The sequence below is a fragment of the Pseudomonas sp. 05N432 genome, from assembly GCF_056396945.1.
The window spans coordinates 1-112,820 of sequence record NZ_JBFTMM010000012.1 but is presented as its reverse complement, the minus strand read 5'-3'; the positions used below and the strand labels follow the sequence as shown (position 1 = coordinate 112,820).

The 112,820-nt window shown below is 57.8% G+C and carries 109 protein-coding genes, 1 tRNA gene and 2 pseudogenes; 38 read left to right on the top strand and 74 right to left on the bottom strand.

The window, feature by feature from the left end; translation table 11 throughout:
• Positions 1–47 precede the first annotated feature (47 nt).
• The 6 genes from AC1DHT_RS14800 to AC1DHT_RS14775 all read left to right on the top strand — a co-directional run bounded on the left by AC1DHT_RS14800 (position 48) and on the right by AC1DHT_RS14775 (position 5,514).
• Positions 48–983, top strand: coding sequence for a sigma 54-interacting transcriptional regulator (locus tag AC1DHT_RS14800; RefSeq protein ID WP_427543444.1), 936 nt, complete (start codon positions 48–50; stop codon positions 981–983).
• 288 nt (positions 984–1,271) lie between these two features.
• Positions 1,272–2,054, top strand: coding sequence for a MetQ/NlpA family ABC transporter substrate-binding protein (locus tag AC1DHT_RS14795; RefSeq protein WP_427543441.1), 783 nt, complete (start codon positions 1,272–1,274; stop codon positions 2,052–2,054).
• 494 nt (positions 2,055–2,548) lie between these two features.
• Complete coding sequence (locus tag AC1DHT_RS14790; protein ID WP_427543438.1) at positions 2,549–3,214, top strand: amino acid ABC transporter permease; 666 nt, start codon at positions 2,549–2,551, stop codon at positions 3,212–3,214.
• On the top strand, positions 3,195–3,854 hold the full coding sequence (locus AC1DHT_RS14785) for an amino acid ABC transporter permease (RefSeq protein WP_054595069.1): 660 nt from the start codon (positions 3,195–3,197) through the stop codon (positions 3,852–3,854). Before AC1DHT_RS14790 ends, AC1DHT_RS14785 begins: the two co-directional genes overlap by 20 nt.
• Positions 3,851–4,633: an amino acid ABC transporter ATP-binding protein gene (locus AC1DHT_RS14780; protein ID WP_427543435.1), complete on the top strand. Its 783-nt coding sequence runs from the start codon at positions 3,851–3,853 to the stop codon at positions 4,631–4,633. Before AC1DHT_RS14785 ends, AC1DHT_RS14780 begins: the two co-directional genes overlap by 4 nt.
• On the top strand, positions 4,630–5,514 hold the full coding sequence (locus AC1DHT_RS14775) for a transporter substrate-binding domain-containing protein (protein ID WP_427543432.1): 885 nt from the start codon (positions 4,630–4,632) through the stop codon (positions 5,512–5,514). The genes AC1DHT_RS14780 and AC1DHT_RS14775 overlap by 4 nt, the downstream gene beginning before the upstream one ends.
• Positions 5,515–5,658: 144 nt before the next feature.
• Here AC1DHT_RS14775 and AC1DHT_RS14770 read toward each other — a convergent pair whose 3' ends face one another.
• The 13 genes from AC1DHT_RS14770 to AC1DHT_RS14710 form a co-directional block, all read right to left on the bottom strand.
• Positions 5,659–6,819 (bottom strand): AAA family ATPase, encoded by a 1,161-nt coding sequence (locus AC1DHT_RS14770; protein ID WP_477761382.1) that lies wholly within the window; start codon positions 6,817–6,819, stop codon positions 5,659–5,661.
• 245 nt (positions 6,820–7,064) lie between these two features.
• On the bottom strand, positions 7,065–7,694 hold the full coding sequence (locus AC1DHT_RS14765; RefSeq protein WP_427543426.1) for a class I SAM-dependent methyltransferase: 630 nt from the start codon (positions 7,692–7,694) through the stop codon (positions 7,065–7,067).
• A 199-nt stretch (positions 7,695–7,893) separates the two neighbouring features.
• Positions 7,894–8,538: a methionine ABC transporter permease gene (locus AC1DHT_RS14760; protein ID WP_427531234.1), complete on the bottom strand. Its 645-nt coding sequence runs from the start codon at positions 8,536–8,538 to the stop codon at positions 7,894–7,896.
• On the bottom strand, positions 8,528–9,652 hold the full coding sequence (locus tag AC1DHT_RS14755) for a methionine ABC transporter ATP-binding protein (protein WP_427543423.1): 1,125 nt from the start codon (positions 9,650–9,652) through the stop codon (positions 8,528–8,530). The genes AC1DHT_RS14760 and AC1DHT_RS14755 overlap by 11 nt, the downstream gene beginning before the upstream one ends.
• A 2-nt stretch (positions 9,653–9,654) precedes the next feature.
• Positions 9,655–10,464 (bottom strand): MetQ/NlpA family ABC transporter substrate-binding protein, encoded by an 810-nt coding sequence (locus AC1DHT_RS14750; RefSeq protein ID WP_427543420.1) that lies wholly within the window; start codon positions 10,462–10,464, stop codon positions 9,655–9,657.
• A gap of 119 nt (positions 10,465–10,583) precedes the next feature.
• Positions 10,584–11,951: an LLM class flavin-dependent oxidoreductase gene (locus AC1DHT_RS14745; protein WP_427543417.1), complete on the bottom strand. Its 1,368-nt coding sequence runs from the start codon at positions 11,949–11,951 to the stop codon at positions 10,584–10,586.
• Complete coding sequence (locus AC1DHT_RS14740) at positions 11,951–13,144, bottom strand: SfnB family sulfur acquisition oxidoreductase (RefSeq protein WP_427543414.1); 1,194 nt, start codon at positions 13,142–13,144, stop codon at positions 11,951–11,953. Before AC1DHT_RS14740 ends, AC1DHT_RS14745 begins: the two co-directional genes overlap by 1 nt.
• Before the next feature lie 39 nt (positions 13,145–13,183).
• Positions 13,184–14,425 (bottom strand): SfnB family sulfur acquisition oxidoreductase, encoded by a 1,242-nt coding sequence (locus AC1DHT_RS14735; protein ID WP_427543411.1) that lies wholly within the window; start codon positions 14,423–14,425, stop codon positions 13,184–13,186.
• 418 nt (positions 14,426–14,843) lie between these two features.
• Complete coding sequence (locus AC1DHT_RS14730) at positions 14,844–15,581, bottom strand: hypothetical protein (RefSeq protein ID WP_427543408.1); 738 nt, start codon at positions 15,579–15,581, stop codon at positions 14,844–14,846.
• Positions 15,582–16,060: 479 nt separating this feature from the next.
• Positions 16,061–16,807, bottom strand: a complete 747-nt coding sequence (tcyN, locus tag AC1DHT_RS14725; RefSeq protein ID WP_019691207.1) for an L-cystine ABC transporter ATP-binding protein TcyN — start codon at positions 16,805–16,807, stop codon at positions 16,061–16,063.
• A gap of 4 nt (positions 16,808–16,811) precedes the next feature.
• The gene (gene tcyL / locus AC1DHT_RS14720) at positions 16,812–17,477 is read right to left on the bottom strand and encodes a cystine ABC transporter permease (protein WP_054595082.1); all 666 of its coding nucleotides are present in this window, start codon (positions 17,475–17,477) and stop codon (positions 16,812–16,814) included.
• Positions 17,477–18,277, bottom strand: a complete 801-nt coding sequence (gene tcyJ / locus AC1DHT_RS14715; RefSeq protein ID WP_427543404.1) for a cystine ABC transporter substrate-binding protein — start codon at positions 18,275–18,277, stop codon at positions 17,477–17,479. Before tcyJ ends, tcyL begins: the two co-directional genes overlap by 1 nt.
• Before the next feature lie 265 nt (positions 18,278–18,542).
• The gene (locus AC1DHT_RS14710; protein ID WP_427543401.1) at positions 18,543–19,535 is read right to left on the bottom strand and encodes a D-cysteine desulfhydrase; all 993 of its coding nucleotides are present in this window, start codon (positions 19,533–19,535) and stop codon (positions 18,543–18,545) included.
• 194 nt (positions 19,536–19,729) lie between these two features.
• Here AC1DHT_RS14710 and epsC point away from each other — a divergent pair, with 194 nt between their 5' ends.
• Both epsC and betT read left to right on the top strand, forming a co-directional pair.
• Positions 19,730–20,656: a serine O-acetyltransferase EpsC gene (gene epsC, locus AC1DHT_RS14705; protein WP_054595085.1), complete on the top strand. Its 927-nt coding sequence runs from the start codon at positions 19,730–19,732 to the stop codon at positions 20,654–20,656.
• A 426-nt stretch (positions 20,657–21,082) separates the two neighbouring features.
• On the top strand, positions 21,083–23,044 hold the full coding sequence (gene betT, locus AC1DHT_RS14700) for a choline transporter BetT (protein WP_427543486.1): 1,962 nt from the start codon (positions 21,083–21,085) through the stop codon (positions 23,042–23,044).
• Positions 23,045–23,060: 16 nt separating this feature from the next.
• On the opposite strand, the gene AC1DHT_RS14695 is transcribed toward betT, so the two are convergent.
• Complete coding sequence (locus AC1DHT_RS14695) at positions 23,061–23,318, bottom strand: hypothetical protein (protein ID WP_054595087.1); 258 nt, start codon at positions 23,316–23,318, stop codon at positions 23,061–23,063.
• Positions 23,319–23,557: 239 nt separating this feature from the next.
• Here AC1DHT_RS14695 and mgrA point away from each other — a divergent pair, with 239 nt between their 5' ends.
• On the top strand, positions 23,558–24,595 hold the full coding sequence (mgrA, locus tag AC1DHT_RS14690) for an L-glyceraldehyde 3-phosphate reductase (protein ID WP_427543398.1): 1,038 nt from the start codon (positions 23,558–23,560) through the stop codon (positions 24,593–24,595).
• 157 nt (positions 24,596–24,752) lie between these two features.
• Here the strand turns inward: mgrA and tauD are convergent, their stop codons facing one another.
• The 7 genes from tauD to AC1DHT_RS14655 form a co-directional block, all read right to left on the bottom strand.
• On the bottom strand, positions 24,753–25,595 hold the full coding sequence (gene tauD, locus AC1DHT_RS14685) for a taurine dioxygenase (protein ID WP_427543395.1): 843 nt from the start codon (positions 25,593–25,595) through the stop codon (positions 24,753–24,755).
• 124 nt (positions 25,596–25,719) lie between these two features.
• Positions 25,720–26,559, bottom strand: coding sequence for a taurine ABC transporter permease TauC (tauC, locus tag AC1DHT_RS14680; RefSeq protein ID WP_427543392.1), 840 nt, complete (start codon positions 26,557–26,559; stop codon positions 25,720–25,722).
• On the bottom strand, positions 26,556–27,350 hold the full coding sequence (gene tauB, locus AC1DHT_RS14675) for a taurine ABC transporter ATP-binding subunit (RefSeq protein ID WP_427543389.1): 795 nt from the start codon (positions 27,348–27,350) through the stop codon (positions 26,556–26,558). The genes tauC and tauB overlap by 4 nt, the downstream gene beginning before the upstream one ends.
• A 16-nt stretch (positions 27,351–27,366) precedes the next feature.
• Positions 27,367–28,344, bottom strand: coding sequence for a taurine ABC transporter substrate-binding protein (gene tauA, locus AC1DHT_RS14670; RefSeq protein WP_427543483.1), 978 nt, complete (start codon positions 28,342–28,344; stop codon positions 27,367–27,369).
• A 246-nt stretch (positions 28,345–28,590) separates the two neighbouring features.
• Positions 28,591–30,174 (bottom strand): glutamate--cysteine ligase, encoded by a 1,584-nt coding sequence (gene gshA / locus AC1DHT_RS14665; protein ID WP_427543386.1) that lies wholly within the window; start codon positions 30,172–30,174, stop codon positions 28,591–28,593.
• A 292-nt stretch (positions 30,175–30,466) separates the two neighbouring features.
• Complete coding sequence (locus AC1DHT_RS14660; protein ID WP_427543383.1) at positions 30,467–30,850, bottom strand: PaaI family thioesterase; 384 nt, start codon at positions 30,848–30,850, stop codon at positions 30,467–30,469.
• Entirely contained in the window at positions 30,850–33,174 is a 2,325-nt protein-coding gene (locus tag AC1DHT_RS14655; protein WP_477761381.1) for a Tex family protein, read from the bottom strand. The genes AC1DHT_RS14660 and AC1DHT_RS14655 overlap by 1 nt, the downstream gene beginning before the upstream one ends.
• A 361-nt stretch (positions 33,175–33,535) precedes the next feature.
• On the opposite strand from AC1DHT_RS14655, the gene ompR reads away from it, so the two are divergent.
• Both ompR and AC1DHT_RS14645 read left to right on the top strand, forming a co-directional pair.
• Positions 33,536–34,276 (top strand): osmolarity response regulator transcription factor OmpR, encoded by a 741-nt coding sequence (ompR, locus tag AC1DHT_RS14650; protein ID WP_054595095.1) that lies wholly within the window; start codon positions 33,536–33,538, stop codon positions 34,274–34,276.
• Positions 34,277–34,384: 108 nt separating this feature from the next.
• Positions 34,385–35,698 carry an ATP-binding protein gene (locus tag AC1DHT_RS14645; RefSeq protein WP_054595096.1) on the top strand — a complete coding sequence of 438 codons (1,314 nt, stop codon included), beginning with the start codon at positions 34,385–34,387 and terminating at the stop codon, positions 35,696–35,698.
• A 156-nt stretch (positions 35,699–35,854) separates the two neighbouring features.
• On the opposite strand, the gene rimK is transcribed toward AC1DHT_RS14645, so the two are convergent.
• Complete coding sequence (gene rimK / locus AC1DHT_RS14640; protein ID WP_054595097.1) at positions 35,855–36,760, bottom strand: 30S ribosomal protein S6--L-glutamate ligase; 906 nt, start codon at positions 36,758–36,760, stop codon at positions 35,855–35,857.
• Complete coding sequence (gene rimB / locus AC1DHT_RS14635) at positions 36,757–37,239, bottom strand: retropepsin-like aspartic endopeptidase RimB (RefSeq protein WP_427543377.1); 483 nt, start codon at positions 37,237–37,239, stop codon at positions 36,757–36,759. Before rimB ends, rimK begins: the two co-directional genes overlap by 4 nt.
• Positions 37,240–37,458: 219 nt before the next feature.
• Here rimB and AC1DHT_RS14630 point away from each other — a divergent pair, with 219 nt between their 5' ends.
• From AC1DHT_RS14630 to AC1DHT_RS14620, 3 genes are all read left to right on the top strand, one after another.
• Complete coding sequence (locus tag AC1DHT_RS14630; RefSeq protein ID WP_427543374.1) at positions 37,459–37,860, top strand: RNA-binding S4 domain-containing protein; 402 nt, start codon at positions 37,459–37,461, stop codon at positions 37,858–37,860.
• A gap of 184 nt (positions 37,861–38,044) precedes the next feature.
• Complete coding sequence (hslO, locus tag AC1DHT_RS14625) at positions 38,045–38,947, top strand: Hsp33 family molecular chaperone HslO (RefSeq protein ID WP_427543371.1); 903 nt, start codon at positions 38,045–38,047, stop codon at positions 38,945–38,947.
• 179 nt (positions 38,948–39,126) lie between these two features.
• Complete coding sequence (locus tag AC1DHT_RS14620) at positions 39,127–40,668, top strand: phosphoenolpyruvate carboxykinase (RefSeq protein WP_427543368.1); 1,542 nt, start codon at positions 39,127–39,129, stop codon at positions 40,666–40,668.
• Positions 40,669–40,801: 133 nt separating this feature from the next.
• On the opposite strand, the gene AC1DHT_RS14615 is transcribed toward AC1DHT_RS14620, so the two are convergent.
• The 5 genes and pseudogenes from AC1DHT_RS14615 to AC1DHT_RS14595 form a co-directional block, all read right to left on the bottom strand.
• Positions 40,802–41,164 carry a DUF1493 family protein gene (locus AC1DHT_RS14615; RefSeq protein WP_427543365.1) on the bottom strand — a complete coding sequence of 121 codons (363 nt, stop codon included), beginning with the start codon at positions 41,162–41,164 and terminating at the stop codon, positions 40,802–40,804.
• An 89-nt stretch (positions 41,165–41,253) separates the two neighbouring features.
• Positions 41,254–41,376 (bottom strand): annotated as a pseudogene (locus AC1DHT_RS14610) (transcriptional regulator); the annotation flags it as partial.
• Positions 41,377–41,465: 89 nt separating this feature from the next.
• Positions 41,466–41,762, bottom strand: coding sequence for a hypothetical protein (locus tag AC1DHT_RS14605; RefSeq protein WP_427543362.1), 297 nt, complete (start codon positions 41,760–41,762; stop codon positions 41,466–41,468).
• A 245-nt stretch (positions 41,763–42,007) separates the two neighbouring features.
• Positions 42,008–42,289, bottom strand: a complete 282-nt coding sequence (locus AC1DHT_RS14600) for a hypothetical protein (protein WP_427543359.1) — start codon at positions 42,287–42,289, stop codon at positions 42,008–42,010.
• A 393-nt stretch (positions 42,290–42,682) separates the two neighbouring features.
• On the bottom strand, positions 42,683–43,717 hold the full coding sequence (locus AC1DHT_RS14595; RefSeq protein WP_427543356.1) for a S8 family peptidase: 1,035 nt from the start codon (positions 43,715–43,717) through the stop codon (positions 42,683–42,685).
• A gap of 542 nt (positions 43,718–44,259) precedes the next feature.
• On the opposite strand from AC1DHT_RS14595, the gene AC1DHT_RS14590 reads away from it, so the two are divergent.
• The 3 genes from AC1DHT_RS14590 to AC1DHT_RS14580 all read left to right on the top strand — a co-directional run bounded on the left by AC1DHT_RS14590 (position 44,260) and on the right by AC1DHT_RS14580 (position 48,739).
• Positions 44,260–45,435: a tetratricopeptide repeat protein gene (locus tag AC1DHT_RS14590; RefSeq protein ID WP_427543353.1), complete on the top strand. Its 1,176-nt coding sequence runs from the start codon at positions 44,260–44,262 to the stop codon at positions 45,433–45,435.
• A 67-nt stretch (positions 45,436–45,502) separates the two neighbouring features.
• Positions 45,503–46,633 carry a polysaccharide deacetylase family protein gene (locus tag AC1DHT_RS14585; RefSeq protein ID WP_427543350.1) on the top strand — a complete coding sequence of 377 codons (1,131 nt, stop codon included), beginning with the start codon at positions 45,503–45,505 and terminating at the stop codon, positions 46,631–46,633.
• Positions 46,634–46,804: 171 nt separating this feature from the next.
• A complete protein-coding gene (locus tag AC1DHT_RS14580; protein ID WP_427543347.1) occupies positions 46,805–48,739 on the top strand; it encodes a RecQ family ATP-dependent DNA helicase in 1,935 nt (644 codons plus the stop codon).
• A 26-nt stretch (positions 48,740–48,765) separates the two neighbouring features.
• On the opposite strand, the gene AC1DHT_RS14575 is transcribed toward AC1DHT_RS14580, so the two are convergent.
• From AC1DHT_RS14575 to rffA, 8 genes are all read right to left on the bottom strand, one after another.
• Positions 48,766–49,197 carry a GtrA family protein gene (locus tag AC1DHT_RS14575; RefSeq protein ID WP_123581502.1) on the bottom strand — a complete coding sequence of 144 codons (432 nt, stop codon included), beginning with the start codon at positions 49,195–49,197 and terminating at the stop codon, positions 48,766–48,768.
• Entirely contained in the window at positions 49,190–50,113 is a 924-nt protein-coding gene (locus AC1DHT_RS14570) for a glycoside hydrolase family protein (protein ID WP_427543344.1), read from the bottom strand. Before AC1DHT_RS14570 ends, AC1DHT_RS14575 begins: the two co-directional genes overlap by 8 nt.
• Positions 50,110–50,775 (bottom strand): acetyltransferase, encoded by a 666-nt coding sequence (locus AC1DHT_RS14565; RefSeq protein WP_427543341.1) that lies wholly within the window; start codon positions 50,773–50,775, stop codon positions 50,110–50,112. Before AC1DHT_RS14565 ends, AC1DHT_RS14570 begins: the two co-directional genes overlap by 4 nt.
• Complete coding sequence (locus tag AC1DHT_RS14560; protein ID WP_427543338.1) at positions 50,772–51,407, bottom strand: class I SAM-dependent methyltransferase; 636 nt, start codon at positions 51,405–51,407, stop codon at positions 50,772–50,774. The genes AC1DHT_RS14565 and AC1DHT_RS14560 overlap by 4 nt, the downstream gene beginning before the upstream one ends.
• Positions 51,394–52,317 carry a glycosyltransferase family 2 protein gene (locus AC1DHT_RS14555; RefSeq protein ID WP_427543335.1) on the bottom strand — a complete coding sequence of 308 codons (924 nt, stop codon included), beginning with the start codon at positions 52,315–52,317 and terminating at the stop codon, positions 51,394–51,396. Before AC1DHT_RS14555 ends, AC1DHT_RS14560 begins: the two co-directional genes overlap by 14 nt.
• A complete protein-coding gene (locus AC1DHT_RS14550) occupies positions 52,314–53,006 on the bottom strand; it encodes a WbqC family protein (RefSeq protein WP_477761380.1) in 693 nt (230 codons plus the stop codon). Before AC1DHT_RS14550 ends, AC1DHT_RS14555 begins: the two co-directional genes overlap by 4 nt.
• A gap of 38 nt (positions 53,007–53,044) precedes the next feature.
• Complete coding sequence (locus AC1DHT_RS14545; protein ID WP_427543329.1) at positions 53,045–54,685, bottom strand: hypothetical protein; 1,641 nt, start codon at positions 54,683–54,685, stop codon at positions 53,045–53,047.
• A gap of 220 nt (positions 54,686–54,905) precedes the next feature.
• Positions 54,906–56,045 (bottom strand): dTDP-4-amino-4,6-dideoxygalactose transaminase, encoded by a 1,140-nt coding sequence (gene rffA, locus AC1DHT_RS14540; RefSeq protein ID WP_427543326.1) that lies wholly within the window; start codon positions 56,043–56,045, stop codon positions 54,906–54,908.
• A 371-nt stretch (positions 56,046–56,416) separates the two neighbouring features.
• Between rffA and AC1DHT_RS14535 the strand changes: the two genes are divergently transcribed.
• Together AC1DHT_RS14535 and AC1DHT_RS14530 are read left to right on the top strand one after the other, a co-directional pair.
• Positions 56,417–56,683 (top strand): hypothetical protein, encoded by a 267-nt coding sequence (locus tag AC1DHT_RS14535; protein WP_427543489.1) that lies wholly within the window; start codon positions 56,417–56,419, stop codon positions 56,681–56,683.
• A complete protein-coding gene (locus AC1DHT_RS14530; protein WP_427543323.1) occupies positions 56,683–57,114 on the top strand; it encodes an acyl-CoA thioesterase in 432 nt (143 codons plus the stop codon). Before AC1DHT_RS14535 ends, AC1DHT_RS14530 begins: the two co-directional genes overlap by 1 nt.
• Positions 57,115–57,179: 65 nt before the next feature.
• On the opposite strand, the gene AC1DHT_RS14525 is transcribed toward AC1DHT_RS14530, so the two are convergent.
• The 5 genes from AC1DHT_RS14525 to yrfG all read right to left on the bottom strand — a co-directional run bounded on the left by AC1DHT_RS14525 (position 57,180) and on the right by yrfG (position 63,048).
• Positions 57,180–57,665 (bottom strand): glycine zipper domain-containing protein, encoded by a 486-nt coding sequence (locus AC1DHT_RS14525; protein ID WP_054595110.1) that lies wholly within the window; start codon positions 57,663–57,665, stop codon positions 57,180–57,182.
• Positions 57,666–58,004: 339 nt separating this feature from the next.
• Positions 58,005–60,353: an FdhF/YdeP family oxidoreductase gene (locus AC1DHT_RS14520; protein WP_427543320.1), complete on the bottom strand. Its 2,349-nt coding sequence runs from the start codon at positions 60,351–60,353 to the stop codon at positions 58,005–58,007.
• Positions 60,350–61,189, bottom strand: a complete 840-nt coding sequence (gene fdhD, locus AC1DHT_RS14515) for a formate dehydrogenase accessory sulfurtransferase FdhD (RefSeq protein WP_427543317.1) — start codon at positions 61,187–61,189, stop codon at positions 60,350–60,352. The genes AC1DHT_RS14520 and fdhD overlap by 4 nt, the downstream gene beginning before the upstream one ends.
• Positions 61,190–61,284: 95 nt before the next feature.
• Complete coding sequence (locus AC1DHT_RS14510; RefSeq protein ID WP_427543314.1) at positions 61,285–62,172, bottom strand: LysR family transcriptional regulator; 888 nt, start codon at positions 62,170–62,172, stop codon at positions 61,285–61,287.
• Positions 62,173–62,385: 213 nt separating this feature from the next.
• Positions 62,386–63,048 carry a GMP/IMP nucleotidase gene (yrfG, locus tag AC1DHT_RS14505; RefSeq protein WP_429539496.1) on the bottom strand — a complete coding sequence of 221 codons (663 nt, stop codon included), beginning with the start codon at positions 63,046–63,048 and terminating at the stop codon, positions 62,386–62,388.
• 88 nt (positions 63,049–63,136) lie between these two features.
• Here yrfG and nudE point away from each other — a divergent pair, with 88 nt between their 5' ends.
• The gene (gene nudE / locus AC1DHT_RS14500) at positions 63,137–63,703 is read left to right on the top strand and encodes an ADP compounds hydrolase NudE (RefSeq protein ID WP_054595115.1); all 567 of its coding nucleotides are present in this window, start codon (positions 63,137–63,139) and stop codon (positions 63,701–63,703) included.
• Complete coding sequence (cysQ, locus tag AC1DHT_RS14495; protein ID WP_427546381.1) at positions 63,700–64,536, top strand: 3'(2'),5'-bisphosphate nucleotidase CysQ; 837 nt, start codon at positions 63,700–63,702, stop codon at positions 64,534–64,536. Before nudE ends, cysQ begins: the two co-directional genes overlap by 4 nt.
• 150 nt (positions 64,537–64,686) lie before the next feature.
• On the opposite strand, the gene AC1DHT_RS14490 is transcribed toward cysQ, so the two are convergent.
• The 9 genes from AC1DHT_RS14490 to AC1DHT_RS14450 form a co-directional block, all read right to left on the bottom strand.
• The gene (locus AC1DHT_RS14490) at positions 64,687–65,142 is read right to left on the bottom strand and encodes a YiiD C-terminal domain-containing protein (protein ID WP_054595117.1); all 456 of its coding nucleotides are present in this window, start codon (positions 65,140–65,142) and stop codon (positions 64,687–64,689) included.
• Positions 65,143–65,192: 50 nt separating this feature from the next.
• Positions 65,193–66,596 (bottom strand): sigma-54-dependent transcriptional regulator, encoded by a 1,404-nt coding sequence (locus tag AC1DHT_RS14485; RefSeq protein WP_427546379.1) that lies wholly within the window; start codon positions 66,594–66,596, stop codon positions 65,193–65,195.
• Complete coding sequence (locus tag AC1DHT_RS14480) at positions 66,593–68,401, bottom strand: sensor histidine kinase (RefSeq protein ID WP_427546377.1); 1,809 nt, start codon at positions 68,399–68,401, stop codon at positions 66,593–66,595. Before AC1DHT_RS14480 ends, AC1DHT_RS14485 begins: the two co-directional genes overlap by 4 nt.
• Positions 68,402–68,437: 36 nt before the next feature.
• On the bottom strand, positions 68,438–69,319 hold the full coding sequence (gene rfbD, locus AC1DHT_RS14475) for a dTDP-4-dehydrorhamnose reductase (RefSeq protein ID WP_427546375.1): 882 nt from the start codon (positions 69,317–69,319) through the stop codon (positions 68,438–68,440).
• A complete protein-coding gene (rfbC, locus tag AC1DHT_RS14470; protein WP_427546373.1) occupies positions 69,316–69,861 on the bottom strand; it encodes a dTDP-4-dehydrorhamnose 3,5-epimerase in 546 nt (181 codons plus the stop codon). The genes rfbD and rfbC overlap by 4 nt, the downstream gene beginning before the upstream one ends.
• The gene (gene rfbA / locus AC1DHT_RS14465) at positions 69,858–70,733 is read right to left on the bottom strand and encodes a glucose-1-phosphate thymidylyltransferase RfbA (protein ID WP_427546371.1); all 876 of its coding nucleotides are present in this window, start codon (positions 70,731–70,733) and stop codon (positions 69,858–69,860) included. The genes rfbC and rfbA overlap by 4 nt, the downstream gene beginning before the upstream one ends.
• Positions 70,730–71,812, bottom strand: coding sequence for a dTDP-glucose 4,6-dehydratase (gene rfbB / locus AC1DHT_RS14460; protein WP_427546369.1), 1,083 nt, complete (start codon positions 71,810–71,812; stop codon positions 70,730–70,732). The genes rfbA and rfbB overlap by 4 nt, the downstream gene beginning before the upstream one ends.
• A 226-nt stretch (positions 71,813–72,038) precedes the next feature.
• A complete protein-coding gene (locus AC1DHT_RS14455) occupies positions 72,039–72,653 on the bottom strand; it encodes a DUF3916 domain-containing protein (RefSeq protein WP_427546367.1) in 615 nt (204 codons plus the stop codon).
• 252 nt (positions 72,654–72,905) lie between these two features.
• Positions 72,906–74,054 (bottom strand): S-type pyocin domain-containing protein, encoded by a 1,149-nt coding sequence (locus tag AC1DHT_RS14450; RefSeq protein WP_427546365.1) that lies wholly within the window; start codon positions 74,052–74,054, stop codon positions 72,906–72,908.
• A gap of 216 nt (positions 74,055–74,270) precedes the next feature.
• Between AC1DHT_RS14450 and AC1DHT_RS14445 the strand changes: the two genes are divergently transcribed.
• From AC1DHT_RS14445 to AC1DHT_RS14410, 8 genes are all read left to right on the top strand, one after another.
• Positions 74,271–77,183: an aminotransferase gene (locus AC1DHT_RS14445; RefSeq protein ID WP_427546363.1), complete on the top strand. Its 2,913-nt coding sequence runs from the start codon at positions 74,271–74,273 to the stop codon at positions 77,181–77,183.
• 290 nt (positions 77,184–77,473) lie between these two features.
• Positions 77,474–78,352, top strand: coding sequence for an N-carbamoylputrescine amidase (aguB, locus tag AC1DHT_RS14440; protein WP_103318203.1), 879 nt, complete (start codon positions 77,474–77,476; stop codon positions 78,350–78,352).
• A 5-nt stretch (positions 78,353–78,357) separates the two neighbouring features.
• On the top strand, positions 78,358–79,464 hold the full coding sequence (aguA, locus tag AC1DHT_RS14435; RefSeq protein WP_427530703.1) for an agmatine deiminase: 1,107 nt from the start codon (positions 78,358–78,360) through the stop codon (positions 79,462–79,464).
• A 247-nt stretch (positions 79,465–79,711) separates the two neighbouring features.
• Positions 79,712–79,912 carry a hypothetical protein gene (locus tag AC1DHT_RS14430; RefSeq protein WP_477761379.1) on the top strand — a complete coding sequence of 67 codons (201 nt, stop codon included), beginning with the start codon at positions 79,712–79,714 and terminating at the stop codon, positions 79,910–79,912.
• 212 nt (positions 79,913–80,124) lie between these two features.
• Entirely contained in the window at positions 80,125–80,820 is a 696-nt protein-coding gene (locus AC1DHT_RS14425) for a DsbA family protein (RefSeq protein WP_427546358.1), read from the top strand.
• Between the two features lie 25 nt (positions 80,821–80,845).
• Positions 80,846–81,241: a nuclear transport factor 2 family protein gene (locus AC1DHT_RS14420; RefSeq protein ID WP_427546356.1), complete on the top strand. Its 396-nt coding sequence runs from the start codon at positions 80,846–80,848 to the stop codon at positions 81,239–81,241.
• A gap of 236 nt (positions 81,242–81,477) precedes the next feature.
• Positions 81,478–82,764 carry an OprD family porin gene (locus AC1DHT_RS14415; protein ID WP_427546354.1) on the top strand — a complete coding sequence of 429 codons (1,287 nt, stop codon included), beginning with the start codon at positions 81,478–81,480 and terminating at the stop codon, positions 82,762–82,764.
• A 213-nt stretch (positions 82,765–82,977) separates the two neighbouring features.
• On the top strand, positions 82,978–83,511 hold the full coding sequence (locus AC1DHT_RS14410) for a PBECR2 nuclease fold domain-containing protein (protein WP_427546352.1): 534 nt from the start codon (positions 82,978–82,980) through the stop codon (positions 83,509–83,511).
• 435 nt (positions 83,512–83,946) lie between these two features.
• On the opposite strand, the gene AC1DHT_RS14405 is transcribed toward AC1DHT_RS14410, so the two are convergent.
• Together AC1DHT_RS14405 and AC1DHT_RS14400 are read right to left on the bottom strand one after the other, a co-directional pair.
• Positions 83,947–84,228, bottom strand: a complete 282-nt coding sequence (locus tag AC1DHT_RS14405; RefSeq protein WP_145016713.1) for a DUF3077 domain-containing protein — start codon at positions 84,226–84,228, stop codon at positions 83,947–83,949.
• Between the two features lie 421 nt (positions 84,229–84,649).
• Positions 84,650–85,639 carry an Abi family protein gene (locus AC1DHT_RS14400; RefSeq protein ID WP_427546349.1) on the bottom strand — a complete coding sequence of 330 codons (990 nt, stop codon included), beginning with the start codon at positions 85,637–85,639 and terminating at the stop codon, positions 84,650–84,652.
• A 391-nt stretch (positions 85,640–86,030) separates the two neighbouring features.
• Here AC1DHT_RS14400 and AC1DHT_RS14395 point away from each other — a divergent pair, with 391 nt between their 5' ends.
• The 5 genes from AC1DHT_RS14395 (at position 86,031) to AC1DHT_RS14375 (ending at position 88,586) form a co-directional block, all read left to right on the top strand.
• A complete protein-coding gene (locus AC1DHT_RS14395; RefSeq protein WP_019691259.1) occupies positions 86,031–86,246 on the top strand; it encodes a tautomerase family protein in 216 nt (71 codons plus the stop codon).
• A complete protein-coding gene (locus AC1DHT_RS14390; protein ID WP_427546347.1) occupies positions 86,243–86,899 on the top strand; it encodes a DsbA family oxidoreductase in 657 nt (218 codons plus the stop codon). Before AC1DHT_RS14395 ends, AC1DHT_RS14390 begins: the two co-directional genes overlap by 4 nt.
• A 41-nt stretch (positions 86,900–86,940) precedes the next feature.
• Positions 86,941–87,651 (top strand): SDR family NAD(P)-dependent oxidoreductase, encoded by a 711-nt coding sequence (locus tag AC1DHT_RS14385; RefSeq protein ID WP_427546345.1) that lies wholly within the window; start codon positions 86,941–86,943, stop codon positions 87,649–87,651.
• Between the two features lie 247 nt (positions 87,652–87,898).
• Positions 87,899–88,297 (top strand): carboxymuconolactone decarboxylase family protein, encoded by a 399-nt coding sequence (locus AC1DHT_RS14380; protein WP_427546343.1) that lies wholly within the window; start codon positions 87,899–87,901, stop codon positions 88,295–88,297.
• Positions 88,298–88,340: 43 nt separating this feature from the next.
• Positions 88,341–88,586: a hypothetical protein gene (locus AC1DHT_RS14375; protein ID WP_427546341.1), complete on the top strand. Its 246-nt coding sequence runs from the start codon at positions 88,341–88,343 to the stop codon at positions 88,584–88,586.
• Positions 88,587–88,663: 77 nt separating this feature from the next.
• On the opposite strand, the gene AC1DHT_RS14370 is transcribed toward AC1DHT_RS14375, so the two are convergent.
• The 11 genes from AC1DHT_RS14370 to AC1DHT_RS14320 form a co-directional block, all read right to left on the bottom strand.
• Positions 88,664–89,377, bottom strand: coding sequence for a Crp/Fnr family transcriptional regulator (locus AC1DHT_RS14370; protein WP_427546339.1), 714 nt, complete (start codon positions 89,375–89,377; stop codon positions 88,664–88,666).
• Positions 89,374–89,628 (bottom strand): DUF1652 domain-containing protein, encoded by a 255-nt coding sequence (locus tag AC1DHT_RS14365; protein WP_427546337.1) that lies wholly within the window; start codon positions 89,626–89,628, stop codon positions 89,374–89,376. The genes AC1DHT_RS14370 and AC1DHT_RS14365 overlap by 4 nt, the downstream gene beginning before the upstream one ends.
• Before the next feature lie 423 nt (positions 89,629–90,051).
• Positions 90,052–90,127: transfer RNA gene (locus tag AC1DHT_RS14360), tRNA-Thr, on the bottom strand.
• 137 nt (positions 90,128–90,264) lie between these two features.
• Complete coding sequence (locus tag AC1DHT_RS14355) at positions 90,265–90,792, bottom strand: serine acetyltransferase (protein WP_427546335.1); 528 nt, start codon at positions 90,790–90,792, stop codon at positions 90,265–90,267.
• 34 nt (positions 90,793–90,826) lie between these two features.
• Entirely contained in the window at positions 90,827–91,648 is an 822-nt protein-coding gene (locus tag AC1DHT_RS14350; RefSeq protein ID WP_427546333.1) for an FkbM family methyltransferase, read from the bottom strand.
• 184 nt (positions 91,649–91,832) lie between these two features.
• Positions 91,833–93,074 (bottom strand): nucleoside deaminase, encoded by a 1,242-nt coding sequence (locus AC1DHT_RS14345; protein WP_427546331.1) that lies wholly within the window; start codon positions 93,072–93,074, stop codon positions 91,833–91,835.
• A 311-nt stretch (positions 93,075–93,385) separates the two neighbouring features.
• Positions 93,386–94,615, bottom strand: coding sequence for a methyltransferase (locus AC1DHT_RS14340; protein ID WP_442114525.1), 1,230 nt, complete (start codon positions 94,613–94,615; stop codon positions 93,386–93,388).
• Complete coding sequence (locus tag AC1DHT_RS14335; RefSeq protein ID WP_427544635.1) at positions 94,596–95,285, bottom strand: ABC transporter permease; 690 nt, start codon at positions 95,283–95,285, stop codon at positions 94,596–94,598. The genes AC1DHT_RS14340 and AC1DHT_RS14335 overlap by 20 nt, the downstream gene beginning before the upstream one ends.
• Positions 95,282–95,977 (bottom strand): ABC transporter permease, encoded by a 696-nt coding sequence (locus tag AC1DHT_RS14330; protein ID WP_427544637.1) that lies wholly within the window; start codon positions 95,975–95,977, stop codon positions 95,282–95,284. The genes AC1DHT_RS14335 and AC1DHT_RS14330 overlap by 4 nt, the downstream gene beginning before the upstream one ends.
• Positions 95,978–96,055: 78 nt before the next feature.
• Positions 96,056–96,811, bottom strand: a complete 756-nt coding sequence (locus AC1DHT_RS14325; protein ID WP_427544639.1) for an ABC transporter substrate-binding protein — start codon at positions 96,809–96,811, stop codon at positions 96,056–96,058.
• Positions 96,812–96,824: 13 nt separating this feature from the next.
• The gene (locus AC1DHT_RS14320; RefSeq protein WP_427544641.1) at positions 96,825–97,598 is read right to left on the bottom strand and encodes an ABC transporter ATP-binding protein; all 774 of its coding nucleotides are present in this window, start codon (positions 97,596–97,598) and stop codon (positions 96,825–96,827) included.
• A 555-nt stretch (positions 97,599–98,153) separates the two neighbouring features.
• On the opposite strand from AC1DHT_RS14320, the gene gabP reads away from it, so the two are divergent.
• Positions 98,154–99,545, top strand: a complete 1,392-nt coding sequence (gabP, locus tag AC1DHT_RS14315; protein ID WP_477761378.1) for a GABA permease — start codon at positions 98,154–98,156, stop codon at positions 99,543–99,545.
• A 69-nt stretch (positions 99,546–99,614) separates the two neighbouring features.
• On the opposite strand, the gene vapC is transcribed toward gabP, so the two are convergent.
• The 5 genes from vapC to AC1DHT_RS14290 all read right to left on the bottom strand — a co-directional run bounded on the left by vapC (position 99,615) and on the right by AC1DHT_RS14290 (position 102,477).
• Complete coding sequence (gene vapC / locus AC1DHT_RS14310; protein WP_145016703.1) at positions 99,615–100,022, bottom strand: type II toxin-antitoxin system tRNA(fMet)-specific endonuclease VapC; 408 nt, start codon at positions 100,020–100,022, stop codon at positions 99,615–99,617.
• Positions 100,022–100,252, bottom strand: a complete 231-nt coding sequence (gene vapB / locus AC1DHT_RS14305; RefSeq protein ID WP_054595147.1) for a type II toxin-antitoxin system VapB family antitoxin — start codon at positions 100,250–100,252, stop codon at positions 100,022–100,024. The genes vapC and vapB overlap by 1 nt, the downstream gene beginning before the upstream one ends.
• 191 nt (positions 100,253–100,443) lie before the next feature.
• Positions 100,444–100,896: a hypothetical protein gene (locus tag AC1DHT_RS14300; RefSeq protein WP_427544646.1), complete on the bottom strand. Its 453-nt coding sequence runs from the start codon at positions 100,894–100,896 to the stop codon at positions 100,444–100,446.
• A 34-nt stretch (positions 100,897–100,930) separates the two neighbouring features.
• Positions 100,931–101,923: an alpha/beta hydrolase family protein gene (locus AC1DHT_RS14295; protein ID WP_427544648.1), complete on the bottom strand. Its 993-nt coding sequence runs from the start codon at positions 101,921–101,923 to the stop codon at positions 100,931–100,933.
• Positions 101,924–102,072: 149 nt separating this feature from the next.
• A complete protein-coding gene (locus AC1DHT_RS14290; protein ID WP_427530647.1) occupies positions 102,073–102,477 on the bottom strand; it encodes a hypothetical protein in 405 nt (134 codons plus the stop codon).
• A 333-nt stretch (positions 102,478–102,810) separates the two neighbouring features.
• On the opposite strand from AC1DHT_RS14290, the gene AC1DHT_RS14285 reads away from it, so the two are divergent.
• Entirely contained in the window at positions 102,811–103,269 is a 459-nt protein-coding gene (locus AC1DHT_RS14285; RefSeq protein ID WP_427544650.1) for a hypothetical protein, read from the top strand.
• A 654-nt stretch (positions 103,270–103,923) separates the two neighbouring features.
• Here the strand turns inward: AC1DHT_RS14285 and AC1DHT_RS14280 are convergent.
• The 5 genes and pseudogenes from AC1DHT_RS14280 to AC1DHT_RS14260 form a co-directional block, all read right to left on the bottom strand.
• Positions 103,924–104,838 carry a hypothetical protein gene (locus AC1DHT_RS14280; RefSeq protein ID WP_442114526.1) on the bottom strand — a complete coding sequence of 305 codons (915 nt, stop codon included), beginning with the start codon at positions 104,836–104,838 and terminating at the stop codon, positions 103,924–103,926.
• Positions 104,828–105,523: a helix-turn-helix domain-containing protein gene (locus AC1DHT_RS14275; protein WP_427544654.1), complete on the bottom strand. Its 696-nt coding sequence runs from the start codon at positions 105,521–105,523 to the stop codon at positions 104,828–104,830. The genes AC1DHT_RS14280 and AC1DHT_RS14275 overlap by 11 nt, the downstream gene beginning before the upstream one ends.
• Complete coding sequence (locus tag AC1DHT_RS14270; RefSeq protein ID WP_427544655.1) at positions 105,523–106,329, bottom strand: TIGR04255 family protein; 807 nt, start codon at positions 106,327–106,329, stop codon at positions 105,523–105,525. The genes AC1DHT_RS14275 and AC1DHT_RS14270 overlap by 1 nt, the downstream gene beginning before the upstream one ends.
• 414 nt (positions 106,330–106,743) lie before the next feature.
• A complete protein-coding gene (locus AC1DHT_RS14265; protein ID WP_427544657.1) occupies positions 106,744–107,112 on the bottom strand; it encodes a hypothetical protein in 369 nt (122 codons plus the stop codon).
• 1,533 nt (positions 107,113–108,645) lie between these two features.
• Positions 108,646–108,828: pseudogene (locus AC1DHT_RS14260) on the bottom strand (DUF2931 family protein); the annotation flags it as partial.
• Positions 108,829–109,141: 313 nt separating this feature from the next.
• Here AC1DHT_RS14260 and AC1DHT_RS14255 point away from each other — a divergent pair.
• Positions 109,142–109,948, top strand: coding sequence for a hypothetical protein (locus AC1DHT_RS14255; RefSeq protein ID WP_427544659.1), 807 nt, complete (start codon positions 109,142–109,144; stop codon positions 109,946–109,948).
• Positions 109,949–110,504: 556 nt separating this feature from the next.
• Complete coding sequence (locus AC1DHT_RS14250; protein WP_427544661.1) at positions 110,505–111,743, top strand: tetratricopeptide repeat protein; 1,239 nt, start codon at positions 110,505–110,507, stop codon at positions 111,741–111,743.
• A 463-nt stretch (positions 111,744–112,206) separates the two neighbouring features.
• Here the strand turns inward: AC1DHT_RS14250 and AC1DHT_RS14245 are convergent, their stop codons facing one another.
• The gene (locus AC1DHT_RS14245; RefSeq protein WP_427544663.1) at positions 112,207–112,797 is read right to left on the bottom strand and encodes a tail assembly protein; all 591 of its coding nucleotides are present in this window, start codon (positions 112,795–112,797) and stop codon (positions 112,207–112,209) included.
• Positions 112,798–112,820 lie beyond the last annotated feature (23 nt).

Below are 112,820 nucleotides of genomic sequence, written 5' to 3'. Positions count from 1 at the left end.
TTATTTAAACGCCCCCGTCTCCCGGCGGTTCTGGGCGGGAGTCTGCCATGAGTTTGCATGAGTCTTTCGGTCAGCCCTTGCTGACCTTTCCCGACGCTGAAAAAAGCCCGTTGAGCATTCGCGCCAAGGCACTGGTGTTTGTCGACCCGCGCTCGCGACAGCTGCGCCAGGAGCTGGAGCAACTGGCGCCGCGCTCGATCTCGGTGTTGATTCGCGGTGAAACCGGCAGCGGCAAAGAGCTGCTGGCACGGCACATTCACCGAGCCAGTGATCGCGGCGGTCTGTTCGTATCGGTCAACTGCGGCGCTATCAGTCCAACCTACGCCGATGCCGAGTTGTTCGGTTATACCGGCGGCAGTTTCAGTGGTTCGGCCAGCAGTCGCGCCGGCTGGTTTGGTTCGGCCAATGGCGGCACGTTGTACCTGGATGAAATCGGCGATTTGCCGTTGCCGATTCAGATCAAGCTGCTCGCCGCGCTGGAAAATCACGAAGTCACCCGCGTCGGTGCACAGCAACCGAGCCCGGTGGATGTGCGCCTGGTGGCAGCGACCAGCATCGATCTGGCGCAAGCCGTGGCCGCTGGCAAATTCCATGAGCGGCTCTACCACTACCTCAGCGAAGGTCGGCTCGAATTGCCGGCCTTGCGTGAGCGAGTCGGTGACATTCAGTCATTGGCCGAGTATTTCCTCGGTATCTACAGCCAGCGCCTCGACCTGCCGGTGCCGTTTATCAGCGACGCGGCCCAGCAGGTTCTGGAACGGCACAGCTGGCCGGGCAATACCCGTGAACTGGAGAACGTCATTCACTTTGCCTTGCTGGTGAGCAGTGGCGAGGAAATTCTTCCGGAGCATTTGAATTTGCCCCAGGTGGTTGCGCCATTGGAGTTGATCGAGCGAGAGGCAACGCAGGTGATCACCTCCGGTTCTGCCGGCGAGCGCGCAGCGCTTAAACGTTTGCTCGAAAACTTGACGCAAACCCTGTAGCAGCTGGCGTAGCCTGCGTTCGGCTGCGAAGCAGGCGTAAAACGGTTGAAACCATTTTTGCTGAAGAGTCGCGGTGTCTGGATGACGGCCGCTGCGCGCCCGAGCGCAGGCTACGCCAGCTGCTACAGAGCTCGTGATTGTCACGTGAGAAAAATGGAATATGAAAGTGAATAAAAGATATTGTTCGGGAATAAAAAATCTCGGTATCGTCCGCACCACACCAGCGATAGCCCTTCACTGGCATTTCATTTTTTAGCCGTTGTCGATAACGACAAATAAGGACACTGCATGAAAAAGGTTCTGTTGTTCACCGCATTGGCGGCTGCCCTGACTGCGGGCCTGGCCCAGGCTGGCGAGAAACTGGTGGTTGCCGCAACGCCGGTGCCGCACGCCGAGATCCTCGAGCTGATCAAACCGACCCTCGCCAAAGAAGGCGTGGATCTGGAAATCAAGGTCTTCACCGACTACGTACAACCGAACGTGCAGGTCGATCAGAAGCGTCTGGACGCCAACTACTTCCAGACCCTGCCGTACCTGAAAAGCTTCAACGAAGGCAAAGGCACTCACCTGGTGACCGTGATCGGCGTCCATGTTGAACCGTTCGGCGGCTACTCGAAGAAAGTCAAAACCCTGGCTGAGCTGAAAGACGGCGCAACCATCGCTATCCCGAACGAAGGCAGCAACAGCGGCCGCGCGCTGATCCTGTTGCAGAAAGCCGGCCTGATCGAATTGAAAGATCCGAAAAACGCCCTGGCGACTCCGAAAGACATCGCCAAGAACCCGCACAACTTCAAGTTCAAGGAACTGGAATCGGCGATGCTGCCGCGTGTGCTGGATCAGGTCGACCTGGACATGATCAACACCAACTACGCGCTGGAAGCGGGTTTGAACCCGGCTAAAGACGCACTGGTGATCGAAGGTGCGGATTCGCCCTACGTGAACTTCCTGGTCGCGCGTCCAGACAACAAGGACAGCGTAGCGATGCAGAAGCTGGCCAAGGCCCTGACCAGCCCTGAAGTGAAGGCATTCATCGCCAAGAAGTACAACGGCGCGGTACTGCCGGCGTTCTGATTGAGCGGTAAACCCCTTCGAGGTTTCAACGCCGGCGGCTTTCGATAGCGTCGGCGTTTTTTATTGAGGGAGTCAATTTCAAGAATTGAGTCTGGCCTGAAAATCACCCCTCACTCTAACTAGCCCCGCGTATTCAACGCCCGGCGTAACGCCGTCAATAACTTCACGATGTCCTGCGGATCCAGCCGCTGGGGTGTTTTCACGTCTGCCATTTTATCGTCCTTGTGATGGTTCGGCCGGGGGAGTGTGGCCGCACGCTGCTCATCCTTGGAGGGGCAATCGGAAAAAAAGATCCCTCCTACAGCGAAAAGGAAAATAGCTGTCTCCCGCTGCCGCCGCCAATCCATCGATTAGTTTTTTGCGTGATATCAATATGCTTTATCGGTATTTAAAAGTTTCTTTTTATACCTTTAAAGTCGATCTCTGCCGGGTTGTTATCCACAGCCCAATGGACTGCGCCACCGTCGCTTACCCTGCGGCGTTCAGGATCTTCAATGACGTTCGATTACGCTTTCATCCTCAGCACCCTGCCGGCGTTTCTGCGCGCCGTAGGCGTGACGCTGCAGGTCGGTCTGATCGCCATCGGCACTTCGTTGCTGGTCGCCCTGATCAACGCGACGCTCCTGGTGTTCCGCACGCCGTACTTGCAGCGCCTGGTGGCGTTGTACGTGGAGCTGGCGCGCAACACGCCGCTGCTGATTCAACTGTTCTTCGTCTACTTTGCGTTACCTGCGCTTGGGGTGAAGGTTTCCGGCTTTGCCGCGGCGATCATCACCATGACCTTTCTTGGCGGAGCCTACCTCACCGAAGTGTTGCGGGCCGGCGTTGAAGCGGTGCCTGCGGCGCAACTGGAATCGGGGCGCTCCATCGGCTTGTCTCGCTGGCAATTGCTGCGCTACGTGATCCTGCCGCAAGCGGGGATCCTCAGCCTGCCATCGCTGTTTGCCAACTTCATTTTCCTGCTCAAGGAAACCACCGTGGTCTCGGCGGTGGCGGTGCCGGAGATTCTCTACACCACCAAGAGCTACATCGCGCTGTACTACAAAACCTACGAAATGCTCGCCGTGCTGACGCTGACCTGCGTGTTGCTGTTCTTGCCGTTGTCGCTGCTGCTCAGCCGCCTGGAAAGGAGGCTCCAGCATGGCCAGTTCGGGTCTTGAGTTGCTTTGGGTGTCTTTGCCGCAGTTAGGCAAAGGCGCTGCGCAAACCTTGTCGATTTCGTTTTTGAGTATCGCGATCAGTACCGTGGGCGGAGTGCTCTACGGCGTGCTGTGCAGTCTGAATTCGAAGTGGTTGAACGCGTTGCTGCGAGTCTATCTGGAGCTGTTCCGGGCAATCCCGGTGCTGGTCTGGCTGTATTTGCTGTTCTTCGGTCTGCCGATCTTTTTCGGCCTGAGCTTGCCGAGTTTCTGGTGCGCGGTGCTGGTGCTGTCGTTGTGGGGCGCCAGTGAAGTCGGTGAAGTGGTGCGCGGCGCACTGCATTCCTTGCCCCGTGGCCAGCGTGAAGCGGGGCTGTCGATCGGGCTGTCCGGCCCCCAGCTGTTCGGTTACGTGTTGCTGCCCCAGGCACTGAAACGCATGACGCCACCGACCATCAACGTCTACACGCGGATCATCAAGACCAGCTCGCTGGCGGTGTTGATCGGCGTGGTCGACGTGATCAAGGTTGGCCAGCAGATCATCGAGCGTACCTACGAGTCGGTGTTGATCTACGGCGCGTTATTCCTGTTTTTCTTCTTTATCTGCTACCCGCTCTCGGCCGCTTCCCGCGTGCTGGAACGGCGCTGGACGCAAGCATGAGCGCATTGATCGAGTTCAAGGGTTTCAACAAGTTCTTCGGTGAGCATCAGGTCCTCAACGGGATCGACTTGAGCGTCGAAACCGGCGAGGTGATCGTCATTCTTGGTCCCAGCGGCTGCGGCAAAAGCACATTGCTGCGTTGCCTCAACGGTCTGGAAGTCGCCCACAGCGGCGAGTTGCGTTTCGCCGGGCGCGAGTTACTGAACAAGACCACCGATTGGCGCGAAGTGCGCCAGCAGATCGGCATGGTGTTCCAGAGTTATCACCTGTTTCCGCACATGAGCGTGCTCGACAATCTCCTGCTCGGCCCGCTCAAGGTGCAAAAACGCCCACCGCGCGAAGCTCGCGAGCAAGCGTTGGCGCTGCTGGAACGGGTCGGCCTGGCGGACAAGCGCGAGGCTTTCCCGCGCCAGCTTTCCGGTGGTCAGCAGCAACGCATCGCCATCATCCGCTCACTGTGCATGAACCCGCAGGTGATGCTGTTCGATGAAGTCACCGCGGCCCTTGACCCGGAGATGGTCAAGGAAGTGCTGGAAGTGATTCAGGGCCTGGCCCGCGACGGCATGACGCTGTTGATCGTGACTCATGAAATGGCCTTCGCCCGTGCGGTGGCCGACCGCATTGTGTTCATGGACGCCGGGCGCATCCTCGAACAAAACCCTCCCGAGATTTTCTTTACGAACCCGCAAACCGCACGAGCGCAGCAGTTCCTGGAGAAGTTCTCCTACGTCGAAGCACTGCCCAAAAAGACTCTTGAAAAGGAATTGGAACTGTCATGAAAACTGCCAAGTCTTCACTGCTGCTACTCCCATTGTTCGGCCTCGCGCTGTTGGCCGGGTGCAATAAATCCGAAGCGCCTGCCAAACCTGCGGCCTCTACTGCCAGCGTGGCGCCGGCGGCCAGCTACCTGGAAAAAATCAAAGCCCGGGACAAGCTGATCGTTGGTGTATTCACCGACAAACCGCCGTTCGGCTTCGTCGATGAAGCCGGACGCTACGTGGGGTTTGACACCGACATCGGCCGTCAATTTGCCAAGGACCTGCTGGGCGACGAGAACAAGGTCGAGTTCGTCGCGGTCGAGCCGGCGAGTCGGATTCCGTTCCTGCAAAGCGACAAGGTCGACCTGATCCTCGCCAACATGACCGTCACCCCGGAGCGCAAGGAAGCGGTGGAATTCACCAACCCGAACCTCAAGGTCGCGGTGCAGGCGCTGGTGCCGCAGGCAAGTTCGGTCAAAAGCCTTGATGACCTGGCCACCCGCACCACTATCGTCACCACCGGCACCACTGCCGATATCTGGCTGACCAGGAACCACCCGGACTGGAAGCTGCTGAAGTTCGAGAAAAACTCCGAGTCGCTGCAAGCCCTGGCCAGCGGTCGCGGCGATGCATACGCGCAAGACAATCTGGTGCTGTTCAGCTGGGCCAAGCAGAACCCGGGCTACCGCGTGCTGACCGAAACCCTGGGGGCCGAGGCCCCGATTGCGCCTGCGGTGAAGAAGGGCAACATCGAGCTGCGTGACTGGGTCAACGCCGAGCTGGCGAAGCTGGGTGAAGACAAATACCTGCTCAAGCTTTACGACCAGTACGTGCGTAAAGAGCTGAGCGATGATACCCAGCCTGAGAGCGTGATTGTCGAAGGCGGGAAGTGGCAGGGGTAATTCCGGGCCTTTGTAGTGATCTTACGGTCGCCATCGCGAGCAGGCTCGCTCCCACAGGGGATCGTCGGTGGGCACTTAGTTTTGTGTTCAGTGCAGATCAGTGTGGGAGCGAGCCTGCTCGCGATGGGGTTTGCCAGTCGTCAATCAATCCGGCCAGTTCCACGCAGGTTCGTCCAGCATCCCCTGGCCGACGATCCCCGTCTGGCCGAAATTTTTCTCCAGCACGATGGCGTTGCATTCGGGGGCTTGCTGCAATGCTGCGATCAAGCGGCTGGCGTGGGACACCACCCACACCTGGCACTGCTCCGAAGCGCGGATGATCAGCCGCGCCAATGCCGGCAGCAGGTCCGGGTGCAGGCTGGTTTCCGGTTCGTTGAGCACCATCAGCGTCGGCGGCCTTGGCGTCAGCAGGGCGGCGATCAGCAGCAAGTAGCGCAAGGTCCCGTCCGACAGCTCGGCGGCGGACAGTGGTCGCAGTAATCCTTCCTGATAAAACTCGATGGCAAACCGCGCGCCTTGCAGCGGCTGGATGTTCAGTCGGGCGCCGGGGAATGCATCGCTGATCGCCGCGTGCAGCGCCTCGGGATCACCGATTTCCATGATGGTTTGCAATGCTGCCGCCAGGTCGCGGCCATYGTGATGCAACACCGGCGTGCGCGTGCCCAGTTGTGGTTGACGAACCGGCGCCTCGGCGTCGCTGCGAAAGTGATCGTAAAAGCGCCAGCGGCGAATGAACTCACGCAACTGCAATACCTCTGGCGAGGCGTGCAGGCTGCCGACCTGATCGAACAGGCTGTCGAATGCCGGTGTGTGCTGGGCCAGCACCTCCCAATCGCGCTCGACCCGCGAGCGAATCACCGCCCCTGCACGATTCACCAGCAGACTCGCCGGGCGGTACAGCGGCCCCGACCAGATGCATTCACGCTTGATTTCCGGGTCCAGGGAAAATTCTGAGCGCGACGGTTCCGGCAGGCCAAGGGCAATTGCGTAACTGAAATCCTCACCGGCAAAGCCCAGCCGCAAGCGCTTGGGCGACCGGCGCACGCTGGCTTCGACTGCCACCTCACCGTTGCGCATGCGCCGGCTGATGTTTTCCGGCCCGGCCCAGAAGGTCGAATCCAGCCCACCCTCGCGCGCGAGTGCGTTGACCACGCCGCCCTGAGCGGTTTCGGCCAATAGCCGCAGAGCGCGGTAGAGGTTGGACTTGCCGCTGCCATTGGGCCCGGTGATGAGATTCAGGCGCCCGAGCGGGATCACCAATTTATTGATCGAGCGGTAATTGGCCACCGCTAGGGTTTTGAGCATCCGGGAGCTCCTGCTGTGTTGCTCGGCAGTGTGCCTTATTGTCGGCAGAACGATGATCCTCAAAAGTGTGCGGTTGTTGCTGTGCAACGCCGGTCCCGGACGGAAGTTCGTCGTTGGCCTGAGTTTCTTTGCCCTGCTGGCTGCGAGGCCTTCGGCAAGGCGCTGCACCAGCGCATAGACGAGCTGAGGGCCGAGCTGCGCCGGAATTCCTTGTCGACCTGAATGGAGCGCGGGAACGATTATGCCTAAGAGGCTTTACGCCAGACACTCGCCAACCAAGGCTGCTGATCACGTGGCAGCCCGGCCGGCCGGTAGTAATGCTCCAGCTCGACAAACCCCGCTGCTGTCAGCAACGTTTGCCACGCCGCCAGGTCGTGATACGCCCCAAAGCGCGGGCCATTCCAGCCTTCGCGGTTATCCCCGCGCGGATTCGAACTGAACAACACACCGCCTGGCTTCAACGCTCCGTGCAACTGCTTCAGCACCCGAGGCAATTCCTGAACAGGAACATGAAACAGCACCGCGTTGGCGAAGATCCCGTCGAAGCGTTCGGTCGGCAGATCGAGCTTCAGAAAGTCTTGCTGCCAGACCTCACAGCCGCTGTCTTCGCGGGCCATCTGGGCGAACCGCTCCGAACCGTCGAGGCCTATGGCGATGTGGCCCATGCGGGTGAAGGTTTGCAGATCGCGGCCCGGGCCACAGCCGAAATCGAGCAGGGTGAACGGTGCCGTGCCCCGAATATGTCGCAACAGTGCGTCGACGTTCTGGCTGACATCGTGGTTGCGTGTGCCTTCACGAAAACTCTCCGCCACCTGATCGTAATGGCCAAGAGTGGTCGCGGTGATCTGTTTGAGGTCGTCGGGGGTGTGTTTCATGGCGGCTGCGCAGGCAAAGGGTGAGTTCGCCGAATATACGCCATGACGAGGATGGCTGCTTCGCCGCCAATCGCGAGCAAGCTCGCTCCCACACTGGGCCGTGTCGACCCCCACAATTTCGTGTTCACCGAGTATCCAATGTGGGAGCGAGCCCGCTCGCGATAGCAGTTCTATTGGCGCCGCATCACTTCAGGCAGACTCAGCGCTTGTTCAACCCCCGCGCCAACCGATCCCCTCCCAACTGAATCACCGCCACCAGAATCACCAGCAACACGATCACCGTCAGCATGATCTGGCTATCAAACCGCTGATACCCGTAGCGGTACGCGATATCCCCCAAACCACCAGCACCAATCGCTCCGGCCATCGCCGAGGAATTGATCATGGTCACCAGCGTGATGGTGAAACCACCGACGATTCCCGGCAGCGCCTCGGGCAACAACACATGCCAGACGATATGCCAGCGTCGGCAACCCATGGCCTGGGCAGCCTCGATCAGTCCGTGGTCGACCTCGCGCAAGCTGACCTCGGCGATGCGCGCAAAGAATGGCGTGGCGGCGATGGTCAGCGGCACCACGGCGGCCCAGACGCCGTAGGTGGTTCCGACGATCAAGCGGGTGAAGGGGATCAGCGCGACCATCAGAATCAGGAACGGGATCGAGCGGAACAGGTTGACGAAGGCCCCCAGCGCACGGTTCAGCGCAGGCGCTTCATAGATGCCGCCCTTGGCGCTGGTGACCAGAATCACCGCCAGCGGAATACCCGCCAACAACGCGATCAACGACGATACGCCGACCATCAGAAACGTGTCGATAACGCCCTGCAACAATCGATCAAACCACATAACCCAGCACCTCCACCTGTTGCGCCCAGTGACGGGCGCGCTGGCGCAACTCTTCGGCGTCCAAGGACGAACCGGTTACTGCCAACAACAATTGACCAAGGGCGTGGCCCTGAATCCGTTCGACGCCACCTTGCAGCAAGCGCACGCGACCGCCGAGCGCACTGAACAGCGCCGCCAGGTCGGGCTCATCAGTGCTGTTGCCGGTGAACTGCAAGCGCAGCACTACCGCGGATTCCGACGAGTGCGGTTGCGCCTGCAAGCGGCTTTGCAGTTCTTCCGGCAAGCCGTGTTGCAGAGGCGCCAGCAGGGTTTTGCTGACCTCGTGCTGCGGGTTGCCAAACACTTCCCAGACCGGTCCTTGCTCGACGATTCGTCCGTGTTCGAGCACCACCACCCGATCACAAATGTCGCGGATTACCGCCATTTCGTGGGTGATCAGAATGATCGTCAGCCCGAGGCGCTGATTGATCTCGCGCAACAGGCCGAGGATCGATTGCGTGGTTTCCGGGTCGAGGGCCGAGGTGGCCTCATCGCAAAGCAGAATCTCCGGGTCGTGCACCAGCGCCCGGGCGATGCCGACACGCTGTTTTTGCCCACCCGAGAGCTGCGCCGGATAGGCCGTGTGTTTGCCTTGCAGGCCGACCAGTTCCAGCAGCTCACGAACTTTCTGTTCACGCTCGGCTTTCGGCACGCCCGCGACCTTGAGCGGCAGCTCGACGTTCTGCCACACGGTTTTGGCCGACATCAGGTTGAAGTGCTGGAAGATCATGCCGATCCGCCGCCGCAGCGCCACCAGACGGTCTTCATCGAACTCGCCGATGTCCACCTGATCGATCAGCACCCGACCGGTACTCGGTTGTTCGAGGCGGTTGATGGTGCGGATCAGCGAGGACTTGCCGGCACCGCTGCGGCCGATGATGCCGAACACTTCACCGTGCTGGATCGCCAGGTCAATGCCATGCAGCGCAGCGACCGGGCCTTGTTGGCCGTTGTAGGTTTTGCCCAGGCCGATAAAGCGTACATGGGCGCGATTGAGCTCGGGGTGCAGTTCGGTCTGTTCAGCGCTGCGAGACGGCGGGATTTGCAGTTGAAGCTGGGCGTTGGCGGCATTCATGGTCAGCCTTCCCAGCCAGCTTGGTAGAGCTTGCCGTGGGCTTTATCCAGCGCGGCGCGAACCACCGGCGAATGCTGGTAGATGTCGACGAACTTGATCAGGCGCGGGTCGGTTTTGCTTTTTGGCTGGATCACGAACTGGATCACGTATTCCTTGTGATCGAGGCCGTCGAACAGCAGCGCCGAGCCGGCATCGAAGGTCTTGGCCAGACGAATGTAGGCCGGGTAGCCCTGCACCAGATCGGCGTCGTCATACGCGCGCACCAGTTGCACGGCTTCAACCTGAAGGATTTTCAGTTTTTTCGGGTTGGCGACGATGTCGTCTTCGGTCGCCTTGTAACCCACCCCCGGTTTGAGGCTGATCAACCCGGCCTTGGCCAGCAGTTGCAAGCCGCGACCGCTGTTGATCGGGTCGTTGGCGATGGCCACGCTGGCGCCCTCGGGAAGCTCGTCGAAGCTTTTGTATTTCTTCGAGTACAGGCCGACGTTGTTGATGATGCCCGGCGCAAACGGCACCAGATCAAACCCGGCAGCGGCCTTGGCGTTTTCCAGAAACGGAATGTGCTGGAAGTAGTTCACATCAATGTCGCCCGAGGCCAGGCTGACGTTCGGTGCGATCCAGTCGCTGAACTCCACCAGCTCGACCTTCAGGCCTTGTTTGCCGGCCTCTTCGACCGCTGCTTCCAATGGGATAGCGAACGCGGCGGTGGTGCCGATTTTCAGCGGTGCGTCGGTGGCAAACGCTACCGAGCTGAAGAGGCCGAGGGCCAGGGCCAGTGCTTTGACTGGGTGTTTTAAGAGCTTCTTGGTCATGATGGTTATTCCAGTCAGTGCATGAAATGTGGGGTGTCTGGTCGGGCCTCATCGCGAGCAGGCTCGCTCCCACGGTTGGAATGCGTTCCCCTGTGGGAGCGAGCCTGCTCGCGATGCTTTTAGCGTCGGAACGCAGAGCCAGTGTGTTGCTTGGGCAAATACGCCTCTGCGTGAAACAGCTTTTCGCGCAAGGTGCCTTCGTCATAAGCGGTCTTGTACGACCCGCGGCGTTGCAGCTCGGGAATCACCAGATCGATGAAATCGACATAGCTTTCCGGGGTGACGATGCGGGTCAGGTTGAAGCCGTCCAGGTCGGTTTCCGTGATCCAGGATTCCAGCTCATCGGCGACCTGTTCAGGCGAACCGACCACGGTGATGTAGCGGCCGCCCAAGGCGTGTTGCTCCAGCAACTTGCGTCGGGTCCAGTCGTTGTTTTGCAGGTTTTTTGTGGCGGACTGGATGGCGTTGCTTTTCACGTACTGGATCGGTTCATCGAGTTCGTATTCGGAAAAGTCGATCCCGGTGGACGCCGAGAAATGCGCCACCCCAGCCTCGGCGCTGGCGTAGCTCAGGTACTCGGCGTGCTTGGCCCAGGCCAGCTCCTCGGTTGCACCGACGATCACGTTCAGCCCCATGAAGACCTTGATGTCCTCGGGGTTGCGCCCGGCAGCGGCGGCGCTGGCGCGGACCTTGTCCACCTGTGCCTTGGTCGAGGCCTTGTTCTGGCCGCTGATGAACACGCACTCGGCGTGTTGCCCGGCGAACACCAGGCCACGATCCGAACTGCCGGCCTGAAACAGCACCGGCGTGCGCTGCGGCGAGGGTTCGCAGAGGTGATAACCCTCGACCTGATAGAACTCGCCGTGGTGCTCGACCTTGTGCACTTTGCCCGGTTGGGCGTAGACCCGTTGCTCGCGGTCGTTGATCACCGCATCGTTTTCCCAGCTGCCTTCCCAGAGTTTGTACAGCACCTGGAGGTACTCATCGGCCTGGTCGTAACGCCGGTCATGCTCGACCTGTTCGCTCAGGCCCATGGCCTTGGCAGCGCTGTCGAGGTAGCCGGTGACGATGTTCCAGCCGACCCGGCCACGGCTCAGGTGATCGAGGGTCGACAGACGCCGGGCGAACAGGTACGGCGGCTCATAGGTCAGGTTGGCGGTCAGGCCGAAGCCGAGGTTCCTGGTTACCGCGGCCATGGCCGACACCAGCAGCAGCGGGTCGTTGACCGGCAACTGGATCGACTCCTTGAGCGTTACATCGACCGAGTGCTGATAGACGTCGTACACCCCGACGATGTCGGCGATGAACAGCCCGTCGAACAAGCCACGCTCCAGCAACTGCGCGAGCTCGGTCCAGTACTCGACGGACTTGTACTGGGTCGAGTTGTCCCGTGGATGAGTCCACAGGCCATGGTTGATGTGCCCGATGCAGTTCATGTTGAAGGCATTGAGCAGGATCTTTTTTTTCTTTGTCAGAGGCGAGGGCATCAAATAGTCCCTCGCAGCGGCGGGTTTTCATCGTTGAGGTAGTAGTTGCCAATCGCGTGGTACTTCCAGCGCACCGGGTCGTGCAGGGTGTGCACGCGGGCGTTGCGCCAGTGACGATCCAGCCCGTGCTCGGCCAGGGTGGCCTGGCTACCGGCCAGTTCGAACAGCGTGCTGCCGGCCGCCAGGGAGATCTCGGTGCTGATGGCACGCGCTTCGGCCACGGCAATCGAGGCCGCCGCGATCGTTTCTGCGTTGGTGTCGGCCTGGGCGCGGTCGAGGAATTCTCCTGCACGTTCCAGCAGTGCTTCCGTCGCGTGCAGGCGAATGCTCAGGTGGCCAAAGCTTTTGATTGTCAGCGGGTCTTCGGTGGCGTTGTCATTGCCCGAGTCGATCCACGGGCGGGTTTTGCTCCGTACGAAATGCAGCGCGTCTTCATACGCGGCGCGAGCGATGCCGGTGTCGATGGCTGCATGGAGAATCTGCGCCAACGGGCCGACCGGGGTTGGACGTTCGAAGGCGCTTTGAAACGGGATCACGTCGTCTGCCGAGACGTAGACGTCTTCGAACACCACCGAACCGCTGCCGGTGGTGCGTTGGCCGAAGCCGCTCCAGTCATCGATGACCGTCAGGCCCTGGCTGTCACGCGGGACGAAGGCCAGTTGCTGGACGCCGTATTCATCGACCACCGTGGTCGGAATCCGTTGTGCGTAAATCGCCCCGGTGGCGTAGAACTTGCGGCCGTTGATGCGAAAACCGTCGCCATCGGGAGTCAGGCTGGTGACCCGGTGATGAGCGGTTTTGGTCCCGAGTTCGGCCAGTGCATTGCCGAAGCGCTGACCGGCGAGGACTTCGGCGTACAGGCGTTTTTTCTGCTCGGATGTACCGTTTACGCGCAGCACTTCGAGGGCATAAAAGTGGTTCTGCGGGATCTGCCCCAGCGAACCGTCGGCCTGGGCGATCAGTGCGATGACTTTGGCCAGGGTGACGTTGGAAACCCCCGCACCGCCGTATTCCCTGGGCACGCTGATGCCCCACAGGCCGGAGCGCGAAAAGACTTCCAGTTCGGGGTAGGGCAGGCGTCGTTCACGGTCGCGCAGGGTGCTGTCGCGTTTGAAGTCTTCAGCCAGGTCGCTGGCGATGACAAGGGCTTGTTCATCGCTGGTAATGACCGCGACGGGGTGAGAAAGAGTCATGTGTTTCTCCAGAGATCTGGTCAAAAGTGTTCTGGTCGTTCAGATCCAGGAATGCCGTGCGGGTAAAGTGCCGTTCAGGTGATAAGTGCCCACGGCGTGGTACTTCCAGCGAACCGGATCGTGCAGGGTGTGCACGCGGGCGTTGCGCCAGTGGCGATCGAGGTTGAACTCGGCGAGGGTGGCGCGGCTGCCGGCCAGCTCGAAGAGCTTTTCGCTGGCCAGCAGCGAGATCTCGGTGGTCAGCACCTTGGCCTCGGCGACCGCAATCGAGGCGCGGGCAGCGGACTCGGCGGTGACCGGCGCGGCGCTGACTTGATCGAGCACGTTCCCGGCTTTGCGCAGCAGCGCTTCGGCGGCGTGCAGCTCGATTTTCAGTTTGCCGATGTCGGCAATTACGTAGAGGTCATCGCTGGCGCGTTCGACGTTGGCGTCGATCCACGGCCGTGCGCGTTCGCGAACGAAGCTGATGGCGTCATCGATGGCGCCGCGGGCAATACCGGCGTCGATCGCGGCTTGAATCAGCTGTGACACGGCGCCCTGGATGTTCGGGCTGTCGTTGATCCGCCAGTTTTCCACCACCAGATCGGCATCGACCCGCACATTGTTCAACAGCACGGTGCCGCTGGCCGTGGTGCGTTGGCCGAAGCCCGACCAGTCGTCGACGATGCGCAGCCCCGGAGTACCGCGACGGACGAAGGCGATGACTTGCTTGCCGTCGTCGTTCAGTGCCTTGACCGCGACCCAGTGCGCGAACAGTGCGCCCGTGGAGTAAAACTTCTGGCCATTGATGACGTAGCCATCACCGTCGGCGGTGATGCGGGCCTTGAGTTCCAGGGTGTTTTTGGTGCCGCGTTCGGGGCCTGCGTTACCGATCCGCCAACCGTCGAGCACGCTCTGGAACAGCTGCTCTTTTTGCCGTTCGTTGGCGGTGTGCTGGAGCAGGTTGAGAATGCCGAAGTGGTTCTGCGGGATTTGCCCGAGTGCCGGGTCGGCCGCGGAAATGATCGCGAAGACTTCGGCGATGGTGACGAATGAAACCTCGGGGCCGCCGAACGCTTTGCCAATGGCAATACTGCCCAGGCCACTGCGGGTGAACTGTTCTATTTCCGCCCAGGGCAACTTGCGCTGTTGATCGCGTCGCGCGGCTTGCAAGCGGGCGACCTGAGCGAGTTCACGGGCTGCTTCGAGGGCTTGTGCGTCGTTGCGCAAAACGTGCGCGGGCAACAACAGCGGGGGAATGTCCAGATCACTCTGAACGTTTGCATCTGCCAGATTAGACATCAGCGCCGCTCCTTGGCTGCACGCAATGCCCTGGCGATGTGCACCGGGGTGATTATGTTCCTGACCATACCTACCTCACCTCTCATGGATAAACCGCAGCGTGCGGCGAAATCAAAATCAAGAAAGTCCGGTGGTCCGGTTTATATACCCTAAACGCGTATAAAAAATTAATAAACTAACTTTTAGGAATATGCATAGAAGGGTGTCATCAGCCCCTGTGGTTGTTCGCATGGGCGGATGTAACGCAACCCTGTAGCAGCTGGCGAAGCCTGCGTTCGGCTGCGTAGCAGTCGTAAATCCTGAAATCGCGATTAATCTGAATAAACGTTGTGTCCGATTTTGCGACTGCTGCGCAGCCGAACGCAGGCTGCGCCAGCTGCTACAGGGATCTCATCGATCGCAGGGTTCAGGGGGGCCTTCAGCACTTCCTGGCCGGTACTTTCAGGTAGGGATTGGCGCAGCCGACTTTCAAGGTGCGCGCCGGCGCCCAGCGCGAGTTGTTACCGACGCGGTCGAGGATGCAGTAGGTGACTTCCAGCCGGTTATCTTCACCGGCCTCGAGAATCACTGCCGACGGCACCCAGACGTTGATCGGGTGGCCGACTTCGTCGGGTTTGATCCTCGGCAAGTCCATGCGCACATCGCCCCAGCGCAGGGTGATTTCATCATCGGCCGCCATGTTCAGATAAGGTTCGATGATCAGCGGTACACCACGTTTGATCTGGTTCGGATTGACCCCGTGACGGCGAATCATCTCGGGAATACCCAATGGCTCCAGACGCTGGTTTTCATCTGCGCACAGGGTGTGTGGCTGACCACCCGGGCAGTCGAGTTTGACCTGGACCCGTTTCGTCGCGGACAGCGCCGGGCCTTGCCCGACTTGCATGAGCCGGTAGTGGATACGCGAGCTGCCATTGCGGATGAAACTCTCGGGAACCCGCAGGTTGAGTGGCTGACCGACATCTGCGCGGTTGAGCACCCTTGAGGCCACATAGCAGTTGTCCCAGAACAGTTCGATCAGATCACCTTCGTCCATGCTGGCATAAGGTGGTATTTCGATCAGCAGGTAAGCAGCGGAAGTGATGTTGACGGCAGAGCCGGGCGATTGCGTCAGGCCGGGAGCCGCCAGTTCAACTTTGTTCGACATACAAGTCATGTGTGTTCTCCTTGAAACATTGCAGCGAAGTCCATTTCGGAAGTGTCGAAGGCGTTAGGGTAGTAGGCGATTAACTATATTCAAGTACTGTGAAATACCTGTTAGCGCCTAGATAAGGGAGTGGTCGACGGGGTGTCAATAGACGCAAATTGAGAACGTGGGAATACCAGGCTATTCAGATATTTCCTACCTATAATTAGCGATCGATGGACATGCTGTTCGGCTTTTTCCTGGATGTGCTCGATTTGTGAGCCAGTGTTTCCAGTGTTTTTCGGCGTTGGATCAATCTGAGGGTGTTGGAGGTTACGTGGCGGGAGGATGTTGCAGGAGGTATCTATATACCGCTTTCGACTGGGGTGATTAATTAATTATGGACGTCGGTAGAAGGTGGGTTAGGCGAGTAAAGTCGTGTGGTAAATGTCACTTCCGTCCGTGGAAGTTGACAGTGGTTAATACGTTTCTGAAGGTGATTATCAACTTCAGGAGTTGAGAAACTTATTGAGGAATTGCCGGGTTCGTTCTTCTTTTGGATTGGCAAACAACGCTTTCGCTTCACCTTGTTCGACGATGACGCCCTTGTCGAAAAACACCACCCGGTTCGCCACATCACGAGCAAAACTCATTTCGTGGGTAACGATGACCATGGTGCGTTTTTCTTCGGCCAGACTGCGAATGGCCGCCAGCACTTCGCCGACCAGTTCCGGATCGAGCGCCGAGGTTGGCTCGTCGAAGAGGATCACTTCCGGCTCCATGGCCAGCGCCCGGGCGATTGCCACGCGCTGTTGCTGCCCACCGGACAGTCTGCGCGGATAGGCGTCTTCCTTGCCTGCCAGGCCGACCTTGGCCAGAAGTTTTCGGCCCAGCGCCAACGCTTGATCCTTCGGCATTTTCTTCACCACCAAAGGGCCTTCGATGACGTTTTCCAGAGCCGTACGATGGGGGAACAGATTGAAGTTCTGAAACACGAAGCCGACATGCTGGCGCAACCGGCGCACCAGGCTCTGCTGCTGGTTCAGCGGGCGGCTGCCATCGATCTCGATGTCGCCGACCTTGATCCGGCCGCTGGTGGGTTCTTCAAGAAAGTTCAGGCAACGCAGGAAGGTGGTCTTGCCCGAGCCGCTAGGGCCGATGATCGCCACCACCTCGCCTTCTTCAACCTTTAGATCGATGCCATTGAGCACCACTTGACCCTTGAACTGCTTTGTCAGTTTTTCCACGACAATCATGGGGTCAGGACTCCTGGTCGTGCCGATTGACCCGCTCTTCCAACTGGTTTTGCAGGTGCGAGAGCACCGTTGCAAGCACCCAGTAGATCAGTGCGGCGGCAAGATACATGGTGAAAATTTCGAAGGTGCGGGCGGTGATCAGCTGCGCCTGACGGAACAGTTCCGGTACCTGAATGGTCGCCGCCAGCGCAGTGTCCTTGACCAGCGAAATGAAGCTGTTGCCCAGTGGCGGCAACGCCGTTCGCGCAGCTTGCGGCAGGATGGCCCGGCGCAGGGTTTGCGCGCGGGTCATGCCGATACTGGCAGCGGCTTCCCACTGGCCGCGTTCGATGGAACTGATCGCGGCACGGAGGATTTCGCAGGCGTAGGCGGCCATGTTCAGCGAGAAGCCGATCAAGGCAGCCGGCAGCGGATCGAGTTCGATACCCAATTGCGGCAAGCCGTAATAGATCACGAACAGTTGCACCAGCAACGGCGTGCCGCGAAAGAACGACACGTAGATGCGAGCGATCCAGCTCACCAGCTTGAAGCGCGACAAGCGCATCAAGGCCAGGCTAAACCCCAGCAACAGACCAAAGAACATCCCGCCCAGGCTGAGGATGACCGTGAAATACGCGCCCTTGAGCAAAAAGGGCGCGGAGTCCAGCGCGAGTTGGAAAGCTTCTTCCATTATTGGGTGACGTCAGCGCTGAAGTATTTTTCCGAAAGCTTTTTCAGCGTACCGTCGGCACGCAGCTTGTCGATGGCCTTGTTCACCGCAGCCAGCAGCTCAGGCTCGCCTTTGCGCAGGGCAATGCCGGCTTCCTGACGGGAGAACGGTTCGCCGGCGGCGGTGGTGTCCTTGGCCTTCCTGGCGTATTCCAGCGCGGCGAGGCGGTCGATCAGAATGACGTCGGTGCGGCCAACGCGCAGGTCCTGGAACTTGGTCGGATCATCTTCGTAGGTGCGGACTTCAGCGCCTGGCACATTGGCCTTTACCCACTGCTCATAGTTGGTGCCCAGGCCTACGCCGACTTTCTTGCCGGTCAGGTCGGCGGCGGTCTTGATGTTCAGCTCCGCAACCTTCTTCGTCAGCACCAGCGCCTGAATCCCGGAAACGGTGTAAGGCTCGGAGAAGTCATACTTCTTCTTGCGCTCTTCGGAGATCGTCACCTGGTTGATCACTGCGTCCAGACGCTTGGATTCCAGCGCCGCGAGGATGCCGTCCCATTTGGTCGGTTGCAGTTTGACCTTCACGCCCAGCTCTTTGGCCAGGGCTTCGGAGAACTCCACTTCGAAGCCGGCCAGTTTGCCGTTGGCATCGACGAAACTGAACGGTGGATAAGTGCCTTCCAGGCCGACGTTGATCACGCCGGCATCCTTGATTTTTTGCAGCTGCTCACCGGCCACCGCTTGCCCCAACAGGCCAGCACCGAGTACCAGGCCCAGCGAGCCCACCAGCAGATTTCGACGAAATGCGGAAAAATTCATGACAAGCCCCTGTGTTTTTTTAGGAAGACATTTTTTTGGAGAAGCAGGCAAAACCGGGAATTGAACGGCTGCAACATCGTGCCCTAAAAGCAGCGTATGCGTCTCGCGGCAATTGCGCCTGCGGCGGGACTATATGACGAGGCTTTTAGATGTGAAAATAATATAAATTCAGTTTGTTATTCTTTTTTGGAATATAAAGGCTTCGTGTAATTCCTTTGGTGAGGGAGCTTGCTCCCTCACCACAGAAGATCTTTTTCCGGCAGGCTCAAAACGCCGAGTTATAGGCAAACAACGCCGGCGCGCCGCCCGTGTGCAGGAAGATGATCGGGCCGTCATTGAAGCGCTGCCGGCCGATACCGTCGAGCAAACCGGCCATGGCCTTGCCAGTGTAGACCGGGTCGAGCAACAGCCCTTCCTGGCTGGCCAGCAACTTGACGGCCGCCAGGGTGCCGGCGTTCGGCTCGCCGTAACGCGGAGCGAAATACTCGTCCCACAATTGCACCTTGAAACTCGCCGGCAGGTTCACACCCAGCAGTTCGGCAGTGCGCTCGGCCAGGCCCTGGACTTTCGGCCGCTGGTCTTCGTCGCTGCGCGAAACGGTGACGCCGATCACCGGCAAGTCCGGCAGTACTTCGCTCAGCGCCAACGCCAGACCGCTGTGAGTGCCGGCGCTGCCCGAAGCCAACACCACGGCGGCGAACTCCAGGCCGCTGTCCTCGATTTGCCCGGCCAGCTCCAGTCCGGCTCGTACATAGCCCAGCGCGCCCAAGGCGTTGGAGCCGCCAATCGGCACCAGATAAGGTTTTTTGCCGTTACTGCGCAGACGCTCGGCCAGTGCCTGCAACTGTTGGTCGGCGTTATCGAGGTTCTCTACCAACTCGACCTTGGCATCGAACAAGTCCAGCAGCAGGCGATTGCCGTTGCCCAGGTAGTTAGCGTCATCAGTGCCGATCGGATTTTCCAGCAAGGCGATGCAGCCCAGGCCCAGCTTGGCGGCAAGCGCTGCCGTCTGGCGCACGTGGTTGGACTGGATGGCGCCAGCGGTGATCAGCGTATCGGCACCTTGCGCGAGCGCGTCGGCGGCAAGGTATTCGAGTTTGCGCAGCTTGTTGCCACCCATGGCCAACGGTGTCAGGTCGTCACGTTTGACGTAGACATCACGCCCGAGCCAGGCCGACAAGCGTTCGAGTTTTTCCAGAGCGGTAGCATTGGCAAGAAGGTCCAGACGATTAAAACGAGCCAGCTGTTGTTTGATCATGGGGCCGCACGGGTTGTGGGAGATGACTGGACTATAGGCAGGCCGATTTGCTCGGGCAACCGACAATGTCGCTTATGCCAAAAAGTGCTGAGAACAGCACAATTCGTTCTTAATTCCGTTTTGAGCGCATACCGTAAAGTGAATGCCGTTCAGGCGGCCTTACTGTCCGGCCGCCGCACGTGAGGAGTTTTACCGTGAGCCAGCGTTCCAGCCATTGGCAATTACAGACCATCGTCAGCCAACTGCGCACCGCCCGCGACCAGTGGCGTGCGCAGAACGGTCGCATCAGCGGCGAGCAGGGCGGGCGTGAGCTGCCATCGCGCGCGGCGATGGCGGAGATTCTCGAAGCACTGTGTGGAGCGTTGTTCCCGATGCGCCTGGGCCCGGTGGATCTGCGCGAGGAGAGTGAAGACTTCTACGTCGGGCATACGCTGGATGTGGCGCTGAATGCGCTGCTGGCTCAGGCGCGGCTGGAGTTGCGCTACGTCGCACGGCAAAGCGCCCAGGTCGATACCGAAGTCGAGGCGCGGGCGATCAGCCTGATCCAGGATTTCGCCCTGGCCTTGCCAGGTCTGCGCAGCCTGTTGGATTCCGATGTACTGGCGGCGTATCACGGTGACCCGGCAGCACGCAGTGTCGATGAAGTGCTGCTGTGCTATCCGGGGATTCTGGCGGTGATTCACCATCGTCTGGCCCACCATTTGTACCGCGCCGGGCTGCCATTGCTGGCGCGGATCAGTGCGGAAATCGCGCACTCGGCGACCGGCATCGACATTCACCCGGGCGCGCAGATCGGCCGCAGTTTCTTCATCGACCACGGCACGGGCGTGGTGATCGGCGAAACGGCGATCATCGGCGAGCGGGTACGCATCTACCAGGCCGTGACCCTCGGCGCCAAACGCTTCCCGGCCGATGAAGACGGCCAGTTGCAGAAGGGCCATCCGCGCCATCCGATCGTTGAAGACGATGTGGTGATCTATGCCGGCGCGACCATCCTCGGACGGATCACCATCGGCAAGGGCTCGACCATCGGCGGTAACGTCTGGCTGACTCGCAGCGTACCGGCCGGTTGCAACCTGACCCAGGCCAACTTGCAGCATGATGACGGGACGCAGAAGTAAGCCCTGAGGCTTTCACCGCCAGGTCTTCCGCTATCGCGAGCAGGCTCGCTCCCACATTGAATCTGTGTCAGCCCACAAAGTTGTGAACGACACGAACCCTGTGGGAGCGAGCCTGCTCGCGATTGGATTTCAAGCCGAACCGAGATAATGGCATTCAGCCAATTTCCCACTGAACGAATCCTCCAAACCCCGCGTCACACCCACCCTTGAGCTAGCGTACGAAACATACCGCCGAGCCTCGCGATTAGTCCTCACAGCCTATCCATGTTTAACTTGAACGTTCATTCAAGTTAAACCGGTGGTTCGCTGCCCGCTCACAACAGGAGGCTAGCCTTTGCTGAGTCTGTTTTTTACAGCCACGTTTTACCCCCTCGAGGTGCACGCTTCATGAGTGCATCGTTCACCCCTCCAAGCGGTCAGATCCGCATGAATCCGCCGGTGTTCTACTTCGCGGCGACCTTCATTTTACTGTTCGGCCTGGTGGTCATCGCTTTCCCGCAAGAGTCCGGCGCCTGGTTGCTGGCGGCGCAAAACTGGGCAGCCAATACGGTCGGCTGGTACTACATGCTGGCGATGACCCTGTATCTGGTCTTCGTGGTGGTCACCGCCTTGTCTGGCTACGGCAAGATCAAGCTCGGTGCCGACCACGACGAGCCCGAATTCAGTTACCTGTCCTGGGCCGGCATGCTGTTTGCCGCCGGGATCAGCATCACGCTGTTCTTCTTCTGCGTGTCCGAACCGCTGACGCACATGCTGCAACCGCCGCAGGGTGAGGCCGGCACGGCGGATGCGGCACGCCAGGCGATGCAGGTGCTGTTTCTGCACTGGGGCCTGCACGGTTGGGGCGTGTTCGCGTTTGTCGGCATGGCGCTGGCCTACTTTGCCTATCGGCATAACTTGCCGCTGGCCTTGCGCTCGGCGCTTTATCCGCTGATCGGCAAACGCATCAATGGCCCGATCGGTTATGCGGTGGATGGCTTCGGCATCATTGCCACGGTGTTCGGTCTGGGCGCCGACATGGGCTTCGGCGTGTTGCACCTCAACTCCGGCCTCGACTACTTGTTCGGCATTGCCCACACCCAGTGGATTCAGGTCGGCCTGATCACGCTGATGATGGGCGCGGCGATCATCGTCGCCGTCGCCGGCGTCGATAAAGGCGTACGGGTGATGTCCGACATCAACATGCTGCTGGCCTGCGCGCTGTTGCTGTTCGTGTTGTTCGCTGGCCCTACCCAGCACCTGCTCAACACCCTGATCCAGAACCTTGGCGACTACCTCGGCGCCTTGCCGATGAAGAGTTTCGACCTTTACGCCTACGACAAACCCAGCGACTGGCTGGGCGGCTGGACGGTGTTCTACTGGGCGTGGTGGATCGCGTGGTCGCCGTTCGTGGGCCTGTTCATCGCACGTATTTCCCGTGGCCGGACCATCCGCGAATTCGTCTTCGGCGTGCTGTTGATTCCGCTCGGTTTTACCCTGGCGTGGATGTCGATCTTCGGTAACAGCGCCATCGACCAGGTGCTCAACCACGGCATGAGTGCCCTTGGCCTGTCGGCCATCGAGAACCCGTCGATGACCCTCTACCTGCTGCTGGAAACTTACCCATGGAGCAAAACGGTGATCGCCGTCACGGTGTTCATCAGCTTCGTGTTCTTCGTTACCTCGGCCGACTCCGGCACCGTGGTGCTCTCGACGCTGTCGGCCAAGGGCGGTAACGCCGATGAAGACGGGCCGAAATGGCTGCGGGTGTTCTGGGGCGCGATGACCGCGCTGGTCACCAGTGCATTGTTGTTTGCTGGCAGCATCGACTCGTTGAAGTCAGCGGTGGTACTGACCTCGTTGCCGTTCTCGCTGATTCTGTTGCTGATGATGTGGGGGCTCCACAAGGCGTTCTACCTCGAATCGCAAAAGCAGATCGCCCAGTTGCATTCGCTGGCGCCGGTTTCGGCATCGCGGCGTGGCAAGGGTGGCTGGCGTCAGCGCTTGAGCCAGGCCGTGCACTTCCCGTCGCGTGACGAGGTGTACCGTTTCCTCGACACGACGGTGCGTCCGGCGATTGAGGAAGTGACGGCGGTGTTCGCTGAAAAGGGTTTGAAGGTGGTCACCCAACCGGACCCGGCCAACGACAACGTCAGCCTGGAAATCGGTCATGGCGATCAGCCTCCGTTCATCTACCAGGCGCAAATGCGCGGTTACTTCACGCCGTCCTTCGCCCGTGGCGGGATGGGCTCCAAAGAGCTCAACAACCGTCGCTACTACCGGGCTGAAGTGCACCTGAGCGAAGGCAGTCAGGATTACGATCTGGTGGGCTACACCAAGGAGCAAATCATCAACGACATCCTTGATCAGTACGAGCGGCACATGCAGTTCCTGCATCTGGTGCGCTGACCGAGGCCGGTGCTGCTCAGGCGATGTTCAAGGTCATGAACAGCACCAGAGCGGCCACCGGTACGCTGAACACCATGAAGCCCACCATCAATTCGGAGATTAGCGGTTGCCCGGCGGTGATCATGCCGATAGCGCCGTTGATCACCGTCAGCGCCAGCCACAGGACGACGAAACTGTAGGTCAGGGTCTGGCGGCTGAAGCCGAGCTTCTCACCGATGAACAGCATCAGCGCCAGCAAGACCAGGCCGAAGGTGATGATGATCGTGGTGTGCATGATGTGTGCTCCTGAGCCGGTGTTTGTCATACCGAGCATAGGCGTCGTTCAGCACAATGGCGCTGGATTAGGTGGCGGTCAAAGGTCGCCACCCTCAATACACATTCGGCGTAAGGACCAAAATCAAGAAGGATATGAAACGTTTCAGCATTTAGTCGAACTCCCCGTTTTGAATGCGCTGCCTGAGCGTATGCTGGGCAACGCTGACGACTTCGTCGCTCATAACAAGAGAGGGCTCGATGACTTACACCGCTGCTGCTGATCGTTACGACTCCATTCCTTACCGCCGCGTCGGTCGCAGCGGGCTGGTGCTGCCGGCACTGTCGCTGGGCCTGTGGCACAACTTCGGCGACAGCACGCCGATCGATACCCAGCGATCCTTGCTGCGTACTGCCTTCGACCTGGGCATTAACCACTTCGACCTGGCCAACAATTACGGCCCACCGTACGGCAGTGCCGAGATCAATTTCGGTCGTTTGCTGCGTGAAGATTTCAAGCAGTACCGCGACGAGTTGATCATCTCCAGCAAGGCCGGTTGGGACATGTGGCCGGGTCCTTACGGTCAGGGTGGCGGCTCGCGTAAATACGTGCTGGCCAGCCTCGACCAGAGTCTGCAACGCCTGGGCGTCGACTACGTGGACATTTTTTACTCCCACCGCTTCGACCCGGACACTCCGCTGGAAGAAACCGCTGGCGCATTGGCGACTGCCGTGCAGCAGGGCAAGGCGCTGTACATCGGTATCTCGTCGTATTCCGGGGCGAAAACCCGCGAAATGGCTGCACTGCTGAAAGAGTGGAAAGTTCCGCTGTTGATCCACCAGCCGGCTTATAACCTGCTCAACCGCTGGGTGGAAAAAGACCTGCTGGACGCCACCGATGAACTCGGCGCGGGCGTGATTGCGTTCACGCCATTGGCTCAGGGGTTGTTGACCGACAAGTACCTCAACGGCGTACCGAAAGATGCACGGGTCAATCGTCCGGGCGGTGACTCGTTGCAAGCCTCGCACCTGTCCGATGCCAACATTGCCCTGGTGCGCGCGCTCAACGAAATCGCCAAACGCCGTGGTCAAAGCCTGGCGCAAATGGCCCTGGCCTGGACACTGCGCGACCCACGAGTGACCTCGGCGCTGATCGGTGCCAGCCGCCCGGAGCAGATTATCGAGAACGTCGGGGCATTGAAGAACTTGAGCTTCAGCGTTGAGGAACTGGCAGAGATTGACCGGTTTGCCCAGGAGGGCGGGATCAATTTGTGGGAGAAGCCGTCGACGGCGGAGTAAGTGTCCGGCGCTGGAACTTCTGGCGCCTGTCAGATTGCTTTCGCGAGCAAGCCCACATTGGATTGGGGTTGACCACAAATCTGTGGCCAACCGAAAACCCTGTGGGAGCGAGCCTGCCCGCGATGGGGCCAAAAAAAGCAGTAAAGAAGCCAGTGGCTCAGCGGAAAAACGGCACATCCCCCAACACTGTCGCCCGGTGCATCACCCGCCGTGCCGGTCGGTAATCGTCCACCGCAAAATGCTGGGTCACGCGGTTATCCCAGAACGCCACGTCGTTCTCCTGCCAACGCCAGCGAATGGTAAATTCCGGCCGCGTAGCATGGGCGAACAGCAGCTTCAGAATCGCCTCGCTTTCGGTTTCCGACAGCTCATTGATCTTCGTCGTGAAGCCTTCATTGACGAACAACGACTTGCGCCCGCTCACCGGGTGCGTGCGGATCACCGGATGTGACAGTGGAGGATTTTTCTTGCGCGCTTCTTCCCACTGAGCCAGTGCTTCAGGCGTGTTTCCAAAGCGTTCCAGCGGGAAGGATTTGACGAAGTCGTGGGTTGCGGTCAGGCCTTGCAGCAGGTTTTGCAGAGGCACTGAAAGGGCCTCGTACGCCGCGATACCGCTGGCCCACAAGGTGTCGCCCCCAAACTCCGGCAACAGCTTGGCGCTGAGCACCGCGCCAAGGGCCGGGGTCGGCAGGAAAGTCACGTCGGTGTGCCACACGGCGTTGTCGCGTACGTCGGTTTCGGCGGTGTCGAGGATCAACACTTCTGGCTGTTCCGGCACATTCGGATAGATCGGGTGAATGTGCAGGTCGCCGAAATTCGCCGCAAAGCGTGCTTGCTGCTGTGGGTTGATCGGCTGCTCGCGGAAGAACAGCACTTGGTGCTTGAGCAGTGCCTGCTCGATCGCGTCGCGCTGTTCGAGGTTCAGCGGCTGGGAGATATCGACGCCGCTGATCTGCGCACCGAGGGCGGTGCTGAGTGGGGTGACGGTCAGGCTGCTCATGGCTTTCTCTTCAATCCGGGGTGCCGATTGTGGGAGCGAGCCTGCTCGCGAAAGCGGTGTGTCAGGCAAATTTGCTTTGACTGATGAACCRCCTTCGCGAGCAGGCTCGCTCCCACATGAATAATCAGTGCGTCTGGCCATGCCACGGCACCAGTTTGCGTTGCAGCGCTCGCAGGCCCATTTCCATGGCGAAGGCGATCAGCGCGATCACCAGAATCCCCAGCACCACCACATCGGTGACCAGAAATTGCGCGGCCGACTGCACCATGAAGCCCAGGCCGCTGGTGGCGGCGATCAACTCGGCAGCCACCAGCGTCGACCAGCCCACGCCCAAGCCAATGCGCACGCCGGTCAGAATGTCCGGCAACGCGCTCGGCAAAATCACATGGCGGATCAGCTGGGCCCGGGTTGCACCCAACGACTGCGCGGCGCGCAATTTGGCGGGGTCGACGGTGCGTACGCCAGTCGCGGTGGCGATGGCGATCGGGGCGAAGATCGCCAGATAGATCAGCAACACCTTGGACAGCTCACCGATGCCGCACCAGATCACGATCAACGGCAGATAGGCCAACGGTGGTATCGGCCGGTAGAACTCGATCAGCGGATCGAGAATGCCGCGTGCGATGCGGTTGTGACCGATGGCGATACCGACCGGCACGGCGGTCAGGACTGCAAAGCCCAGGCCCAGACCAATCCGGCTGAGGCTTGCGCCCAAATGCTGCCAGAGGGTCGAGTCCATATAACCCGTGGTCGCCAGCAACCAGCCTTTTTGCAGGACGGCCGATGGCGGTGGCAAGAACAACGGTTCGATCAGGCCACTGGCGGTAACAGCCCACCAAACCGCGAGCAAAGCGATCAGCGTCAGTACGCTGATCCAGCGTGTGCCGAGGCTGCGACGCAGCGGAATCAGCGTCGATGGGCTGGCGGGGCTGGCCGTCGTGGCCGGGATTTCATAACTGCTCATGCGCGCTCCTGCCGCTGGGCGGCGCTGCGTTGGGAGAACACACGGGCGAGTACGTGTTCGCGGGTTTCGATAAAGCGTGGGTCGGATTTGATCGCCCGAGCCGATTCGCCAGCGGCGTAACGCTGACCGAAATCCAGCTGCAGGCGCTCGACGATTTGCCCAGGGTTGGGCGCCAACAGAATCAGATCCGTGGCCAGGAATACTGCTTCTTCAATGTCATGGGTAATCAGGAACACCGGTTTGGCGGTGCGTCGCCAGACTTGCAGCAACAGTTCCTGCATCTGTTCGCGGGTGAACGCGTCGAGGGCGCCGAAGGGTTCGTCCATCAGCAGCACGCGTGGGTCGGCAGCGAGTGCGCGGGCCAGGCCGACACGTTGTTTCTGACCGCCTGAGAGCTGCCAGATGCGGCGCGCATCAAAGCCTGCAAGGTCGACCAGCGCGAGCATTTCCCGGGCGCGGACTTCGCGTTTATCACGCGGCACGCCAGCCAGTTCCAGACCGAAACCGACGTTGGCCAACACGTCCTGCCAGGGCAGCAGCGCGTCGTCCTGGAACACCACGCCACGCTCGGCGCCCGGACCTTTGACCGGCACGCCGTCAAGGGTGATGCGTCCGGCGCTGGGTTCGACAAACCCGGCAATCAGGTTCAACAGTGAGGTCTTGCCACTGCCGGACGGGCCGAGGGCGACCAGCAATTGCTGGGGCCCAAGGCTTAAGGAAATGTCCGCCAGCACTGGTTCGGCAGTGCCGGGATACTGTGCGCTGATGCGCTCCAGCTGAAGCAAGGCCATCGCGGTCAACTCCCGATCAATTAGTGATGTACTTGGCGCTGACGTAAGGGGCGTAGTCCGGCAGCACAGCCTCAACCTTGCCTTGTTCCTTGAGGAACGCCGCGGTGTCGGTGATGGCCTTGGTGGTCGGCGCGCCGAGGGTGATCACCTGATCAGCCGCCAGCGGGTAGACGTTGCCTTGCAGCAGCAACGGGATGTCGCTGGCCTTGGCGCCGGAGAGTTTTACCAGTTTGTCGACGTTGCCCTTATCCGCCAGCCAGGCTTGCGGGTCCTTGCGGTAGTGGGCATAGGCGTCGAGGGTGACTTTGGCGAAGGCACTGACGATTTCCGGGTGCTTCTCGGCGAAGTCCTTGCGCACGATCCACGCATCGAAGGTCGGCGCGCCGAACTTGGCCAGTTCGCCGGAAGTGATCAGCACTTTGCCGTTTTCCTTGGCAACGCCCAGCGCCGGGTCCCACACGTAGGTCGCGTCGATGTCGCCACGTTTCCAGGCGGCAATGATTGCCGGCGGCGCGAGGTTGAGGATCTGGACTTTTGATGGGTCGATGTTCCAGTGCTTGAGCGCGGCCAGCAGGCTGTAGTGACCGGTGGAAACGAATGGCACGGCGATTTTCTTGCCGATCAGGTCCTGCGGGGTCTTGATCCCGGAACCATCGCGGGCCACCAGTGCTTCGGCGGCACCGATCTGGGTGGCGATGAGGAAGGTTTCGACCGGAACCTTGCGGGTGATCGCAGCGGTCAGCGGGCTGGAACCGAGGTAGCCGATCTGCACGTCGCCCGAAGCGATGGCGGCGATGATGTCGGCACCGTTGTCGAACTTGCGCCAGTCGATTTTGGCGTGGGTGGCAGTTTCGTAAGTGCCGTCAGCTTGGGCGACTTTAGCCGGGTCGACAGTGGTCTGGTAGGCGACGGTGACATCAGCCGCATGGGCGAAAAAGCTCGCTGCGGCCAGGGACGCGGCCGCCAGGAGGCGTAGGGGGAAGTGCAGTTTCATCATGAAAGTCCTCATCAGGCGGCCGGGGTTTCGGCGAGTGATGAGACTAAATGATCTAAGAATTCAAAAATAAATAACTTTTTCGAATTAGCTTATGAGCGGAAAACCCTGACAGTGACCGCTGCGCGGTCATCGCGAGCAGGCTCGCTCCCACAGGGCTCAATGGTGTTCACACAAATGTGGTCACACCGAAAATCCAATGTGGGAGCGAGCCTGCTCGCGATAAGGTCCGCAGGACCTTCCGGGTCAGTTACTGATCGCCAGAATGCTCGCCTGATACGACCCGACAAACACGTCGAAATCGCCGACTTCGTTCTGCTCAAGCTCAGTTTGCTGGGCCAGCGACGAGCGCGCCAGTTCTTCAAAGCGCGCCTGCTCTTCGGCAGGCAGCGGCTCGCTGCGGAAGAACTCGGCGTGCGCCTGACTCTGACGCAGGGAGAACTGGGCGAAGCTTTCCTTGTGCTCGGTCATCGCTGCCAGCACCTGCGCGGAAGGGGTCAGGGACGGGTCGCGGATTTTTGCTCGTTGCGCGTCGAGGGCTTTGCTGTGGGCGTCGCCACCGTGGCTCTGGTCGAGCAGTGCCGCCAGTGGGGCGATTTTTTCCAGCAGCTCGCTGGCCCACTCCTTCATGTCCACCGACTGGCCATCGCGTTGCAATTGCAGGCCCGGACGGCGACCTTCCTTGACCACGCTGAGGAAGTTCGAGGTGGCGTTGCCGCAGGTGGTGGTGGTCAGCAACGGGCTGTCGTTCAGCGCGCAATACAGCAGGAATGCGTCGAGGAAACGTGCCTCCGGCAAGTCGATACCCATCGGCATGAACGGGTTGATGTCCAGCAAGCGCACTTCAACGTACTGAATGCCACGGGCCATCAGCGCCTGGATCGGCCGCTCGCCGGTGTAGGTCACGCGTTTCGGGCGGATGTTGGAGTAGTACTCGTTTTCGATCTGCAGGATGTTGGTATTGAGCTGAACCCACTCACCGTCCTGGTGCGTGCCGATTTCGACGTACGGCGGGTACGGCGTGGCAACCGCTTTGCGCAGGCTGTCGGTGTAGCTGTTCAGGTCGTTGTAGCACGGCGTCAGCCCGGCTTGCGCGTTGCTCTGGTAACCCAGGTCGCTCATGCGCAGGCTGGTGGCGTACGGCAGGTACAGGGTTTCGGCGTCAAATTGCTCCAACTGATGGGAGCGACCGCGCAGGAAACCGGCGTCCAGCGCTGGCGAGGCACCGAACAGGTACATCAGCAGCCAGCTGTAGCGGCGGAAATTGCGGATCAGCGCGATGTAGGCCGCCGACTGATAGTCGCGGTCGGTGCCGACAAAGCCTTCAGCCTCTTTGAGCAGCGGCCAGAGCTTTTCCGGCAGGGAAAAGTTGTAGTGAATCCCGGCGATGCACTGCATGGTCTTGCCGTAGCGCAGGGCCAGGCCCTTGCGGTAGACGTACTTGAGCTGACCGATGTTGGAGGTGCCGTAGTAGGCGATCGGGATATCTTCCTCGGCCGGCAACGGGCACGGCATCGACGGACTCCACAGGTACTCGTTGCCGAGTTTGCTGTAGGCAAAACGGTGAATCTTGTCCAGGCTCGCCAGCGTGTCCGCCGGGTCCGGCAGGGCAGGCGTGATGAACTCCAGCAGCGACTCGGAATAGTCGGTGGTGATCTGTTCGTTGGTCAGCGCGGAACCCAGGCTTTCAGGGTGCGGCGTTTGCGCCAGGCGACCTTCGCCCGTCACGCGCAGGCATTCACGTTCGATGCCGTGAAGACACTGTTCGAGCAGAGAGAGGTTAGCGCGCTCGCCGAGCAGAGCCAGGCGGCGGTTGAGAAGTTCGCTCAAGTTGGATTCCTTCACGCGTCAGTCGCCCCAATATGGGGGTGGGCAGGACGGTCTACAAGGGTGAAGTTAAAACTGGCGTTTTCGCCTCATTATCGGGCTGCACAGGCCTGCTGCCAGTCAGTCAGGAATTAATCGCCGCAATCCCTGTGGGAGCGAGCCTGCTCGCGAAGAAGAAATGTCAGTCAACATTGAAGTCGCCTGACACACCGCCTTCGCGAGCAGGCTCGCTCCCACAGGGAACGTCGGCGCAGCTTTCGCAGCGCCGAAATTAACTCAAATTGATGACGCGCATCTACAGGACAGCGAACGTGCCTTGTGCTTTTGCGACCAGTTTGTCGCCTTGCATCACATCGGCTTCGACCACCAGCGTGCGCCGGCCCGGGTGAATCACCCGCGCCGTGCACATCACCTCGCCTTCAGCCACGGCGCGGATGTAGTTGATCTTGCACTCGATGGTCGCGCTCTGCTGGTCAAAACCATGGGAACTGGAACAGGCCAGCCCCATGGCAATGTCCACCAGACTGAACAACGCCCCGCCGTGCAGCTTGCCGCCGCGATTGCGCAGCTGCGGCTCAAGGGCCAGGGCGACTTGCGCCACCCCGGTCTCAAGGCTGTGCAAACGGCAACCCAGCAGCTTGAAAAAAGCGCTTTCGGTCAACCCCGCAGGGACTTCCATCAGCGTTTCTTCAGCTGCTTGGCGTTGGCGAACAGCGACGCCATGGCATTGTTGCTCGGCGCCGCTGCCGTGGTTTCCTTACGCGGTGCGGTGTTCGAAGGCTGACGCGGCGCCGAACCTGGACGCGCGCCACGAGCGCCGTCGATCTTCTCGCCCGGAGTGTCGCTCATGCGCATCGACAGACCCACACGTTTGCGCGGGATGTCGACTTCCATGACCTTGACCTTGACCACGTCACCGGCTTTCACCGCTTCACGCGGATCCTTGATGAATTTCTCCGAAAGTGCGGAGATATGCACCAAACCGTCCTGATGCACGCCGATATCGACGAAGGCACCGAAGTTGGTCACGTTGGTCACAACGCCTTCGAGGATCATCCCCAGCTGCAAGTCCTTGAGGTCTTCGACGCCTTCCTGGAACTCGGCAGTCTTGAACTCTGGACGCGGGTCGCGGCCCGGCTTTTCCAGTTCTTGCAGGATGTCGGTGACCGTTGGCAGACCGAAGGTTTCGTCGGTGTACTTCTTCGGATCGAGACGCTTGAGGAAAGCGGCGTCGCCGATCAGCGAACGGATATCGCGGTCGGTTTCAGCGGCGATGCGTTGCACCAGCGGGTAGGCTTCCGGGTGAACCGCGGAGGAGTCCAGCGGGTTATCACCGTTCATCACGCGCAGGAAGCCGGCGGCCTGTTCGAAGGTCTTTTCGCCGAGACGGGCGACTTTCTTCAAGGCAGCGCGGGTTTTGAACGCACCGTTTTCATCGCGGTGGGTCACGATGTTCTGCGCCAGGGTCGCGTTGAGGCCGGAAATGCGGGCCAGCAGCGCAACGGAGGCGGTGTTCACGTCGACGCCAACGGCGTTCACGCAGTCCTCGACCACCGCGTCCAGGCCACGCGCCAGTTTCAACTGCGACACGTCGTGCTGGTACTGGCCGACACCGATGGATTTCGGATCGATTTTCACCAGCTCGGCCAGCGGGTCTTGCAAGCGACGGGCAATCGACACCGCGCCACGGATCGACACGTCGAGGTCCGGGAATTCCTTGGAGGCCAGTTCCGAGGCCGAGTACACCGAAGCGCCGGCTTCGGAGACCATGACCTTGGTCATTTTCATCGCCGGGTATTTTTTGATCAGGTCCGCGGCGAGCTTGTCGGTTTCACGGCTGGCAGTGCCGTTGCCGATGGCGATCAGGTCCACCGAGTGCTTGGCGCACAGGGCCGCGAGCACGGCGATGGTCTGGTCCCACTTGTTATGCGGCACGTGCGGGTAAACCGTGGCGTGATCCAGCAACTTGCCGGTGGCGTCGACCACCGCCACCTTGCAACCGGTGCGCAGGCCCGGGTCCAGGCCCAGCGTGGCGCGTGGGCCGGCAGGCGCGGCCAGCAGCAAGTCGTGCAGGTTGTGTGCGAAAACGTTGATCGCCTCGGTCTCGGCACCGTCACGCAGCTCACCGAGCAGGTCGGTTTCCAGGTGGGTGTAGAGCTTGACCTTCCAGGTCCAGCGCACCACTTCACCGAGCCATTTGTCGGCCGGGCGGTTCTGGTTGGCGATGCCGAATTGCTGACCGATCATGCCTTCGCACGGGTGCATGGTGCCCGGCAGCTCGTCACCGACTTTCAGCGCGGAGCTGAGGATGCCTTCGTTGCGGCCACGGAAAATCGCCAGGGCGCGGTGCGATGGCATGCTTTTCAGCGGTTCGTCGTGTTCGAAATAGTCGCGGAACTTGGCGCCTTCTTCTTCCTTGCCGGYGATCACGCGGGCACTGAGGGTGGCTTCCTGCTTCAGGTAACTGCGCAATTTATCGAGCAGGTTGGCGTCTTCGGCGAAGCGTTCCATGAGGATGTACTTGGCGCCTTCGAGGGCCGCCTTCACGTCCGCCACACCTTTTTCGGCGTTGACGAAGCGTGCGGCTTCGGTGTCTGGCGTCAGGTTCGGATCGTTGAACAGGCCGTCGGCCAGTTCGCCGAGGCCGGCTTCCAGGGCAATCTGGCCCTTGGTGCGGCGCTTTTGCTTGTACGGCAGGTACAAGTCTTCAAGGCGGGTCTTGGTGTCGGCGAGTTTGATATCGCGCTCGAGTTGCGGGGTCAGCTTGCCTTGCTCTTCGATGCTGGCAAGGATGCTGATGCGCCGTTCGTCGAGTTCTCGCAGGTAGCGCAGACGCTCTTCCAGATGACGCAATTGCGTGTCATCGAGGCTGCCGGTCACTTCTTTCCGGTAGCGGGCGATGAAGGGCACCGTGGAGCCTTCATCGAGTAGCGCGACGGCCGCTTCGACCTGTTGTGGGCGTACACCGAGTTCCTCGGCGATGCGGCTGTTGATGCTGTCCATAAAACCACCTGACAAATTGTGAAAGCAGGCTCGCGGGCGCAGGGAATAAGGCCCGGCGAGTCTGGTTGAGCGGCCTGGCCAGCACCGCTACCTGGATCAAAAGGCATCCCATTGACCCGTGGAATCGAACAATTACTGCCGGGCGATGAAAAATAAAAAGCCGCCACCGGCAGTAACGATCAGACGTTGCCCGACACAAAAGGCCGCGCATTATAACCGCCGTTCTGCCCGATGGGGGCATCGCAGGCTGTAGGCATAAAGGCCATGTCGCTGGCGACATAGGAAAAATCTGCTAACAATGCACACGGTGCGTATAACGGCAGCTACGCCATAATGCGCACCGAGATCAAAGGAGCATCCAATGAGCAGCACTGCACAAACTGCTGAAGGCGAAAAAATTCTTATCGTTGACGACGATCCGGGGCTCAGCAGCCTGCTGGAACGTTTTTTCGTCAGCAAGGGCTATCGTGCCCGCGCCGTACCGAACACCGAACAGATGGATCGTCTGCTGGCGCGTGAAGTGTTCAACCTGGTCGTCCTCGACCTGATGTTGCCCGGCGAAGACGGCCTGACTGCCTGCCGCCGTTTGCGTGGCGCAAACAATCAGATTCCGATCATCATGCTCACCGCCAAGGGCGATGAGCTGAGCCGTATCAAAGGCCTGGAACTGGGCGCCGACGATTACCTGGCCAAGCCGTTCAACCCGGACGAGCTGATGGCGCGTGTCAAGGCGGTTCTGCGTCGCCAGTCGGCTCCCGTACCGGGCGCACCAGGTAGCGAAGACGAAAGCGTGACCTTCGGTGATTACGAATTGTCGCTGGCGACTCGCGAACTCAAGCGCGGCGACGAAGTACACATGCTTACCACCGGTGAATTCGCGGTGCTCAAGGCGTTGGTGATGAATGCGCGTCAACCGCTGACCCGCGACAAGCTGATGAACCTGGCCCGTGGCCGCGAATGGGATGCCCTGGAGCGTTCCATCGACGTCCAGATCTCCCGCCTGCGCCGGATGATCGAGCCTGATCCATCGAAACCACGCTACATTCAAACGGTCTGGGGCGTGGGTTACGTGTTCGTTCCGGACGGCACCGCGACCAAGTGATCGGTGATTTGTAGGAGCGGGTCAGCCGGGTAACGTGTCACCCGGTTGATTCGCGATCCGCAATTCTGCGAGCTTGGCTCGCTCCTGCAAAGTATGTAGCGGTTGTCTATGAAAACCCCCGTGTGGTTCCCCCAAAGTTTCTTCTCTCGCACCCTCTGGCTGGTGCTGATCGTCGTGCTGTTTTCCAAGGCGCTGACCCTGGTTTATCTGTTGATGAACGAGGACGTGCTGGTGGACCGCCAATACAGTCACGGTGTCGCGCTGACCTTGCGTGCCTACTGGGCTGCAGACGAAGAAAACCGGGCGAAGATTGCCGATGCCGCGACACTGATTCGTGTGGTGGGCGCCGGTGTTCCCGAGGGTGAACAGCATTGGCCCTACAGCGAAATCTACCAACGCCAGATGCAGGCCGAACTGGGTGCCGACACCGAAGTGCGATTGCGCATGCATGCACCGCCGGCGCTTTGGGTTCGAGCCCCGAGCCTGGGTGACGGCTGGTTGAAAGTACCGCTGTACCCGCATCCGTTGCGTGGCCAGAAAATCTGGAACGTACTCGGCTGGTTTCTCGCCATCGGCTTGTTATCCACCGCGTCGGCGTGGATTTTCGTCAGCCAGCTCAACCAGCCGCTCAAACGGCTGGTCGATGCCGCCCGGCAACTGGGGCAGGGGCGCAGCGTGCGCCTGCCGATCAGCGACACGCCGAGTGAAATGACCGAGGTCTATCGAGCGTTCAACCAGATGGCGGAAGACGTTGAACAGGCCGGCCGCGAACGTGAGTTGATGCTCGCCGGTGTTTCACACGACCTGCGTACGCCGTTGACCCGCTTGCGTCTGTCGCTGGAGCTGATGGGCAACCACAGCGACCTGAGCGACGACATGGTGCGTGACATCGAAGACATGGACGCGATTCTCGACCAGTTCCTCGCATTCATTCGCGATGGTCGGGACGAGTCGGTCGAAGAAGTCGACCTGAGTGATCTGGTGCGCGAAGTGGCGGCGCCTTACAACCAGAACGAGGAGCGGGTGCGCTTGCGCCTGGAGCCGATTCAGCCGTTCCCGTTGCGTCGGGTGTCGATGAAACGCCTCCTGAACAACCTGATCGGTAATGCCCTGCATCACGCTGGCAGCGGCGTTGAAGTGGCGGCGTATGTTTCGGGCGACGTCAGCGCGCCTTATGTGGTGCTGAGCGTCATGGACCGTGGCGCCGGGATCGATCCGTCAGAGCTGGAAGCGATCTTCAACCCCTTCACCCGTGGCGACCGCGCGCGGGGTGGCAAGGGCACCGGGCTGGGGCTGGCCATCGTCAAGCGGATTGCATCGATGCATGGCGGCAATGTTGAACTGCGCAACCGCTCCGGTGGTGGCCTGGAAGCGCGGGTGCGGTTGCCGCTTGGGTTGATGTTGCCGAGGGATGCGGTGTAAGTATCTGGCAGTCTTGTTGGAAATGAGGGCCTCTTCGCGAGCAGGCTCGCTCCCACACTTCGATCTTCAGCGAACACGCAATTGTGTACGACCGAGACCCTTGTGGGAGCGAGCCTGCTCGCGATGGCAGCATCCCTGCCACCTAAAAGGTTGAGGTTAACCCTTACCCTTGGTCCGCGTCATGTTCGGCCCGCCGTTCTTCTCGATGTGCTGAATGATGATCCCCGCCACGTCCTTGCTGGTGGTGGTTTCGATCCCTTCCAGCCCTGGCGACGAGTTCACTTCCATCACCAGCGGCCCGTGGTTGGAGCGCAGGATATCCACGCCCGCCACGCTCAAACCCATGACCTTGGCCGCACGCAGCGCGGTCATGCGTTCTTCCGGGGTGATCTTGATCAGGCTGGCGCTGCCGCCACGGTGCAGGTTGGAGCGGAACTCGCCGGGCTTGGCCTGACGTTTCATCGCGGCGATCACCTTGTCGCCGACCACAAAGCAGCGGATGTCCGCGCCGCCGGCTTCCTTGATGTATTCCTGAACCATGATGTTCTGCTTGAGGCCCATGAACGCCTCGATCACCGACTCCGCCGCCGTCGCTGTTTCACACATCACCACGCCGATGCCCTGAGTGCCTTCCAGCACCTTGATCACCAGCGGTGCGCCGTTGACCATTTCGATCAGGTCGGGAATGTCGTCCGGCGAGTGGGCAAAACCGGTGACCGGTAAACCGATACCGCGACGTGAAAGCAATTGCAGCGAGCGCAGTTTGTCCCGCGAGCGGGCGATGGCCACCGACTCGTTGAGCGGGAACACGCCCATCATTTCGAACTGGCGCAACACCGCGCAGCCGTAAAAAGTCACCGAAGCGCCGATCCGCGGGATCACTGCGTCAAAGCCTTCCAGCGGCTTGCCGCGGTAGTGGATCTGCGGCTTATGACTGGCAATGTTCATATAGGCGCGCAGGGTATCGATCACCACCATCTCATGGCCGCGTTCGGTGCCGGCTTCAACCAAACGACGAGTGGAATACAGACGCGGGTTCCGCGACAGCACAGCGATCTTCATGCAACACCTGTGGAAGAGGTAGTGGACACCGGGAACACCGGCTTGTCTTGAACGTATTTAATGCCTGGATTGACCACCAACTGGCCGTCGATCAGGGCTTTGGAACCGAGCAACAGGCGATAACGCATGGACTTGCGGCAGGCGAGGGTGAACTCCACTCGCCAAACCCGATCGCCGAGCGCCAGGGTGGTACTGATCACGTAACGCACCTGTGCTTGGCCGTTGGAGCTCTTAATGGTTTTCATCGTCACCAGCGGCGCTTCGCAGCGACGGTGACGCAACTGCACCACCGTGCCCAGGTGTGCGTTGAAACGCACCCACGTTTGTCCGTCGCGCTCGAACGGCTCGATTTCGGTGGCATGCAGGCTGGAGGTGCTGGCGCCGGTGTCGATCTTCGCTCGCAGGCCCGCGACTCCCAAATCAGGGAGCGCCACCCATTCGCGCAGACCCACAACGGTCAAATGGTCAAATGTCTTCAAATGTGCTCAACCGGTGAGGAACCGTTCGCACCGCAAAGCGGCCGAATTCGCGGTATTCACGCAGAATAATAGGTAAAAGGCGACAGATATCTACGGCCCGGATTTCCTGCCCCCGAGCGCAACCCGGAAGCGTCGCGCATTGTATGCTGAACCGGTGAAATTCATGGCACGACAGAAACGGTAGTACAGTTCAGAAATATTTCAGAATGAGGAAAACCCATGGCACAAAAAAACGAAGAGGACGACAAAGTCCGTCTCGATAAGTGGTTGTGGGCGGCGCGCTTCTACAAAACCCGTGCGCTGGCCAAGGCAGCCATTGAGAGTGGCAAGGTGCATTGCCGGGGTGAGCGCTGCAAGCCGGGCAAAGAGCCGAGGATTGGCGACGAGTTTCAGATTCGCGCCGGTTTCGATGAGCGCACCGTGGTGGTCCAGGCTCTCTCGATCGTCCGTCGTGGTGCCCCTGAAGCGCAGATGTTGTACGTTGAGACCGAAGCCAGCATCGCCAAACGCGAAAACGCCGCAGCCCAGCGCAAGGCCGGCGCCCTGGGCGTCAGCACTGACGGCAAGCCGAGCAAGAAACAGCGCCGGGACCTGTTCAAGTTCCATGGCAGCAATGATTAAGGTTTGGCCGTTAACGGGCCTAGGTTACCCGGCGCCACTATGCCGCGGTTCGACCTTGCTTGGAACAAAGCCGGATTGTTCATAAAATGCTGGCCATGACCAATATTAATGCACCGAGACGGTGCGCAAGGCGCGATTCCCAGCCCTTGTCATCCTTTAGTCTTCACTTCAGATACCCAGACCTATGACTGATCTACCGGATACCGACTACACCCAACGCTTCATCTTCGATGACAGCGACGCCCGCGGCGAGCTGGTTGCGTTGGAGCGTAGCTATGCCGAAGTCCTCGCCAAACACACCTATCCGGAACCGGTCGCGCAACTGCTCGGCGAACTGATGGCAGCCGCGGCGCTGCTGGTCGGCACCTTGAAGTTCGATGGCTTGCTGATCCTGCAGGCGCGCTCCGAAGGCCCGGTGTCGCTGTTGATGATCGAGTGCTCCAGCGAGCGTGAGATCCGTGGTCTGGCCCGTTATGACGCAGACCTGATCGCTGCCGACGCGACCCTCGCCGACATGATGCCCGATGGCGTGCTGGCGCTCACCGTCGACCCGACCCAGGGCCAGCGTTATCAGGGCATCGTCGACCTCGACGGCGCGACCCTGGCCGACTGCTTCACCAACTATTTCGTCATGTCGCAGCAAGTCGGCACGCGCTTCTGGCTGCACGCCGATGGCCGTCGCGCCCGGGGTCTGCTGCTGCAACAGCTGCCGGCCGACCGTCTGAAAGACGAAGAAGACCGCGCCGCCAGCTGGCAGCACATCACCGCGCTGGGCAGCACCCTGACCGCCGATGAATTGCTGAGCCTGGACAACGAAACCATCTTGCATCGTCTCTACCACGAAGAGCAGGTGCGCCTGTTTGACGCGCAGAAACTACGCTTCCGTTGCAGCTGCTCGCGTGAGCGTTCGGGTAATGCGTTGGTCAGCCTGGGTCAGGAAGACGCTCAGGCGCTGGTGATCGAGCATGGTGGCAACATCGAGATCGACTGCCAGTTCTGCAACCAGCGCTACCTCTTTGATGCGGCCGATATCACCCAATTGTTCGCCGGAGCGGGTGTCGATACGCCGTCAGATACCCGTCACTAAAACGCTTCAGCGCAGGTAAATTCACTGGTAAACGCCGGAATAACGCCGTCCTGACGGGAGGGCCCTACTATTTTTGGGCTTTTCTGGCATAATCCGGCCCACTTTTTTAGCGGTAGTAGTGCGCGACTTTCTACTACAAAACGTTTGGAGCACTCGGCCACTGGCCGACGGGGAACCTCATGACGCAAGCCAATAATGCTGTGTACACCGATCTGAGTGTTGATGATCTGGTTAAAGAAGCCCTGAGTCGCGGTGAGGGCGAGCTTGCCGATACCGGCGCGCTGGTCGTTCGCACCGGTCACCGTACCGGTCGTTCGCCCGTCGACCGTTTCATTGTTGAAGAGCCAACCACTCAGGCCGCCATCGCCTGGGGCCCGATCAACCGCAAGTTCCCGGCCGACAAGTTCGATGCCCTGTGGGCTCGTGTTGAGGCGTTCAACAACGCACAAGAGCATTTCGTTTCCCACGTGCACGTAGGTTCTGCCGAAGAGCATTACCTGGCCGTGAAAATGACCACCCAGACTGCCTGGCAGAACCTGTTCGGTCGTTGCCTGTTCATCAACCCGGCCAAGTACAACCCGGCCGGTCGTGAAGAGTGGCAAGTTCTGAACGTCGCCAACTTCGAGTGCGTGCCAGAGCGTGACGGCACCAACTCCGACGGCTGCGTGATCATCAACTTTGCGCAGAAGAAAGTGCTGCTCGCCGGCATGCGCTACGCCGGTGAAATGAAGAAAGCCATGTTCTCGGTGCAGAACTTCCTGCTGCCGGCCGCCGACGTACTGCCAATGCACTGCGCCGCCAACATCGGCGAAGAGGGCGACGTGACCCTGTTCTTCGGTCTGTCCGGCACCGGCAAGACCACCCTGTCCGCCGACGAAAGCCGTTACCTGATCGGTGACGACGAACACGGCTGGGGCGAGGGCGTGGTGTTCAACATCGAAGGCGGTTGCTATGCCAAGTGCATCGACCTGTCCGAGAAGAACGAGCCGGTCATCTGGAAAGCCATCAAACACGGCGCCGTCCTGGAAAACGTTGTTATCGATGACGCCAAGCACGCCGACTACACCGATGTCAGCCTGACCCAGAACAGCCGCGCCGCCTACCCGCTGGAGCACGTTGCCAAGCGTTCCGAGAAGAACCTGGGCGGCGAGCCAAACGCAGTGATCTTCCTGACCTGCGACCTGACCGGCGTGCTGCCACCAGTGTCGATCCTCAATGAAGAACAAGCGGCCTACCACTTCCTGTCCGGCTACACCGCACTGGTGGGCTCGACCGAAATGGGTTCGGGCAGCGGCATCAAGTCGACCTTCTCCACCTGCTTCGGCGCACCGTTCTTCCCGCGTCCGGCTGGCGAATACGCAGAGCTGCTGATCAAGCGCATCCGCGGCTTCGGCTCCAAGGTCTACCTGGTCAACACCGGCTGGACCGGCGGCGGCTACGGCGTCGGCAAACGCTTCAACATCCCGACCACCCGCGCGGTGATCGCAGCGATCCAGAGCGGCGCGCTGATCGGTGCAGGTACCGAACACCTCGACACCATCAACCTCGACGTGCCATTGGCTGTGCCAGGCGTTGAGACTGGCCTGTTGAACCCACGCAACACCTGGGCTGACAAGGCTGCTTACGATGAAGCTGCCAAGGCGCTGGCCGGTCTGTTCATCGAGAACTTCAAGAAGTTCGAAGTGAGCGACGCGATCAAGGCTGCTGGTCCGAAGTTGTAATTATCGGTAGTGGTTTGAGGTAAGAGAAAGCCGCCCTTAGGGGCGGCTTTTTTGTGAGCGCAATTCAGGCCGGCGGAGGTAGAACTACCAATATTCCAGCTGAAAAGGCGTTAAACGGCCAGAATAATGGCACTTATGTGTTCGGCTTGCCTTCCAGTTCCTGTGTATCCCACCGTTGCGCCTTGATGGCTTGGTAGAGCATGCCAATGGTCAGCGGGACTTTGTCGCCACGGCCCTTCGCCCGGCGTTTGAGAAACACGTCAAAGCCTTCGGGCTGAAAGTAGCGATAGGCGTCGTAGTCGACGAAGTCGATGGCGAACTGTTCTTCCAGGGCTTCCATCAGGTGCCGAGCGTCTGAGCCGTCGCAGCCGAGGTCGAAATTGATCGAGGTGTTGAGGCTGATGGTTTTGCGTTCGGGCAAGCCGAGCTCTTCGTGCAGCAACTGCATGAGTAACTGCATGGCGTTGTCGTCGGGGAAGTTGGGGGCGAGGTTCATGGTTAACAGTCCGGTTGAGGCATGCAGGAATGTTATGGGGCGTAGGGTTTGGGTGGAAGGCCCTTGCTACGCAGTTGATCGTTCCCGCGCTTACGAATTTCTTTGACTTGCAACGCGTCAATATGGAATTCGCGGGAAGGCAGGCGTTCACCCCGTACGATCTCGTCCATCTGTTGCGCGCTTTTCATCAGCTCATCAAAAAACATGCTCATGGTTATCTCCAGTGTTTGATGACGGCTTTCAATGCTTTGCATTCGATCGTTCTCACGCAGAGCGTGGGAACGATCTGTTCACTCGGACTTCAGGACGGCGCTTTCCAGTTCAGCATGCGTTGCTGGGCAACCTGGAGTAGATCGCAGCCATCTTGAGTCAGCAGGTACAGGGCGTGGGTGATGTGGGGGATGTCTTTCACGTCGCCGTGTTTGAAGCATTGGCAGTGCAAGGTTTCGAGCAGGTCGCTGGAGGCGCGGATGCGTTGTAGCGCGGCTTCGAGGATGTCTTGCGGGTCGGCCTCTATGTCGATGATCAGGGGCGAGGTGTCAGTGAGGTTGGTTTGAAGTGGGCGGTAGCGATCTACAAACGGATTTAATGTGGTCATTGAGGAGCGCCTCTATTTAAGGGAAGTGTGTGCCTCTCGTCCGGGTGACCAAGCCCGAGCCGCTGATTTGGCAGCGACAGTCACGACTATAGGTATGGTGTGTCGGCTGGCGATAGCCGACAAGGAGCACGAGGTTGTAGGACGGGGACGAAGATTGGTAAGGCTGTGTCTATCGGTCTGTCTGCCGACGTAGGATGTCTGGTTTTTTTGCTCGTTCCCACGCGCGCGGGAACGAGCAGTGTTTTTCACCTCGCCATCCGCTGCCGTGCCACCTCAAGCAACTCACTCCCATCCTGAGTCAGCAGATAAAGCGCATTGACGATATTCGGAATGTCTTTCACATCCGCTTGTTTGAAGCACAGGCAATACAGCGTTTCGAGCAGGTCGCTGGAGGCGCGGATGCGTTGTCGGGCGGCGTCCAGGATGGCGTGGGGGTTGGCCTCGGTATCGATGACCATAACCGGGGTTTCGCTGTAGCTGGTTTTGAGTGGGTGATAGCGGTTGTTAGACGGATCGAGCGGGTTCATTGAACGTGTCCAGTAGGAAGTCGCGACGTCGCTCCTGCAGGCCGACACACGGGGTTTAGCCACGTCGCAAACTATAGAGAGGTTCGGCAAAGCGCAGCAAGACGGCGTGAATGGACAGACTTTGTAGGGGATTTACGAGGCCCTGAGGCTTAGGCCTACGTAGTTTTCGAGGTTTTTTCAGCGATCTGCCGAAACGTCGTGTTTCCTACGCGCCTGTCAGGCGTGGCGAATAGAACAGCAGTAGGTCAGGCGCCAGAATGTGTAGGGCATTTCGTAAGTTGAAACGCAGTCGATTGCGTAGCGAGTGCTGGCGGGTGGAGATAATGCTCGGGGAACTGAATACAGCAGCGATCGTCTCGATGGCTGCTGTGCATCGACACTGCAATGACTGACTTACCTGGCCACGGCGTCTGGTGCGGGACGCGAGGCGGCTTCAAGGTCCAGCAGGCCCCGACCATAAGCCTCACTGTTAGCGTAGATACCGGTTCGGTTTGCGCTATCCAGCAGGCGGTCGCGAAGTTGTTGTGGGCTCATGTGCGGGTAGTGGCTTTGCAGGGCCGCCAGTGCGCCGCTGACGATGGCCACAGCAGGTGAGGTTCCGGCTGTTTGACCGTAACCGCCGGACTTGAGGGTGGTTTGCAGGCCTGCGTCGGGGCCGGAGTCTCCACCGGGTACGGCGATGCACCAGCGCCTGGCCACGCCACAGTAGTTGGATTTGGCGTTAATGGCCGTACCATCCTGTTTCAGGGCGACGACAGCAATCCAACCCTTCTCCAGTTCAGGAATCGCCAAAGGCAGACCCGCTTCAGCGAGGGGTTCGCGTTTTAATTCATTACCTGTCGGAAAGACGAAAACTGCGCCGTCATCGACCAACTGTCGCGCCGCGACAAGGGACTCGGGCATGACCTGGTTGTAACGGGATTCGGTTATCTCGGTGGCCGGGATGGCATTGGCCCAGGAGTTGTTGAAAATGCGTGCACCTTTATCGAACGCATACTTCCATGACTGGGCGATTTCGCTGTCGAAAAAGAATGGTTCATCGTCATCACCAAAGCGCAACGGGATCAGTTGAGCATTGAAGGCAACACCGTGCATGCCTTGATCGTCTTTGTTTGCAGCGAGGATGCCGGCCATCTGTGTTCCATGGCCGAGTCTGTCAAAGGTGCCGGGGCTGTTGGTAACGTAGTCGTACCCTTGATCGCTGATACGTCCCGAGAACTCGGGCAAGTCGGCATTCAGGCCTGAGTCGACCAACGCGACGCTTACGCCCTGACCGCTACCACCGCGGGCGTAGAGTGCTGATGCCTTGATGATCGCCAGTCCTTTTTGGGCGTGGTATTCCGGTGTTTCGAAGGCCTGGGCTGCAGGTTCGACGCCGGGCTTTTCAGGCACCGTAAGGCATCCGGTCAACAGCAGAGGCAGGGTCATCAGGGTTGTACGCGACCAGCGCGAAAAACAGGGTGGGAGATGCGTTTGAGGCATGGTGTGGTCCTTCATGTGTGGCATCCGCGCACATCAGGCTTCCTGCCATGATGAGGTGCTCGCGGACGATAGCGTTTTCAATTGGAAGACGCAGTGTGTGAGCGCAAACCTTACCGATAATACCGTTCTCCCGTGAGCTGATTTGTAGTTCCGGGTGTATCAATCTGTAGCGTTTTACCCACGACCTTGTCTCGACTCGCTGCATTTGCCGGCTAGGCTTTCGGCATGGAAGCAGTCAACGGAGTGACAGGTTATGCACAACACCCTTGATCGCTCCCACGCTCCGCGTGGTAACGCATCCGGTGACGCTCTGCGTCCATCGCAAAGCGCAGGACTACGCACTGCCCGAGTTTTTTCACGGCGATTCCCCTAGAGATCAATTTTCCTACGCAATTGTCAGGCGAAACGCTGCAAATTTCGGTATGGTGCGCGCCAGAATCCGTAGGACGTTTCTAGGCGTCTGTTTAAACACTTAAAGGGAATTAGGTATGCGATTGCTTCGTATGGCTTCGATTTTGTCGCTGTGGGCCGCGTTTGGCTCTGCGCAGGCTGAACAACTGCCGATCGAGGTGTTGAGTGCGGTGGTCAAGGATCAGAAGATCGCCGACGCTGAAGTGCTGTTGCAACGCAACGGCGCACAGAACGTGGTGGGGCGTACCAATGCTCAGGGCCAGGTCAGCCTGACCGCCGATTTTGCCGATGACGCCAGCAACCTGCTGATCATCAAGAAGCCGGGTTATTCCAACCTGGTGGTTAAGTGCCCGTGCAAGGGCATGACCTATGCCATCAGCCCGGTGATGACCAACCTCGATGGCCTGCGTGTGGTGCTGACCTGGGGCGCGACCCCGTCGGACCTCGACTCGCACATGATCTTCCCCGGCAACAACATCTACTTCGGCAGCCAACATGGCGACGATGCCAACCTGGATGTGGACGACACCACCAGCTATGGCCCGGAAACCATCACCCTGGAGAAAAAGCACTACGGCGAGAGCTACGTTTACGCCGTGCATGACTTCAGCAACAGCGGCAATCCGAACTCGCGTGCACTCTCCAACAGCCAGGCCAAAGTGTTCGTGTACATGGGCCAGTCACTGGTGCGCACTTACTACGTACCGCAAAACCGCAGTGGCAACCTGTGGACCGTGTTCCGCATGACCGGCAGTGGCGATTTCCAGGACATCAACAACTTCACGGGCTCGCAGGTCGATGCCAAGAGCGTGTTGAACGAAGTCTCGCCGTTGCTCGATGACAACGTGGCCGTTACTGCCGTGGCGGTCAGTACTTCGGCGCTGTCGGATGCGAAAAACCTGAACCAGAAAGGCGAAGCGGCCTACCACGCCGGCGACCTGCCGCAGGCGATCGACTTCTATCGTCAGGCTATCGAACTGAACAACGGTTTTGGTCAGGCCTACAGCAACCTGGGTCTGGCGTATCAGAAGGCCGGTAACACGGCCGAGTCGATCTGGGCCAACCGCAAGGCTATCGCGCTGGCCAGCGGCAATTCGGCTGCCACTGTTCGCGCCAGTTCCTACTACAACATCGCCCGTATCTATGAAGCGGCGAATCAGTTCCCCGACGCATTGCGTCATTACCAGTTGGCCAAGCAGCAAAAAGCCAACCCGGTGTATGACAAGGCGATCGAGCGCGTGCAAAACCGCTGATTGGTTTGCGTTGAGTTGACCCCACAACGCGCCGCTATCGGCGCGTTGTGCATTTAAGGAGCTGGGTATGCGGTTACGGGCTTTTACTTTTTTACTGCTCGGTTGCCTGTGGGCAAACACTGCGCACGCGGTAGGTGCGGCGGTGTTCGCGACGATTGATCGTGGCGGCTGGCCAGGTTCGTTGGTCACTGAGGCGGGTTTCGATACGGCCTCGCGCGCCGAGATGCTGATGTTCGGCAAGGTGTTGCTGGCCAGCGAAGCACTGGACGAAAACGCCCTCAAGCAGCGTTTGGGTGTGAAGCAAGTCGAGTTCAAATCCGTGGAGCAGGTGCGCCAGCGTTTCTGGGACCGGTTGTTGAGCAACTACCGCAGTGCCAGCCAGAACTGCGCAGCCGAGCTGTTTTGTCCACAGGTGCGTGGCCTCGACGATTTGCGTCAGCAGGCGGCTAGCTTCACCGGCGAGGTCGGCCCGGCCTATGCCGCATGGGCTTCGGTCAGCCGGGTATTTCACGAGCAGTATTTGAACGAGCAACTGCGCCTGGCCGCGCTGTTCCCAACGATCAGCAGCGAGATCGAGCGCTTCGACAGCGCCGAACTGACCGGCGATGAGTTGGCTGACCGGCAGTTTCTGCTGACGTTTGACGATGGCCCGAGCGGCATCGACAAGCACACAGACGCCGTGGCCAACGTACTGCGGGCGAACGATCTGCACGGCGTGTTCTTTGTGCTTGGCGAGCCCTTTCAGGCGCGTTTGCGTAAATCTTCGCCAGACAAAATGCGCGAATTGTACCGAGGTCAGTGCGTCGCCCTGCATGGCTGGGAGCATAAGTCCCACAGCGCCTGGAGCGAGTGGCAGTCGTCGATCAACCGTTCGGTGACGCTGGTGCGCGGTACGGTTCCGGATGACTATCAGTCGTTGTTTCGCCCGCCGTATGGCCAGCGTCGCAGCGACAGCGCCGGGTTCTTCAAGGCTCAGGGGCTGAAAGTGATGCTCTGGGGCATCGACTCCCAGGACTGGAGCAAGCAGATCAACGCAGATGCCGCGACCCAGCGCGTGCAGACCCTGATGCTGCTGTGGCGCCGCGGGATCATCCTGTTCCATGACATCCACGACAAGGCACCGAAAGCCGTTCCCGCGTTGATTGCGGCGAATCAGCGCAACGGTGTGAAGTGGGTCGACTGTAGGGCCCAGATGTAGGCCCGACTCATTCGTTTACGATCGTTCCACGCCTGGCGCGGAACGATCAGTGCTCTTGCGACACTCCCTCCCTGTATCATTCCGTATCTCTTTTGCGCCCGACCTTTTCTCGACTCGCTGCTTTGGCCGGCTAGGCTTTCGGCATGGCAGCAGTCAACGGAGTGACAGCTTATGCACAACACCCTCGAACAGGTCTTTGGTTATCCACAGTTTCGGCCCGGCCAGGAGGCGGCGGTCAGTGCGGTGTTGGCCGGGCGCTCGGCGGCGGCGATTTTTCCGACCGGTTCCGGCAAATCCTTGTGCTATCAGTTGCCGGCCGTGTTACTGCCGCACCTGACGCTGGTGGTGTCGCCATTGCTGGCGCTGATGCAGGACCAGCTGGCGTTCTTGCAGCGCCACGGCATTGCCGCTGCAAGTATCGATTCGGCGCAGAGCCGCGATGACGCCAACGAGGTGATGGCGCGGGCGCGTTCCGGCGAATTGAAGATCCTGATGATTTCTGTGGAGCGCTTAAAGAACGAGCGCTTTCGCAACTTTTTGCAGCAAGTGCCGATTTCGTTGCTGGTGGTGGACGAGGCGCACTGTATCTCCGAGTGGGGCCACAACTTCCGTCCGGATTACCTGAAGCTGCCGGACTACCAGCGCCAGTTCAACATCCCGCAAACCTTGCTGCTGACGGCCACTGCAACGCCCAAGGTGATCGCCGACATGCAGGCGAAATTCGCCATCGCGGCGAACGATGTGGTGACCACCGGTTTCTATCGCCCCAACCTGAATTTGCTGGTTGAGCCGGTGCGTGGCCAGGACAAGCGCCGGCGTCTGGTGGAGTGGATGAGCCAGCGTGCCGGGCAGCCGAGCATCGTCTACGTGACCTTGCAGAAAACCGCCGAGCAGATTGCCCAGCATTTGAGTCAAAACGGTCTTCAGGCCGAGGCCTATCATGCCGGTTTGCCCCACGAACAGCGGGAAGCGATCCAGCGTCGGTTCATGGGCGGGCAGTCCAATTGCATCGTCGCCACCATCGCGTTCGGCATGGGCATCGACAAGAGCGACATCCGCAACGTGGTGCATTTCGACCTGCCGAAATCCATCGAAAACTACAGTCAGGAAATCGGCCGCGCCGGGCGTGACGGGCAGCCTTCCGACTGCCTGGTGCTGGCCAACCGCGACAGCCTCAACGTGTTGGAAAACTTCGTGTACGGCGACACGCCGGAGCTGGACGGCATCCGCTGTGTGCTCGACGAACTGCAAGCCGCTGCGCCGGATGGGCAATGGGAGTTTTTGCTGGGGCCGCTGGCCGACCAGAGCAATATCCGCCAACTGCCGCTCAAGACCTTGCTGGTGCAGCTTGAACTCAAAGGTTTGATCGCACCGCGTTACGCCTACTTCGCCGAATATCGTTTCAAGTTCCTGCTGGAGCCTGAAGCCTTGTTGGCACGTTTCGAAGGCGAGCGACGGGACTTCGTCGAGGCGATCATCCAGACCTCCAGCCGTGCGCGAACCTGGGCCACGGTGAATTTCGAGGCGCTGTACCAACAGCATCAAGCCGAGCGCAACCGGGTGGTCAAGGCGCTGGATTACTTCCAGGAGAAGGGTTGGGTCGAGCTGGAAAGCAAGCAGATGACCGAGGTCTATAGCCTGCTGATGACGGACTTCGATGCTCAGGCGTTGAGCGCCGAGTTGCATGGCTACTTCACGCACCATGAACGCACCGAAATCGCGCGTATCCATGCGATGCTCGATCTGTTCGCCACCGAGCACTGCCTCGGCTATCGATTGGCGCAGTACTTCGGCGACGAAAATGCGCCGCAGCAGTGCGGGCATTGTTCGGTGTGTCATGGGCAGGTTGCCCGTCTGCCGGAGCCGCCTGAGCTGCCGGCGCTTGTGGATAAAAACTTCGAGGCGCTGTGTGGCGACTTTATCCACAGGCATGAGGCGTACAACGGCCATGTGCCGGGTGCGGAACGGCTGACACGGTTCTTGTGCGGTATCAGCGTGCCGCTGTTTACCAAGCTCAAGGCGCGGGCAATTCCAGGGTTTGCAGCGCTGGAGGATTATCCGTATGCCGAGGTGCGTGAGTGGGCCAATACGGCTCTCCTGGACTGAAGAGCGCTGCCGATAAGTCTGTGCACCTATGCCTCGCTTCTTTGATCAACTGATGCTTTCGGAAACACAAAAAATTTGAACATCAGGAAAAGAAAGCCCGCCACCGCAAATATCGACAGTATTTGGACCCACTGATGCGGGTAACCCAGATAGTCCACCATCACGATGAGAATGGACAAATTCAATGTGTAGCCGAGACTGTGCGCAAAAATATAGCGTGCCCCCGCGCTCAGCAGATCCCCATCGTGGGAAAACGTCCACTTGCGGTTACCGATAAAACCGATAGCAGTACCCACTGCATAGAGCACGCTCATTGTGATTTTCGGAGTTCCGCCAGCATACGTAATCAATAGATAAACCATATAACCTATTGAGTTGGTGAGAAGGCCAATGACGCCATAGCGCAGCAGCTCGATGGTCGAGGCCCTATCGGGTAGTTTCGAGAGCAATTTACGCATTTACCCACGCCGCCAGACCAAATCCGGACTTTCCATAACCGTTGCCGTTGTACAGCATGTAGCGCTGTGCTTTGTGGATAAACACATAGGGATACTCGATCATCGCTGAGTCCCAATCGCCCTCCGAGACATCAATACCGCAAGCGTCCAGACACAGTTGCCAGGAATGACCGTCATGACTGCGTGCATAGCCGATTCTGTAGGTTTCACCCGCGCCACTACGATAGGAGAACCACATTTCAAAACCGATTTCTCTAGAGCCTATGACGGTTGGTCTTGAGAAGGCTTGCGCCTTTCCAATGACATAAGGAACGGCCAACCCCTGCCGAGCCCAATGATGCCCATCGATGGATGTTGCGTAGTTTAGGGTATGCAGCATCTCTCCATTACCGGCATCCCAGCTTGCGGTCGACCCGTACCACATGTCGTAGTCCCCGTTGGCACTTTGCATGACCCATGGGTAAGAAAGGCTGATGGGGTCCGTAGGGTCTGCACCCATGAAAGGTTCACGACTTTCCAGTTTCAGGGTTAGATCGGGATTGACGATGAGCCGGCCGATATCACCGCGCCAATGGCCATCTACGGGGTTTTGCCAGCCCATGAATAGCATGTACCGCACGCCGTCGACGTCATAGCAATTACCGATGCTTACTCCATCTGCAAAAAAACTGCCTTCGGCGCCATGCTCGAACATCGGTTCGTGGTGCTCACGGATTACCTGGCGAGTAATGATATCGATATCGACCGCGCCAACAGAGGAGCGATTGTCGCCGTCCCTGCCGCTGTAGTAGATCCGATAGATATCGCCCTCAAGCAAAACCGGTAAGGGATTGGCGACATGAGTCAAAAGCTTGGGATGCCGCCCGGTACTGGAAGGGCAGTAAAGCAGTCCCAATTTTTGCCAGTAGGGCGTCATATTTTCCTCAGCTTGGTGCTAGGCACTTTAGAGCGCTCTGTCGCTGATCCAACGTACAGGCCTTCGGGCTCGGCATCGCTTAATAGCAATGCGCCTGCACCGATAACGCACCGATCACCGACTTTGATATGGTCGCGCAGCGTTGCATTGACGCCTATAAAGCACTGTTCGCCAATTTCTACCCCGCCAGAAATTACCACGTGCGAGGCAATGAAGGAGTGATCCCTGATTGTGGAGTGATGGCCTATATGATTACCACTCCACAGCGTCACGTTGTTGCCGAGGGTGACAAATGGCTGAATGGTATTGTCTTCGAGAATGAAGCAGTTCTCTCCGATTCGTCCATCATTCAGGACAGTGGCATGAGAGCTGATGAAATTGGCAAATCGGTAGCCCATGGCCTTGCCGGCAAGGTACTTTTCTTTGCGCACGGCATTGAGCTTCGAGTAGCTGAGCGCAACAAATAACTCGCACTTTTCTGGCGGGTAATAGGTGGTGAGTTCCTCAAATGCGAAGACCGGAAGTCCGCAGAAAACGTTTTCGGTCAAATAAGCAGCGTCAACAGAAAAGGCAACGACTTCATAGTCCGAGTCTGAAGAGAAGTAGTAATGGGCGAGTTGCGCAATATCGCCTGCACCGAAAATAATCAGGGATTTCTTCATGGCTGCTTCCTCACCAGGATAGTGAACTCGTAGAGATCATAGTCATGAAGCAGCGCCACATTGCGTGAGTAGCGACGTTTACACAGATCGAACAGCATGCAGGGATCGGCGTAGTAAAGATAATCGCGCATCTTGTCGGCATCAGAGTAGGAGGTCAGGCAGTTGAAGGCGAATCCCAGGCGGCTGGTCTTGTCGAGTGTATCCAGAACGCTTTCGATGTAGGTCAGCCACTCTGCATCGGTCCTCCCCAGTCGGACATTAAAAATGCCGCTTGCGAAGCCGTAGTCCGCGAGTTGCACAGGCTCGCTACCGGTATGGAATTGCACAGGGGAACGATCTTTGTAGCGTAACCTTGCGGCGCTGACCATATCCTCGGACACATCGATGCCGTCATAGGAAAACGCATTGTGCCGCTCTTGCAGGAAGTCGTAGAACGCACCGTAGCCACAGCCGATATCATTGACCGAAAAGGGTGTTTGACCGTCGATGATGGTGTTGAGTTGGGCAAACCGCAGGTACTGCCCTTCTTTGCCATTCCAGTCGACTCCCTGAGGGGTTTCACCGTGCTGGGCCAACTTTGAGGAGTAGTACTCGGCCACTTCAGATAGCAGTTCAGTTTTATTGCTTTCCATGAACTTGCCTCACGATGGTGTAGGGGCGCCGTTTAGTCTCGGAAAATATCTTCGACAAATAGATACCCACGACACCTATAAAAGAAATGATCATCCCGCCCAAGAGCCAAATAGATGCCATCACCGAGGTCCATCCGTCTAGCGGTGTGGCAAAAACCAGTTTGACGATCAGCAGGTAAGAAATGTAAACGCACGACAATAGCGAAATCGACAGGCCAATGTAAAAAATGCCAATCAAGGGTGCGTTACTGAATGAAGTCACGGAGTTGACCAGCAGCGACATTTTTCTGCGGAAGGTGTAGGTCGTTTCGCTGGTACTGTGTTTCTTGATGGTGATCGGTTTCTGAATGAACCCCGTGATGTACCAAAGGCCAGCCATGAATACCTCACGCTCCTGGTGGCACAGCAATGCATCCACATACCGACGGGTCATCAACCGTGCGGTCACGATGTTTTCGGGAAGGTTCAAGCCTGTGAGCAGCCTGAACAGGCCATAGAACCACCTCCCGCTGATACGTTCGAGGAAATTGCCTTTACGACACTCCTGCACGCCATAGACCACATCACTTTTATCTTCAGCCATCTGCTGCGCGAACGTGAGAAGCCATTCGGGCTCTTCTTCCAGATCACTGTCGATCAGAAAAACGCGTTCACCCGAGGCGTGGGCCAGGCCCGTCATCATCGCTTTGTGATGGCCAAAATTGCGTGACAGGTCGACGACCACAACATGGTGGTCATGCTCAGTCAATTGCACGGCGGTATCGAGACTGTTATCGGGTGAACCGTCGTTAACCAGGACGATTTCATAATCATCGCCCACCAGCTCTTGAGCGGCCGCGCTTGCTCGTAGGTGAAATTCGGCGAGGTAACTGGCTGATTGGTAAAGCGTCGCAACAATGGAAAGTTTCATGGGCGTATKAACTTCATATAGTTAGGTGCTTCTTTCCCACAATTGAATAACAAATCAAGAATGGTGACGTAGTGAGAAAAGTCGCCCCAGAGCTGTGGATATTCAAGATAACCGGAGTAATCGAACCAGCTCAGATGAACGCCTCGTTCGGAGAACACATCGGCCTCGACATAGTCCCGGGCCGCCGGACCAGAAATATACTCGGTGGCGCCTGCTTGCACACAAAGATCTGCCAGGCGTTCGGTTTTTCCATCACTCAACGTGTAATCCGATGAGCTGCTGATGAGCGTCTTGATCCCTAGATACAGGCAGATTCGCTCAAGAAAGGCCCGGTTAAGGTCGGATAGCCGCGTATAAGGCGTCAGATAAAGCGGTTCAAGCCAAGCCGAAATCTCATCAAAATAAGGCGTTCGACGATAGTTTTGCTGCAATGATTTCCAGTGTACCGCTGCCCAGTCCGTGCCCTCGATTTCGGTTTCGAAAATTGTTTGATGGTACTTGCCCTTGACCTTGACCGGTACCGTCAACCACTGCAGACCTTGCGGCGTTTTGATCTGGTTGCGGTTGCGCCAGTCACGCCGGGTGTATTGCATGTCGTCGTAGAGAATAAATTCATCGACAGCGGCAATCATGTCGAAATAACCCTTCCAGGGTATGTAGTTGGATTGCACGATAGCGATTTTCTTCATTTCGCTCAGACACCTATTAAATGAATAAAATGCATGTTCTATAAGTCATTGAAATTGACACAGCAATAACCCATGTCATTGCTTTTTTGTGCTTTGCGAAACGGTGTAGGCATCCACTCACAGCGCGTAATAGCTCCGGGGCTGCCGAGTTCTCTCAAAAATGGAAGTAGCCGTCCGTTCACCAAGTCGCCACCAAAGCCGAATTCAGAAACATAGAGTACATGGATGGGCTTTTTGTCCTGGAGAAAAGCAAAGTATGTCATGTGGTCAAGCACAAGGCTTTCGGAGTTTTTAGGGGAAAGCCCGCAGGAAGCACCAAGGGCCTTTATGGAATTCAGGTGCGATTGCGTATTAAAAACCGGAATTGATAGGGGTTGACCAGGCAGAATCGCCTTCTCGGATGATGCGTTTTTTATCGTGGATGGAGTGACTAAAGATAGGAGCGTTATCATCGATAAAATGGAAAGCATCAAGATAGCGGAATAGCCGATGGCCAGGCTCCGGTATGATATTCTGGTGTCCGATGATGGAAGTAATAAAGCGGTTAAGATTATCGATATTGGAAGAAATTGAGAGCCGGAATAGAAGTTTTGAATATTGAAAAGCAGAGCATTTATAATGTCTGCCGATGCCAGAAAGGCAGCCAGGAGAATGGGGGCAGAAAGCTTTCTCTTTGCTAGTTTAATAACGAATTCTGTTACGCTCCAAAGGTGTGCGCCAACGATGAAGGCATAAAGTAAGTACTTTATCACCAGGTTTAATAGGAACAAGAAGCTGGTATTCCCTTCGATGGGAGGGAGCCAGCCTGATTGCGAGTACGCGTTGAAGGTTAAATGCGATAACAACCGCTCTGGAAAGTTTACGATATTGCTGTAGGCTGCCTGAATAAACTCAGTGGGTTCAGAAAAAAGCATCCCGGGCAACAATGTGTTGGCTGCCAGCATAGCTTGCATTGCTGGCGCATCTTTACAGGCTGCAATTGCGTTTGACTCGTGGAGCACTTGAGCAAATAATATAACCGCATAGGCAAGAAGTGCAAGGCGAATCAGTTTGTGATATGTCTCGGTTGTAAACCACAGAGCAGTCAGCAAAAAAGGGAGGAAAAACAGGCTTTTTGGATGTACATAAAAAAAGCAAGAAAGCACGATGGTAAATAATATCGCCCCTGCGAACTGTAATCCTAATGACTTCGTTCCCTTAAAATAGAGTGCTGACACACAGAAAATCAAAATGGGTAAAGTCATGAATTGTTCAGCGCGAGACAGCACCCACAAGTACGGCATAATGCCTAATGATGCGAATGCAATCAGGCCGGCAAACCGCCGAATGGCGGACGTTCTATCATCCGTTTGTTTAAAGCACCAGAGTGCAAGTAAAGCAAACCAGCCCAAGGATAAAATTATCCCACTTAACCGTACCCCAAGCGGTGTAAGGTAAGCATATGTCGCCGATACTAGTAGCGCGGCAGGATAGAAAACCCAAGAGACAGCTCGGTCAGACATTGTCGAGCACTGTGGAAAAAAAGAAACCAGGTTTTGATCTTCTAGAAAAAATCTGGCAACGCTCCATTTGGAAACTATTTCGTCTCCGTAGATCGGAACGAAAATCCCGCTCAGCAACAGGAAAAAAAACAAGCCGATAACGATAAGTGGTATTTTTTTTTCTGTTATTTTGTTCATGTTTACAACCTTGCGTATCGAAACAGTGTGATTTCTGATGGTTCACTTGTTTTTATTGTATTGGCTGCTTCACTTCCTAAGTCGGAAAGTGTCATCGAATGAAGAGGGGCCAATAAAAATCGCAATCGCTTCTTTGTTTTGTCTGAAGCAGGCGGCGGTGCAGGTGGTCGTAACCCAACATTGCTCTTGATGGGTTACCTGCTTTTTTCCTGTTTGCGACTTAGTTTGTGGCGTGCAATAAACACTCAATTACCCTTTGTTGTTGCGGTTCAGTGAGTCCTACCCATAAAGGCAATCTGATCAAACGTTCCGACTGTTGATTGGTGACTTCCAGCGAGCCCTGCATTCGCCCATAGCGCTGCCCGGCGGGCGAGGAGTGTAAAGGGACATAATGGAAAACCGCGTCAATGGAGTTTTGTTTCAAGGTGGTCAATACGTTATGTCGATCTATTTCCGGGTTAAGCAAGACATAATACATATGCGCGTTGTGCTGACATTCATTGGGAACTATCGGGCGACGCAAGATCCCATTGTCTTCAAGAGGGGCAAGCAGTTCATGGTAGTGCTGCCAACTCGCCAGACGTCGTGACGTGATTGTTTGCGCTTCCTGCAATTGCGCCCAGAGAAACGCTGCAATAAGTTCGCCAGGCAGGAAAGAAGAGCCTACTTCCTGCCATGTGTACTTATCGACTTCTCCGCGGAAAAACCGGCTGCGATCGGTTCCTTTTTCTCGAATGATTTCAGCACGTAAAGCCAGAGAGGCGTCTTTGACCAACAGCGCACCGCCCTCGCCGGAAATCACGTTCTTGGTTTCGTGGAAGCTGAAAGCCCCTAGATCGCCAATGCTTCCCAGTGCCTGTCCTTTATAGCTTGCCATCACCCCCTGAGCGGCATCCTCCACCACTTTCAAGCCATGGCGACGAGCGATGTCCAGGATGATATCCATTTCACACGCTACGCCTGCGTAATGGACGGGGACGATCGCTCTGGTCCGGGAGGTAATAGCCTCTTCAATCAGCTGTTCGTCAAGGTTCAGGGTGTCTTCCCGTATATCGACGAAAACGGGCACTGCACCGCGTAAAACAAACGCGTTAGCCGTTGAGACGAAAGTGAAGGAAGGCATGATGACTTCGTCACCAGGCTGAATGTCCAGCAGCAACGCAGCCATTTCGAGAGCGGCGGTGCATGAGTGGGTAAGGAGCGCTTTGACAGAGCCTGTTGTTTCTTCGAGCCAACGGTGGCAATGCTTGGTGAACGGACCATCTCCGGCGAGTACGTTGCCGAGTTTCGCCTGTTCAATGAAATGAAATTCCTGACCTGTCATATAAGGTCGGTTGAACTGGATCTTTCCGATGCTCACGTCATGCCTCCGGGCCTGTAAGATTTTGCATTGAAGCCAATTAGCAGGTCTTTGCATTCATTTCTTGTTCTGCTAAGCGAGGTTTTAAATAAGAAGGCCGGTTCACACCTGTCCGCTCGCATGTATTTACGGCTGCGACTGATCATAGCTTAACCCTCCTTTTAAGCCCACATTCAAGCTCACATTCAAGCCTCGCAGGGACTGTCTAATTGATGACGTGCCGAGCGCTGAGCGGTTGCTGCGATTCTTGTGCGGGATCGTTTATGGCATCCATCCGCTGAATGCCGCTCATCATGGGGATAAATTTCAAAAAGATCGCTGGGCTGACTATGGTGAATGCTGTTTTTGGATCGCTAACAAGAGAGCAAACCATGAACCAGACGCCGTTCCAGATTCAGCGTGCCGCCGTGGCCGAAACCTACGTCCACACCGTGTACCAGGGCCGGATTGATCAGGCCGAAGCCGATGTGCGCATTGCCTGTGATGGCCTCTTCGGGAGCAAGCCCACTCCCACACTGGATCTCGGTCGGACGCAAATGTTGTATTCACTGAAAATCAACTGCGTGGGCTTGCTCGCGAAGAACGATAACGCGGTTTTCGCCTTAGACTGGCTGTTCAACTCCAGGAACCGACACTGATGCCCAACCCGATGCCTCAACGCTCCGACTACCGTCACTTCCAGCCGATCATCACCCGCTGGCACGACAATGATGTCTATGGCCATGTGAATAACGTGACCTATTACAGCTTCTTTGATACGGCGGTGAATACCTACCTGATCGAAGTCGGTGGTCTGGATATTCATGACGGTGAAGTGGTGGGGTTTGTGGTGAGTTCGGCGTGCGATTACTTCGCTTCGGTCGCTTTTCCCGAGCGTATTGAAATTGGTTTGCGGGTGGGCAAGTTGGGCAGCAGTTCGGTGCAATACGAACTGGCGGCGTTCAAGGCCGGGGAAGCGGACGCCTGCGCGGCAGGGCGCTTTGTGCATGTGTTTGTGGATCGCACCTCGAATCAGCCGGTGGCGATTCCCGCTGGGTTACGCAAGGCATTGGAGCAGTTGCTGGTGTGAAACGAAAAATCGCAGCCCGAGGGCTGCGATTTTTTTGGAATCCGTTGCGTGACACTGCTCGAGTGTCAGTCGCGATAGTACCGGTGGTGATGCTTGCGATGGCCGTAAGCATGGCCACGGCCTGGGTGGTCATCATAGTCGCGGTAGTAACGGCGGCCACCACGGTCACGACCGCCACGGTCTTCGTCATAGCTGCTGTTGCCCATATGGTTACCCAGCGCACCGCCCACGCCACCGCCGGCGGCTGCGCCGATCAGGCTGCCTGTGGTGCCGCCCATGCTGCGGCCGACCACGTTACCGCCGGCTGCGCCGAGTGCACCACCGATGGCGGCTTCGCCACGGCTGTGTCTGTTGGCACCTACCGCACTACCACCGGCGCCGCCCAAGGCTGCACCAATGGTCGAACCGGTGCTGCCACCCAGCGATTGACCTACCACTGAGCCAAGAACCCCGCCCAATGCGCCGCCAACACCTGCCTCGGCGGTGCCACCGGCAGATGCGGCGCCACTGATCAGGCCAAGGGACAACAAGAGAATCGAGGAGAACTTCATGAGAGGAGCCTCAAAGGGATGACGGCGCGATCCTGAGGCTGTGTCGCGATGGTTACAATAGAAATCCGACGAGTAACACGACTTGTGCACAATTTTCTAAGTTATTGTTTTATAGACGGAACTTAATGGATTTTCGCGGGTCTTTTGCTACTTGCGACAGGCCGCTTTGATACAAAAGCGGCCTTTTTTGTGGGCGTTTGGAAAGCGTCGGAACAGGTGTTGGCCGTGCGGACGCCATCGCGAGCAGGCTCGCTCCCACGAATGAACCTTCGTCGAACACAACATCTGCGCTCACTGAGTTTCAACGGTGGGAGCGAGCCTGCTCGCGATGGCGGTGTATCAGGCAGACTTCGCCATGATCAGCCCGGTCTCGCTTGCCGCTTCCAAACGGATTGCCACGAACTTCGAGGTCGGTGTGTGGCTACCGTCACCGATACTTTCCAGCGGCACCAACGGGTTCACTTCCGGGTAGTAGGCGGCGGCTTGTCCGGCGGGAATATCGAACGCCAGCAAGGTGAAGCCTTTGACACGCCGCTCACGGCCATCATCCCAGATCGACACGATATCGGCTTTCTGCCCCGGTTTGAAACCCAGGCGAATGATGTCGGCTTCGTTGACGAACAGCACGTTACGCTGACCCTTGACCCCGCGATAACGGTCGTCGAGACCGTAAATGGTGGTGTTGTACTGATCGTGAGAGCGCATTGACTGCATGATCAGGTCCGGCAACTGCCCGGTGGCGCGGGTGCGCTCGTGTACCAGATCGACCGGCAGGATGTTCGGCCGGAAATTGGCGCGACCCGACGAAGTGTTCCAGCGCCGGACACGTGCGCTGTTGCCCAGATAGAAGCCGCCCGGGTTCTCGAGCTTCTGGTTGAAGTCCTTGAAGCCCGGAATGGTGTCGGCAATCAGTTCGCGGATACGGCGGTAATCGGCCACCAGCCAATTCCAGTCGACAGGCGTGGCGCCCAAGGTCGCGGCAGCGATGCCGGCGATGATCGACGGTTCCGAGCGCATCTGTTTTGACAGCGGCTGCAGCTGGCCGTTGGAGGCGTGAACCATGCTGAACGAATCTTCGACCGTTACCGCTTGCGCCCCTTCGGTTTGCAAGTCGATGTCGGTGCGCCCCAGGCACGGCAGGATCAGCGCTTCTTTACCGTGCGCCAGATGGCTACGGTTGAGCTTGGTGCTGATTTGCACGGTGAGGTCGCAATTGCTCAGGGCCTGGAAGGTCCGTGGGCTGTCCGGCGTGGCTTGGGCAAAGTTGCCGCCCAGACCGATGAAAACTTTCGAGCGACCGTCGAGCATCGCGTGGATGGCCTCGACCACGTTGTGACCGTTCTCACGCGGCATCTTGAGCTGGAAGCGCCGCTCCAGTGCATCGAGGAAGAACGCCGGCGGGCGTTCATTAATGCCCATGGTCCGGTCGCCTTGCACATTGCTGTGCCCGCGCACCGGGCACAGGCCCGCGCCCGGCCGACCGATGTTGCCGCGCAGCAGCATCAGGTTGGCGATTTCCTGGATGGTCGCCACCGAGTGCCGGTGCTGGGTAATGCCCATGGCCCAGCACATGATCACGTTCTTGCCTTTGGCGTACATGCGCGCCGCTTGCTCGATCTCTTCCAGAGTCAACCCGGACTGCTCGACGATCTGCTCCCACGAGGTGTCGTCGATCTCGCCCAGGTAGTCGAGCACGCTGGCGGTGTGTTCGTTGAGGAAGTCGTGGTCGAACACCGATGGCGCGTCGGTTTGCTGCGCCTCGCGTTCCCATTGCAGCAGGAACTTGGCCATGCCGCGCAGCAGCGCCATGTCGCCGCCCAACGCTGGACGGAAGTACGCGGTGTTGGTCGGCTTGTCACCGTTGGTGAGCATTTCGAGCGGGTGCTGCGGGTGCTGGAAACGCTCCAGGCCACGCTCTTTGAGCGGGTTGATGCACACCACCTGGGCGCCGCGCTTCACTGCTTCGCGCAGAGGTTCGAGCATCCGTGGATGGTTGGTGCCGGGGTTCTGGCCCCAGACGAAAATCGCGTCTGCGTGTTCGAAGTCGTCGAAGGTCACCGTGCCTTTGCCGACACCGACACTCTGCGCCATGGCCACACCGCTGGCCTCGTGGCACATGTTCGAGCAGTCAGGGAAGTTGTTGGTGCCGAAAGCGCGGACGAACAGCTGATAGAGATACGCCGCTTCGTTGCTGGCGCGGCCCGAAGTGTAGAACTCGGCCTGATTCGGACTCGACAGGTTCTGCAGGTGTTTACCGATCAGTGCGAAGGCGGCTTCCCAACTGATGGGGGTGTAACGGTCGGTTTCGGCGTCGTAGCTCATCGGCTCGGTCAGCCGGCCTTGATACTCGAGCCAGTAGTCGCTCTGCTCCAACAACGAGCTGACGCTGTGCTTGGCGAAGAATGCGGCATCGACCCGGCGCTTGGTGGCTTCCCAGTTRACCGCTTTGGCGCCGTTCTCGCAGAACATCACCATGCCCTTTTCCGGAGAATCGCCCCAGGCGCAACCGGGGCAGTCGAAGCCGCCGTTCTGGTTGGTCTTGAGCATTATGCGGAGGTTTTTCAGTGCGTTATCGCTGGTCAACCAGGCCTGGGCGACGCTGATCAGTGCGCCCCAGCCACCGGCTGGGCCTTTGTAGGGTTTGTAGCGGGGGACGGGTTTCTGGTCGGCTTGACGATGTTGACTCACGCTTGGTTCTCCGTCGCAGGGCTATAGACCCGCGGCGCACTTTTTTGCGGCAGGTGGATAAGATTGAGGTTGTGCCGGCGTGCCCATTGCACGGCCAGGCCGGTGGGCGACGACAGGCTGACCAGTGTCTGGATGCCGGCGCGCAACACTTTCTGGATCAGTTCGAGGCTGCAACGGCTGGTGACTATCACCAGTCCACCCGCCATCGGGATGTCCTGGCGGATCAGCGCGCCAATCAGCTTGTCGAGCGCGTTGTGCCGGCCGATGTCTTCACGGCCCAGCAGCAACTCGCCCTGGTTGTTCATGAACACAGCGGCGTGAACTGCGCCGCTGTATTGGCCCAATGGCTGGAATGCACCGATGCGCTGGCGCAGGCCTTCAAGCCATTGTGCGGGGGGTAAGGGGGCGCCGGGCAATACGTTGAGTTGCGGCAAGGCTTGCTCCACCGCTTCGACGCCACAGAGTCCACAACCGCTGGTACCGGCCAGTTGCCGACGTTGCTGCTTGAGGTTCCAGAACGCGCGGCTGGAAATGCTGACCTGCGCGTACTGTGCCGAACCGGACCCGCTGAGTTGCAGGTCATAGAGGTCAGAAACGTCACTGATGATCCCGCTGCCCAGGCTGAAACCGACGATGAAGTCTTCCAGGTCGCTTGGTGTCACCAGCATTACCGCCTGGCTGATGCCGTTGTAGGCGATCGCCAACGCCACTTCCTCAGCGAGCGCGGTGCTGGCTGATTCGCTGTGGTCGAGGTTGCAATACTGATAGTTCTGACTGGCGGCGGGCGTGGGCATTTCGAGGGCGGGCGCCCCGCAGACCGGAGGCTTGGCTTTCATGGGGGCAATACCGGCGGTTTATCCAGCCTTAAGCCTAGGCGCGTCAATGTGTCACGTCTAATCGCTATTACTGATCTGCCGATAGATAGCGTCGATCAAGCGTTCGTCAGTGATTTCTGATAGTGCGTGAAACACGCTTCAGCCAGTGCCGAGCGCGGAGCACCGCGGCGCATGATCAGCCCCAGCCGGCCAAGGGTCTGCGCATTTTCAATCGGTTGCAGGCGCAGATGCTCGGTCAGCGTTTCGAGTCCGCCGTCCAGTGGCATCACTGCGCAACACAGGCCACCGTGCACAGCTTGCAACAATTGATGGACTGCGTCGGTCTGTAACAACGGCTGCGGGCTGAGACCTCGGCTGTGGAAGTTGTGGTCGATGGATTGGCGAAAGTGCATGCCACTGGTGAGCATGCCCAAGGGCAGTTCGATCAGTGCTTCCCAGCTCAAGGGCTTTTCACCGAAGTTGAAAAAGCGCTGGTCGTAGAGCAGGCCCATGCGGGTTTCGCTGAAGGCCAGTGAGTCGAAGCGCTCGCTATCAAGGCGTTCAAGATAAGACACGCCGAGGTCCAGGCGATTGTTCCCCAAGTGTTCGAGGATCTGCTCGGAGCTCAAGGCCGAGAGTTCGAAGCGCAGGTTCGGGTGTTCGGCGTGCAGTTGTTGCATCAGTGGCAGCGGATCAAAACTCGACAGCGGCACTACGCCCAGGCGCAAGGTGCCGACCAGGTTGCCGCGACAGGCTGCGGCCTCGGCCTGCAAACCGTCACAGGCGGCCAGCACGGTGCGCGCCCAGGCCAGCACCCGCTCGCCCGGCGCGGTGAAACCTTCGAAGCGCTGGCCGCGATTGACCAACGCCAGATCGAGTTCTTCCTCAAGGCTGCGCAAGCGCATCGACAGGGTGGGCTGAGTGATGTGGCAGCGCGCAGCGGCCTGGCCGAAGTGCCGGGTTTCGTCGAGGGCGATGAGGAATTTCAGCTGTTTGATGTCCATCGTCGCTCCATGGCGCAGGCAAAGGGCGCGATTCTAGCGCTTGTGCCTGGTCGGTTGGGAACCGCGTTGGAATTGCCGGGTAACCCTCAAGACCGCATAACGGCTTTCGCGAGCAAGCCCGCTCCCACATTTGATCCGTAGCGAACACATAATTTATGTACGAAGAAGATCCAGTGTGGGAGCGAGCCTGCTCGCGATGCAGGCGACTCGATCTCAGAGCCCTGCTATGAGCTCGCGATAGTCTCTAACCGCTGTAAATTCCGCGGTGTCTTTGGGTTCTTTGCGGCTGTCTGGCTGGCTCACGGCCAACAGATGCGCCACGCCAAAATCCCGAGCACTGCGCAGGATCGGCAACGTATCGTCGATAAACAGGCTGCGGCGTGGATCGAAGTCGATGTCTGCACGCAAGGCGTCCCAGAATTGCGGGTTTTCCTTGGCGAAACCGTAATCGTGGGAGCTGATCAACCGCTCGAAGTAGGGCGCCAGTTCGACTTTTTCCAGCTTCAGCGACAACGAGTCACGGTGGGCGTTGGTGATCAGGATCACGCGCTTTCCGGCCTGCTTGATCGCTGCCAGAAAGGTATCGGCGTCTGGCCGCAATGCGATCAGATGGGCAGTCTCGAGTTTCAACTCGCGCACCGGCAGCTTCAGCTCTGCGCTCCAGAAGTCCAGGCAGTACCACTGCAACTGACCGGCGTTACGCTCGAACAACGGCTGCAATTCCAGCTCGGCCATGGCCTGACTGACACCATGCAGCTCGGCATAACGCCTGGGCAGGTGTTCCATCCAGAAATGGTTGTCGTAATGCAGGTCCAGCAGCGTGCCGTCCATGTCCAGCAGAACGGTATCAATGTCGCGCCAGGGCAGTGATGGCATTGAAAACTTCTCCAGCGGTAAAAAGATATCCGACATAAACAATCAAGAAAGCCGCGTTATAGTACCGCGTTCACGCCAAGGAGCCGTCATGCGCCAGAAACCCGAAGTATTAGCCCGCGAGATCGTCGCCACCACCCGCTTGTTCTGCGTTGAAGAGGTGCAGCTGCGCTTTTCCAATGGCGTCGAGCGCACCTATGAGCGATTGGTCGGCAAGGGCGCCGGGTATGGCGCAGTGATGATCGTGGCAATGCTCGATTCCGACCACGCGGTGCTGGTTGAAGAATACTGCGGCGGAACCGATGCCTATGAATTGTCGCTACCCAAGGGCTTGATCGAACCTGGTGAGGATGTATTGGCAGCGGCCGAGCGTGAGCTCAAGGAAGAGGCCGGTTTTGGCGCCCGGCAACTGGAGCATCTGACCGAGCTGTCGCTGTCGCCCGGTTACATGAGCCAGAAGATTCAGGTGGTGTTGGCGACTGATTTGTACGAAGAAAGCCTTGAAGGCGATGAGCCGGAACCGATGCGCGTGGACCGGGTCAATCTGCGAGAGCTCGCGGCGCTGGCGCAAAACCCGCAGTTCACCGAGGGCCGTGCCTTGGCGGCGTTGTACCTGGCCCGTGATCTATTGACGCAGCGTGGAGTGTTTCAACCGTGAGTGATTTCCCCCAGGTTCATCCTTTGCTGGCCCCCGTGATCGAGTTGGCGCTGAAGGCCGGCGAGGTCATTCTGCCGTTCTGGCGCACCGGCACCGAAGTGACTGCCAAGGCTGATGATTCGCCAGTCACCGCCGCCGATCTGGCCGCTCATCATCTGATTCTGGCAGGGCTGACAGCGCTTGATCCGAGCATCCCGGTGCTCTCGGAAGAAGACGCCGACATTGCGCAATCGGTGCGTGCCGGTTGGCAGCGCTGGTGGCTGGTAGACCCGCTGGATGGCACCAAGGAGTTCATTTCCGGCAGTGAAGAATTCACCGTCAATATCGCGCTGATCGAACAGGGGCACGTGGTGTTTGGCGTAGTGTCGATGCCGACCAACGGCCGCTGCTACTTCGGTGGCGCCGGGCTCGGGGCTTGGCGTGCTGACAAGGATTCTGCGCCGCTGCCGATTCAGGTCCGTGATGTGCCGCCTGCTGGTGAAGCGTTTACCGTGGTTGCCAGCCGTCGACATTCAAGCCCTGAGCAAGAGCGCTTGCTCGCGGGCTTGAGTGCCAGCCTGGGCGAACTGCAACTGGCCAATATCGGCAGTTCGCTGAAGTTTTGCCTGCTGGCGGAGGGCGCGGCGGATTGTTATCCACGGCTGGCACCAACCTCTCAGTGGGACACGGCTGCTGCGCAAGGCGTGCTCGAAGGTGCGGGTGGCGAGGTGCTGGACTTGAGCGGTGAGCCGTTCAGTTATCCGGCGCGAGAGTCGTTGCGCAATTCATTTTTCCTGGCGCTGCCGGCCAAAGCCGCATGGCGCGAGAAGCTGCTGGAACTGGCTCGCTCCTGAGCACACCGCAGCCTTGTGGCGAGGGAGCTTGCTCCCGCTGGGTCGCGAAGCGACCCTAATATCAGCCACCGAGAGTATTCAAATGGAACGCGATTACCGGATTACGACCGCTTCGCGGCCGAGCGGGAGCAAGCTCCCTCGCCACAGGGTTTATCGATGCAGCACATACTGTCCGGTAAACGTCACCGCATCCTCATCGCTATCGACGTTGACGACCCGTGTATGCAACGCCAACCGTGCCCGGCCGTAGCGTTGGTACATCGCCAAAAACTTCCTCCACACCGCCGCACTTGGCGCCATGCAAATGGCAATGGCATCGCCAGTGACCGGCAGCGGATAGCTGATCTGACCTTCCTGAATCACGATGTGCCCGCCCTCGACGCCTTCTTCGCGCAGGCGCAAATGCAGCCAGCCCCAACCCGCCAACACCGCGCCACAGTACAAACTACCGCCAAACATGGTGCTCTTGTGATTGACGTTGGCCGCCAGCGGCAAGTGCAGGCGTAATTGCCGGTCGTGCCAGTCGAGTACCTTGAGGCCCATATCCCGGGTGAGGGGAATGTCGCGATGGAGGACGGATTCCAGGTGACGGCTGTCGCGGTTCATGCACGGGCCTCGCAGTGTGGGACGCTTGGGGGAAGGTTAGTCGGCGTGTCTCAATCAAGCTCGTCGGCGTTGCTGTTGGCGCCGCCGCCATCGGCAAAGTTCAAGCCGTGTTTGCGCAGTTTGTCATGCAGGGTTTTGCGTGGAATACCCAGCGCTTCGGCGACACTGCGCAGTGAGCTGTGAGTGCGCGCCAGTTCGGCGGCGATCAGGTTCCTTTCGAAGCTTTCCACCTGCTCGCTCAGATTGCCGCTGAGCACAGCGCTGTGCGGTGCTGGAGTGCCGTCTGGAGCACCGTTATCCAGCGCCAGTTCCAGGCCCAGGGCGAAACGTTCGGCGGCGTTTTGCAATTCACGGACGTTGCCGGGCCAGGTATGACGCAACAGCAGGGCCCGTTGTCCGGGTTGCAGTTCGTGGGGTGGCAAGCCATGACGCTCACTGGCTTCGTTGGCGAAATGCTGGAACAGCATCAGCGCGTCTTCGCCCCGTTCGCGCAGAGGTGGAATGCGCAGTGGCGCGACGTTCAGGCGGTAATACAAGTCCGCACGAAAACGCCCTTGATCCGCCGATTGGCGCAGGTCTTCCTTGGTTGCGGCGATGATCCGGATATCCAGCGGGATCAACTGATTGCCACCCAAACGCTCGACCACCCGCTCTTGTAGCAAACGCAGCAGTTTCACCTGCACGTCCAGGCTCATGCTTTCGATTTCATCGAGGAACAGCGTGCCGCCGTTGGCGAATTCGAATTTGCCGATCCGGCGCTTTTGCGCGCCAGTGAAGGCGCCCGGTTCGTGGCCGAACAGTTCGCTTTCGACCACCGATTCGGCCAGAGCCCCGGCATTGATGGCTACGAACGGGCCATTGCGGCGATTCGACAGGTCGTGCAGGGCACGGGCCACCACTTCCTTGCCGGCACCGGTTTCACCGAGGATCAGCACGTCGGCCTTGGTCGGTGCCAATGCGCCGATCTGTTCGCGCAGGCGCTGCATTGGCGGCGATTGCCCGACCAGTCGCGTGCTCAGTTCATTGCGATCGCTCAAGGCCAACCGCAGGCTGCGGTTATCCAGCACCAGTTGGCGCAGGGCCAGGGCACGGCGCACGCTGTCGAGCAATGCGTCACTGGCGAACGGTTTTTCGAGGAAGTCATAAGCACCGGCACGCATCGCTTGCACCGCCAGGGGGACATCGCCGTGGCCGGTGATCAGCAATACCGGCAGTTCCGGGTCCTGGGCGTGCAATTCATTCAACAGTTCGAGACCGTCCATGCCCGGCATGCGAATGTCACTGACCACCACACCCGGCCAGTCGCGCTCAAGGCGTGAGGCCAGGCCCTTGGCTTCGGCCAACGGGAGGATTTTCAGTCCGGCGAGGTCCAGCGTCTGGCTCAGGGCCTGGCGCAGATGCGGATCGTCATCGATCAGCACCACCTGGATACGGTTGTCTATGAGGTTACTCATTCACTGCGGTCCTCGGACGGTTGCAGACTTACACCGGGTGCGCCCGCGCGCAGCCGCAGGGTGATCAGGGCGCCACCTTCCTTGTGGTTGGCGAACGACAGCTCACCGCCGAAGGCACGCATCAACGTGTCGCAAATAGCCAATCCCAGCCCAAGGCCCTGAGTGCGGGTCTTGGTGGTGTAGAACGGTTCACCGGCGCGACCGAGGGCCTCCATGCAGAACCCCGGGCCGTTATCGCGAATGTACAGGTTGACGCCGTCGGCGGTGGATTCGGCACTCAACCAGAGCTTACGGGGCGGGCCTTTTTCGGTCAGGGCATCAAGGGCGTTGGCCAGCAGGTTACCGAGCACCTGGCGCAGGCGGGTTTCGCCGGCCTCGACCCACAGCGTGGCAGCCGGCAGGTCCCGGATCAGTTCGACCTCCATTGCCCGCCTGCGCTTGGCCAGCAACGCCAGTGCATCGTCCAGTGCCGGTTGCAGCGCAACACTTTCCGGGGCGTGACGGTCGCGACGGGCGAAGGCGCGCAGGTGGGCGATGATCGAGGCCATGCGTCCGGTCAGCTCGCTGATCAGTTTCAGGTTGCCGCGGGCATCGTCGGTACGTTGATGGTCGAGCAGCACTTCGGCGTTTTCCGCGTAGCTGCGAATCGCCGCCAGCGGTTGATTGAGCTCATGACTGATGCTCGCCGACATGGTACCCAGCGCCGAGAGTTTGCCGGCCTGGACCAGATCATCCTGGGCGCGCACCAGTTCCTGTTGCGCCTGTTCGCGTTCCAGCACTTCCTGCTTTAGGCGGCGGTTGAGCCCTTCAAGGTCGCTGGTTCTTTCGGCGACGCGCGCTTCCAGCTCGCGTCGGGTCTTGGCCTCGAAGGCGATGCGCTGCAAATAGTGGCGACGGCGTTGCATCATCAGCCCCAGCAGTAACATCAACACCAGCAGCGTCGCCCCGCCGATGGCCAACACCGTGCGCACCGGGCGGTCGATCAGGGTTCTGGGTGCGAGGATACTGACACTCCAGCCGGTTTCTTCGATCTGCTGAGTCTGGATCAGCCAAGCGTCCGGGTTGAGGTTCAGCGGTTGCGGATCACGGGTCGGGTAGGGCTGGACGGCAGAGATCGCGTGGCGTTCTTCGTCAGTCAGCGGTCGGGTCGCCCTGAAGCGCCATTCCGGGCGCGAGGTGATGATGACCACCCCGTTGTGATCGGTCAGCAGCAGTTGTTCCGGGGTGTTGCCCCAGAGGCTTTCGGTGTGGTCGAGGTCGACCTTGACCACCAGCACACCGATGATCTGCTCGCCATCGCGCACGGCGCCTGCAAAGAAATAACCGCGTTTGGCCGACGTCGTGCCCAGGCCGAAAAAGCGCCCGAGGCGGCCTTGCATCGCTTCGCTGAAATACGGCCGGAAGGCAAAGTTACGCCCGACAAAACTGTCGTGCTTGTCCCAGTTGGAGGCCGCCAGGGTCTTGCCGCGGGTGTCCATCAGGTACATGACTTCGGCGCCAGTCTGGGCGCGGATGTCCTTGAGCAGGCGATTGGCGTTGTCGGTGGCCTGCGGCTCATATGGCGCGGCGAGAACGGCACGCAGGGCCGGTAGATCACCGAGGATCTGCGGCAAGACTTCATAGCGGTGCAGGGTCCCCAGCAGGTTGGCGACGTAGAGGTCTAGCGTCTGGCGATTTTGCCCGACCAGCTCGCTGCGGTAATAACGCTCGGCCAGATGCTGCAGTGGCCACAGCAACGGCGCCAGGCACACGGCGAGCAGCGCCAGGCTGCGCCAGCGGGGTCTGCGGGGGAGTGTTGGGGTCATAAGCATCGGGCGCCTGAAGGTACAGGCGCATTATGCCTAGGCTTGTTCGGCAAGACACTCGCGCAACGCGTCGCGCCAGTCGGGCTGGCTGACCTGCCACTGCTGTTGCAGAAGGCGGCAATCCAGACGCGAGTTCAGTGGGCGAGTGGCGGGTGTCGGGTAGTCGCGGCTGGGGATCGCCTCCAGGCTGGCGCAGGTTTTGTGCTGCGCCTGTAAATGTTCGGCGATGGCTTGAGCAAATCCAAACCATGACGTTTCGCCCTGAGCGGTCAGGTGGTAAGTGCCCCAGGCGCCGGGTTGCCCCGACTGCCAGCGCTCGATCAAGGCGCGTGTACTGGTGGCGATGGTGCCGGCCCAGGTCGGTGCGCCGATCTGGTCGGCGACGATGCGCAAGTGCGGTTTCTCTTGCAGCAACCGTTGCATGGTCAGCAGGAAATTGCGCCCGTGGTTCGAGTAGACCCAACTGGTGCGCAGAATCAGGTGCTGACCGTTGACGGCGCGGATGGCCTGCTCGCCGGCCAGTTTGCTGGCGCCGTAGACGCCCAGCGGGTGGGGTTCGTCGGTCTCGGTATAGGGTGAGGTTTTGCTGCCGTCGAACACATAGTCGGTTGAGTAGTGAATCAGCGGGATACCCAGTTCCAGGGCCTGCTCGGCGAGCACTCCTGGCGCTGTGGCGTTTATGGCGAACGCCCGCTCGGGTTCACTTTCCGCTTGATCGACGGCTGTGTGTGCGGCGGCATTGATGATCAGATTCGGACGTAAAGCGCGAATCTGCAGACGGATCTGCTCCGGATACGCCAGATCGAGCTGATCGCGCCCCAGCACGATCAGTTCGCCGAGCCCTTTGAGACGTCGTTGCAGCTCGATGGAAACCTGACCGTGCTGGCCGTTGATGAGGATTTTCAGGGGCGCGCTCATGGGAATAGATCGGCTTCTTGCAGGGATTTTCCGTTTTGATCCTTCGCCGAAAGTTGCGGTGGTACGTCGAGTTGCCAGTCGATGGCCAGTGTCGGGTCATTCCAGGCGATGCAGCGTTCGGCGCTGGGAACGTAATAATCGGTCGTTTTGTACAGGAACTCGGCGTAATCGCTCAGCACCAGAAAGCCGTGGGCAAATCCTTCGGGGATCCACAGTTGACGGTTGTTCTGAGCGGACAGGCGGACGCTGGCCCAGCGCCCGAAATTTGGCGAGCTGCGACGGATATCCACCGCTACATCGAGTACCTCGCCGGCAGTCACTCGCACGAGTTTTCCCTGGGTGTGCTCCAGTTGATAGTGCAGACCACGCAGCACACCTTTTTGTGAGCGCGAATGGTTGTCTTGAACGAATTCGCGCTTGAGCCCGGTCGCTTCCTCGAAAGCACGCGCATTGAAGCTTTCGTAAAAGAAACCGCGCTCGTCGCCAAAGACCTTCGGCTCGATAATAAGAACGCCGGTCAGGTCGGTGGGGATCACCTTCATTGCTCTTCTCCGGCAATGGTAAACAGGTACTGGCCGTAGCCGGTTTTGCCAAAGTATCGGGCCCGCTCAAGCAAATATTCGTGACTGATCCAGCCGTTCTGGTAGGCGATCTCTTCGAGGCAGGCGACTTTCAGGCCTTGGCGATGCTCGATGGTCTGCACGTATTGCGAAGCTTCCAACAGGCTGTCATGGGTACCGGTATCGAGCCAGGCGAAACCCCGGCCGAACCGCTCGACGCGCAAGTCGCCGCGCCTAAGGTACGCATTGTTGATGTCGGTAATTTCCAGCTCGCCACGAGCTGATGGTTTGACCGCTTTGGCGATCTCCACCACCGAATTGTCATAGAAATACAGGCCGGTGACCGCGTAACTCGATTTGGGGTGCAGGGGTTTCTCTTCGATCGACAACGCGTTGCCCTGATCGTCGAAATCAATCACACCAAAACGCTGCGGGTCTTTGACCCAGTAACCGAAAACCGTAGCGCCTTCGGTGTGCCCGGCGGCGCGTTGCAATTTTTCGGTGAAGTGCTGTCCGTGAAAGATGTTGTCGCCCAGGATCAGGCACACCGAATCGTCACCGATAAACTCCTCGCCAATCAGGAAAGCCTGGGCCAGGCCGTCCGGAGACGGTTGCTCGACATAGCTGAAATGCACTCCGAACTGACTGCCGTCGCCCAACAGATTGCGGTAATGCGGCAGGTCCTGAGGGGTGGAAATCACCAGGATGTCTTTGATGCCCGCGAGCATCAGCACCGAGATCGGGTAATAGATCATCGGTTTGTCGTAGACCGGCAACAGTTGTTTGGATACCCCGAGTGTGATCGGGTGCAGACGGGTACCAGAGCCACCTGCCAGAACAATTCCCTTCATCATGCGATCAAGTCCTTGAAGTCAGTGAAACCCAGTCGTTGGCCTTGATAGCTGCCATCCTGGACTCGTTGGCACCAGTCTAGGTTATCGAGGTACCACTGCACGGTTTTACGCAGGCCGCTGGCGAAGGTTTCTTCGGGCACCCAACCCAACTCGCGTTCGATTTTGCTGGCATCGATGGCGTAACGCTGGTCGTGGCCGGGGCGATCCTGGACAAAAGTGATCAGGTCGGCGAAGTGCGCGACGCCTTCAGGTTTTTGCGGCGCCAACTCTTCCAGCAAATCGCAAATACTGCGCACCACGTCGATGTTTTTCTGTTCGTTGTGGCCGCCGATGTTGTAGGTCTCACCGACTACACCATGGGTCACCACGGTGAGCAACGCGCGAGCATGATCCTCGACGAACAGCCAGTCACGCACTTGCAGGCCATTGCCATACACCGGCAGAGGCTTCCCGGCGAGGGCGTTGAGGATCACCAGTGGAATGAGTTTCTCGGGGAAGTGGAACGGCCCGTAATTGTTCGAGCAGTTGGTCAGCAGAACCGGCAAACCGTAGGTACGCTGCCAGGCGCGGACCAGATGGTCGGACGCTGCCTTGCTGGCGGAGTAGGGCGAGCTCGGCGCATAGGGTGTGGTCTCGGTGAACAGGTCATCGACGCCATGCAGGTCGCCATATACCTCGTCGGTCGAAATGTGGTGAAAGCGAAAGGCGCTTTTCTCAGGTTCGGCCAGGCTGTTCCAGTAGGCGCGGGTGGCTTCCAGCAGGCTGTAGGTGCCGACAATGTTGGTCTGGATGAAGTCCGCCGGACCATCGATGGAACGGTCGACATGGGACTCGGCTGCCAGGTGCATGATCGCGTGCGGCTGGAACCGCGCCAGTACCGCGCTGACAGTGGCCTGATCAACGATATCGGCCTGCACGAACTCATAACGGGTGTTGGTGGCAATGCTGCTCAACGACTCTAGATTGCCGGCGTAGGTCAGCTTGTCCAGGTTGAGCACTTCATGTTCAGTGTGGCGGATCAGGAGGCGAATCAGCGCCGAGCCGATGAAGCCGGCACCGCCGGTGATGAGAATGCGCATGTGGAGTTGCCTTTTTCGTCGAACGATTATGCGTATGGATCATAGCTTGTCGGCAGGAGGGGGCGTGTACAAGAGGGGTGTTGGTCGGATTTTGGTTTTTGTGGAGTTTTGTTGAGCTGCGGGGGGGATTGCGGGCAAACCATGTTCCTGCGATCGCTGTAGCATTCCCGTAGGAGCAAGGCTTGCCCGCGATGGCGGCCTGGCATTCGCCTAAAAATGAAATGTCCTAGCCGAAAAGCTCAGGGTTTTCAGCGCGAAAGGATTTAAAGGTTTTGTATCTCCAGCGCTCTTTCTCGGAGCCATCATCCGCTTCATCGACTTCTCCGAAGTACCAATGCTCAGATTCAAACTTTTGCCCGTCTTCATCCTCGTGAACAAAGTGGAACCCCACTTCATTCATTTCAGCAGGGACGATTAAACCCCATTCGGTGGCGAGGCTTTTGTCGGTGATGCGGGTCTGGCAGAAATGTTCATAGTCGAATGGCAATACATGACCGCGATAACGGCTCATGTCGGTGTAAATGCAAATTTCGCTGGAGAACATGTCGGGCGTGAGGATTGACGCGACTATTCGGCAGTTGATGGTGTCTTCGGGTCTGGCCTGAAGCAAGTGATGGGCTGCATTGATGAGTTGTTGCGCGCATTCCTTTTGAATGGCGAAGGTGGTTTGTTTCCCTTCAACCAAGGTTTCCAGGACCGGAATTTTTCGGTTTGCGTAGCCTTGTTCCACGGGAAGCTCGTCCGGAAAGTAACCTTCGTAGCTGGCCGCCCAGGCAGCAAGAGCGCGGAGGCGGCGTGGGATGTTGCGGACTTTTTTGTTTGAGAATGCAATTCGGCGCATGGGGATTTTCTTTCTATTAGGTATATTCAGCTCAAGCGAAGCTGGTTAAAAAAAGTTCCAGATCTCTGGGTAACCTTATTGAGCAGGCTTTCTCTATGTCACAAATTTGTTGCTCCGTGAGTAGGTAGTCAAAGGCGCATTCATTGGGATGGCGCCACCCCATAATCGGCATTAGTTCTGTTGCAGTAAGAGGAAGCTCCTTCTCAAGGGTTGGAAAGTCTTCATCGCGTGGAACACCCATTAACATGTGCTTCATGGTTCTACCCATCTTGTTGGATCAGCATCTTTCGTTTGTTCACCTGTCACATGGTTGAACTCGCCGAGGTGTTTTCCTCGCTTCGTATATTTTTCGACGGCTTTACTTTCTGAGTCCCATTCGTAAATTTTCCCTTCAGGATCCTTCCAGCGGGCACGTTTGCCGCCCCCTCCTCGAATAGGAGTTTTGGGTTTTGCCCATATGGCGTTGGGAAATGCGGGCAGAAATGTAGGTTTGGAGTGGTACTTGTGATCAGGGTCTACAAGGCCACTCCTCCGACCGCTCACCACTACATAAAGTGGCCTAACCCCGGAATCCGCAGGGAATACCAGGATGAAATCCTGATACTCCGGTGGATAAATCGGGTTCACCAGAATGCTGTTGCTCGCCTCGGTCGGAGGATAGACCCAGATGTTCGGCGCTTGCGGGGCGGCCTCCAGTGCGGGAATGCCGAGGATGTCTGCTGGGTTGATAGCCGGGGTCCAGATCAGTTCCAGACCTTCGCCGAATACGGCGACCTGTCGGGCTTTGCGTGTCTGGAACTGAATGACCGGGATCCGTTGCCATTCGGCGTTGTTGCCGGTGTAGAAGCCGTAACCCTTGAGGGTGCCGTCAGCCTGTTGCTCGACGCGCAGGCGCACCCGGGAGTTGGCTTGTTCAAGCGAGCGCAGTTGCTCTTCGCTATAGAGGGCGCTGTCGCCCAGCTCGGAGGGCCAGAGCAGGGCGACCAGACCGGTTAGCAAGCCGGCAGCAACAGTGCCGCCGACGGCGGTGACAGCGCTGACCGATGACCCGGCCAGAGCGAGGCCACCAAGGCCGATGGGCAATGCACTGCCACTGATTTTCTTGAGCGGCACGGCGCCAGAGCTGTCGGTCTCTCGCCCACCCAGCAGGGCAAAGTTTCCGTAATCCTTCAACGAATCCAGCGGTACAAAACCGGATGGATTGGCGTAATTGATAATGCCGTCCGGCAACTTGCAGGATTTGGCGAAAACGCAGCCCAGCGGTTTGTTGGGGGCGGGATCAGCGGGGCGATTCACCGGAAAATCGGCAATCGGCGGATACAGGTTGGGTGATGGCGGCGGCTGCAAAATACGGCGGCGCAGCTGTTCTTTGTACGTCAGCGGGTATGAGCGTTCTGGCATGTGCGGCGGGCTTCCCTGTCCAAGGAAGGCAGCCTAGGGGTGTGAGAAAGTGCCGAACATTCCTCGGGTTCGACACGCTTCGTGGGAAAGTTCACCGCTGTGTAGCGTGGCGTGAAAGCCTCCGCCCTTATTGATCACTGACCGGTATAAGGGGGTTGCGTATCGCGGTCAGCAGTGGCGATATAGACGCCTTATAAAAATTCCAGGGGTCGTTGTATGTTGCTCGCCACGTTGATTCATCGTGCCAGTCTGCCCAGCCCGCAAGTCACTGCGCAGCAAGCGCTGGAGCTGCTGCGCGAGCACTACGGCCTGAGCGGGACGCTGCAGTCGCTGGGCAGCCAGCAGGATCTCAACTACCGGCTCGACAGCGACCAGGGCCGTTTCGTCTTGAAAATCTGCCGGGGTGACTACGCGGCGCTGGAACTGTACGCCCAGCACGCCGCCCTCAAACACCTGGGCACGCAACCGGGTTTGCATGTGCCACGGGTGATTCCGGCGAAAAACGGTGAGGACCTGCTGACCCTGGACCTGGCCGGGCAAGCACTGCATGTGCGCTTGCTCGACTACATCGAAGGTCAATCGCTGACCCACCTCAAACACCTTGGCCATGATCTGGTTGCCGGCCTCGGCCAACTCTGTGGCGAAATGGATCTGGCGCTGGCCGGATTCGAGCATCCGGGGCTTGAGCGAACCTTGCAGTGGGACGCCCGACACGCCAATGCGTTGATTAATCACCTGCTGCCGGTGATCAGCGATGAGCGGCAGCGAGCAGTGATCGCCGAGGCCGCGCAACAGGCCGAGCGGCGTGTGCAGCCACTGGCGGCGAAGCTGCCGGTGCAGGCGATTCACATGGATATCACTGATGACAATGTGGTCTGGAAACGGGATCGGCAACGTCACTGGCAGTTGCAGGGCGTCATCGATTTTGGCGATCTGATCCGTACCTGGCGCATTACCGATTTGTCGGTGACCTGCGCCGCGCTGCTGCATCATGCCGATGGAGATCCGCTGTGCATTTTGCCGGCGGTCCAGGCTTATCACGCGGTCAATCCACTGACGCATGAAGAGTTGCAGGCGCTGTGGCCGCTGATCGTCGCGCGGGCTGCGGTGCTGGTGCTCAGCGGTGAGCAACAGGTCAGCATTGATCCGCAGAATCAATACAGCCGCGACAATCTGAACCACGAGTGGGAGATCTTCCGCGTCGCGACCTCGGTGCCGTTTGAACTGATGGAAGCGGCGATTCTGACAGCAGTCGGCCAGTCGCTGCCGGCGATTGCCAGCCAGGGGTTTGCGCCATTACTGCCAAGCCTGGTGGGCCGCGAGTTTGCCTTGATCGACCTCGGTGTCTTGAGCCCGCATTTCGAAGCGGGCAATTGGGAGCAGGACGGCATCGATCAACGTCTACTGGTCGAAGCGGCGGCAGCCCATGGTTTGGCGGCCAGTCGTTACGGGCAATACCGTTTATCGCAGACGCGTCCGGACAGCGCCGTCGAGCCGGACACGTGCCCGCTGCACGTTGACTTGCAGGTGCCGCAGGGCACAACGGTTGAAGCGCCCTTTGCCGGTGTCGTGCACCTGAGCGCTGACGGCCGCGTGCAACTGGACAGCGCACAATTGAGCGTGCGCCTGTGGGGTGTCAAACCCTCACTGCACACCGGTGCGGCCGTGGTCAAAGGGCAGGTGCTGGGTGAAGTCGGCGGTGCGTTACGGGTTCAGCTCTGCCGTGGCGCCGAGTTGAATCCACCGCTGTTTTGCTCACCGTCCCGCGCACCTGCCTGGCAGGTGTTGTGCCCGTCACCCGCGGCATTGTTGGGACTGGCCTGCGACGCTGAGGTCGAACTCGATCCGCATACTTTGCTGGCGCGTCGCGACGCAAGTTTTGCCCGTTCGCAAAAACACTATTACGTCGATCCACCGCGCATCGAGCGGGGCTGGCGCAATCACCTGATCGACATGCAGGGCCGCTCCTACCTGGACATGCTCAACAACGTTGCGGTGCTCGGTCACGGTCACCCGCGCATGGCGGCCGAAGCCAGCCGTCAGTGGTCGTTGCTCAATACCAACTCGCGTTTCCACTATGCGGCTATCGCCGAGTTTTCCGAGCGCCTGTTGGCGCTGGCGCCGGACTCGATGGATCGGGTGTTTCTGGTCAACAGCGGCACCGAGGCCAATGACCTGGCGATTCGCCTGGCGTGGGCCTATAGCGGCGGTCGTGACATGCTTAGTGTGCTTGAGGCCTATCACGGCTGGTCGGTGGCCGCCGATGCGGTATCGACTTCAATTGCAGATAACCCCAAGGCCCTCAGCAGCCGTCCGGACTGGGTGCACCCGGTGATGGCGCCGAACACCTATCGTGGCGAATTCCGTGGCCTCGACAGCGCACCGGATTACGTGCGCAGCGTCGAACACAACCTGGCGAAGATTGCCGAGCAGAAGCGACAACTGGCCGGTTTTATCTGCGAGCCGGTGTACGGCAACGCCGGTGGAATCTCTCTGCCACCGGGTTACCTGAAACAGGTGTATGCGCTGGTCCGTGCCCAGGGTGGCGTGTGCATTGCCGACGAAGTGCAGGTCGGTTACGGCCGCATGGGCAAGTTCTTCTGGGGCTTTGAAGAGCAGGGCGTGGTGCCGGACATCATCACCATGGCCAAGGGCATGGGTAACGGCCAGCCATTGGGTGCGGTCATCACCCGACGAGAAATCGCCGAGGCGCTGGAAGCCGAAGGTTATTTCTTCTCGTCGGCGGGCGGCAGCCCGGTCAGTTGCCGCATCGGCATTGCAGTGCTGGATGTGATGAAGGAAGAGAAGCTCTGGGAAAACGCCCGGATCGTTGGCGGGTATTTCAAGGAGCGGCTTGAAGCGTTGATCGACCGCCATCCTTTGGTGGGCGCGGTGCATGGCTCAGGCTTCTATCTGGGCGTGGAGCTGATTCGCAACCGCGAAACCCTGGAACCGGCCACGGAAGAAACCACGGCGTTGTGCGACCGCCTGCGCGAGTTGGGGATTTTCATGCAGCCGACCGGCGATTACCTGAACATCCTCAAGATCAAACCACCGATGGTGACCACGCGACGCAGCGTGGATTTCTTTGTCGATACCTTGTCGAAGGTGCTCGACGAAGGCCTCTAAACACACTCCCCTTGTGGGAGCGAGCCTGCTCGCGATAAGGCCGGTACATCCAATATCAATGTTGGCTGTCAGACCGCCATCGCGAGCAGGGAWTGCGTTAAGTTCGATTGTTATCGGGTTTTTGTAAGATATTTTTGATTAAATGAATGCCTTATGCTTTTAAAGCCGATTTTTATCGGTTATAAAAGGCGCCGTAACACTATGGCGTGGATCACCGCGCCTGGCCGTTCCCATTTCTGTCATCGGTCGATGCCACAATCGACCCTCTGAACCCGCCCGGGAGATGATTCATGAGCCGTATCGTTACCGTCGCCGCTACCCAGATGGCTTGTTCCTGGGACCTTGAAGCCAACATCGAGACCGCTGAGAAGCTGGTCCGTGAGGCCGCAGCCAAAGGCGCACAGATCATCCTGATCCAGGAACTGTTCGAGACCCCGTACTTCTGCCAGAAGCCGAACCCGGATTACCTGCAACTGGCCACGTCGGTTGAAGACAACGTGGCCATCAAGCACTTCCAGAAAGTCGCCAAAGAACTGCAAGTCGTGCTGCCGATCAGCTTCTTCGAACTGGCGGGTCGCGCACGCTTCAACAGCATCGCGATCATCGATGCCGATGGCAGCAACCTCGGGATTTATCGTAAAAGCCACATCCCGGACGGTCCTGGCTACCATGAAAAGTACTACTTCAACCCGGGCGATACCGGCTTCAAAGTCTGGAACACCCGTTACGCGAAAATCGGCGTGGGCATCTGCTGGGATCAGTGGTTCCCGGAATGCGCCCGCAGCATGGCGTTGCAAGGCGCGGAAATCCTGTTCTACCCAACCGCCATCGGCAGCGAACCGCACGACAAGACCATCTCGTCCCGCGACCACTGGCAGCGCGTCCAGCAAGGCCATGCCGGTGCCAACCTGATGCCGCTGATCGCCAGCAACCGTATCGGCAATGAAGAGCAGGACGGCTACGACATCACCTTCTACGGCTCGTCGTTCATCGCCAACCAGTTCGGCGAGAAAGTCCAGGAGCTCAACGAAACCGAAGAAGGCGTATTGGTTCAGAGCTTCGACCTCGACGAGCTGGAGCACATCCGCAGCGCCTGGGGTTCGTTCCGTGATCGTCGCCCGAACCTGTACGGCGCAATCAAAACCCTCGACGGTTCCCTGGAGTCCTGATCGCTATGACTACTTTGCACAGCACACCCCGCGCTGATGGTTTTTACATGCCTGCCGAGTGGGCGACCCAAACCCAGACCTGGATGGTCTGGCCGGAGCGTCCGGACAACTGGCGCCTGGGTGGCAAGCCGGCGCAAGCCGCTCACGTTGCGGTGGCCAAGGCCATCGCGCGTTTTGAACCGGTGACCGTTGCTGTCTCGGCGGCCCAGTACGAAAACGCCCGTGCGCGTCTGGACGTGCCGAATATCCGCCTCGTCGAGATGTCCAGCGACGACGCTTGGGTCCGCGATACCGGGCCGACCTTCGTCATCAACAACAGCGGCGAAGTCCGTGGTGTCGACTGGGACTTCAACGCCTGGGGCGGCTTCGATGGCGGTCTGTATTCGCCGTGGAATCGTGACTCGCAAGTGGCCGGCAAGATCCTCGAGATCGAGCGCAGCCCGCGTTACCGTACCGAGGGTTTTGTGCTCGAAGGCGGTTCGATCCACGTCGATGGCGAAGGCACGCTGATTACAACCGAAGAGTGCCTGTTGAATCGCAATCGCAATCCGCACCTGAACCGCGCCGACATCGAAGCGGTGCTGAGTGCACAACTGGCTGTGGATAAAATCATCTGGCTGCCGGACGGTTTGTTCAACGACGAAACCGACGGTCATGTGGATAACTTCTGCTGCTATGTGCGTCCCGGTGAAGTGCTATTGGCCTGGACCGACGATCCGCAGGATCCGAACTACCCGCGTTGCCAGGCCGCAATGAAAGTGCTGCAAAGCACCAAGGACGCCAAGGGCCGCCCATTTAAGGTGCACAAAATGCCGATTCCGGGGCCGCTTTACGCGACCGAGGAAGAGTGCGCCGGTGTCGACCCGGTGGACGGTACCCAGGAACGTAACCCTTCTGTGCGCCTGGCCGGTTCCTACGTGAACTTCCTGATCGTCAACGGCGGCATCATTGCGCCGAGCTTTGACGATCCGCTGGACGCGCAAGCCAAGGAAATCCTCCAGAACCTGTTCCCGCAGCACGAAGTAGTGATGGTGCCGGGGCGTGAACTGTTACTGGGTGGCGGTAACATCCATTGCCTTACCCAACAACAGCCGGCACCGCACAAAGGTTGAGTGAAGTTGTAACAACTAGTGGCGCTGAATTGATCCGTGTTTTATCCGGTTCATGTGAGTGACCCCTTATCTAACCCGCAGCTCCTATGGACTGCGGGTTTTTTTATATCCACATGCCGGCCTGTCAGGCACTTTGGCATAGCTCTTGTATCTGTCCGAGAGCAATTCTCGGGAATGTAGAACCGCGTTGTTCTGTCATAAACCTTGGATAAGTTAGCCGCTCACGAACCAGGAGAGAGCGCCGGAAATGAATATGGTCAGCGAGCGGACATCGCATCCCTTGGCAATGAATGGCGAATCGCTTCAGGTGCTGGCGYAATGGTTGAAATCCAACGGAACGCGACAGGTCAGAGAACCTGACCCGCGCAGGATGATGATCGAGCGTTATCCCGCTGGTTTATTCAGTGAGGCAGAACTTGAAGCCTTGTGGGATGTGATTGAAGGATAGAAAGCAAAGGATTGGTAAAGCGCTGCCCGGATGGCAGCGCTTTTTTTTTGCCCTTGGAAAAGTGGGTTCAGGTTTGGTCCAGCCTGCCTTGGCCCAAACAGGTCATTTGACCGATCTGCGAAACAGACTAAAAGCCATTACGGCGTTTTTCCCTCTCCGTCATAGGAATAGTCTGCCGGCATCGAATTCCTACGACTTTGCTGGAGCTTTCCATGTCTACCGCAACCCTTCATTACATCTACGATCCACTGTGCGGCTGGTGCTACGGTGCCAAACCATTGGTGCAAGCGGCACAGGCAGTCTTGCCGGTGATCGCCCACGGTGGCGGCATGATGACTGGCGCCAACCGGCAGACTGTTTCACCTCAACTGCGTGATTACGTGATGCCTCACGACCGACGCATCGCCGAGTACACCGGGCAGCCATTTGGTGAGGCGTATTTCGAAGGCCTATTGCGCGATCACACTGCCGTGTTTGATTCCGCGCCACCGATTGCTGCCGTGCTGGCCGCTGAACAACTCGCCGGACGTGGGCTGGAACTGCTGGGGCGTTTGCAGAGCGCGCACTACGTGGAAGGTCGGCGGATTGCCGATGAAGCGGTGTTGTTGGAACTCGCTGCATCGATTGGCCTGGAAGCTGAGTCTTTCAAGCGCGAGTTCAAGGACGCACTGGCGAACGAAACCCAAGACCACATCAAGAAAAGCCGCGCACTGTTGGCGCAGGTTGGTGGCCAGGGCTTCCCGACCTTGGTGCTGGAGCAGGACGATCAATTCACCGTGGTCGACATCAGTCCATGGCTCGGTAAGCCTGAAGCATTTGCGGCCTGGTTGAGCCAATCAGTCGTCGCCCAGCCGAACGAATCCACTTTCCCGGTTCAAGCCTGTGGCCTGGACGGTTGTGCTCACTGATCTCATCGACTACGCGGAGCGACCCATGGATAACCTGAGCCTGATCAAAAGCACCTACGAAGGTGCCAACTCCCAGGAGAATGCACGCAACACTGCTGCAGCGTTGGCCGCCGATGCGCAATGGACTGAAGCGGCTGGGTTTCCCTACGCGGGGACCTACGTCGGTTTTGACGCCATCGTCGAGAATGTCTTCAAACGTCTGGGCACTGAATGGAACGATTTTCAGTTCAAGGCCGAGAGCTACGTCGCGCAGGGTGACAAGGTATTCGCCTACGGAAATTACAGCGGTATCTACAAGGCCACGGGGCGTCCGATGAACGCCCGAGTCGCGCATTTGTGGACTTTGGCGAACGGCAAAGTCACCCATTTCGAGCAGTTTGTGGACAGCCACACGGTGCAATTGGCGATCGCTGAGCAGTAAGTTCTTAGACGATTTTCGCCTAATTACAGAAGATTCACGAAATTGACACATGCTTGGGGGCGCGGCTAGGATTCGCCCCAACGCCTGTGGCCAACCGCCACGACTTCAAAAAACAATAAGGGCCTGCCTCGCTTTTGCGTGGGCGGGCCTTTTGTTTTGGAGTGAAAAAAGAGCGCAATAACAGCCATTTCAGCCAGCGGTCACAGCGCGTATAAACCCGTAATAAGGAAAATAACATGTTGAACAAGCGGATCGGTCTGATCGCTCTGGGGATTTTTAGCGCCACTCAAGCCATGGCTAACGACCAGGCGGAGTCCAAGGGTTTTGTTGACGACAGCAGCCTGAAAGTGCTGTTGCGCAACGCCTACATCAATCGCGATTACAAGAACGGTAAAGAAGACAAGGCCGAGTGGGGCCAGGCTGCCATCGGCACCTTCTCGTCGGGCTTCACCCAGGGCACCGTCGGTGTCGGCGTTGATGCCTTCGGTCTGTACGCCCTGCGCCTCGATGGTGGCAAGGGCCGTAGCGGCGCCGGCGGTATCGACTTCTTCAAGCAAGGCGACAGCGGCGAAGCCGCCGATGACCTGGCCAAGGCTGGCGCGGCGGTAAAATTCCGTCTGTCCAACACTGTGCTGACCTACGGCGACCAGATGCCGGAGCTGCCGGTGCTGAACTACGACAACTCGCGTCTGCTGCCTGAAAGCTACACCGGCACCTTGATCACCTCCAAGGAGATCAAAGGCCTGGAGCTGAACGCTGGTCGTTTCACCGCCGAATCGCGCAAGAGCGCCGAAGGTCGTGACAGCGGTGGCCTGAAATCGATCAACGTCTTGGGCGGTCGCTACCAGTTCACCGACCAGTTCAAAGGTGCGTTCTACGCGTCCAACGTAGAAGACGTCCTGAAGAAACAGTACGTGAACCTGAACTACGTGTTCCCGCTGGCCACCGATCAGTCCCTGACTTTGGACTTCAACGGCTACCAGACCAAGCTGGACAAGTCCTACGCCCTTGATAACAAAACCGAAGGCCAGGACAACAAAATCTGGAGCCTGGCAGCGACCTTCGTCACCGGCCCGCACTCGTTCACTCTCGCGCACCAGCGCAGCACCGGTGACAGCAACCTCGGCTACCCGTACGGCGGCTATCAGAACGATCACAGTCGTGTCGGTGACGGTGGCAACACCATCTACCTCGCCAACTCCTACTGGTCTGACTTCAACGCTGAAGACGAACGCAGCTGGCAGCTGGGTTACGGCCTCGACTTCGGCGCCTTCGGCGTTCCAGGCCTGACCTACAACGTGGCGTACGTGCGTGGCGACAACATCACCACCGCCACCAGCACCGGCGGCACCGAGCGCGAAATCTTCAACCAGTTCAAGTACGTGGTCCAAAGCGGCCCGGCCAAAGACCTGAGCGTGAAAGTACGCAGCTCGGTCCTGCGCGTGTCGCAGAAATCCAGCGACTACAACGTCAGCGGCAACGAAGTCCGTGTTTTCGTGGATTACCCGATCAACATCTTCTGATGATCGGTTGCGTGGTTGAGGCCTGATACAAGGCCGAAATGAGAAAGCCCCGACTGGTTCGGGGCTTTTTTTCGCCCCATGAAAAAAACGATATTTGATCAGCAGCGCCCTTCACGAGTGTCGGACGTCTCTCCAAGGAAAAGGAGATCCGGCTGATTTCCATCGACTACTCAACTGGCTGAAATATCGATTGATGCCTAGAGAGATGGTCGAATGAATGTGCAGGGAGTGAAGGAAACTCCAGACCAGGAAAACTGGAAGGACCTTGGCTTACCTGATATTCGAGATATTACGGTGTCCCTTGCGGTTCGCTCAGTGCAGGAACTACCTGGCGCTATCGATTTCGATACTGCTCTGGAGCAGGTAGCGTTGAGTTTTGGATTGCAGGAAGGGGTTGACGCTGTGTTGATCGAAACGCCGTATGTTCCGGTGACGGTTCGGCGTCAGTATCTTTCACACATTGTAGAAAAACGCCCAAACGCTCGAGAACGTTTCACCGGATTTGCTGTGGACACGATGCGAAGTCCATTGGAAATTTGGCGGGTTTCCTACAACGACGGGTCTTATCGTCTCGCATTCATTGGCGCATACGACACAAAGTACCAGATGTTGGTGGTGATCCATGTTGAGCATGGACATGTCCTTTGGAACTTCATGAACTGCGATAAAAAGGCGTTGAACAAGCATCGACATGGGGAGCTGGTTTATCAGCGATACCTATTCCCCAAACAAAAAAAAGCAGCCTGATTAGGCTGCTTTTCTTGATGAGGTTGCTTGATATTGTGCTCCCTCAAGCAGGGGAGGAGAGGTCTCACCCGAGCGCTGATTTTCAGGCCATCAACGGGGTTCCTAACGCCGACTATCGCCACCTGAAGGCAGTCGGTTTCGCGCTCTCGGGTCGATTTTCTGCCACAGATGACGCATGTGTCAACCTGAAGGCGAGCCATGCGTCGGTGGTCATCAGAACCAGGAAACGGTATCCGATGTTTAACGATGAGATCCTTACAATGGAGTCTTGATGACAACCACTGGCGTGCGTACGCCCATCCGCTACGTCTGGAGCGCCAGCAGCCGTGAGATCTCGTTCGTGTTTGAAGTCAGCGAGGTCTGAGACGCACGCACGAAAAGCCCCGAATGATTCGGGTTTTTTTCTTGCGTGCGGATCAGGTTCGGGTCACGACGTTACTGGCTGCGGTTATTACCCGGCGCGCCCAGCACTTTCACCACGTCATCGATCACCGCCTTACTCATCTCCTGCAAATAGTGCGATGCCCAGGCATAGCGGTCCGTATTGCGCTCCATCGCCGCGTCTTCGGCCAGCAGTTTGGAAAGGTGGAGCAAGTCGGAAACGTGGGAGAGGGCTTCGCGGATCGGGACGCCACTGTTGACGCGGAAGAGGGGTTGGTCGGAATGGATGGAGAAGGGCGTGAGGCCGATGGTTTTGAGGTCTTGGGGGTTAGTCATTGGACACCTCCGAGATGTGGGGAGGCAAAGTGGGACCTTGAAGGTCGCCTGGCGCAGAATTTGGACGGACTGATCTTGTACATGGTCTAGCTCCTATTGTTGAGGAACTGCCACGAACCGTCGCCAAACGATTATGGGTGGCAGCTGTACGCAGGTTGGCGAACCGGGACAATAGGAACCCGGCAGACCCGAAAGTCTCCCGCGCACAGCCGCCATAACAGAAAAGTACGAGCGAAAAAAAACGCCAGCAATCGTAATGGTGGCGCCTGTGCGCCTATTGTAAATCGGGTCGCCAAACCCGTTCGCTGAATTTGCAGCGATGACGGGAGCCTAGCGTGCGGGCTGATAGTCTGCAAGCGTGGCGAAGTACTGGCCGAGGCTCGAGTGGACCTGCATCTGCGCGGCACAATCGCCTGATTCGTTACTCCAGGCGCCATTGCTGTTGACGTTTCCAATCACTTTGAAAACCCATGAGTCTCAAGTTTGCCGGCCCCTGCTGATCCATTATTTCGGCAAGACGAGGCTTCCACTGGCTGTCTGGGCTGATCAAGTCGGTTAGATAGGCCAGCATCGTCAAAACGATAAATAGCCGTTGTTTGGGCTGAGGTTGGTTGGCAGGCGCATTGAGGATGACCCATTCTTTGGGCAGGGAGGGCCGAATCGAGAGTTCTCGGTTCCATAACCGTGAATGGTGGGCGCAACAGTTTCGAATGAACGTCAGGGTGTGCAGCCAGGAGGCCAATACATCGAAGGGCAGATCAAATCTGGCGGCAATAGCTTTCTTATCGGCACTTTTGCCTATGGCATTGAAGAGGGTCGAGACCGTCCCAAGGCTGAGCTCTTCCAGGACCGCCCAAGCTGGCGGTAGCTCAGGATGAGCATAAGTCGCCCCGTAGTATCGGAAATAGTTATCACGCTTGCGGTTTTCGATCCGCTGTTGCTGGAGCCCATCGATCTGCCGACCTTTCGCAATGCGATCAATTTCACGTCCGAGTTTGTTGCGCTCCTTATTCAGTTGATCCCGCAGGGGGCGTAATAGCTCGGGATGCGAGTATGACGAGGAGAAGACTGATGCATCAGCTATCCAGTCAGGCCCGTATTTTGGGCACATGTGATTACTAATAGTTGCTCGCACGGCGACTTCGACACGCTCGATGGCATCCATGGTAATGCGCCGCAATGAGCCATCGAAGCGGTAGATGTCTACGACTGCTTTAAGGGTGCTACCGGGCTTGAAGGTGTGTTCGGAGCCCGGCTCTTGGAACGGGCGCATGTAGGGGCTCAGGCGAAACAGCGTGACTACTTCGAGGAAGCGCATGGCTCGGTCGTCGTTAGCGACGTGCAAGCCTCGTTGCTTTAGCAGTTCCAATTGCTGTTCTACGCTGAGGGCCGGCTTGTCAAAGGGCCTCATGTAGTTTTCTCCAGGCAAAAAAAACCCGCACGATTTGAGCTTGCTGACGGGGTCAACCTAGGCTTGGCGGGTGTGTTGGGGTGCATTATAGGTTGGCGGAGAGGGCCGTCAACGTTGTGCTGATGTGGAATTGTAACGGGTGGGTGTAGTGGTCAATTAACTCCGGACACGACATTAAGTTTTTCTTGGCCTGACAGTCCCCAGATCGCGTTCGTCCAGGATTTTTCAGGGGCATAGCACTGGTTTAGACATACCAAAGTCCCGCCCATATTAATTACATCACGTCACTAATGATGTGCTTGGACCCATCTTTATCCCACCAAGACAACGCCATACAGTCATCCCCACCGCCTACCCATCATCCCGAAGGGCAGGTCACTGGAGAGTCGTCATGCCTTTCGTCAGCGTACGCATTACCCGCGATGGCGTTACCTCGGAGCAGAAAGCTCAGGTGATCGCCGAAATCACTGAAACCCTGGAGCGGGTCCTCAACAAACGCCCGGACCTGACCCACATCGTGATCGAAGAAGTCGACACCGATAACTGGGGCTATGCCGGGATCACCACCACCCAGTACCGAAAACAACTGGCAGAGGGGCAGTCATGAGTCAGCCCGTCACCATCGATTTCATCTCCGATGTGGTGTGCCCGTGGTGCGCCTTGGGTGTGACGGCGCTGGAGCGGGCTATCGAGAACCTGGCCGGTGAAGTGTCGGTCAAGCTGACCTTCAAACCCTTCGAGTTGAACCCGGACATGCCGGCTGAAGGCGAAAACGCGGTCCAGCACTTGATGCGCAAATACGGGCGCAGCGCCGAGGACATCGCGGCCGGCAAAGCGATGCAGATCGCCCGTGGTCAAGCCATCGGTTTCACGTTCGATCTGGAGAAGCGCAGCCACTTCTACAACACCTTCGATGCTCACCGTCTGTTGTTCTGGGCATTGCAGGAAGGGCGGCAGATCGAACTGAAGAAAGGCTTGCTGCGCGCTTACTTCAGCGACGGCCAGAACCCGAGCGATCGCGAGACGCTGGTCCGCCTGGCGGCTGAAGCAGGTCTGGATGCGGCGCGTGCGCGTGAGGTGCTGGCGTCTGGAGCGTTTGCCACGGAGGTGCGTGAGCTGGAAGCGTTTTACCGAGATCACGGCATCAACTCGGTACCGGCCATGATCCTCAACGGTCGTCACCTGGTGTCCGGTTCGCAATCGGTCGAGTACTACGAACAGATGCTGAAGCAAATGGCGCAGGCCCCCGCTGAAGCCTGATTGATCACGTTTAAAACTCCATTATTTTGTAGAGGTTCATCATGAGCAATTCGAAAAAAGTCATTGTTATTACCGGCGCATCCCAAGGTCTCGGCGCAGGCATGGTCAAGGCCTTCCGTGATCTCGATTACCGGGTGGTTGCCACTTCGCGTTCGATCAAACCGTCCACCGACCCGGACATCCTCAGCGTGGCGGGCGACATCGGCGACCCGGCGATTGCCGAGCGGGTGATTCGTGAAGCGATCGCACGTTTTGGCCGTATCGACACTCTGGTCAACAATGCCGGGATCTTCGTCGCCAAGCCGTTCACCGCCTATACCCACGAAGACTACGCCGCGGTACTGTCGGTGAACCTGAATGGCTTCTTCTACATCACCCAACTCGCCATCGCCGAGATGGAAAAACAAGGCCGCGGCCACGTCGTCAACATCACCACCAGCCTGACAGACCACGCGGTCGACGGCGTGCCGTCGGTATTGGCGTCGCTGACCAAAGGTGGGCTTAACGCCGCAACCAAATCCCTGGCCATCGAATATGCCAAGCGTGGAATTCGCGTGAACGCGGTCAGCCCCGGCATCATCAAAACGCCGATGCACGCCGAAGAAACCCACGAAGCGCTGGGCAATTTGCACCCGGTCGGGCACATGGGTGAGGTCAGCGACATCGCCCAGGCCGTTGTGTATCTGGACTCCGCAGGATTCGTCACCGGTGAAATCCTGCACGTCGATGGCGGTCAGAGCGCGGGTCATTAAGGACCGCTTTTCCAAACCCCGGAAACAACAAAGCCCTCGCATTGCTGCGGGGGTTTTGTTTGATAACTCCAAGCATTTAGTGGTCCGTCATTGCGCCAAAAAAGTCTAAATCCATCCTGTTGTTTCTACGATATTTAAGGATTCGTTGCTGGAGTTGTCCTGCTGCCGGCTCTGGCATGGCCGCCAGCGAACTAAACTAAGTTGTACCTCTGGTGCAGATGTCTCCAGAGAGGTAAGGAGGTGCCAAATGGCCATTCGTGATACCTATCGGGAAATTGAGCAGACCCTGGGTCAGGTACCGGAGTGGATCAAGCAGATGCCGGAAGGTGCAGCGAACGGATTCTGGGGCGTAGCCCGGGATTTCTGGCTGGCAGAAACCAGGATTCCTAACAAGTACAAGGAGTTGATCGGTCTGGCAGTGTCCGGGGCGACTCGTTGTAAGTATTGCGCCCTGTTCCATACCGAAGCCGCGCGCTTGTTTGGCGCGACTGACGAGGAAATTTCCGAAGCCAGCTTTATGGGGTCGCTGACCATGATGGGCAGCACCTTTATTAACGCCCAGCAGATCGACTACGAGCAGTTCCGGCAGGAAACGCTGAGTATCGTCCGGTATGTCAAAGAACACTCGCAACCCAAAGCCGCATAAGCCGTTGCGGGAACCCGCCCTTCGCCAATTGACGGAGGATAAGTTGATTGCAATCACCGGCGATGGTCCGAGGACCACCGCCCGGTGGCAAGCGGCAGTGATGCGAGCCATCAGCGAACTCATGCAATACAGCGACAGCGCCCGCGAAGAAAACCAGGACTTGCGTATTCCCTTCGCCAAAGCACTGCATGACCTCTATGCGGGACAGAAGAGCGACGCCGAATTGACGGAAATGGTGTTGCTGATGCTGGAGGTGGAAACCGCGCCTTTTCTTGGCAAGGGGGTCTAGGCGGGAGCGGCATCTGGGAACAATGATCTTTGAGGAGCGATGGGGGGCAGATCACTACAAACCGCCGTTATCCAGCCTTAAGCCAAAGGTGGCTTAACACTCCCAAGAAGTCGGTCGGTCTCTTTCTTGACCACGGCATAGCACTCACAACAAAGTTCCTCGAGCTTCGGCCGGTCCAGCACCGTGATGTGCCCTCGGCTGTACTCAATCACACCGAGCTTCTGTAATTTCCCAGCAGCGTCAGTGACGCCTTCTCGACGTACGCCAAGCATGTTGGCGATAAGCTCTTGGGTCATTGTCAGCTGATTGCTCGGCAAGCGGTCCAGAGACAGCAGAAGCCAACGACATAGCTGCTGGTCGATCGAGTGATGGCGGTTGCAGACCGCCGTTTGTGCCATTTGAGTGATCAGCGCCTGGGTGTAGCGCAGCAGCAGCTTCATCAGGTCTCCATGACGATTGAGCTCACTTTTCAGTTGCTGCCTCTTCAATCGGTATGCGTGGCCAGCGCTCTGCACAATGGCCCGGCTCGGTGTGCTGTCGCCGCCCATGAACACGGCCAGACCAACCAGCCCTTCATTGCCCACCACGGAAATTTCCGCCGAAGCGCCGTCTTCCATCACGTAAAGCAGAGAGATGATGGCGTCGGTGGGGAAGTAGACATGCTGCAAGATATCCCCAGATTCATACACGACCTTACCCAACGGTAAGGACACTAACTCCAACTGGGGGGTCAGACGTTCCTGGACATCAACGGGCAGTGCAGCCAGCAGGCGATTCTGTAGAGGAGTCATTTATTTGGGGACAACAGCAGTGTTGGTCTAATGCATTGAACATCATCCCTTAGCTCCTTGATCAACCCCGCAACATCGTGTCCGTTCTGGAATTTCATTACAGAAATGCCAGTGACCACAAACATCTCCCTTTCACTGCCAGGATGGAAAATCCTCACGGTGAGTGTTAAATCGTGCGCCACAACGCATTCACACTTATTTGGAAGGAAGCTCTTCTCGATGAGATGGCAAATTTCTACTATCGATATCATTTGCGTTGGACTTCAAGGAGAGTCAGTCAAAGGGCTTCCCGATGGGCCTAATCGTCAGTATGTATGTGCCTCGCGCAAAGGTTAGATCCGTTTGGAATTGTCTAGCCAGATCCCAGGATCGGAGGCCTATTTCTTTACGTCTATCTGGTTCTTCAACCGTGCAATCGAGTGTGAGCTCTATTTTGGGGGGGGCACCCCGGTTTCAAGGGCTGGGTGGGGAGGCCGGCTAGATGATTCTCAGATTGATTTTCCCGGTTGGGGAACTGGTGCAGCCTGCGATATTTTCCAAGGGCGACCGGATCTTCGTTGAAGATCAAAAGATCGCAGCCTTCGGCGCCTCCCACAGGAGGGGGGATGGCAGTTGGATTTCTGGATGCCAGAAACAACAAAGCCCTCGTATTTCTACGAGGGCTTCGTTTTGTATGGTGCCGGCACCAGGAGTCGAACCCGGGACCTACTGATTACAAGTCAGTTGCTCTACCAACTGAGCTATACCGGCGTGTTGGGCGACGATTATAGCGATTGGCGGGCTTCTGTAAACCCCTGATTACTGACTATTTTTCAGCAGGACCCTGACAAGGTTCGTGCCCTTGTGTGTGCTTGAGCGCTCCGAGGCTGGTTTTGATCAGCCTGTGGTTATCGCGCGTTGTAAAAAGTGCTGTCCGCCGGGATGCTTTTGTTGACGAATGACATGGCCCCGATCGTGACGTTGTCACCGATTGAAAGGCTGTCGGCGATGATGCAGCTATTCGCCCCGACGCTGACGTTGTCGCCAATCACCAGGTTGTACTCGTCCAGGCCCATGGTTTTTATGCCGATTGTTGTGTTTTGGCGAATGAAGAAATTTCGACCGATTTTGACGTAACCGGTGATGACGACGCCAGGCAGGTGGCCGATGCGAAAACCCGGTCCTATGTCGGCATCAATGCTGATGTCGACCCCGTACTTGAGGTTGATTTTTCTCTCCATGCGCTTGGCATAGAGCCGCGCGAACGCATTTCCGCTATTCAGGTACTGGGCAAACCTGAACCAGAACAAATACCGGAGGGTGTTGTTCCTTCTGATTCTTCTGAGGATGTTGCTGATCAGCCCGATGCGGCTTCCAGGTTTTTTCTTGTTCGAGACTTCTGAGCGCCAGTGCAGGATCAAGGTGTCGAGAGTCATTGCGTTGTTTCCGCCTGATGTAAGGTCTGGAGCGTCAGGTGCGAACCAGTACGTTCTTGAGTGTCTGAATCGCCCGCCACGAGCGGCTGTTGCGCAGTGCGTGCAGCTCGGCCTCTGCGCGGTCGGCGCGTTGGCGTTCGGCGTTCAGCGCGGTTTCGAGGTCTGCAACCGGGTGGCTGAACTTGTGGCCTTTGCAGAACTGGAAGTCATCCAGATTGCACGGTGGAATCTCGAATGCAGGCTTGAGGTTCAGGTGTTCTTCGGCCAGGTAGAAGGTGTTGATACCGTCGAACAGCACCGGGTGGTAGCCGGCCTCGGTGACGATTTTTTCCCAGGTCTGGTCGCGGTTCCATGGGGTTTCAATGAGCATGATCCACGGTCGCCATTGGACGAAGTCCATGCCGCGCAGTACGGTTTCTTCGTGGCCTTCGACGTCGATTTTCAGGAAGTGGATCGGGCCTTTGACGTGTTCTTCGCAAATCGACGCCAGGGTGCGCGAGGTGACGGTCTGGGTCTGCACATGCATGCCCGCATCTTTGTGCTGCTGGGCGATGGCCGGGTCGAGGGTCGACAGGCCGGTGTCGGCGATGCCGTAGAACGTCAGGGCTTCAGCGGTTTCGCCAGCGACGCATTGCAGGTTGATGTCTTTGGGGCGTTGCTGGCACAGCGCGTCGTAATAAACCTGCACCGGTTCGACGTTGATGCCGGTCCAGTTGTGGTCGTAGAACGCTCGGGTCACGGAGTCGTGGCTTGGGTCATTGGCGCCGATGTCGATGTAAAAGCCGTTCTCGATGTTTTTCAGTACGCGCCACAACCGGATGTCTTCGAAATTTTGTGCATAAGAAATGAGCGTCACGGTCTCTTCCTGATAGCTCGAATTGCCTGGGAAATGGGCGCGTGCGTTGAATGTCGCAGCGGGTCAGGCTCAGGAGTGTAGCGATCTTCAATCAGAAAGTGTGCGGGTATAGCGGCCAAAGACGGGGAGTGTGGCAGGCCCGCCGAGGGTTCGACGGGTCTGGACTTGCAATGGCGTTAGCCGGTTACACGCCGTTTTTAACGGCGTTGATCAGGGCCTGGCTCAGGACTTGGGCGGGAGCCACCTGTACGCTTTGGGTATAGAACGGCGGCAGGTTCTGGGCCAGTTGCGACAGCGCCTGCGCTGTGGTGTTGCCTGGCAACAATACGTATTGCAGGTTCGACGGATAGCTTTGCGGCACCGGGCCCTCCATGGTCGAGCCGTACGCGCCGAAGGTCATCACCGCTTGAGGGGTGGTCGGGTCTGGTGCGTAGAGGAACACGAAGGTGCCGTATTTTGGGTGTGTCAGGTATTGCTCGGCCTGGGCACGTACCGCCGGGTCCGGGTCGTTCATCAGGGTCCAGCGCATGACCGCATAGCTGCGGGTGGTTTCCATGAATGCCGTGCGAATCGGCGACTGGTTTTCCACGCCGCCCAGGCACACCAGCAGGTTGCCAAAGGGATCCAGCAAGGCCACAGAGTTGAACACACTGGCTTGCTGGGCGGTTTTCAGCAGCGGCGGCGCCAGTTCCGCACCAGGGTCACGCGGGTTGCTGGAGGTGACCGTCAAGGCGTACGGACTCACTTTGGTCAATGCCTGGCGTACCGGACTGTTCGCCGGCAGCGTGGCCGGGTTTTTCAGTTTCGAAGGCTCAAGACCGCTGTTGTTGCTCGCTTTGCGCACTGTGTCGACGCTGGCAGAGAAGATCGAGCTGGTGAGGTAGTACGCCGCCGAGTCGATGGTCTGACCGCCAAACACCGGGCTCATTGAGCCTTGATAAGCACGGCTGACAGGCGCGGCGATTGCGTAATAGCCCCAGGTTTTTTGCGCTTGTTGACGAATGTGCGGTGGCAGCGAGGGGAAGGTGAACTGGCTGTTGTAGTTGATCCCCGCGTAGTCATCGATCGCACTCACGGCGACGTTGAATCCGGCCGTGAGCAAAGCGCCGGCGCACATGGCGCAAGGGTCCAGCGTGGTCACAATGGTCAATTTGTTGGGCGGCGGAAGCTTCAGCGATTCCGCTTTTGCGTAGTACCAGTCCACCAGTTGTCGCTCGCCATGGGCGGTCGGGTCATGGGGCAGGAAGTAGGTGGTGCCGCTCCCCGGAAAAGGCATTAACACGTTGTTGTGAAGTGCTGCGATGACTTCGCCGGTAGCGTTGTTGATGATCGCCCCGCCAACGGCGAAGGTTTGTTGAATGGCCGCGAGAATGGCTTCGTTGGCGACGGTATCGACGGCTTCCTGTGCACTTTTCAGTGTGGTCATTGTGTCCCAGCTCCTTGCTGTCCTGAGTGCCAGAGAGTTCTGACGCCTGGCAACGATAGTTCAGATAGTGGAGGTTGGTTATGACCTTTCGGATTAATGCTTATGCACAGCGGGAGGTGGTTTCGCTGCGTTTACGGCTTATTTTGTGGAGCAGTTCTCAACAAATCGCAACTGGCTGTTTTTTCGCCTGTTTTTTAATGTGAACAAAAAATGACCAAGCGCATTTATGGCCTATAAGCCATGGATCCAAAGGCTTTTGTCAAGTTTCATCAACAGACTTATCCACAGGCTGTTGATCGAAATGGAGGGGGTTATCGACGCTCGGCCAGCAGCATCAGATTGCGCGGCGTCAGTGGGGTTTCGCAGAACAATCCCAGGCGCACCGAGTAACCCTGTTCTTCGAGAAACAGCGCTCGGTCAAGTACCAGCCACAGCTCCAGCGGGCGGCGGAACAAGCCGCGCAGCAGCTCCAGATTGCGCACCCGGGCCAGGCGTTCCCAACCAGCGGCTTCCAGCGCCGACCAATCCTGCGCCGGGACTGTGGATAAGTCTTTCAGCGCCGCGAGGTCGCGGCAGTAATCGGCGAAGGGTTTATCCAGCCAGGCGCTGGGCAACGACGGTGTTGGCAGGTAGTCGTCACAACCGCGCAGTTGCCGTTGCAGCAGGTCGAAAGCCAGTCGGCGGGCCATGGACATGTCGCGTTGACGTCGGACGCGGGCACCGGCGGTAACGGTTTCGCTCAGCGGTAGCGCCAGATCGTCGAGGGAAAGCTGTAGGCCGGAGCCTTTTGCTGCGTCGGACAGCGGCTGATACTGGCGAGCGTTGATGCGGTTGTAACAGCAGGGCGCAATGGCCAGTTGTTTGCAGCCGGCCGCGCTGGCCAGTTGCATCAGCCGTACATGCAGATCGCCGCAAGCGTGCAGGGCGACCGGTGTCTGATCGGCGTTCAGACGCGCCGCCGCATCGGCTGCCATCACATCTTGTTGAAGATGGTTGACCGCAAGGTGATGGTGTTGGCTCAGCGCTTGACCGCTGGCGATCAGCGCCGGGTCATATTCCAGGCAAGTCAGCTGTTGGCCAGCTTGCAGCAGGCGTCGTCCCAAATGACCTTTGCCCGAGCACCAGTCCAGCCAGTGCCGGGGTTTTTCGGCAAATTGCAGGCAACCGGCGAAGGCTTCGATCTGCTGCCATTTACGGCCGGGCACGTCGACGTTCAGTCGTCGGGTCGCAGGCTCGGTCGAATGAACGGGAAGGTTGCCTACAGCGCTGAGGGTGATGGCCTGTGCGGCCAGTCCTGGAAAAGGTGCAGGCGCCTGAAGGTCTTCAGGATGGTTATGACTGGTTTCCGCGTCTTCCAGCGAACGCTGGCTTAGCCAATCCGCCAATTCTGGATAGGTCGTTTCCCACGGCAGTTGCAGATGGGTAAACGGCCTCGGTCGCCAGAGTACCTGGTGTTTGGTCAGGAACCCGTCCAGCGCCTTGAAACGGGCGAGTAACTGCTCGCCCGCAAGCACCGGCCGATCAGCGTCCCTGGCAGGCATCGACGCGTAACCAGCGCTCCAGCAGCTTGAAGCCACGCACCAGAATGTAGACCATCAACAGGTAGAACATGCCAGCCGCGAAGAAGATCTCCACGGGCAGGTAGGTCCGGGCAATGATGGTGCGGGCCATGCCGGTCAGTTCCAGCAAGGTGACGGTGCTGGCCAGGGCGCTGGCCTTGAGCATCAGGATCACTTCGTTGCTGTAGGCCGGCAGGCCAATGCGCGCGGCACGCGGCAGGATGATGTAGAACAGCGCCGTGGGGCGCGACATGCCCAGTGCCCGCGCTGCTTCGATCTCGCCCTTTGGAATGGCCTGGATCGCCCCGCGCAGGATCTCGGCGATGTAGGCTGCAGTGTGCAGGGTCATGGTGGCGGTGGCGCACCAGAACGGATCGCGCAGGTACGGCCACATCGCGCTCGCGCGGACCGCATCGAACTGCGCCAGGCCGTAATAGACCAGAAACAGCTGCACCAGCAACGGCGTGCCACGGAAGAAGAAAATGTACGCGTAAGGCAGTGCGCGCACGTACCACAGGCGCGACGAGCGGGCGATGCCCAGCGGAATTGCCAGCAGCAAGCCGAGGACGACGGCGATGGCCACCAGTTCCAGGGTCAGGGTCGCGCCCTGTGCCAGTTTCGGCAGCCACTTGATGATGACTTCCCAATTCATTGCGTGCTCCTCGCGAAGCCGCGAGCGGCGCGTTTTTCCAGCAGGTGCATGCCGGTCATGGCCAGAATCGTCAGGCCCAGGTACATGAAGGCCGCGACCATGTAGAAGGTGAACGGCTGCTTGGTCATGGTCACGCCGTTTTGCGCATGACGCATGATTTCTTCCAGACCGATCACCGACACCAGTGCGGTGTCTTTCATCAGGATCATGAACAGGTTGCCCAGACCCGGCAGGGCGATGCGCCACATCTGCGGCATGATCAGCCTGGTAAAAATCCGGAACCTCGAAAGACCCAGCGCAACACCGGCTTCGCGGTGACCCTTGGGGATCGCCAGAATCGCGCCGCGGAAGACCTCCGTAGCGTAGGCGCCGAAGCACAGGCCGAGGGCGATCACGCCGGCGGCGAAGGCATTGAGCGCGAGATCGGGATTACCAAAAAACTCGCCCAGGACACGCATCAGGTTGACCGTGCCAAAGTAGATCAACAGCACCCAGAGCAATTCCGGGATGCCGCGAACCAGGGTCGAGTAGGTGCCGCCAAGCCATTGCAACGGCTTGTACGGGGAAGTCTTGGCCAAGGCGCCGAGCAGGCCGAGCACCAGTCCCAGGCATAACGCGCAGAGGGCCAGTTTGACGGTCATCAGCGCGCCAGCGGCGAGCGCCGGGCCGAATCCGTAGAGGTCGATAGTCATGGATTTCTATTCAAGTTGCCGCAGGCATTGCCAAGGACCGGCACCGTCAGAGTACGGCGCCGGTCAGGCCAGTCAGAATCAATAGATGCTGAACGGGAAGTACTTGTCGTTGATCTTTTTGTAGGTGCCGTCAGAGACGATTTCTTTCAGTGCAGCATTCAGCTTGTTACGCAGCTCGTCCTGACCCTTGCGCACGGCAATGCCGATTTTGTCGCTTGATACAACCGGTTCGCCTTTGAACTCGTAGTCTTTGCCCGCATCGCTTTTCAGCCAGTCGTAGTTGGCGTATTTGTCGGCGAGGATCGCATCGACGCGACCGGAGGTCAGGTCCAGGTAGGCGTTTTCCTGAGTGTCATACAGCTTGATGGTGACGTCGTTGCCGTAATTGTCCTCAAGCCAGGTGCCGGCCAGGGTGGCGCGCTGGGTGCCGATGATCTTGCCTTTGAGCGAGTCCTTGTCGGTTTTGAGGTCGACGTTCTTCGGTGCGATGAACTGCAGTTTGTTCGAGTAGTACGGGTCGGTGAAATCAACGGCCTGCTTGCGATCGTCTGTAATCGACAGCGAGGAGATCAGGAAATCGAACTTCTTGGCGTTCAGTGCCGGAATGATGCCGTCCCAGTCAGAGGTAACGACTTCACATTCGACCCGCATCTTGGCGCACAGGGCGTCGCCGATGTCTTTGTCGAAACCGACCACCTGGCCGCTGGCATCTTTATTGTTGAACGGTGGGTAAGCCGCTTCGATGCCCATCTTCAGTTTTTCGGCGGCCATTGCATTGGCCGAAAACACCAGTGTGGCGGCCGCGGCCAGGAGGAGTTTTTTGTAAGTCTGCATGTAGGTAGCTCCGTTAGCGGTTGCTGGACATGAATTGTTTGCAGCGCGCCGAAAGCGGGTTTTCGAACACCTGCTGGGGCGATCCTTGCTCTTCTATGAGCCCTTGGTGAAGGAACACCACTTCACTGGACACCTGACGGGCGAAGCCCATTTCGTGGGTGACCAACAGCATGGTGCGACCTTCTTCGGCGAGCGCGCGGATCACGTTTAGTACTTCCTGAACCATTTCCGGGTCAAGCGCGGAAGTCGGCTCATCAAACAGAATGACTTTTGGCTGCATTGCCAAGGTACGGGCGATGGCGGCACGTTGCTGCTGGCCACCGGAAAGTTCTGCCGGGTAGGCGTGACGCTTGTCGGCGATGCCGACCTTGGCCAGCAAGGCTTCCGCCACTTCGATGGCTTCGGCCTTGCTTTGCCCGAGGACGCGGCGCGGCGCTTCGATGATGTTGTCGAGCACACTCATGTGCGGCCACAGGTTAAAGTTTTGAAATACAAAACCGATTTCGCTGCGCAGGCGATTGATCTGCTTGCCGTCGGCGGCGACCAGTTCGCCGTTTTTCGAAGGCTTGAGCTTGAGCTCTTCGCCGGCCACCAGAATCTGGCCCTGGTGCGGGTTTTCGAGCAGGTTGATGCAGCGAAGGAATGTGGACTTGCCGGAACCGGAGGAACCCAGGATCGAGATCACATCGCCGTCGCGTGCGGTCAGCGAGACGCCCTTGAGCACCTCAAGCGTCCCGTAGCGTTTGTGCAAGTTGCGGATTTCAAGCGCGGGCGTGGCCTCAGCCATGTGCGGTCCTCATTGTGTCTGTTGTGCTCCTGCTGTTGGCCGGGCATTCCTGGCGAGGCGCCAAGCTAGCATGGCGGTCGAATGGCGGCCAACAGCCCCACGGGGCGTAGACGGGCAGTGCGTGACCGGTTGTCGCATCAGCGCAGCAGACTGTCGCGGCATCAACAACCGATCCCACGCTTGAAGCCATGTCTGTGTGGGTGTCGCGTAAAAAAAGGCGCGATGGTGCCAGCTTTGGCCGGGTGTTGGAAGCGCTAACCGGACAAACGTTCCCGATCCGCACTTTTATTGTGCGTGAGCCGATTTTTCTGTGTGTTTCCGGTGCATGAATTCGTCCAGGAAGTGTGTGGCAGGGTAACGCTCTGGCGATGTGCCATTAATTTCAATGACTTGCGATGGTTGCTCAGTCTGCGTACAGCCCGCGTAAACCGGCGGAGTGAAACATTTTGGCGCAATTATTGCGTGCAGAATAAGGAACGCCCCGTTGGATTCTTTTTACGAGAAGGACGCCAAGCGGGATGGACGCAATCGCTTTTCCTTACAAAGGTAGTTTCAATGAGCAGTACCCAAAGCTCTAATGGCCTCGAACAGGGGCTCAAGCCGCGCCATGTGACCATGTTGTCGATTGCCGGTGTTATCGGCGCCGGTCTGTTCGTTGGCTCGGGTCACGCCATCGCCGCTGCAGGCCCGGCCGTGCTGTTGGCCTACGCTGCCGCCGGTATGCTGGTAGTGCTGGTCATGCGCATGCTTGGCGAAATGGCCGTTGCGTCTCCGGACACAGGCTCTTTTTCGACCTACGCCGATCGCGCCATCGGTCACTGGGCCGGTTTCACCATCGGCTGGCTCTACTGGTGGTTCTGGGTGCTGGTAATCCCGCTGGAGGCCAACGCCGCCGCGACTATCCTGCATGCCTGGTTCCCTAATGTGGCCATCTGGGCATTTACCCTGATCATCACGTTGCTGCTGACAGTGACCAACCTGTTMAGCGTGAAGAACTACGGTGAGTTCGAATTCTGGTTCGCTCTGATCAAAGTCCTGGCGATCATCGGTTTCATTGTCCTCGGTGTCATGGCGATCTTCGGCTACCTGCCAGGCAGCCAGGTCAGCGGCGTTTCGCACCTGTTCGACACCCAGGGTTTCTTGCCAAACGGCATGGGCGCGGTACTGGGCGCCATCCTGACCACCATGTTTTCCTTCATGGGCACCGAGATCGTGACCATCGCGGCCGCGGAGTCGAAGAACCCGGGCCAGCAAATCTCCAAGGCCACCAATTCGGTGATCTGGCGGATTGGCTTGTTCTACCTCGTATCGATCTTCATCGTTGTAGCGCTGGTGCCATGGAACGATCCGGTTCTGGCCAGCGTCGGTTCCTATCAGACCGTGCTTGAGCGCATGGGCATCCCGAACGCCAAGCTGATCGTCGACCTCGTGGTGCTGGTTGCTGTGACCAGTTGCCTGAACTCGGCGCTGTACACCGCTTCCCGCATGATGTTCTCCCTGGGCAAGCGTGGTGATGCACCGGCCGTTTCCCAGCGCACCAACAAGAGCGGCACGCCTTACTGGGCCGTCATGTTGTCTACCTGCGCAGCGTTCCTCGCGGTGTTCGCCAACTACGTGGCCCCGGCTGCGGTGTTCGATTTCCTGCTGGCCAGCTCCGGCGCTATTGCGCTGTTGGTGTACCTGGTGATCGCGATTTCGCAACTGCGCATGCGCAAACAGCGCATGGCCCGCGGTGAAAAAATCGCCTTCAGCATGTGGCTGTTTCCAGGCCTGACCTATGCGGTGATCGTATTCATCGTGGCGGCCCTGACCATCATGCTGTTTCAGGATGCCCATCGCGTGGAAATCCTTGCCACGGGGCTGTTGAGCCTTTTGGTGGTGGCTGCCGGTTTGTTTGTGGCTCGCCGTCGCAAACTGGAACAGCGTGGCGCGGTCGTGTTGAGCTGATTCACCCTGCGTAATGAAAACGGCCGCTGTCAGGAATGACAGCGGCCGTTTTTGTTTCTGGTGCCGACTTCAATCGAGGTGTACCCAATCCTCTACGCGCAATCCGGGAACACGCTCAAATTCACGAAGATTATTCGTCACCACAATGAACCCTTGTGAGCGCGCGTGTCCGGCGATCATGTGGTCGTAAGGGCCTATCGGTGTGCCCGCCTTTGCAAGTTCCGAGCGAATCATTCCGGTGTGGGCAGCGGCTTCGTAGTCGAAGGGCAGGACTTCAAGACGAGCTGCAAAACCTTCGATGACGGCCAGGTTCTTTTCCGGCGCCGCCGATTTTTCAGCGCCGTAAATCAATTCCATCAACGTGACCGCGCTTATACACAGCTGGCCGTGATGGCGATTGAACGCTTCGCGTACGACCTGTGGTTTGTTCTTGATGGTAAAAATGCAGATGTTGGTATCGAGCATGTATTTGATCATCAGAACGACTCGCGCTCCTGATCGGCCGGTTGCTCGCGGTCAGCCATAAAATCGGCAGTAACGTTATCGCCATCGAACCAGCTATCCCAGGCTTCATCGGCCGGCGTGATGATGCGAGCGCGGCCAATGGCTACAACGTTGACGCGCTTGACGTCTTCAGGCATTGCCACGGCTTTGGGCAAGCGGACGGCCTGGCTTCGATTGCTCATGAAAAGGGTGGTCTGTTCCATTGGGGTGTCCTCCGCTTTTGGTGCGCTTAGAGCCCAAGAATAGGTTGTGGCGGGGATATGTCAACGGGATATACGCTGGAGCTGATGAAGGGTAGCGCCAGCTCTTCGATAGGGTGATGAACGTTAAAAAGAAACGGCCGCTGTCAGGAATGACAGCGGCCGTTTTTGTTTTCGCAAGCTTCAGGGGCGGGTTATTCGGCTTTTGCCTCGGGCTCTTCCAGCGACTCGCGGTAGGTGTCCAGCGCATTGCCGAAATCGGTGATGAACTGCGGGTCTGTCAGCCAGGCCTGGGCGGCCTCGCGGTCCATACCGTCGGTCCACATGCGGTAGTCGATCAGCATGTCGGCGGCCAGGTGAGTGGCGGCCATCGCTTCGTTCTCGGCGTTTTCCATGTCCAGCAACTCTGGATGGTCGTTGATGATTTCGCTGAGGTTCGACAGCAGGGTCAGCAGCATGTCGTTGCGGCTGATGGCCTCGGCCTCACGCATTTTGCTGAACATCGCCAGGGTGTACTCAGGCATCTGCTCGGCTGGCGCATTCGGGTCGTCATGCATGGCGATGGGTTTTCTACCGCTGATGCGAATCTGCTTGGCTTTGATCTTGGCGCGTTTGGCGCGTTTCTGTTGCTTGTTCGTGGCGGCCATCTACTTCGTTCCGTATTCGTGTGGGAGAGCGCAATCAGGTGGGTACGCTGCGCGGTACCAACCGTCCTGGCGTGTCGGGATGCAATTCGCCGTTCTGTAGCCAGGACAACGCAATGGGCCATAGTGTGGCTTGGTACGGGCTGCGAAAAAAGGCGAAATGTCCGACCTCCACTTCGCCGATGTCTTCTGGGGCGATTCGCAGGTGCGTGTTGCAACTGGCCTTGAAGTAGCCGAGCAAGCGCTCGATGGCAGAAATCGTCCCGTACGGATCGTCGCTAAGGCTGATAGCCAGGGTTTGTGCGGTGACGGCGGCGAAGGGCAGGCCTTGGGCTTTTGCGGCGATTACACGGCCACTGGGCCGCTGTTCGTAGCGGGCGGTCGGGGCGCTCCAGTCGTGGACGACGCCAGCGGGCGTATCTTCGAGCCAGCCGAGACGTTTGCCGGGAAAGTAACCGTAGAATTTCGTCATCAGCGGCATGAACAGATGCCACTTGATGAACATCCGCCAGCGGCTGGCCGAGGCATAGTCGCGCCAATAAGCGAACTGTGCGCCCACAGTGACCAGGCGCCGGATCACCTCTGCGGAAGCAGCCAATCCTGCCGCGCAGCCACCGAAGCTATGAGCGACTACATCGATCGGTTGACCTGGAAATTCCCGCGTCGCCCGTTGCAGCATGGCTTCGAAATCCAGCGCGCCCCAGTCCGACCAGGACGCCTCGAATCCGCGCAGCGAGTCAGGCCGGGATTCACCGATGCCGCGGTAATCGTAAACCATGACATCGAAACCGTTGGCAAACAGGTAATCGGCGAATCGAAAGTAATGCCGGCAGCGCACCGAAGTTGCCGCGTTGATGATCACCACCGGGCGATTGGGATTTTGAAGGGAATGGCGCCAGGCAAAACCGCCGAGGACAAAGCCATCGGCGGCTGGCTCTTTGAATGATTCACTGGGGCCGGAGGTTGGCAGCGGCCATTCAATCCGGGCTGGCGATGACGGTGCCAGTGAGGGCGTGTTTGACAGAGTCATTGGATGCAGACCTGAGCGCAGTTTGCTGCCAACGATAGACGTCATATTGCGGGGGAACAATCTGTTGGTATTTTTTGGTGATGGGGCGCCATAACAAAAAAACGGCCGCTGTCATCGCCGACAGCAGCCGTTCTTTCGGTTCGCAGAAATTACCGTGGCGACTTCACCAGCGCCTCGGAGGCGGCCACGTAGTCCGCCTGGAACTGCGGGCTTTCGATCCAGGCCAGGGCCTTGGCTTCGTCCGCTTCGGTCGACCACTGGCGATACTCGATCAGTGCCGCGAGGATGAAGTCGGTGGCACCTTCTTCGCCTTCCTGTTCAAACACGATCTCGAGCAGCGGGTCTTCCAGGAAAGCCGTGCACAGCGCTTGTTGGCTGGTCTTTTCGGCATCGCGCATTTTTATGAACAGCTCGGTCAGGTCCACCGACTCAAAGTCGATGCGCTCATCGTTCGGGTCCAGCTCGACCGGAGCACTGGCGCGCTGCACGCGATTTTGTTTGGCCTTGGCTTTCGCGCGTTGGGTTCTTTTGTGCTGCTTGTTCGCCGATGCCATGGGCTTCGATCCTTAGTTCAGGCGCAAGGGGAGGGTGCTATTGAAGCGCAGGTCGGCGAATTTCCCAAGGAGCGATTGCTCGTTGGTTCGCGATAGTGGCTTGGTGGGTGAATTGGCTGACAACCGGTAGTCGTATCGGTGGTGGCTTTCACAACCAATTGATCTAAACGAAGGATCCGAGCGGGAAGTCATAAAAGTGTAAGCAGTATTCTTACCGGTTTTCGGTTTGAGCTGTGATGTTGGGGATAGCACTGGGTGTCACCGTTTTATGGCATCGGCTTCATGGGTGGCATCGCATTCGTTGGGCCCGTAACGGGTCCGGGAGTCGTCATCATGAGATCCTTGCGTTTACTCGCGCTATCAGGCGTTGCCCTGCTCGGGCTCGCTGGCTTGCCTATTTCCAGTGTTCAGGCGGAGGTCTGTCGTGACCCGATTGACCCGCAGGGTGTGCAGCTGGAACAGCAACAACAGAACGGCGTTAACTTCATGTCCGGTGGTATCGGTCAGGATGAGTCGTGCGCAATCCAGCGGATGGGTGGCTATAACTTGCACATGACTTTTTCCACTGGACCGTCCAATGAGTACGTGCCTGACGTCAGGGTGGCCATTCAGGGTCCAAAAGGTCATGAAGTGCTGACGCTGAATGAAGCGGGTCCGATAGTGTTGACTCGTTTGCCCGCTGGTAAGTACGTCGTCGTGACGGAGCGTAATGGCCGCGAATTACGTTACGCGGTTGACCTCAGCGGTGGTGGAGTTCGTACGCTGAACATCCATTGGGCTGATGCAAGCTGACCCCAGGGATTGCAGGTCAATCAAAAAACGCAGACAACAAAAAACCCGCACGAGGCGGGTTTTTTGTTGGGCTTTCACGTGATGCTGACACCACATGAAAGCTGAATGTGGTGCCAGAGACGGAATCGAACAGAAGGCTGTAGGTGGTGTTTTTAAAGGGTTTCATTGGTTCAGTCTCTTGGATCTACTCACAAATCTACTCTCTTTTTCAAATGAGGCTCCATTTCTGAGCTCACCCCACCGTGCCGATTTGGCCGGCCTCTCTGCGAATTTCTTCCGACGAAAGGTTCCTTAGTAATCTTCCGACATCTCAAAGCATGAGCACTGGATAAAAAAGAATTGGTATGGGCTTAAATCTATATTTTTGAAAGCGTTTCGGTGCCTAGCAGCCACTACCCCGTTTCAGTGCAGTGGGAGAAATAAAAAATTTCTTCATTGTTGTACTTGTAAACAACGGGAAATGGCACGAGGTGCCACCTCTTGAAGTGAGGTGTTTTCAACTTTGATTTGATATTTAGGCCGGGGTGATGGCGCTGTATGCTCAATATTTATCATAATCGCATAAGGGTGGAGTGGCAAATTCCATTGATGCAAGCTGCGACAATTTTTGTTTTGGAAAATTTTTGAGATGAGACGTTATGAGAATGGATGCAATTATATTCCGGTAGCCATCATCGAATTAGAGTGGTGATCTATAAGTGAGTATCGGACGTACTGTTTGAGATCCAGGAGGCTGACCTCTCCGATAGTCATTGCTTGGACGCCTTGCTTAATTATTCGTATATCAAAGCTGGCAGCAAGCTCAGCTCTTGTTGTCTCAATAGGCTTCCCGTTGTCGTCTTTTTTCCCACTGGCGATTTTGTCGTTGAATAGCTGCTTTTTAAAGCTGGATAATATCGAATCTAAGTCTGCCTCCATATAAGTGATCAGCAAAATGCTCAGCTGATAAGGTGGTGGCATGAGGCCGAGAATTCCGTTCCATGGTCCTTCAGAGTCAGGCAATAATGAAATATATATACCGTACAGATCATTTGCATGCTTGGTGAGTTTTTTCTCTATTACTTCCTTTACTCTGCAGTCATTCAGGGAAGTGTTGAAATCATCGGGTAGAGCTACTCTCGTATAGCTTCTACCTATCCAACCCGAGAAAAGATCCAGCCATTGCTTTTTTATCCAGTTGGGATCGTGCTCTGCAAATGCGTCACAAATCAAGTAATCAGGAGCCGTTAAATCTGCCATGGCTTCACGAGGCAGCCATGCCCGTGTCTGTATATCAATTTCAAGGTAAACAGTAGATTCCTCGCAAATCGCCTCTAAATGCAAAATTCTTGGGTTGTCGCCCTTAATAAACTGCGGGTTACACTCGCCAATGTTTTTCGCTGCGAGAACTTCGAAACTAGGTATTTTCTCAAAATTCTGATTGTACAAATTGCACGTCTGGGACGCGACGACCCAAAAATCCACCCCCTCTATTTTGTGGAGATGCTCGACTCGTGATGCGGCGATAACGGCGCCCTGCCACCAGGCGCCGTCTTTTATTGCTTGCACTACATCCGATTTAGACTGCATTTGTATCTCTATCTACATCAGAAGTGTGTGCATCGCCCAGATAAATAGCCGTTCCATTGGCAGCCGTAGGTGCCAGGCGTGGCCCAAGTTCGGCGAGTTTTTTTGAAGCTTCTTCCCGCAACTCGACTGGGTTTAAGTTTTCATCCTGTATTACGGAAAGAAACGACTTTCCAGAGATCGGCACATTCCACACTGTTTTCAGTCTGCCAATATCAAAATTCTTAGGTTTGGAATTTGTTATCTCTGACAAAATTTCCAGACGATTGGACGCAGCGCTACGAGGTGTGGTCTTTCCCTCGTACCAATCATAGACAGTCTTTCTTGTTACACCAAATAGCTCTGCTACTTGAGTTATAGAAAGTTTCATCTTCTCTTGCACAGCTTCGAGCTGGTCAGCAAAGAGAATTACATTGGTGTTATCTTTGTTCTTTTCCTTTTTTAAAGAGGTGGTCGTTGTGAGCGAAATCCTTATGTCGGCAGTTTCTTTGTTAACAAAAACTATCGAATTTTTTCTTGTTGGCTGCAACCCAGTCCAATTGCTTTCGTATTCGTTTTTAACTAGTATCGCACCAATCTGCTCAGATATCGGTGCAGACGCTTCTGATGTCCACAGCTGAACAGGTCGCCCATATAATGGGGATGAAGTATAGTCGACTGGTTGAGTTGCATATGCGTCAACGAACATTATAGATCTCCTTTCCATATGTCGAATGCATAGTCAGTAAAAACGTCAGGCTGTCTAAAGAAATTATTTGCGGTTGTGTGCAAATTGTCCAGTTCTTCTAGTATAGGCTCTGCCAACATCTTCGTCGGTTTTTCAAAAACCTTGATGGCGTCCATATCAAATACAAGTTCTTTGTCTGTCAGCGGCGTAAGTTGAATTGGCTTAGGATCGATCATCATCAGTATGCCAAGAATGTCTTGGGGTACAGGGATCAAGCCAGGCATGCTTACCGAACTTACGCGAAGTTTTGAGTTGTCTACGCTATATTCGCTTACTATGTTCGCGCCAACGCTTTTATGGCCTGCTGCTATAGGCGGCAGGAAACTACTTGAAATATAGTCTGAAAGATTTTCTTCGGACGATAGTTTTATATAGTCAATGTATCTAGCGCCCATGTTTATAACGTCAACATATCTCATATGCTTTATGAGTATATCTAACGCTTGCCTATAAATTTTAATGAAGTCGGCAAAGCGCGTATAACTTGTTGTAAATAGCAAAAGCTGGTCAGGCGACATCTGAATGCCAAAACTTTTGTCGGCACCCATAAACATCCAGGCTTCACGAGTCGTGCCGGATCTTTGTATCGTTTGGCCATTTGGTGATAGCTGCTCGATCTCGATGGTATGCATCAGGGGAGCGATATCACGAATGGCGTCTTGGATTTCAGCGATCTTGCTGCCCAGAAGGGGCCATGGGGCGAACCTTACGGACGCGACGACGTACTTTAGCGGCGAGCGCTTCAGAAGCCCTGTACGAATGGTCATTTTAAGCCTGTTCCGCATTGGAATAAGGGAAGGTCATGCGAAAACTATACACCAAACTAAACATTTTGCTTAGCGTTCAGTTGCGTTTTCGGTAGACGATTCAGCAGGCCTCACGCGAAAACATTGACTCAGTTTTGTATGGCGACCGACCTGCTCCATAGCCAAAATGCACGTGCGTTTACTGGGGGAGAATTTATGAGCAGCGCGTTCATATGCTTGTTTACAGACTTAAATTTTTGTTTTTAAAGCAATTTAATGCTGAGGGCTCGATGAGCCGTGACGCTGACAGTTTCCTACACAATAGAAGGTACCTTGACGGCCCATAAGTGTTTTGATCGGGTTGGTAGCCGCTGGCGTCGGTCGTCGCGCTCAAAGCTGGCGGCAATGCCTGCGCTCCCATTTCGGTAGGGCAGGTTAGGGCGCAGCATTTTCCTGGGCATGCCTCACATGCGGCCAACTGGCCTCGCGCTTAAGTTTCATGTATTCCCTAGTCACTACCGGGTGGAGGGCTTCAGTCAGAAGCTCCGCAAACCTTAACGCGACATCCTTCTCTAGCCCTTTGATCGTTCCAGTTCTAGGGGTTGCGCAACTGATGCATTTTTCAGCGATACGGAGAGCGGCGATCACGCCCCAGATGTACCCATTCAGGAGCTGGTTCTCAAGCAAGACACTACTCTCAGGAGCTTCCTGATAATCCCAGTCCACTCGGAAGTACTTCCCTTCCGCGAACACTTCGATTTTTGGCAATGCGGCCTCTGAACGAGGGCTTGGCTCTTGACTCATCTGACTGATCTCTCTGGGGGTACGGACCGCTCATTGTAAGGCACCATCCTGAAGGTAGGCTGTTTCCCTGCGGTGCCATAGTTGCCGTGGAAAAACCTCATGCGAGAGCAGTTCGTGCGTTACTGAGTCGATCGCCTGTTTCAACCTGCTGTCAGGTCTGCGGACGCCTGAATAAATCTTTGACGAGCATCATACCCCAGCACGCCGCCTTTCAAGCTGGAGACGTTATAGGACGTGGGCTGCGGCGGAATTGTATGGCGCCTTCTGACGAAAATCCGTCAAGGGTCTGTCTAGTATTGCTTGGCGCGCTAAGGATTTAGTCGACCCTGTATTTCACCACCCCATCCCGCTGGTGTGGACCTGGCGATTGATCAAGCAGTTACCTTGACGGCCAAGTCTGGAATTTTTGACGAGGCTGGTGCTGGCCAAACTGCGTGAATGCTCGCAAAGCGCTGCCCTGCGTGGCTTTCAGTGCGCCAACCAGTGGTGGCGCCGGAGCAAACCGTCTAAACCTGTCAAAAATTTCGTCAAGGCTCCGTCAAGGAGTTCGGGTTCGCTTTCCTTGATGTCTCCGTGGCTCACCATCCTCACAAATCACCGTCGTGGACCTTTCCCGTTTCTGGACGTTGGGGCTATCCGGCCTGCTGCCCGATCTGCCTCCGCCCAGGCTGGTTGCGGCTCTCTGGCGGAGTCGACCGACCTTGCCGCTGCGTAGACCGTCCAGAGCCTGTCCAGAATCCGTCTGGGGTCTGTCAGGGGTATGAGACGACCAAGCCTGCTTGTTTGACGGCCGCCGCATGGAGAAAAGCCTCAGACGTCGACCAGGCGCGGGATTCGTCTCATACCTGTCTCACATTCCGTCAAAGCGTGGTCAAAGTAATTGCCAGCGCCGGCGTGTTGGGATCTACACGGTGTGTAGAATTCAACACTCGTTGCTGGCGCAGTCTGAGCCTGTTGCATGAGGGGTTTCGCAAATGGGGCGGCAAGCCCGTCGCGCCGTGGCATTGATTCTTCCGCAACTGGGCAGGTTGCCAGTGGAAACCACTGCAATACCGTGGAAACCACAGTGGAAACCAGCGACTGGCAACCGCTGCATTGGTAACTTTCCATGGTATCCAGCGTGGTAACCACTGGCCGGGTTCGCACCAGCTTTGCGTAAGAGGGTGCGAACCAGAAGTGCGAACCTCGGTGCGAACTTCGCCGGCACGCACCCGCCAATGCGTACCAATCGTGCGTACCTGGCTGCTTACTGCGGTCATGAGCCTATGCTGACGCTCACCAATCGGTCAGGTGCCTGTCAGGTATTCACGCAGCTCTCAGTGCGTGAAATCACTGCGTGAAGGGCTGCGTGAAGGGCTGCGTGAGACTTTGACGGGGCAGAGCTTCGCGCAAGGACCAATGCGCGACGGACGTGCGCGAAATACAGCGCGAAAACACGCCGATACGCGCTTGACGCGGGTCTTCCGTGGGGTTGTTTTCGCAAAGGGGCATTTGATGCGTCCGTGACCAGGAGGAAGTGGCCACCGCACCTGGTCACCAGCTACCACAGGGAATGCCATATTTCTCGATGTAGCGCTTTGTTTTTTCGCCGATCTTATAAGCGTATTGACCTTCGGTTTTACCCTGGCTAGGCCCTAGAGGCTCAATCTCTGCTTGAGCGTGAGCAACCTTGATGGGATGGTGGCATGAGTCTCTGACCCATACTTGCACGATGCCTGAGTGGATACTGGTGGCTTTCGACCCAGGCTGTGTGAAAACGCATGCACCGTTTTGTAGTCTGCGTTTCTACGTAAAATCTGTCGGCTGTTGGTTAGTCAGCAGACCGAAAATTTACGTAGGAACGCGACTTTCGTTCCGATTCTGAATGTCAGACGCGCTCTAAAACGTTTTCACACAGCCTCGACCCATAGCGGACGATTATCCAGTATCAGCCTTGGAATCACTGTCAGTCTCGCGAATAACTTCAGCTAACATAACCCACCTTCTGGATTTGCGTTGTATACCCATAGATACAGGATAAGGACATTGCATGACTGATGAGTTGATGACGACAGCAGTATGCTGGGAGATGGATGCAAACGCGTCGGTGAGTTTTGCGTACACCGCTAGAGACCTTTTCTATTTCTGCCCCAATCCTCGATGCCTTGTCGAAGTGGTGCCAGCAAAAATCAACAACGTATTTTTTAGAGCTCCGGAATCCCATGTATCTGGTTGCATAAACGAAAAGAAAAAAACAACGGCGTCCTCAATCCCCGTCGTGCCTATGCAAAGACACTCGCCTCCGCCGCCGCAGATCATCCCAAGCCATCTGGGCGCAATTGCGAAAGGACACAAGGCTACCAAACCAACCCTGGCTCAAATGCGTTCGCTTGCTATGCAGATCCAGGCCGCCCCGGCGCTGCATCCTGGTACCTTGCGTGAGGTCGTTGATGCTTGGTGGTTAATGAGTAAGATCGATCGCCGGCAATGCCCGCTTCACATCGCGGCCCGGGCGCTGACTTACTTCGACGCCTTTGGTCAGTTTGGCGTCGCAAGCAGGGACATTGCATCGTTGGAGTGTGAACGCATCATCGCTTTCGGCCAGGCTTCGGTAACACTTTTCAAAAACACCTTTTCTGTCACGACATGGCGCAAGTTCAATGCTGGCGGCAAGTCCCTGCCGATCAAGGTCAGAGTAAGGTCTGGCGATCCTGATTTTGCGTATCTGGCGCCTGGTCAACACGTGACGCTGTTTCTGCACGGCGTCACCCCCGCCCCCGACAGCCAGCAAAAATATTTCGAAATGCAGACCTCCAACGCTTACAACGGGTTTGTTATTAAGCCCATGCTCACGTGACAGAACACGTGCCCCTCGTGATTCAGGCTGTCGGGTGCCGACAAGAGCGGTCTTGCATACCGATGTTCACCAGCGCAAACATCTTCCACGACGCAGGCGCCAACCTTTGGTGGCCTGCTACAAGTCATCAGCAAACTCAGGTCTGCACGCTCAGAAGCGTTCGCTTATTTCTGTTTTCTGCCGCTCACTTTTTCAACGTGTATTTCTCAAAGTGGGATGGTCGGTCACCAGGCAGGGTGGTTACAGGTCGATCTGGTCAGCGCCACCGGCTTAGCAAAACTTAACATCCGGTTGATGCGAAAACCTGACAAAACCTGACATTGGAAATGCGGTATTGGGGCTTGGCCCACCCGTCAGCCATCTAACTATTGTCAGGTTGGAGGGCTCTGGGCGATGCTATTTGGCGAGCAGGTTGCCGTGGAGTGTCAGCGGTAAATGACGTTAGATCGTTGGTCATATGGAATAGGCTTCACCAACGCCGGCCCGTTTTGGACCGAAGCGAACTATCATCAGTGCCGCATCGTTGCCCTTTCAGTCAGGATTGAGCGAGTTGGTTATGTTCTCAGTGTTCAAACGCGGACTGGGTTCGTCCGTTGTGCTTTTCAGCGTGCTGATATTTACGAGTCACACCTATGCTTCTGCGGATCTCAACACAATCGAGCGCGCTGCTTTGCTCGGTAATGCTGATGCGCAGTCTCGCTTGGGCGTGCGCTATGAAAAAGGTGATGGGGTTGCCCAAGACATGGCGCAAGCCGTGGCCTGGTATCGCAAGGGAGCGGAGCAAGGTAATGCTTATGCCCAGTCCAACCTGGGGCGGTTGTATCTGCAGGGTATAGGTCTGGAAAGAGACGCAACGCTAGCAGCCCTCTGGTCTCGTAAAGCCGCCGAGCAGAACGAGCCTGTAGCACAGTCCAATCTAGGGTTTCTATACGACCACGGCGAGGGGGTAGAGAAGAACATCCCGCAAGCAATAGCGTGGTATACAAAGGCTGCCGAGCAGGGGAATGCGGTTGCACAGTTCAACCTTGCCGTACATTACGATCAAGGCGATGGCGTGACGCAGGACCTGCAAAAGGCGTTCACCTATTACCGTAAGGCGGCTGAACAAGGCGCTGCCAATGCCCAGTGCCAACTGGGTGCGATTTATCAGTACGGTCGTGGCGTGCCGAAAAACATCAATGAGGCTGCCCATTGGTATGCGCTGTCAGCTGATCAGGATTACCCGGCGGCCCAATACAGACTCGGCATTCTGTACGGAATGGGTGAGGGCGTCCCTCAGAGCCATGTTGAGGCCGCTTCGTGGTACTTGAAAGCCGCCAAACAGGGAGACGCATCGGCGCAATTCAACCTGGCTGTACAGTACGCCAACGGTGAGGGTGTTACCCAGGATCAGGATAAGGCCGTGTATTGGTATCGGCAGGCCGCCGACAATGGAGTGGCCTTTGCCCAGCACAATATGGGCGTTTTCTATGAGCGCGGTACCGGCGTGGGGCGCGACTTAGTTGAAGCCGCCTCGTGGTATCGCAAGGCTGCTGAGCAAGGTAATGCAAGGTCCCAGTTCAACCTGGGGCTGCTGTATGTGAAAGGTGAAGGTGTCGCAAAGGATTATTCCGCCGCTGCTAAATGGTTTCGTCTGTCTGCCGAGCAGGGCGAGGATGGAGGACAGGCAAGTTTGGGAAATCTTTACTTCATGGGTGAGGGGGTACGTAAAGATCGAGCCCAAGCTCATTTCTGGTGGAAAAAGGCAGCGGATCAGGGGAACAAGGAGGCTCAGGCTGTTCTTGAAAGGTTTTGATGGGTAGGTTGATGCGCCAGGCGACTCCTTGACGCATATCCCTGTGATAAATGGTAACCGTGCTAGATGGTTACTTTTAGTGGTTACCCCGGTGGTTACCGCATCAGTCGGACGAGTGGCAAGCGGTGGATACCAGAGTGGATACCGCCCGATCTGGGCAGCGCCAGCAACCTAACAAAACCTAATATTCGGCTGACACGAAAACCTGACATTGGAAACGCGGTATTGGGGCTTGGCCCACCCGTCAACCTGTTAACTATTGTCAAGGTGGGGCCGCTGGATGACTCCGTAACGGAGATCCCTTTGATGGATGGTAACCAGGCGGGGTGGTTACTTTTGGTGGTTACCTGAGTGGTTACCACACTGGCTAGAGAGCTCCGTAGTTAGCGAGATAGGCGCATGGTCTAAGGGGCTGTCTACGGGTATGAAACGGCCGCCCGGAGAGCGGCCATAGTCAATCGCTCTACATCTGGTCCTCAGCATAAATCGCCGCGCTGATAATTGCCCCGCCCACCCGACGTTTGCCGAAGCAGAGCGGGACCGGGTTACCCGAGGCGGTGGTGTTCCTGGCACTACCAAAAGCATAGCCAGGGGTGTTTTCAGGGGCGGCGCTGGTCTTTAGGCCGCCGGCCTGGGGACTGAGCATTTGGATGACGCCGCCCGCGACCATTCCTACACCTGTTGCAAACAGAGCAGCAGATACCGGCGGCGCCCAAAGGGAGAGGAAGGAAGCGGCGATTAGCAGCGCGCCTACAACAGTCTGCAACACACCAGCCCGCTTGCTGCCGACGATCACCGGCGCAATCACAATGTCGCCTTCGCCATGCATTCTGAGCTCATTCTCCCCGACGTTCTTTTTCCCTAAGAACACCGCGAACTCAAGTCCCCTTGATTTCGCGTTCGATAGAAAGCGCTCGAAGCCTGGCAGCTGCACACAAAGCGCTTTGATGGCCTCGGCAGGGGTGCGCACGGCGAGCTGGTAAGACTTCCCAAATTGGCGCAACTGGCCATAGAGCTTGATGGTTCTGATCTGGTTGTACTGTGAGGCGTTCATACCTGGTCCTCTGCGTAGATTCC

Coding starts and splice junctions, on each gene's coding strand:
- AC1DHT_RS14735 (WP_427543411.1), bottom strand. CDS start 14,425: ATGTCTAATCTGGCAGATGCAAACGTTCAGAGTGATCTGGACATTCCC.
- AC1DHT_RS14555 (WP_427543335.1), bottom strand. CDS start 52,317: ATGAAACTTTCCATTGTTGCGACGCTTTACCAATCAGCCAGTTACCTC.
- AC1DHT_RS14800 (WP_427543444.1), top strand. CDS start 48: ATGAGTTTGCATGAGTCTTTCGGTCAGCCCTTGCTGACCTTTCCCGAC.
- AC1DHT_RS14780 (WP_427543435.1), top strand. CDS start 3,851: ATGAGCGCATTGATCGAGTTCAAGGGTTTCAACAAGTTCTTCGGTGAG.
- rfbD (WP_427546375.1), bottom strand. CDS start 69,319: ATGAGCGCGCCCCTGAAAATCCTCATCAACGGCCAGCACGGTCAGGTT.
- AC1DHT_RS14330 (WP_427544637.1), bottom strand. CDS start 95,977: ATGACTATCGACCTCTACGGATTCGGCCCGGCGCTCGCCGCTGGCGCG.
- AC1DHT_RS14580 (WP_427543347.1), top strand. CDS start 46,805: ATGCACAACACCCTCGAACAGGTCTTTGGTTATCCACAGTTTCGGCCC.
- rfbA (WP_427546371.1), bottom strand. CDS start 70,733: ATGATGAAGGGAATTGTTCTGGCAGGTGGCTCTGGTACCCGTCTGCAC.
- rfbB (WP_427546369.1), bottom strand. CDS start 71,812: ATGCGCATTCTCATCACCGGCGGTGCCGGCTTCATCGGCTCGGCGCTG.
- aguA (WP_427530703.1), top strand. CDS start 78,358: ATGACTACTTTGCACAGCACACCCCGCGCTGATGGTTTTTACATGCCT.
- AC1DHT_RS14385 (WP_427546345.1), top strand. CDS start 86,941: ATGAGCAATTCGAAAAAAGTCATTGTTATTACCGGCGCATCCCAAGGT.
- AC1DHT_RS14265 (WP_427544657.1), bottom strand. CDS start 107,112: ATGAGTCAAGAGCCAAGCCCTCGTTCAGAGGCCGCATTGCCAAAAATC.
- AC1DHT_RS14600 (WP_427543359.1), bottom strand. CDS start 42,289: ATGAACCCGCTCGATCCGTCTAACAACCGCTATCACCCACTCAAAACC.
- AC1DHT_RS14410 (WP_427546352.1), top strand. CDS start 82,978: ATGAATGTGCAGGGAGTGAAGGAAACTCCAGACCAGGAAAACTGGAAG.
- AC1DHT_RS14300 (WP_427544646.1), bottom strand. CDS start 100,896: ATGGCCGCCACGAACAAGCAACAGAAACGCGCCAAACGCGCCAAGATC.
- AC1DHT_RS14630 (WP_427543374.1), top strand. CDS start 37,459: ATGGCACAAAAAAACGAAGAGGACGACAAAGTCCGTCTCGATAAGTGG.
- tcyJ (WP_427543404.1), bottom strand. CDS start 18,277: ATGAATTTTTCCGCATTTCGTCGAAATCTGCTGGTGGGCTCGCTGGGC.
- AC1DHT_RS14400 (WP_427546349.1), bottom strand. CDS start 85,639: ATGAGGCCCTTTGACAAGCCGGCCCTCAGCGTAGAACAGCAATTGGAA.
- AC1DHT_RS14535 (WP_427543489.1), top strand. CDS start 56,417: ATGAACCAGACGCCGTTCCAGATTCAGCGTGCCGCCGTGGCCGAAACC.
- AC1DHT_RS14365 (WP_427546337.1), bottom strand. CDS start 89,628: ATGATATCGATAGTAGAAATTTGCCATCTCATCGAGAAGAGCTTCCTT.
- AC1DHT_RS14340 (WP_442114525.1), bottom strand. CDS start 94,615: ATGCCTGCCAGGGACGCTGATCGGCCGGTGCTTGCGGGCGAGCAGTTA.
- AC1DHT_RS14345 (WP_427546331.1), bottom strand. CDS start 93,074: ATGACCACACTGAAAAGTGCACAGGAAGCCGTCGATACCGTCGCCAAC.
- AC1DHT_RS14585 (WP_427543350.1), top strand. CDS start 45,503: ATGCGGTTACGGGCTTTTACTTTTTTACTGCTCGGTTGCCTGTGGGCA.
- AC1DHT_RS14760 (WP_427531234.1), bottom strand. CDS start 8,538: ATGTGGTTTGATCGATTGTTGCAGGGCGTTATCGACACGTTTCTGATG.
- AC1DHT_RS14270 (WP_427544655.1), bottom strand. CDS start 106,329: ATGACCATTCGTACAGGGCTTCTGAAGCGCTCGCCGCTAAAGTACGTC.
- tauB (WP_427543389.1), bottom strand. CDS start 27,350: ATGGCCTTGCTTCAGCTGGAGCGCATCAGCGCACAGTATCCCGGCACT.
- AC1DHT_RS14320 (WP_427544641.1), bottom strand. CDS start 97,598: ATGGCTGAGGCCACGCCCGCGCTTGAAATCCGCAACTTGCACAAACGC.
- aguB (WP_103318203.1), top strand. CDS start 77,474: ATGAGCCGTATCGTTACCGTCGCCGCTACCCAGATGGCTTGTTCCTGG.
- AC1DHT_RS14565 (WP_427543341.1), bottom strand. CDS start 50,775: ATGAAGAAATCCCTGATTATTTTCGGTGCAGGCGATATTGCGCAACTC.
- AC1DHT_RS14255 (WP_427544659.1), top strand. CDS start 109,142: ATGACTGATGAGTTGATGACGACAGCAGTATGCTGGGAGATGGATGCA.
- betT (WP_427543486.1), top strand. CDS start 21,083: ATGAATCCGCCGGTGTTCTACTTCGCGGCGACCTTCATTTTACTGTTC.
- AC1DHT_RS14775 (WP_427543432.1), top strand. CDS start 4,630: ATGAAAACTGCCAAGTCTTCACTGCTGCTACTCCCATTGTTCGGCCTC.
- AC1DHT_RS14455 (WP_427546367.1), bottom strand. CDS start 72,653: ATGCGCCGAATTGCATTCTCAAACAAAAAAGTCCGCAACATCCCACGC.
- AC1DHT_RS14420 (WP_427546356.1), top strand. CDS start 80,846: ATGGATAACCTGAGCCTGATCAAAAGCACCTACGAAGGTGCCAACTCC.
- yrfG (WP_429539496.1), bottom strand. CDS start 63,048: ATGCCATCACTGCCCTGGCGCGACATTGATACCGTTCTGCTGGACATG.
- AC1DHT_RS14335 (WP_427544635.1), bottom strand. CDS start 95,285: ATGAATTGGGAAGTCATCATCAAGTGGCTGCCGAAACTGGCACAGGGC.
- AC1DHT_RS14525 (WP_054595110.1), bottom strand. CDS start 57,665: ATGAAGTTCTCCTCGATTCTCTTGTTGTCCCTTGGCCTGATCAGTGGC.
- AC1DHT_RS14710 (WP_427543401.1), bottom strand. CDS start 19,535: ATGATCAAACAACAGCTGGCTCGTTTTAATCGTCTGGACCTTCTTGCC.
- ompR (WP_054595095.1), top strand. CDS start 33,536: ATGAGCAGCACTGCACAAACTGCTGAAGGCGAAAAAATTCTTATCGTT.
- tcyL (WP_054595082.1), bottom strand. CDS start 17,477: ATGGAAGAAGCTTTCCAACTCGCGCTGGACTCCGCGCCCTTTTTGCTC.
- AC1DHT_RS14405 (WP_145016713.1), bottom strand. CDS start 84,228: ATGACTAACCCCCAAGACCTCAAAACCATCGGCCTCACGCCCTTCTCC.
- AC1DHT_RS14740 (WP_427543414.1), bottom strand. CDS start 13,144: ATGACTCTTTCTCACCCCGTCGCGGTCATTACCAGCGATGAACAAGCC.
- AC1DHT_RS14250 (WP_427544661.1), top strand. CDS start 110,505: ATGTTCTCAGTGTTCAAACGCGGACTGGGTTCGTCCGTTGTGCTTTTC.
- AC1DHT_RS14295 (WP_427544648.1), bottom strand. CDS start 101,923: ATGACTCTGTCAAACACGCCCTCACTGGCACCGTCATCGCCAGCCCGG.
- AC1DHT_RS14285 (WP_427544650.1), top strand. CDS start 102,811: ATGAGATCCTTGCGTTTACTCGCGCTATCAGGCGTTGCCCTGCTCGGG.
- AC1DHT_RS14660 (WP_427543383.1), bottom strand. CDS start 30,850: ATGGAAGTCCCTGCGGGGTTGACCGAAAGCGCTTTTTTCAAGCTGCTG.
- AC1DHT_RS14765 (WP_427543426.1), bottom strand. CDS start 7,694: ATGAAACACACCCCCGACGACCTCAAACAGATCACCGCGACCACTCTT.
- AC1DHT_RS14790 (WP_427543438.1), top strand. CDS start 2,549: ATGACGTTCGATTACGCTTTCATCCTCAGCACCCTGCCGGCGTTTCTG.
- tauC (WP_427543392.1), bottom strand. CDS start 26,559: ATGAGCAGTTATGAAATCCCGGCCACGACGGCCAGCCCCGCCAGCCCA.
- AC1DHT_RS14325 (WP_427544639.1), bottom strand. CDS start 96,811: ATGCAGACTTACAAAAAACTCCTCCTGGCCGCGGCCGCCACACTGGTG.
- AC1DHT_RS14605 (WP_427543362.1), bottom strand. CDS start 41,762: ATGACCACATTAAATCCGTTTGTAGATCGCTACCGCCCACTTCAAACC.
- AC1DHT_RS14575 (WP_123581502.1), bottom strand. CDS start 49,197: ATGCGTAAATTGCTCTCGAAACTACCCGATAGGGCCTCGACCATCGAG.
- fdhD (WP_427543317.1), bottom strand. CDS start 61,189: ATGAAAGCCAAGCCTCCGGTCTGCGGGGCGCCCGCCCTCGAAATGCCC.
- AC1DHT_RS14785 (WP_054595069.1), top strand. CDS start 3,195: ATGGCCAGTTCGGGTCTTGAGTTGCTTTGGGTGTCTTTGCCGCAGTTA.
- AC1DHT_RS14485 (WP_427546379.1), bottom strand. CDS start 66,596: ATGAGTAACCTCATAGACAACCGTATCCAGGTGGTGCTGATCGATGAC.
- AC1DHT_RS14695 (WP_054595087.1), bottom strand. CDS start 23,318: ATGCACACCACGATCATCATCACCTTCGGCCTGGTCTTGCTGGCGCTG.
- AC1DHT_RS14380 (WP_427546343.1), top strand. CDS start 87,899: ATGGCCATTCGTGATACCTATCGGGAAATTGAGCAGACCCTGGGTCAG.
- AC1DHT_RS14280 (WP_442114526.1), bottom strand. CDS start 104,838: ATGCAGTCTAAATCGGATGTAGTGCAAGCAATAAAAGACGGCGCCTGG.
- AC1DHT_RS14355 (WP_427546335.1), bottom strand. CDS start 90,792: ATGACTCTCGACACCTTGATCCTGCACTGGCGCTCAGAAGTCTCGAAC.
- AC1DHT_RS14275 (WP_427544654.1), bottom strand. CDS start 105,523: ATGTTCGTTGACGCATATGCAACTCAACCAGTCGACTATACTTCATCC.
- AC1DHT_RS14750 (WP_427543420.1), bottom strand. CDS start 10,464: ATGACCAAGAAGCTCTTAAAACACCCAGTCAAAGCACTGGCCCTGGCC.
- AC1DHT_RS14390 (WP_427546347.1), top strand. CDS start 86,243: ATGAGTCAGCCCGTCACCATCGATTTCATCTCCGATGTGGTGTGCCCG.
- AC1DHT_RS14530 (WP_427543323.1), top strand. CDS start 56,683: ATGCCCAACCCGATGCCTCAACGCTCCGACTACCGTCACTTCCAGCCG.
- AC1DHT_RS14645 (WP_054595096.1), top strand. CDS start 34,385: ATGAAAACCCCCGTGTGGTTCCCCCAAAGTTTCTTCTCTCGCACCCTC.
- vapC (WP_145016703.1), bottom strand. CDS start 100,022: ATGATCAAATACATGCTCGATACCAACATCTGCATTTTTACCATCAAG.
- AC1DHT_RS14415 (WP_427546354.1), top strand. CDS start 81,478: ATGTTGAACAAGCGGATCGGTCTGATCGCTCTGGGGATTTTTAGCGCC.
- AC1DHT_RS14245 (WP_427544663.1), bottom strand. CDS start 112,797: ATGAACGCCTCACAGTACAACCAGATCAGAACCATCAAGCTCTATGGC.
- AC1DHT_RS14590 (WP_427543353.1), top strand. CDS start 44,260: ATGCGATTGCTTCGTATGGCTTCGATTTTGTCGCTGTGGGCCGCGTTT.
- AC1DHT_RS14395 (WP_019691259.1), top strand. CDS start 86,031: ATGCCTTTCGTCAGCGTACGCATTACCCGCGATGGCGTTACCTCGGAG.
- AC1DHT_RS14290 (WP_427530647.1), bottom strand. CDS start 102,477: ATGGCATCGGCGAACAAGCAGCACAAAAGAACCCAACGCGCGAAAGCC.
- hslO (WP_427543371.1), top strand. CDS start 38,045: ATGACTGATCTACCGGATACCGACTACACCCAACGCTTCATCTTCGAT.
- AC1DHT_RS14755 (WP_427543423.1), bottom strand. CDS start 9,652: ATGAATGCCGCCAACGCCCAGCTTCAACTGCAAATCCCGCCGTCTCGC.
- tauA (WP_427543483.1), bottom strand. CDS start 28,344: ATGAAACTGCACTTCCCCCTACGCCTCCTGGCGGCCGCGTCCCTGGCC.
- AC1DHT_RS14730 (WP_427543408.1), bottom strand. CDS start 15,581: ATGACTTGTATGTCGAACAAAGTTGAACTGGCGGCTCCCGGCCTGACG.
- nudE (WP_054595115.1), top strand. CDS start 63,137: ATGCGCCAGAAACCCGAAGTATTAGCCCGCGAGATCGTCGCCACCACC.
- tcyN (WP_019691207.1), bottom strand. CDS start 16,807: ATGATTGTCGTGGAAAAACTGACAAAGCAGTTCAAGGGTCAAGTGGTG.
- AC1DHT_RS14510 (WP_427543314.1), bottom strand. CDS start 62,172: ATGGACATCAAACAGCTGAAATTCCTCATCGCCCTCGACGAAACCCGG.
- rimK (WP_054595097.1), bottom strand. CDS start 36,760: ATGAAGATCGCTGTGCTGTCGCGGAACCCGCGTCTGTATTCCACTCGT.
- AC1DHT_RS14560 (WP_427543338.1), bottom strand. CDS start 51,407: ATGGAAAGCAATAAAACTGAACTGCTATCTGAAGTGGCCGAGTACTAC.
- AC1DHT_RS14370 (WP_427546339.1), bottom strand. CDS start 89,377: ATGACTCCTCTACAGAATCGCCTGCTGGCTGCACTGCCCGTTGATGTC.
- AC1DHT_RS14425 (WP_427546358.1), top strand. CDS start 80,125: ATGTCTACCGCAACCCTTCATTACATCTACGATCCACTGTGCGGCTGG.
- AC1DHT_RS14545 (WP_427543329.1), bottom strand. CDS start 54,685: ATGAACAAAATAACAGAAAAAAAAATACCACTTATCGTTATCGGCTTG.
- rfbC (WP_427546373.1), bottom strand. CDS start 69,861: ATGAAGGTGATCCCCACCGACCTGACCGGCGTTCTTATTATCGAGCCG.
- AC1DHT_RS14570 (WP_427543344.1), bottom strand. CDS start 50,113: ATGACGCCCTACTGGCAAAAATTGGGACTGCTTTACTGCCCTTCCAGT.
- AC1DHT_RS14445 (WP_427546363.1), top strand. CDS start 74,271: ATGTTGCTCGCCACGTTGATTCATCGTGCCAGTCTGCCCAGCCCGCAA.
- AC1DHT_RS14450 (WP_427546365.1), bottom strand. CDS start 74,054: ATGCCAGAACGCTCATACCCGCTGACGTACAAAGAACAGCTGCGCCGC.
- AC1DHT_RS14745 (WP_427543417.1), bottom strand. CDS start 11,951: ATGCCCTCGCCTCTGACAAAGAAAAAAAAGATCCTGCTCAATGCCTTC.
- AC1DHT_RS14595 (WP_427543356.1), bottom strand. CDS start 43,717: ATGACCCTGCCTCTGCTGTTGACCGGATGCCTTACGGTGCCTGAAAAG.
- AC1DHT_RS14795 (WP_427543441.1), top strand. CDS start 1,272: ATGAAAAAGGTTCTGTTGTTCACCGCATTGGCGGCTGCCCTGACTGCG.
- mgrA (WP_427543398.1), top strand. CDS start 23,558: ATGACTTACACCGCTGCTGCTGATCGTTACGACTCCATTCCTTACCGC.
- AC1DHT_RS14615 (WP_427543365.1), bottom strand. CDS start 41,164: ATGAACCTCGCCCCCAACTTCCCCGACGACAACGCCATGCAGTTACTC.
- AC1DHT_RS14480 (WP_427546377.1), bottom strand. CDS start 68,401: ATGACCCCAACACTCCCCCGCAGACCCCGCTGGCGCAGCCTGGCGCTG.
- AC1DHT_RS14490 (WP_054595117.1), bottom strand. CDS start 65,142: ATGAACCGCGACAGCCGTCACCTGGAATCCGTCCTCCATCGCGACATT.
- vapB (WP_054595147.1), bottom strand. CDS start 100,252: ATGGAACAGACCACCCTTTTCATGAGCAATCGAAGCCAGGCCGTCCGC.
- tauD (WP_427543395.1), bottom strand. CDS start 25,595: ATGAGCAGCCTGACCGTCACCCCACTCAGCACCGCCCTCGGTGCGCAG.
- AC1DHT_RS14620 (WP_427543368.1), top strand. CDS start 39,127: ATGACGCAAGCCAATAATGCTGTGTACACCGATCTGAGTGTTGATGAT.